The organism is Pseudomonas sp. S34, from assembly GCF_009866745.1.
In the GTDB taxonomy this organism is placed as follows: Bacteria; Pseudomonadota; Gammaproteobacteria; order Pseudomonadales; family Pseudomonadaceae; genus Aquipseudomonas; species Aquipseudomonas jessenii.
Genome location: NZ_CP019398.1, coordinates 1,098,529 through 1,213,871, shown reverse-complemented (window position 1 = coordinate 1,213,871; position 115,343 = coordinate 1,098,529). Strand labels below are relative to the sequence as shown.

Genomic DNA, 115,343 nt, shown 5'->3' with positions numbered 1-115,343 from the left:
CATCATCAGCTTTGCCGCCTCGCAGCTGGTCAAGCGTCTGCAAAAAAGGTTCGCCGTATGATCTCTATCAAAAGCATCAACAAGTGGTATGGGGACTTCCAGGTACTGACTGATTGCAGCACCGAGGTCAAGAAAGGTGAAGTGATCGTGGTGTGCGGGCCATCCGGTTCCGGCAAGTCGACCCTGATCAAGTGCGTCAACGCCCTGGAACCGTTCCAGAAAGGCGACATCGTGGTCGACGGCACCTCCATCGCCGACCCGAAGACCAACCTGCCGAAACTGCGTTCGCGCGTGGGCATGGTGTTCCAGCATTTCGAGCTGTTCCCGCACCTGACCATCACCGAAAACCTGACCATCGCGCAGATCAAGGTGTTGGGCCGCAGCAAAGAAGAGGCCACCAAGAAAGGCCTGCAACTGCTCGAGCGCGTCGGTCTCTCGGCCCACGCCCACAAGCATCCTGGCCAACTGTCCGGCGGTCAGCAGCAGCGTGTGGCGATTGCCCGTGCGCTGGCGATGGACCCGATCGTCATGCTGTTCGACGAACCGACCTCGGCGCTCGACCCGGAAATGGTCAACGAAGTGCTCGACGTGATGGTGCAACTGGCCCACGAAGGCATGACCATGATGTGCGTGACCCACGAAATGGGCTTCGCCCGTAAAGTGGCCGACCGCGTGATTTTCATGGACCAGGGCAAGATCATCGAAGACTGCAAGAAAGAAGAGTTCTTCGGTGACATCAATGCCCGCGCGGAGCGTACGCAGCACTTCCTCAACAAGATTCTGCAGCACTAAGAAAAACACCGCTCCCAAAATGTGGGAGCGGGCTTGCTCGCGAAGACGGCGGCACATCCAACATAGATGTGACTGACACACCGCTTTCGCGAGCAAGCCCGCTCCCACACTGGTTCAGTGGTGATCTTGAGATTTGCGTTGTGGTTGACCCAAGGCATCTGTGATGAAATGCGACCCCACTCTTTATCGCGCCACGTCGCCATCACTCGCCGTGAAACCCCGTCTGGTTCGTCATTTGTTCCTGCCGCCGCTGATCATCGCCATGATGATCGGCCTGGGCTATATCGGCTTCTGGATCAGTGAGCACTACGGCATCCGCAGCCTCAGCGAAAACGGCCAGCGCCAGCTGGAACTGCACGCGCGCGCCGTCGAAAGCGAAATCAGCAAATACACCTACCTGCCCAGCCTGCTGGAACTCGAAACCAGCGTTTCGCAGTTGCTGGCCGACCCGAACCCGGAACACCGACAGACGGTCAACGATTACCTCGAAGGCCTGAACCGGCGCAGCCGCAGTCGGGCCATCTACGTGATGGACACCACCGGTCGCGTCATGGCCACCAGCAACTGGCGCGATGTCGACAGTTACCTGGGTGAAGACCTGTCCTTTCGCGCCTATTTCCAGAACGCCGTGCGCGGTCAGCCGGGGCGTTTCTATGGCATCGGCAGCACCAACGGCGAACCCGGTTACTACCTGGCCCATGGCCTGGAAGAACACGGCAAGATCATCGGCGTCGCCGTGGTCAAGGTCCGCCTGGAAGCCATGGAAGAACGCTGGCAACGGGCTCGCCTGGAAGCCTTCGTCAGCGACGAAAACGGCATCATCATTCTTTCCAGCGATCCGGCACGGCGCTTGAAATCGGTGGTGCCGCTGAGCGAAGAAACCAAGGAAAAACTCGCCCGCAGCCTGCAGTACTACTGGTTCCCGCTCAACGAACTGCAGCCGCTGGCCCGGGAAACCCTGTCCGAAGGCGTCGAAAAACTCACGTTCCCGGCCAACAGCGAGCTGGTGTCCGACGATGAAAACATCAGCTATCTGGCGCAAACCCGGCCCTTGAGCGATACGCCGTGGAATTTCACCCTGCTCACGCCACTCCAGGACTTGCGCCGCGAAGCGATCAACCAAGGGATCCTGGTGGCCGTGGCGTTTGCCCTCCTGGCGTTCCTTTTGATCGCCTGGAACGAGCGGCGCAAGGTGATCGCCACCCGCCTCGCAGCCCGGGAAGCCTTGCAGGAAGCCAACAATCAGCTGGAGCGTCGGATTACCGAACGCACCACCGACCTGCGCGCCAGCAACGAACGGCTCAAGGGCCAGATCCGCGAACGCCGGCTCGCCGAAGAGACTTTGCGCCGCGCCCAGGATGAACTGGTACAGGCCGGAAAACTCGCGGCTATCGGCCAGATGTCCACCAGCATCGCCCACGAACTGAACCAGCCGCTGGCGGCGCTGCGCACCTTGTCCGGTAATACCGTACGCTTCCTCGAACGCGGCCAGCTCGACGTAGCCAGCACCAACCTCAAGACTATCAACGAATTGATCGACCGCATGGGCCGGATCACCGCGAGCCTGCGCTCGTTCGCCCGGCGCGGAGACGACAAAGGCCAGGCCTGCCTCGGCAAAGCGGTGGACGCGGCCCTGCAATTGCTAGGCGCCCGCGTGGAAAATATTCAGCTGCAGTTACACCGCGACTTCACCGATGTGCAGGTGCAGATCGACCAGACCCGCCTGGAGCAGATTCTGGTCAACCTGATCGGCAACGCCCTCGACGCCATGCAAGCGCAGCCGCAACCCGAGCTGTGGCTCGAAGGCGAAGCGTTCGATGGCAAATACCGCCTGCGGGTGCGTGACAACGGCCACGGCATCGACGCCGAAGCGCGCAAGCACCTGTTCGAACCGTTTTTCACCACCAAACCCGGCGAACAGGGCCTGGGCCTGGGCCTGACCCTTTCCGCCAGCCTCGCCGCCGCCACCGGCGGCCACCTGGGTGTCGAGCACCCGGCCAGCGGTGGTACTGCATTCGTCCTCAGTTTACCGTTGGTAAGCCCCACTCTCGCCGAGCCAATATGAACAACGACCTTAGTGTATTGATCGTCGAAGACGACCCCCATGTGCTGCTCGGCTGCCAACAGGCGCTGACCCTGGAAGACATTCCCTGCATTGGCGTGGGCAGCGCCGAAGAGGCCCTGGAGCGGGTCGGCGACAACTTCGCCGGCATCGTCGTCAGCGACATTCGCCTGCCGGGCATCGATGGCCTGGAACTGCTGACACGACTCAAGGAGCGCGACCGCAGCCTGCCGGTGGTGCTGATCACCGGGCACGGCGACATCTCCATGGCCGTCGGCGCGATGCAGAAAGGCGCCTACGACTTCATGGAAAAGCCGTTTTCCCCGGAGCGTCTGGTGGACGTGGCCCGCCGCGCACTGGAGCAACGCAGCCTGGCGCGGGAAGTCTCCTCGTTACGTCGGCAACTGGCCGAGCGCGATTCCCTCGAAGGGCGGATCATCGGCCGTTCGCCAGCCATGCAGAACTTGCGCGAACTGATCGCCAACGTCGCCGACACCTCGGCCAACGTGCTGATCGAGGGTGAAACCGGCACTGGCAAAGAACTGGTCGCTCGTTGCCTGCATGATTTCAGTCGGCGCCACACCAAACAGTTCGTCGCACTGAACTGCGGCGGCCTGCCGGAAAACCTGTTCGAAAGCGAAATTTTCGGCCACGAGGCCAACGCCTTTACCGGCGCGGGCAAACGGCGGATCGGCAAGATCGAACACGCCGACGGCGGCACGCTGTTCCTCGACGAAGTGGAAAGCATGCCCCTGCCCTTGCAGATCAAACTGCTGCGGGTATTACAGGAGCGCACCCTCGAACGCCTCGGTTCTAACCAGAGCGTTGCGGTGGATTGCCGCGTCATCGCTGCGACCAAATCCGACCTCGTCGAGTCGAGCAAGGCCGGCGAGTTCCGCAGCGACCTGTATTACCGCCTCAACGTGGTGACCCTGGAACTGCCGCCGCTGCGCGAGCGCCGCGAAGACATCCTGCAACTGTTCGAACACTTTTTGCAGCAGTCGTCCCTACGCTTCGACCGCACGGTGCCGGAGCTGGACAACCAGACCGTTTCGAACCTGATGAGCCACGACTGGCCGGGTAACGTGCGTGAACTGCGCAACGTTGCCGAGCGCTTTGCCCTGGGCCTGCCGGCGTTCAAGAAAACCGGTGCCGGTGGCGGCAATCAGGGCCTGGCCTTTGCCGAAGCAGTGGAAGCGTTCGAGCGCAATCTGCTCAGCGACGCCTTGCAACGCAGCGGCGGCAACCTGACCCAGGCCAGCCAGGAACTGGGCATGGCCAAGACCACTCTGTTCGACAAAGTGAAAAAGTACGGCCTGAGCCATTAAGCGAGACCTGCCGCCCGAAACTGGCGTGGTTACGCTTTCACAGCTGAATGCATTCCCCTGTGGGAGCGGGCTTGCTCGCGAAGAGGGCATATCAGTTGGCATTTAAGTTGACTGACACACCGCTTTCGCGAGCAAGCCCGCTCCCACATAGGATCGGGGGGGTTACAGGAGGTTGTGATCGACCACAGGCTCGATTTGCGCCCAATGTGAAGTGTCTTCTCGGTGCTCGCGCAAGTACGGCAACACCGCCGCCAGCAACGGCGCCTTGAACGCCTCCTGGAAACGATGGGCCAGGCCCGGAATCAAGATCAACTGACTGCCGCGCAGATGCGCCGCCAGATGCACTCCGTGCATCACCGGCAACAGCGGGTCGGCGGTGCCATGCACCACCAGCGCCGGCACCCGCAACTGATTGAGCAGGGTCACCCGGCTCGGCTCGGCGAGAATGGCCATGATCTGGCGTTTCACGCCCTCGGGATTGAACGCCCGGTCATAGGACTGCGCCGCCTGATGCAGCAACGCCTGGCGATCGTCGGTCACTATCGGGCTGCCCAGCGCCGCCAGCAAGTCGGCCTGTTGCTCCAGGGCCACTTCGCGGTTCGGTGCGCCGCGTCTCGCCAGTAACTGCACCAGCGCCGCACTCGGTGCCGGCAAGCCTTCGGCACCGGAGGTGGTCATGATCAGGGTCAGACTCTCGACCCGTTGCGGAGCCATGGCAGCCATGTGCTGGGCAATCATGCCGCCCATGCTGGCGCCCAACACGTGGAATTGATCGATGTGCAAGGCGTCCATCAAGCCCAGGCCATCGTCGGCCATGTCGGTCAGCGAGTACGGTGACGACACCGGCAATCCGAGTTTGTAGCGCAGCACTTCGAAGGTCAGGTTGGCGTCGGCCGGTGCTTGCCGCCAGGTCGACAGGCCGACATCGCGATTGTCATAGCGGATCACCCGGAACCCCTGCTGGCACAGGGCGACAACCACCTCGTCCGGCCAGTGAATCAATTGCCCGCCCAGCCCCATCACCAGCAGCAATGCCGGATCCGACGCACGGCCAATGCTCTGGTACGCCAGGCTTACCTGGGCCAGATCCACCCGTTCGGTCGGAACATTGACATCACAACGCGAAGCCGCCAGGGACGGCAGGCCGAATAAAAAGGCGGCCAAAAAAACAAATCTTGATAAGAAAACACGCATGAAGAAACACCAAAACGCAGAACCCCAGTAGAGCGCGAGTCTGATGAAGTTTGTTCAAGCGCACTGCCACAGTTACGTGACAGTTTGATGAAGAGTGCCGGACGGTCGTCAGACCAGACAGCGGCACGCGATAACTATGTACCACCATGCCTCTTCTCGAACGAACTTTAATGGCCCCGATTTTTTCACCCATCGGAGTCCTTCTTCATGCACGAATCACCTACCGCACCGCTGGCCGACTTCGGCCACGTCTCCTCATTGGCCCGAGACACGGATGAAAACCTGTACCTGAGCGCCTCGGCGCGCTGGAACGACTGCTGCGATCAATGGCTGGCCCTCATGGCGCAGAACCCGCAAGTTCCCTTGACCACGAACTGGTGGCAGGCACGCGCACGCGGTACCGACGTTTCACGCAAGGCACAGGCCATCCGCTTGTATCGCCAGCATTTCGAAGCGTCGTGCCAATTGGCATTTGCCCAGGGCACCTTGAATGCCGAACAGTTCAATGTGCTGCTGGATCTCGTCAACCCGGCAGCGCAGACAACCTCCCCCGAGATTCTGGTTTACGTCGAGACCCTGTCGCTCAGGGGCAACAGCGGTCTGACTGACGAACTGCCGGGCGCCCTGGTCATTACCCGCAACACCGACCAACCGGTCACCCAGTTGCTGTATCTGCCGTCTCGACCAGCGCCCTGGATGACCTTTGAAAATCGCAACAGTCTGGAACGCTGGTTGTTCCAGCAGCAACCTGAACCCGAGGCCAGCCACGTCACGGTCGATTACACCGTATTGGACACCCCGCAGCTGACGAAAAGTGCCGAGTCCCTTTTGGCGGGACTGGCCACAGCCCCTGCCGAGCGGCAACGCAACGACCGTGTTTTTGCCTCGCCCACCGACCTGCCCCTGCCGGATACAAGCAACGACATCGCCCCGTTCGGGCAACTGAGCCCCGACGTTCCCTTCAGTCTGCGTCACAGCGCTTTAGTGCAACAGCAAACGGCACTGCAAAACTTTCTGGGGCCGGACTTTGCAGGCACCACCGACGACCCGCGCATGCAGAGGCTGCAACAGCAATTCGACGCCCTGCGCGCCGCCGAACAGGCCAGCAGTGAGGCCGCAAGTGCCCTGTTAAGCGCCGACGATGCACCGCAACTGCTGGAACTACGCCACTCGTCGGGCACACATTACAAGGCCCTGTACCAGGCGCGCCTGAGTGGCCTGCGTGCCGAAGCCGACCTGCAATTGAGCCTGAATCAGATCAGCAGCGATGAATATCAGTGGCTGACGGCCGTGCTCGACGCACCCGAAAAACCTCGACCGGCCGATGTGGTGGTCGCCCGACTGGTGTTGACCGCGACTGACAGCGAAGACGACACCCTCCGCACGCACACCCAGGAGCTCGACGGTGTACTGCTGTTTGCCCGGCCATCGGCATTGCTGCCGTCTGCCAGCGACAGCGTGTTGCTCTACTGGCCCGGACATTTCGGCGGCCTGCAACGGTTCGCCTCCCGCCAGGCACTGGAGCAGAAGATGTTCAGGCAGCCGGCCAACGACGACACGCAAGCGCTGCAACTTTTGCCGTTGGCCGGCAACCCGATCGAGTACACCCTGCAAACCCAGCTTCACAGTTGTGAACAGCATGCGACGCGGCTGATGACCGCCAACCCCGTGCCCTCCCATGCCGGCCAGCGGGCGGCGGAACTGGAAAAACTGCGTGAACAGACGCTCGCCCGCCTGACCGTCCCCACTGTCTCCGCGCGGGAGCTGGCCTTCGCACACATCGTCGAGCAAAACCGCGGCGCCACGCTGGCAACACACTTGCCGTCGTCCCTCAGCGCACTGTCCGCGGTCGAACGCGATCGGCTCAAGGCGTTGTTCACCGCCTACATCGCGGCGATGAAGCGCTCCCATCGACTGCTTGAACGGGAACTGCCACTGCGCGAGTCATTCAGCAAAAAGGCTATCGACGCCCGCCTGCGCAAAGACTTCGCCCTGACGCAAAACGTTGAGGTGTTGCTGGACATCCCCGACACCACCACGTGGCGCAAGGTGCTTATCGAGGGCGCTGCGCCGGGAACACCGCAAAAGAATGTACTGACTGGCAGCCAGCAGCGCAGCCTGTTGTCCCTCGCCGAACTGGCGCAAGGCAATATCGATCAGTCGATGTGGTATCGGGTGTCGCTGATGCAGGTCGAGATCAGCGGCGCCGACGAGGGGCAACGGCAGAAGCTGAAAACCGGCATCACCCAGGACTATTTGCGCAACATGGTCACCGAGCTGGATCTGGCCGGGAAATACGAAAGGCTGATTCGCGAGACCTTCCTTGGCGCCCCTGGCGCCTCGGCCTTCAGCAATGAATTTCGTCGTGAATGCCTGAGCGAACCGTGGCGGCTGATGCTCCAGTTGCACGGCGAATTCGCCGTGCTGGCCAAGGACATCGACGTCTCGGGCCAACGCGTGCTGCAGATCGCCATCGACGCCAACAGTCGTGAAGCCTTTGCGGTCGACGGCAAGCGCATCGTGTTGTTGCCTGCGCACCTGACCGTTGGCAGCACGGACACGCCGGGCGAGGGGCCGAGCACCCTGGCCGGGGTGACTTTTATCGTCGAGCAGATCAGCGGCCTGACCCTGCTCTATCGGCCTGACTGCCCCGATGGGGTGTTTGTGCGTCAGTTCGACAGCCTTGAACAGGCGCGGACGTTCCTCTTCAACCAATGCCTGAACAGCACGATGGTCAACTATTTGGCCGGTCGCGCCCTGACCGGGGAATTTGCCTCGCACGTCAGCCGGATCAACCAGGCCCGGGTGAAAAACTTTGATGCCCTGATCGGCGTCGGCACCGCCTGGCTGGCCAGCACATCCCTGGCAGCGCATCTGCTCAATGTGCATATGGGCCGTTTGCTGGAGGCGCATCGGTCGACATCGCGCTCCAACGATGCCTTGTATCTGGAGCACGTCGCGCTGCGCTCCGGGGCCATGTTCAACTACTTGAAAATGGCGCTGGGCGTCGTGCCTTTCATCGGTACCGCCATTGCCCTGTACGACGCCTGGAACAGCGCCAATCAGGCAGCGGCGGCCTTCCTGCGCGGTGATGTCGGCCATGGCCTGGCCGAGGTGGAAGCCGTGTTGCTGTCGTTGATCGACGCAGCCATGGATGTGCTGCCCGTTGCTGGCGCCGCTTCCAGCGCCGCGCGCGCCGCCACTCGCGGGCGACAATTGCGCGCCCTGACCAGACAACCGGGCGCCTTGCAGGTCTCGACCCCGCAGCAGGTCCGACGCACCCTCGAACGCTTCAGGGGCTATGAGTACGAACACGAGATTTCCTTCGCCGGCCTGCAACCGGGCACCGAAGGGATTTATCGCAACGTTTATCGCCACGCCGACGGCGACTTCATGGTCCGCCAGGGTCGTATCTATCGCATCGAATTGACCGACAACCCACCGCAGTGGCGCTTGAGTGCTACCAGCAGCCGAACCTACAAACAACCCATCGCCCTGGATGAAAGCGGCCACTGGAACACCCATTACGCGGTGTACGGCACCGTGACGGCAGGCGGCGGTGCCGGTGGCGGCGCGGTGCTCGGTCATCTGGCTGACGGCCTCGACCCGCTCTGGCCCGCCGCCATTCGCCGTTGGCTGCCGCGCTGGTGGACGGACCGGGCATTGCGACGCCAGTTGACGTTGACCAACACCGCCGACGCCTATACCCGGCGACTCGGGACCCAGACTCGCAGTTCCAACACTGTGCTGGAACATTACTTCAGCCTTGACCGGGAGCAGCGCCAACCGCTTCGAGCCAATGCCGACATTCTTTGCGTGAACGACCTCGAGCTGGCGCAGGCCCAGTACCTGAACCTTGAAGAACTGATGCTGATCAGCCACGGCCGCAGACGCATGCTGGTCGAAGATGCTCAAAGCCGCTGCGCCTGGGTCATCGTCGACCGAGTGGTGCGGCGAATCAGTTTGGTCAAGGAGCGCCTGGTGGAACAGCTCAACCGCATCGATCAGATGATTGCCCGTTCGGAGGCAACGCCGTTCAGCAATACCGACGCACACATTCAACTGATGGCGCAACGCAAGGAATTGCGAATCGAGTTTCTCAAGGACTTGGACCGGCTTCATACACAGGTTGCAGAAGCCAATCGATGGAACGGGCGGATCACCAACCGCATGCAAAAATCAAAGATGGCCGCGGATATGGCCATGCTTAACGAAAAATTCAGCGATGCCAATTACTACTACCTGAAAACGGCGAATGAGCTGGAGATCATCACTCACTACACCGCTGTCTCCGACCAGTCCTGGGTCTACTTTCACGTACAGTTGAAACAGGCCCGCAACAAGGTCGGACGAGCGCTGCTGACCCAACATCAATTGCCTGAAGTACAGGCCACGTTTACCCAGCGAAACAAAGTGCTCGAAGATTGCCTGGCGACCTACGCCGAATTTCGTCGCAATCTCGGGGCCTGGGTGCTGGGCTATCCGCAGCATCTGGATCTGGAGCAGGTCACGGCGTTTCTCGACAATCTGGCAGAAGTCGAAGCGGCGGCTCGCCATGCCATCAAGACACGCCCATCCAACAGTGCAAAAGCGGGAAATGCGTCAAAGCAGCTGTTCGAGACGGAAGACAATCAGTTGCTCATCGGCATCGCCAGCACGGATACCGCAACCCGCCAACAGCGCTTCACCGTCGAGGGTGCAAATGGGTTCAGGGAAACCTGGCTACCCCGTTCCTCCAGCGGCAAATATCATCTCAGTGAGCCCGTGGCGGCAGCGCCAACGGAACTTGTGACCGATATCACGCCATTGCTGGTGGAGGCCAGAAAAAGGCTCGGCACCGTAGATGTTTACAAAAGCAAAGTCGAAGGCTACGCCCGTCAGGACATGTTGCCGGTCGATCTGGAACACATGATGATCAGTGAAGCTGCGGAACTGAACATGCGAGCCCGGGCCATCGAACGCCTGTCGCCCACGGAGACGGTCGCGCTGCAATTGCGCAATCGCGCGAATGACTTGACCCGTGCCGGCCGCACGTTGCGTATTGAGCAGACCCTGAACAGCAAAACCCCCACCGAGGGCTATCTGGACTATCTGCTTGAACAACGCGTGGTGGACATCCGCAAGGAGGGCGGCCTGCGCGATCTGGGCAAACGCACGGATGGACGCAGGGATTTCCTCCAGGAGTACGAGGTGCGCGACCTGCGTAGCGAACCCGCGCAACCCCTGTGGTACGCACACTTCCACTACACCTCGGCCAAGCCCCAGTTCAGCGACTTCGTCAAAGGCCATCTGAAACTGCCGGAACAACGCAACCTGGGCCTGCAATGGCAGAAGGACGTGGCCGCCAGTGGCGGTACGGTCGAGGCGATCTGGCGCGGAGACATCGGCAAAACGCTGGGCAACAAACACTTTTCCTCGCTGTAAAGCAACAACGGCGGAGCACGCCATGTGCTCCGCCGTGCTTGTGGTCGACAGCGGCATCAACATGAGACAAACTCAACCTTTTCGATTTATCGACAAGTTTTCCTCATGGAGCCTCCGGTGCTTGAAATCCGTCACCTCAAGACCCTGCACGCCTTGCGCGAAGCCGACAGCCTGGTGGATGCGGCCGATCGCCTGCACTTGACCCAGTCAGCCCTGTCCCACCAGTTCAAGGAGCTGGAGGAGCGCATGGGCATGCCGCTGTTCGTGCGCAAGACCAAACCGGTGCGCTTCACCAGCGCCGGTTTGCGCCTGCTGCAACTGGCCGACGCTACCCTGCCGCTGCTGCGCGCCGCCGAGCGCGACATCAGTCGCCTGGCCGGTGGCACCGCCGGTCGTCTGCACATGGCGATCGAGTGCCACAGTTGCTTCCAGTGGTTGATGCCGACCATCGACCAGTTCCGCGACGCCTGGCCGGAAGTCGAACTGGACCTGGCCTCGGGGTTTTCCTTCGCCCCGCTGCCAGCCCTGGCCCGTGGCGACCTGGACCTGGTGGTGACCTCCGATCCGGTGGACCTGGCCGGGATCACCTATGTACCCCTGTTCACTTATGAAGCGATGCTCGCGGTGGCCAACCAGCACCGCCTGGCCAGCAAGGCTTATATCGTCCCCGAAGACCTGCTCCCGGAAACCTTGATCACCTACCCGGTGGAACGGGACCGGCTGGACATCTTCACCCGCTTCCTCGAACCCGCCGACATCGAACCGGCCCAGGTCCGCACCTCGGAACTGACAGTGATGATGATGCAACTGGTGGCCAGCGGTCGCGGCGTGTGCGGCATGCCCCATTGGGCACTGCATGAATACAGCTCGCGAGGCTATGTGAAAGCCAAGCGGCTGGGTGAGAAAGGCTTGTTCGCCACGCTGTATGCGGCGATCCGCGCCGACATGCTGGATGCGCCGTACATGCGCGACTTCTTGCTGACGGCCAAGGACACGTCGTTTTCAACGCTGGATGGAGTCAGCGCCGTTCGCTAGAACAATCAGACGATGCGGTCTTTGTGGCGAGGGGGCTTGCCCCCGTTCGGCTGCGAAGCAGTCGCGAAAACTGCAAGCGCAATGTGTCTGAAGAAATGCTGGGGAGCGCTTCGCACTCCAACGGGGGCAAGCCCCCTCGCCACAAAAGCTCGCTCCTACAGGGGATCTATGTGATGGTTAGATCTCGCGCCACATGTGAATCTTGTCGAAGTAATCCTCGCCCACCCGCACGGCCATCGGCTCCAGGCCAAACTGGATGAAGCCGCAGCGCTGGTAGAGGTTGAACGCGGCATCGTTGCCGGCTGTGACGGTCAACTGGATCAGGCGCAAACCCGCATGGTTCTGCGCCTGGGCCAATGCCGCCTGAACCAGTTGATAGCCGAGCCCACGCTGGCGGACCTTGGCGGTCACGTACATGCCAAACAGTGTCACCTTGTGCCGGGCCTTTTCCCGAGGCTCGAACGCGAGGCCGACAATGCCGGCCAACCGGCCCTCTTCGAACGCCCCGAGCACCACGTCCAGCTTGCCGGTCAGGCGCGACTCCCACCAACTCAGCGGCATCGCCGCCCGCTCACGCACGCTCGAGGTAAAGGCCTGCGGGTGCAGGTCGTAGGCTTCGAGCATCAGCGCCCGGTAGTCCAGGGCATGGCTGGCATCAAGTCGTTCGATCCACATCCTCAGGCCATCCGTTTTTGCTCAAGCATCAGCCGCAGCGCCAGCCCCGACAATACAAAGCCCATGAAGTAGCGCTGCATCGCCAGCCAGGTCGGATTGTTGACGAACCACGAGGCGATGCCCGCGGCAAACATGGCGATCAGCAGGTTGACGCAGAAACTGACGCTGATCTGGGTCAGGCCGAGGATGATGCTCTGGGTGAACACCGAACCGTGCTCCGGCGTGATGAACTGCGGAAACACCGACAGATAGAACACCGCGATTTTCGGGTTCAGGGCGCTGGTCAGAAAGCCCATGGTGATCAGCTTGCGCGACGAATCCGGGGGCAACTGCTGTGCCTCGAACGGCGAGCGCGCACCGGGTTTGACCGCCTGCCAGGCCAGCCACAACAGGTACAGCGCACCGGCCCACTTCAACACCTCATAAGCCATCGGCACCGCCAGGAACACTGCAGTCAAACCCGCGGCGGCGGCAAACAGGTGCACGAAGAATCCGGCGACCACCCCAAGCAGCGAGATCACCCCGGCCTTGCGCCCCTGGCAGATCGAACGGGAGATCAGGTAGATCATGTTCGGCCCCGGTGTCACTACCATCAGCAACGCGGCAGCAGCAAAAATCAGCAGGTCTTGAAGCGGGATCATGGGCGAGGTCCTTTGCGTAATGATCAGGCGATCGCGGTCAGCGATGCTCGATAAAACGGCAGAATCAGGTCCCGTGTCAACGGCGCCAGGCTGACATCGCCATCGGTGGCCGGGTCGATCCAGAGCACCTCTTCGATCTCCGCCGCCGGGGTGACGTCGCCATGAATATTCAGTTGAAAGAGCTCGGCGTGTACGACAAACCCCGGTTCGTTGGCGGCCGGTGCCGAGAAGTGACCCAGGTAAACGGCCTGCGCCGGGTCGATGTCCAGACCCAGCTCTTCTTCCAGCTCCCGGGCCAGGGCGTGGACCGGCAATTCATGGGGCTCGATCTTGCCACCCGGCTGCATGAACGCCGTGGTGCCGCGCTTGCGCACCAGCAACGTGCGGCCGTCCGGGCCGATCAACAGGGCGGCGGCGATGCGGATGACCCTGGAATGATTGAGTGAAACATTTATCGAAGAAGACATCGCTGACCACAGGTCCATGTTGAGGGATGCACAGAATCCCATGCCTTCAAAACTCGGCCAAGAGTGAATCCAGAACTCTCCGCCAAAAAGCCCGGAAATTTCCCACGAGCGCCTTTGGTAGCGTGCTCTGCCGACCTTCACCGGTCAATCGCCCTGCGCCGCCACTGGAACGACTCGCATGTCTGACATCTCAACGCTGAAAGAAAAAATCAACACCAAGACGTTTCCTCTTCTTCTGCTGGGAACCTTGTCTGCCGGGCTCTATACAAATGTCTGGATGTACAAAACCATCACGGCACTTGAGGAGGTCACTCACATCAAGACAATGAGTCCGGCTTTATTTGCCTTCTACCTGATCATCATTGGTTCTATCGGAACTCTAGTCTCGGTACCTCACTACTATGCATTCGCCCTTATAGGTGTTCTGTTCGTACTGTATTTACTGCTGACCCTGCTCTGGTGTTTCCGTGTACGAAGGGTGTTAAGGGCATATGCCTTGGCTGAACACAACTTCGAACTGCGCATGAATCTGGTCTATACCGGACTTTTCACCTTCTATTACATCAACTACTGCATCAATGCCCTTCCCCGTGACAAGCAAAAACACGAGGAAAAAACCGGCTAATACAACAAGCCACTCATGCTTGAGACAAAGAAGGCGAACATCCTTGAGGATGTTCGCCTTTTTTGCAGTGTGACCAGCTCATAAGCTGTTCGCTTGCACCGCTTCCTGGAAATCCATCTTCGCTGGCTGCCAACGGAAACCACCGGTCAACCCTGCCAGCTACACCACACCCATCTGTAAGCCGTGTCGTTGTCACGGCCGGCCAATTGGGCGAGTTCGACCTTCATGGGTATTCCTTGTTATGCGCCGGGCGGCAGAAAGATTGCCCGGTCGGTGTCTGTGCGCCAGTATGCGCAGCAAGCAACCGGGCGGGGAATTACGCCGCCGAGGTAATACGATAGGGGTAGATGCATGACACTCTCGTTGGACGACATCGCCTGGCACCGCTCGGTGGGGCAACTGATCGACGCCCTGGACAAGCCCAATTTCTGGACCCAGCTTGTACGCCTGCTGGACCAGTACGTGCCCTTCGACAGCTGGGTGGCGCTGCTTTTCAGTGCCGATCAGCGCCCCCAGGTGTTCGCCGAATGCCCCGGCGAAGACGGCAGCCCTGACCAGTTGTTCCAGGATTACCTGCGCGGCCTGTACCTGCTCGACCCCTTCTACATCGCCTGTCGCGAGCAATCGCGCACCGGGCTGTATCGCCTGTCGGAAGTGGCCCCGGAGCACTTTGAGCTGACTGAGTATTACCAGCGCTACTTTCGTCTGAATGTGGTGGCCGACGAAATCCAGTTCAATTGCCAGCTCGAAGGCGACCGCACGCTGTGCCTGTCCCTGGGCAGCACCCAGCGTTTCAGCGGCCAGCAGATCGCCTTGCTGTCGTTGATCCAGCCGTGGGTGCTCGGCCTGTTGCGCCAGCGTCTACCCTATGAAATCAACGAAGTCGTGGCCCTGTCCCCCGCACCGCCGCAAGCTGATTGGCGGGTACAACTGGAAGCCTCGGTGCAGCAACTCAAAGGCGCGCAGTTGACGGCCCGGGAGCTGGATGTCGGGCGATTGATGCTCAGCGGTTGCTCCAGTAAAGAAATCGCCCGCAAGCTGGAAATCTCGGTCGAAACCGTGAAAGTCCACAAGAAACATATGTACAGCAAGCTGGGGATCAAATCCCAGTCCGAGCTGTTTTCGATTTTTCTCCAGGCACAAAATGCCTGAATGCCCTGTGGAACGCTCTGCTTCTCTGTGGGAGCGGGCTTGCTCGCGAAAGCGGTATTTCATTCAGCATTCATGTTGGCTGACACACCGCTTTCGCGAGCAAGCCCGCTCCCACATTGATCTGTGCATAGCCAAATTCATTGAGTCCGAACCCAAGGAAACCGTATGAGCCTGTCACTCCTGAGCCGCTACGCCTTCTTTGCCGTCTGCGTGATCTTCACCCTCGCCAGCCTGCCGTTTCTTGAATACGACTGGCTCTGGCCAATTACCGCTGTCACTGCCGTCCTCAGCCTGATCGGCCTGTTCGACTTGCTGCAAAGTCCGCACGCAGTGCGGCGTAACTACCCGATCCTGGGCAATATCCGCTACCTGGTCGAAGGCATCCGCCCGGAAATCCGCCAGTACCTGCTCGAATCCGACAGCGACGCCCTGCCCTTCTCCCGGGCCCAGCGCTCGCTGGTCTACTCCCGGGCCAAGAATGAAACCGCCGACAAACCCTTCGGCACGCTGATTGATGTGTATCAGTCGGGTTTCGAATTCATCGGCCACTCCATGCGCCCCGCGCCCTTGAGCGACCCGAGCAGTTTCCGGGTGACGGTCGGCGGCCCGCAATGCACCCAGCCGTATTCGGCGTCGGTATTCAACATCTCGGCCATGAGTTTCGGCTCCCTCAGCGCCAACGCCATCCGTGCCTTGAACCAGGGTGCCAAGCTCGGCAATTTCGCCCATGACACCGGCGAAGGCAGCATCAGCCCCTATCACCGGGAAAACGGCGGCGACCTGACCTGGGAACTGGGCAGCGGTTACTTCGGCTGCCGCACCAGCGACGGCCGCTTCGACCCGGAACGCTTCGCGGCGCAAGCCCGGACGCCACAGGTACGGATGATCGAAATCAAGATGAGCCAGGGCGCCAAGCCCGGCCACGGCGGCATCCTGCCCAAACACAAGGTCACCAAAGAAATCGCCGAAACCCGCGGTATCCTGATGGGCGAGGACTGCGTGTCACCGTCGCGCCACACCGCGTTTTCCACGCCGATCGAAATGATGCATTTCATCGCGCAACTGCGTGAGTTGTCCGGCGGTAAACCGGTGGGCTTCAAGTTCTGCCTTGGCCATCCGTGGGAGTTCATGGGCATCGCCAAGGCCATGCTGGAAACCGGCATCCTCCCGGACTTCATCGTGGTGGACGGCAAGGAAGGCGGCACTGGCGCCGCGCCCGTGGAGTTCACCGACCACATCGGCGTGCCGATGCGCGAGGGCCTGTTGTTCGTGCACAACACCCTCGTTGGGCTGAACCTGCGAGACAAGATCAAACTCGGCGCCAGCGGCAAGATCGTCAGCGCCTTCGACATCGCCAGTGTGCTGGCCATCGGCGCCGACTGGGCCAACTCGGCGCGCGGCTTCATGTTCGCCATCGGCTGCATCCAGTCGCAGAGCTGCCACACCAACAAATGCCCGACTGGCGTCGCCACCCAGGACACCCTGCGCCAGCGCGCGCTGGTGGTACCGGACAAAGCCCAACGCGTGTTCAACTTCCACCGCAACACCCTCAAGGCCCTGGCGGAAATGCTCGCCGCCGCCGGCCTCGAACATCCATCGCAGTTGTCCGCCAAGCATCTGGTGCGACGTATGTCGGCAACCGAGATCAAGCTGTTCTCGCAGTTGCACGTGTTCCTCAAACCGGGTGAGTTGCTGACCGGCGAAGTGAACGGCGAGTTCTACTCGCGGATGTGGCAGATGGCCCGGGCCGATAGTTTCGAGCCCAGTGAAATAGCGGCGGCATAACCTCGCCACCCCGATCAGAATCGCGCGTCACCAGCGCAGTGTTTTGCTCGGGGCCGGTTCCTTCATCACGATAAAACCGTAATCGCCGATCAGGTAAATCCGGTAGAACCGGCTTTCGACCAACGCCGGATAGCCCTGATAGCCGACCCGCGTTGCATTACGCCGCTCCTGCTCCGCCACCACGTTGGTGATGCCCGCCTTCGGCAGATTTTCGGCCAGCATGTAAAAGTCGGTATTGAGCAAGTAGTGCAGCACCGGCAGCTGTTTGAATGAGCCTGCCGCCGCCACCAACCAATAGTCGGAATAACTCACCGAGAGGTAGATCCGTCTGGCCTCGCGCAGCGACTGATGGCTGGCGATGTCGTACGCAAGACCGGCCAGTGCCGTGGACGCAAAGGTTTTCTGCACCGTCAGCACCCGGCCATAAGCGAACGACAACGACAACATGGCCAGCAGGGGAATCATCAACAGCAGCGGCAACCGCTCATGGATCGACGCCAGCGCCAGATGCCCCAGGTAAAACAGCAATACCAGCAGCACGGCGAAGCCCATCAAGGTGCGGGCACCTTCGTTGAAGTCGCGGAAAAACAACGCGACACCGGACACCAGCAGCGTCACGACGGGCAAAGTCAGCAAACACATCAGGCCGATCAACAGCTTCTTCGGCCCGCTGTCCTGGCGCGCCGCTACGTTCAATCCCAACCGCACCGCCCCGGCTATCGCGAGCAACAGCAACCCGCCGGACACCCAGAGCCATCCGCCATGGAACAGCAGCACGACTTTTTCCAGGACCCGGCCAATGTTGATCTGGATCTGCAATGAGGGATGCGCCGTCCAATCGAGCAGCAATGTGCGGTTGGAGCCCATGAACGGATAAGCACTGACGCTGTAGATCAATCCGCCGAGGATGACCTGAGCGGCTTTCCAGCCCAGCAGGTCGCGCCATGGTACCGGGGTGGTTTTATCGTTGGCGGCCCTGAGCAACTCCAGGCAACACAGACCCAGGAACACGTTCAGGCTGACTTGATACAGCCCAAGCGCCAAGGCAATCAGGAACGACGGCACCAGCCACTGCACGCCGCGCCAAGGGTGGCGAAAGGTGATCGCGTAGATCACCGCCACCAGGCTCAGGGTCGTGGCGGGACCGTCGTATTGATAAGACAGGTTCTGCAGGAAGAACGGGTTGTACCAGAGCGGCAACAGCACCAGGCAGCAAGCAGCGGTGGGCTGACGGAAGTAATGGAACGTCAGGCTTGTCAACGCCGACGCCATGACCAGCGTGGCGATCAACAAGGGCAAGGGAAAGATGTTCGGCGCGGCATGGCTGAAGGTCAGCGCGTTGTAGAAAAACTGGGTGAAGAGTCGGCCCTGTTCGGCCCAGGCCATGCCCGCCGCCAGCGAGCGCCAGTTGTCATCGATGTAGGGATAATCGGCGAGGATCAACGGCAGGACATACACCAGGGTGGCGGCCAGAAAAAACCGCCAGACCTGATGCCGGCTGAGCTCGCGAACGAAGACGTCGCTGAACCGCCCCATTCTAACGCCCGCCCCGGTCTTTACCGCCGACGATGTCCTTGATCACATAACGCGGCCGGTGCTTGGCCTCGATATAGATGCGACCGATGTACTCGCCGAGGATGCCGATGCCGATCAGTTGCACGCCGCCCAGAAACAGGATCGCAGTCATCAGCGACGGATAACCGGGAACGCTGTTGCCGAAGAAAATCTTGTCCAGCACCATGTACACCGCATAGAGCACCGCGAAAATCGAAATGCCGCCACCGACGTAAGTCCACAAGCGCAGCGGCACGGTACTGAACGAGGTCACGCCTTCCAGGGCCAGGTTCCACAGTTTCCAGACATTGAACTTGCTGCTCCCCACCACCCTTCCCGGCCGCTCGAACTCCACCACCACGGTGTTGAACCCGGCCCACGACAGCACGCCTTTCATGAATAACTGGTGCTCCGGCAAGGAACGGATCACATCGACCACCTTGCGATCCATCAGCCGGAAGTCCCCGACGTTTTCCTCGATGCGGGTGTAGGCGATGCGATTGAGCACATGGTAGAAAATCGACGCGCTGTGGCGCCTGAGGTAGCCGTCGGCGGCCCGGCTGCGGCGCTTGGCGAGTACCACGTCGGCACCCTTTTGCCATTGCTCGATCAACAACGGAATGACGTTGATCGGGTCCTGCAGGTCGACATCCATGGGAATCACGGCATCGCCGCTGGCATGCTCCAGGCCGGCAAACAGTGCCGGTTCCTTGCCGAAGTTGCGCGAGAAATTGATCAGCATGACCTGATCATCCGCCTGGGCAAGTGCCATAGCCTGTTCGGCCGTGTTGTCGGAACTGCCGTCGTTGATGAACACGATCTCGACTTCGGTGTCGCCTAATCTCAACTCCCTTCGCACCGCCCGATAAAACAGGTTGATGGACTGCTCTTCGTTGAACACCGGGACAATGAGCGAGATTTTCATTGATCACGTCCGCGAAACACCACGTATTTGGAATATAGAAAACCGAACACCAGGCTCAACGCCGAAAACAGGACCACCGTGAGCAAGCCGTGCAATCGCCAGAGGTCACCCAGATGGCCGATACCCAGGCTCAGTGCCCCCATGCCCAAAAGAAACAGCAGATAACCCGCGACCGTGGCACTGGCGGCGAAGGTAAATTGCGCGTTCATGTAGAAGGAAAATGACGCGGCCACGCAGAAGGCGGCCAGGTTGCTGATCGCCTGACTGAGGCCGGCTGCCACGCTCAACAGGAAAAAGATCTGCCAGTGAATCAGGGTGTTGGCGACCCCGATCACCGTGTAACTGGACAACCCTTTCCACAACAGTCTCATGTGAGGCTCCCGTTTCAAGAACGTTGCACTTATTGATATTTGAGCCTGTTTACTGTCATAAATCGCAGGTCAAGCGGTCTTTCAGACCAGCGGTTGAGCCTTGGGGCAATGCCCGAGACATCCGGTAATATCCCGGTTTTGCAATTGCCCGCGAATCAGTCCACCCTGCGCGCCGCCGATTGGCGCGTGGCCTTTGCGCCAGCGGCCAATCCCATTTTTACCCGCTGTTACGAGCCTGCTGTCATGACCTTAGCGCGCGATCACCGGATCGACTTTTTTCGTGGTCTGGCACTGATCTTCATCTTTTGGGATCACGTGCCCCACAACCCTTTGGGGCAAATCACCCTGCGTAACTTCGGTTTCAGCGATGCAGCCGAGGTCTTCGTGTTTCTGGCAGGTTTCGCATCCGTATTGGCGTACGGCAAAGTCCTGGCGCGCGAAGGTTTTCTGATCGCCTGCGTAAAAATCCTGCGCCGGGCGTGGGTGCTTTACGTGGTGCATATCTTCCTGCTGGCGATGCTGATGGGCATTGTGTTTTTCGCCAACAGCCACGTGGAAACACGGGATCTGGTGGAAGAAATGGGCATGCATCACTTCATCAGCAACCCGCAGCAGGCCCTGATCGATGAACTGCTGTTGCGCTTCAAGCCGAACCTGATGGACCCGTTGCCGCTGTACATCGTGCTGTTGGCGGGCTTGCCCCTGGTGCTGCCGCTGCTGGTGCGCAAGGCCTGGGTGGTGGTCTCGATGTCATTGGCGCTGTACCTGATGGTGCCGCTGGCTGGCTGGAACCTGGCGGCCATCAAGGACGGCGTGTGGTATTTCAACCCGGTCGCCTGGCAGCTGCTGTTCGTACTCGGCGGTGCCGCTGCGATTCACAGCCAGCGCCCGCGCCCGCCCCAGACCCGCCCATTGGTTCGCCAGCCGTTGTTTGTCGGTGCGGCGCTGTATGTCGTGGTCGCGGGTGTGTTGACCGTGCTGTGGCGTTGGCCGGACCTACACGATGCCGTGGTGCCGGCGAGCCTGCAAAACATCCTGTACCCCATCAGCAAGACCGACCTTTCCCCCGTGCGCCTGCTGCATTTTCTCGCACTGGCCTACGTCACGGCGAAACTGATTCCCGACAGCGGATGGACACAAAACTGGCTCGCGCAGCAAAGTTGCCGCATGGGCCGTTTCTCGCTGGAGATTTTCTGTCTGGGCGTGCTGCTGGCGCCATTGGCGGACATGGTCAATGCGTTGACCGACGATGCTTTTGCCATGCAGATCTTCACGGCGTTGGTGGGTGCCGGGTTGATGGCGTTGCTGGCAACCTGGCTTGAGTTCAACAAGCGGTTGACTGGTCCAAAGCAGGTGGTAGTCGCTTGACTGATACCTGTGGCGAGGGGGCTTGCCCCCGTTCGGCTGCGAAGCAGTCGCAAATCCGATATTTGCGGTGTGTCTGGCACAACTTTAGGGCCTGATCTAGGGACTGCTTTGCAGTCCAACGGGGGTAAGCCCCCTCGCCACAAAAGCCCCGGTTCGCAGATAAATGACTTTCAACAAAAAGCCCCGGCCAATCGACCGGGGCTTTGGCTTTTCAAGCGTTACAACTTACGAAGCCGAACGCACCGCACCTTGCGAAACATTGGTCGGTTGCAGCTTGAACACGTAGAACAGCACCGTCAGCAGCACCAGGAACGCAGGCCCCACATACAGCGCCACGCGGGTGTCCGGGAAGTACGCCATCAGGCCGACCACCAGCACCAGGAACGCCAGCGCCAGGTACGAACTGACCGGGTACAGCCACATGCGATATTTCAGGCCGGCCGCTTCGCTGGCGCTCAGGCCTTTGCGGAATTTCAGCTGGGCCAGCAGGATCATCACCCAGGTCCAGATCGCGCCGAAGGTGGCAATTGCCGTCACCCAGACAAATACCTTTTCCGGCACCAGATAGTTCAGCAGTACGCCCAACAGCAACGCGCCAATCGACAGCAGCAATGCACGACGCGGCACGCCGTTGTTCGAGGTCTTGGCAAAGCCCGCCGGAGCCTGGCCGTTCTGCGCCAGGCTGTAGAGCATGCGCCCGGTGCTGAAGATGCCACCGTTGCAGGACGACAACGCCGCGGTGATCACCACGAAGTTGATGATGCCGGCGGCGGTCTTGATGCCCAGCCGCTCGAACGTCATCACGAACGGGCTGCCCTGGGTGCCGATTTCGTTCCAAGGGTAGATCGACAGAATCACGAACAGCGCACCGACGTAGAACAGCAGGATGCGCCAGAACACCGAGCCGATCGCGTTCGGAATGGTCTTCTGCGGGTTCTTCGCTTCACCGGCGGTCAGGCCGATCATCTCCACGCCCAGGTAGGCGAACATCACCATTTGCAGCGACATCAACACACCCTGTACACCGTTGGGCATGAAGCCGCCATGGGTCCACAGGTTGGAAATACCCAGGGCCACGCCGTCGTTGCCGAAACCGAAGGCGATGATGCCGATGCCGCCGAGCACCATCGCAATGATGGTGACGATCTTGATCAAGGCAAACCAGAACTCGAACTCACCGAAGGCCTTGACCGCGATCAGGTTGATCGAGCCCATGCTGATCAACGCAGCGAGCGCCCAGATCCAGCGTGGTACATCGGGGAACCAGATACCCATGTACACCGCCACGGCAGTGATTTCCGCGACGCAGGTCACCAGCCACAGGAACCAGTAGTTCCAGCCGGTCAGGAAGCCCGCCAGCGGGCCGAGGTAGTCTTGGGCGTAACGGCTGAACGAGCCGGCGACCGGATTGTGCACGGCCATCTCACCGAGAGCGCGCATGATCACCAGGATCGCCAGACCGCCAATGATGTAAGACAGCATGATGGCCGGACCGGCCATTTCAATGGCCTTGGCCGAGCCCAGGAACAGGCCGACACCGATACAGGCACCGAGTGCCATCAGGCGAATATGCCGCTCGCCGAGTTCACGTTTGAGCGGACCGCCCTGAGCGGTCTCGCCTTGGGGCAGGTGATTGCCTACGGGCATGGGGGACAACCTCGTCTTGTTATTGGATATGACCACCGAGTGGCGAAGCGCTGACCGATAAGCCACCGCGTCCCGAACCGGTTCTGCTTCGTGGGCAGAGTCGTCTTGTAGGAAAAACCCGCAAGATCAGTGGGAAAAACGGCGCCGAGTATTGCACAACAATGGTGCATCGTCATGCCCCTGCCAAAGTCGTACTTACCCTCGAAAAGGCTCTACGTCAGCCATTACAGACCGCCCCCTTCTCCAGGTGCGATCACAACTGTGGCGAGGGGGCTCGCCCCCGTTGCGCTGCGAAGCGGCGCTAAAACCTGCGGCTCGTGATTGTCTGGCACACCGACTGCTTCGCAGTCCAACGGGGGCAAGCCCCCTCGCCACAAAAACAACAACAGCTTTCTCACGCCGTCATTCCTTCACAGGTATCAGAGCTTTCACTCAACACATGCAGATCTACCCTGGACAACCGGGTACTAGCCTTGAATGTGCAATTGATATCCTCAAGGGAAGCAATGGAATGCCAACTCAACCCAACTCCCACCGCTTGCGTCTGGGCCGATATTCCGAGAGCGGTCGGGCATATCTCATCACCGCCGTTGTTCATGGTCGCCAACCGATCTTTTCGGATTGGCATTTGGGACGCTTACTTGTTTCAGAACTACGTCGAGCTCATGAAACCAACGTAGTGAACTCCATCGCATGGGTGGTCATGCCCGATCACTTTCATTGGCTGATGCAGTTGGAGGAAGGCAATCTTGGGCGTGTCATCGGTGCCATCAAGTCACGTTGCACCCGTGAAGTGAACGAAATCACTGGCCGCCGTGGCCCACTCTGGCAAACCGGCTACCACGACCGGGCCATTCGCGATGGAGAAGATCTTCTGCCGTTCGCTCGCTACATCGTTGCCAATCCACTCAGGGCGGGACTTGTGGATAAAATTGGCGACTACCCGCTCTGGGATGCGTGCTGGCTGTAAACAGGCAGTCCATACGCCGAGCGTTTTGTGGCGAGGGGGCTTGCCCCCGTTGGACTGCGAAGCAGGCCCCTCAATCGGCAACCACTGTTGTATCAGACACACCGCAAATACCGGATTTACGACTGCTTTGCAGCCGAACGGGGGCAAGCCCCCTCGCCACAAGTGCTTCAATCAGCCTGATTATCGGTGCGTCCGTGCATCATTTTGCCCTTCACATTTTCTTCACCCTCGCCAACCACCGTCTAAGCTTGAGTCAAGTCCGATCAATCTGCGTGAATGGATCAGTCGACTATGGGCGCTTTGTGGCAAACCGATTCGAGTAAAACCGTGGTTCCGAATGAAAGTGAGGATGAAGCGCCGTTACCTGAAAAACCCCGTCGTTCCAGACACGGATGGGGGGCGTTCTGGCTATTGCTGTTGATTATCGCGATTGTCGTGGGGCTGGCCGCCATGAGGGAGATGCGCACCTCGAAGTTCCAGGCCCGGGAAGTCAGCAAATACGCCGCGTCACTGAGCTATGAGCTCAAACCCGGCCCCAGCGATGCGATTCGCTATCCGGGGGAAGGTCCATTCGATCGGCGCCTGGGCTACAGCTCATTGGGTGAGTTCCTGCCGCGCCTGATCAAGCGCAATTTCATCGTTGAGGCGCAAACCCGCTTTTCTCCGGCGTTGCTGAAGTACAGCGACAAGGGCCTGTTCGTGCCTTATGCCGAGAAAATCCAGGCCGGGCTGTCGATCACCGACTGCCGCGCAGCGCCGCTGTACCAGTACCACTATCCGCAGCAGCTTTATTCAACCTTTGACTCGATCCCGCCGGTGGTGGTCAACAGCCTGCTGTTCATCGAAAACCGCTTCCTGCTCGACCCCAGGCAACCGCTGGCCAACCCGGCGGTGGACTGGCCGCGGTTCGGCATGGCGGCCTGGTCCCAGTTGGCGAAGATGTTGCACGTGCCCGGCCAATCCGCCGGTGGCAGTACCCTGGCCACGCAGTTGGAGAAGTATCGGCATTCCCCCGATGGCTTGACGGTCAATGGCGCGGAAAAGATTCGTCAGATGGTTTCCGCCACCGTACGCGCCTATCAGGCCGGGCCACAAACCCTCGAAATCCGGCAGAACGTGGTTCGTGACTACCTCAACAGCGTGCCGTTGTCAGCTGTACCGGGCCACGGTGAAGTGCACGGCATGGCTGAAGGGTTGCGCGTGTGGTACGGCTCCGACTTCAAACAGGCCAACGAAGCGCTGTCCAGCACCGCTACGGATCCAAAAACCATGGCGGAAAAAGGCCTGGCCCTGCGTGAAATGCTGTCGTTGATGATTGCCCAGCGCCGCCCGTCGCACTACCTGACCAAGGGTCACGATGAACTGGCCGACCTCACCGACAGCCATATACGCCTGCTGGCACAAAACCATGTGATCGACGCCGAGTTCGCCGCCGCCGCCCTGGCCAGCAAAGTGATCTACCGCGACTGGGCCACCCAGCCGACCATTCAACCGATTGAAACCAACAAGGGCATCAGTGTCGCGCGCAGCCGTCTGGCCGGCATGCTCAATCGTCCGCTGTATGACCTCGACCGCCTTGACCTCTCCGCCACCAGCACCCTGCAAGGCCAGTTGCAAAGCGAGGCCACCGAGTACCTGAAAAAACTGGCCGACCCTGAATTTGCCACGCAAATCGGCCTGATCGGCGAACGCCTCCTGACCACCACCAGCACCACCCAGGTACGCTACAGCTTCACCTTGTTCGAACTGACCCCGGACGGCTCGCGGGTGCGGGTGCAGACCGACAGCACCGACCAGCCATTCGACATCAACGAAGGCAGCAAACTGGAACTGGGCTCCACCGCGAAAATGCGTGTGCTGACCACCTACCTGCAAATCATCGCCGAGTTGCACGACAAATACGCCGGCATGGCCGTTGCGGAGCTGAAGAAAGTCGACGTGCCGGACCAGGATCGCCTGAGCCGCTGGGCGGTCGACTACCTGATCGAGAACAAGGACCGCGATCTGCAAAAAATGCTCGGCGCCGCCCTGGACCGCAAATACTCCGCCGGCCCCGGCGAGGCGTTTTTCACCGGGGGTGGCCTGCACACGTTCCACAACTTCCGCAAGGAAGACAACGGCCGGATACCGCCCCTGCGCGACGCCCTGCGCGAATCGATCAACCTGCCGTTCATTCGCCTGATGCGTGACCTGGTGCGCTACACCACCTACTCCGGCCCGAACAGCAGTGCCGAACTGCTCAAGGATGACCGCAACCCGCGGCGTCAGGAGTACCTGGCCGAATTCGCCGACCGCGAGGGCACTTCGTTCCTGCTCAAGTTCTGGAAGAAATACAAGAACAAGGACACCCAGGACCGCCTCGACACCTTCCTCGACAGCATGCGCCCGACCCCGATCCGCATGGCCGCCGTGCACCGCTACCTGCTGCCGCAGGCCAGCCAGGAAAGCTTCAACGCCTTTGTGCGCTCGCACCTCAAGGGCGCCAAGCTCACGGAAAAGCTCACCGACGAACGTCTTGTGCGGCTCTACGAGGCCTACGGTCCAGGCTCCTACGACTTGCCGGACCAGGGTTTCATTGCCAAGGTCCACCCCCTGGACCTGTGGCTGATGGGCTACCTGCTCAATCACCCCGACGCCAAGTGGGGCGACATCGTCAAAGCCAGCCAGTTCGAGCGCCAGGAGGTCTATAGCTGGCTGTTCAAAAGCCGGCACAAGGGCGCCCGCGACAGTCGCATCCGCACCATGCTGGAGATCGAAGCGTTCCTCGACATCCACCAGCGCTGGCAGAAAGTCGGCTATCCGTTCGACCACCTGGTACCGTCGCTGGCCACCGCCATCGGCAGCTCCGGCGACCGTCCCGCAGCCCTGGCCGAATTGATCGGCACCATCCTCAACGATGGCGTGCGCATGCCGACCCTGCGCATTGACAGCCTGCATTTTGCCGCGAACACCCCCTTTGAAACCCAACTGATCAATGACCCGGACGTCGGCAAACGGGTGATGCCGTCCGAAGTAGCCACCGCCATGCGCGAGGCCCTGTCGCAAGTGGTCGACGCCGGTACCGCCAAACGCGTGGCCGGCAGTTTCAAACTGCCCGACGGCAGCCCGCTGGCGATGGGAGGCAAGACCGGTACCGGCGACAACCGCATCGAGGCCATCGGGTCCGGTGGGCGAATCTTGAGTTCCAAATCGCTCAACCGCACGGCGACCTTCGTGTTCTACATAGGCGATCACCATTTCGGCACCCTGACGGCGTTCGTGCCAGGCCGCTCGGCGGAAAGCTTTACCTTCACCTCGGCGTTACCCGTGCAGGTGCTCAAGGGCATGGCGCCGATCCTGACGCCGTACCTGCAACCGGGCACCCATACGATGTGCCAGCCAACCGAGGTGACGGCGGGCCGCTGAGCGGGCTCAACGAATTGGAACGATGGCGGTAGATATGTATTTTTCACTCTTGAATTTTGCGAGGCGGGAGGTGGCAACAACTCCGATTCAAACCAATTTTTGCGCTTTTATTGGGCAACATGCTTACCTAGTCTGGTCGTCCCCGGTACTGATCAAAGGACGATCAAACAATGCCCATTACCCCCTCGGCGATTCAAGGATCAGACCCGATCGCCATCGCCCCATTCGATAAAAGCGTCCACTACCAACAGGTCAGGAAGGCGATTCCTTCCTGGTTGCTGAACACCTCTCCATCCCGTGTCGATGCGCTGAAATCCAGCAGGCTGACGCTGCCCGACTGGCACAGGACCGCGTCGACAACCGCTCACCGCAAGTTGAAACAAGCCGTCCAGCTCAGCTGGACCTCGCAGAACACCTTGGATCAGGCTCTACGCGATCTGCTGGATATTTCCACCTTTGCCAAACCCCTGCTGCAACAAGCGCTGAGGGACCGCTTCGGCGTCGAAGACGATGTCGAGGAAACCTGGCTGCGCCTGTATGCCCCGGCGAAGACGGCCTGGTGGGTGCATGACTTTTCCGCAGGAACCACCAGCCGTACCATCTCGCTGCTGGATGCCGCCCTGCACAATTTTTCCCGGGACGAAGCGTTCACCCAGGACTCCGAGTTCATCACCCGCCCCGACGCACGCGGGCATTTCAACGTCAAACACCTCAAGCACAAACTGAGCATCGAGCAGTTCAAGTCTGTGTGTCGCGAACTGGACATCGGCGCCCGCTATCAACAGCACCTGCAAGACACTTTAAAGCCGAGCGACAAAGCGGCGAGCAATGTCCTGCGCCACAAAGTCATTCTCAGCCAGAAAAGCGCACTGAATGTCGCCGCGCAAATGGCCCTGATGAAGCACGACATCGACCAGGAAGCCTTCGACGTAGTGCAAGGCATGCTCGAGGATCGTTCGCGGCTGAAGTGGAACGGCAAACCTGTCGACTATCACAACCTGGCAATGATGGACACGCGCCTGAACGGCATCATCCTGATCACCACCGATACCACCAGCGCCACCGCCCCGACCCCGGTGATTGCCTATGTTCCCCATGATCCGCTGCACCCGCTCAAGCAATACACCTCCTCACTGGAATTCATGGCTGAACTGACGCGCCAGTTGCGAGATGGCGCATCCGCCAACAGCTATCAACAGTTCTTCAGCCAGTTCGTGCCCCATGAGCAACGCGGGCATTTTTTCGCCGGGTTGAACGCGCGTCTGAGCACGGTGAAATGGCAACCGGCGCCAGCAGGTTCCAACTTGCCGAGCTGGCGTGAAACGCCTGTGGATAAACCCGATCTGCAATTCAGTGTGTCGAGCATCAAGACCGACCGAGAGACGATCTTCAATAACGATCTGTGGGGCTACCGCTACCGGCAGACCCTCAACAAGGTTTTCAACGACGCCCGGGAAATCGCCATCTCCACCGAATACGCCGACCGCATGGCCCGCTGGGCCTGGTGGGACAACCTGGAAAAAATACTCTCGGACATCCTCAACATTGCCTTGCAGGTGGCGACACAGTTGGTGCCTGGACTGGGCCAACTGATGCTGGCGTACACGGCCTATCAAATGACCGAAGGCGTGGTCGAGGGCCTTGTCGACCTGGCCGAGGGACGCCTGGCCGAGGCCGCTGAGCAGATCCTCGGCGTGCTGGAAAGCGTCGTCCAGTTGGGCGCGTTCGCGGCGGGAGGCGCCGTCGGCAATGTTGCACAGACGAAGCTTTCGCCGTTTTTCGAAGGCTTGAAACCGGTGCAATTGGCCAACGGTGAAGCGCGTTTGTGGAACCCTGACCTCAGCCCCTATGAACGCGCCGATGTGGCGTTGCCCGCGGACGCCCAGCCTGATGACCAAGGCATTCACCAGTATCAGGGCCGGCGCATAGTGCGCCTGAACGATCAACACTTCGAAGTGCTGCAAGACCCGGTCACAGGGCAACAACGCATCCGCCATCCGCAGCGTTTCGACGCTTACGCACCGACCCTGCGCCACAATGGCCGTGGGGCATGGGTCTGCGAAACGGAAAACCCGCGGGAGTGGGAAGGTTCGACCCTGATGCGCCGACTCGGCCACAGCACCGATGGTTTCAACGATGAACAACTGGAGCAGATTCGCCAGATCAGCGGCACCGATGAGGCCGAGCTGCGCAGGGTGCATGTTGAAAGCGCCCCGCCGCCACCGCTGCTGACCGACACCCTGCAACGCCTGGCTTCACCGGCCATTGCACCCGCTGTGTTGTCCCCTGAGATTGCGCCGCTGTTCAGCGAATTCCCGGAGCTGCCCGCGACCGTTGCGGAACACATCGTCGAAGGGGCCAGTGCCACGGAAGACCAGCACATCACCCAGAAAAAACGCCTGCCCCTGCGCCTGAAAACCCAGGCCCGTGAGCTGCAATTCGAGACCCGGGCGGTGCGGGCGGCCCAGGGTTTGTACCCGAGCGCGTCAATCACGCCCGAGACCGAGCGCCTGGTGCTGGGCACTTTGCGCTTTAACACCGATACCTTCGGCGACCTGCGCCTCGAAATTCGTCAGGGCACATTCGATGGCGAGTTGCGTTACAGCGTCGGCCCCGATGACGCCACGCGGGTGCGGGTGTTGATTCGCGATGATGCCGGGCAATATCAGGTGCGTGATGGCGAGGATCAGCCGATCCACGAAGCCGATGACTTTTTCGAAGCTGTCCTGCAGGCCACGCAGGAGAATGGAAAAAACAGCCTGGGCTACAAACCGGGGGATGCTGAACTGCTCAGGGAATGGGTCATGGTCAAATCGGCATCACCGAGCGAACGCCGCACCGTACTCGCCGACCCGCCCGTTCGCCCGGTGGCCGAGCATGAAACGATGCTGCTGGTGCGTGGAGGCGGACTCAGCAAGGAAGGCAAAACACTGCACGAACGCATTCGGGATCTGCATCCGCATTTCAGCGAGGCTGAAGTCGACAACTTCGCCACTGCCCTGACCGCAGAGGGCGAGCCGCTGAAGCTACTGGAGGAACAGGAAAACGATCTCAACCAGTTGCGCAATCTCATCGATTTGTGGGAGGCGCAGTCCGCCGGGCTGGATGCCGATAATCCGATTCCTTTGCGCAGTGTTAAACGACACATTGCCGAGCGTTTACTCGCCTGTTTCGAACGAAAAAATACCGAGCTCGGCAGCCGCACCGAACTTCATGGCTATGCGCTGGATTTATCAAGGGAACTGCTTCCGATAGATCTGGAGTCCGAATGGCCGAAACGACCGCAACTGAAAAGGTTTCTGGACAAGGTCACCATCCTGAAACTCGATAACACACTGTTTTCCGCCAAGGCGAATGGCTTACTGAAAGATTTCCCCCACCTGCGCGAACTCAGCGCCAATCGCTGCTACCTGACGCAACTGCCGGAAAACATCGGCGCCATGCATCGGCTCGAACGCCTGCGTTTGAGTAACAATCAAATCGCGCTGGACGCCGCCGCCGTCGAGCAACTCAAACCCCTGACCTTTCTGGAAATTCTGCGTCTGGACAAAAATCCTCTGGGCAGGCCTGCCGACATCTCGCGAATGCCTCGGCTGAAGGTCGTCGGGCTGCGCAACACGGGCATTACTACCTGGCCCGAAGGTACGCTGAGCAAACCCAGGCCCCGCGGTTTTCTGCTGGATCTGCGGGACAATCCGATCAGCCTGATCCCCGAGGTGGTACCCGGCTCACCGCAGGCCTGGGTTGTGGCGCGCACCCGGCTGGACGTCGGCAACCTGTCGGATATCAACCAGGTTCACTATCAGGAGATTCGCCGCTCGGTGGCGCTGCCTCCGGAGCCCATCGTGCCCTACAACAGCCAGGCGGACTGGGTGGTCAATTCCAACTACAGCGCGGACCACTGGAACGACGTACCCGGCTGGGGTGTCGACCGGGCCAATCTCTGGTCAGAGCTGGTCGATGAACCCCAGGCCGAGCGCTTCCTGACCGTGTTGCTCGATACCCGCCTGAGCCGCGACTTCCAGGCCGGCGGCCCGGCCCGGGATCAACTGGTGCAACGTGTCTGGCGCATGCTCGATGCCGTCTACGTCGACACGCCTCTGCGGGAGAGGCTGTTCACCATGGCCGTCGCGCCGGTGGATTGCGCCGACGCCGGTGCGCAGTTGTTCAATCACATGGGCATTGATGTGCTCGCCTATGAGGCCCACGCGTATTCCACTGACCCGGTGCAGCTGGAGCAGAAGCTGGTGACCCTGGCCAAAGGCGCCGCACGGCTGGAACAGGTTAACGACATTGCCCGTGCCGATGTCGCCAGTCGTGGCGGCAACCCGGACGAAGTCGAGGTCTACCTGGCCTATCAGACCGGTTTGGCACAACGCCTCGACTTGCCCTGGCAATCGAAGGGCATACTGTTCCGGGCGGTGTCCGGCGTCACGGATGCAATGATCGATCAAGCCTATGACACGGTGCTGGCCCTGGGTGAAGGCGATGGTCTGGTCGACCGAATGCTCGAACAGGATTTTTGGCAAAACCATTTGAATGAACGCCATGCGACCGAAATGCAAGCCAACAAACGTCGCTATCAGGGCCTGTCGGATCAACTGGACACCTTGCGCGATACACAGCGCGAATGGGTCGAGTCGAAGTCGGAGGATCAGCGCGCCGCATTGCGCAGCCGGCTCAGGGAACTGATGAACGACCTGCCGGCGCCGGACACGGTGGTCTTTGCCGATGAGCCGTTCAGCGATGCAATTTTTGATCGCCTGCTGGTCGACCTGGGTGACGACGAGAAAGAACTGTCCAGGCACTTGACCCGTCAAGCCATGAAGCGCGCCGGCCAGTAAAAAGCCTAAACATGAGTGTCAGGCGGCATTGATGCTGGATGTGCCTGCCTCATCGTCGGATCGCCGCCCGGACCAAGCTCGCTCCCACAGGGGATCGGTGGTCGCCACAAGATCTGTGTACGACACCCATCCATTGTGGGGGCTGGCCTGCCAGCGATGGCGGCAGTCCCGGGCCTCAGACTTCGGAATCCCAGATCACGGTGACCTTGCCCCTGTAGAAAGGACCGGCACCCGGTTCGAGCATGAATGCCATTTGACTCTGGGGCACTTCAAAGTGCAGAACACCCGGCGCCCTGTCGACATAAAAACCCGGTTGGAAATACAGCGCGTTGGCCGCGCCCGTTCGCAAACGCATGTGCCTGACGGGTTGCCCGCTCATGTCGGTCAGGCCGTTCGGCAGGCTGGCGCTGACTTGTAGCACCACCTGGCGCTTGGACACGCGATCATCCAGGGCGCAATCGTTGCGATCAAAAGAGACGAACTCACACTCCAGCTGCATTTTGAAACGCGATGAGGCCGAGATGTTGAAGGTCTGGTCACGGAACAACCGCACCGGTCTGCGACCCGCCTGCAGCCAGCTTTGCCAGCCACCGGCCGGTACCAATTGGACGTTCTCGCCACCGGGCGGGATATCGACCTTGAGGGTGTGCTGAACGTCGAGGTTGAAGTTCATGGTCAACACCGGACTGCTCGGCAGCATGACATCGCCGAAATCGAAGTCGCCATTGGGGCCGACCGTGTAGGTCAGCGAACCTGTGTAATGGCCTGCCAGCATGCCCAATGGATTGGGTGTGACCAGTTCATAGGAAAAATCCAGATGGTCATAGCGCAACCACGGAACATTGAACTTCGCCTGTTTATCACACGCGGCCTGGACCGGTGTTTTCCAGAAAAAACCGTAGTAGTTGGTACCGTAGTAACCCACGCCACTGTAAAGACATGGCGGCGGAGAGTTCACCCAGCTCGATCCCCATAAGAGGTTGTGCGCAATCCGATAATCATCGGCGCCGCCCACCAACTGCATCACATCTTCCGTCACATGCCTGGAGCCCACACCCGTAATCCGCACCTTTACGGTCTCCACGTCCCCGGATTCGTGACGAACCATCAGCTCACGCCATTGCGCCGGCACCTTGAACGTTGCGCCCTGGCGCGGCGATGCATGGTTGGCCGGGATCGCGCGGCTAGACTCGAATCGAATCGGGACTTGCAGGCTGAACGTCTTGTTTTCGTCACATTGCCCCGGATACAGCTGACAGTAGCCACTGGGCGGCGTGGTGTTCTTGAATTGGTTGATGTGCGGATGAGACGAATCAGGCTTGAACAAGGCAGTGATTGAGACGTCTTGCGCCAACGCCTGGGGCATCAGCAGCCACACCATTAACAGGCTCCATAACCAGAAAAGCCTTCTTGAAAACAAAACACCTGCAACACTCATCTGCATCCATCTCCGAAAAGCCGCCCTGCTCCCTGGGTGGCGATATCCACTCGCTCCCACATTTTTGATCCCTGCCAAAAACGGATCAGGGTGCCGCGGCACTGAAAATCAACTGAACCGTGCCGTAATAAGTGCCCGGTTTATAACCACCGGCCGGCTCTTTCGGCTGGATTTCCAAAGCAAAGCGCCCGCCTGCCATGGCCTGCGCCGCCGACACCACTTCGCGCGGGGTCGCATCGTGGCTCAGCTCCTGGCCATTGAAGGTGACCCGCAAGTAGATGTTCTGGTCCTCCCGCCCGTTGAACAGATAGGGCTCGGCGTCCAGCCGCGCTTCGATCGCACTGGTGTCGTGCTTGACGTCGAAATTCTTGCGCAACCCTTCGAGCTTCGACGTGTTGCGATTCCACGGCAGGGTCTGTTCCAGATGAATCCAGTTCGTCTCGGCCGGTAGCACGTAAAAGCCCAGGGTCGGAATATCCGCCCACACTTCGAACGTGCGCTCTTCCCGTGCCGCGAAAGCCTGGGCACACGCCATCACGCCCACACAGAGGGCGAAGGCCGATTGCTTGATCATGTCAGTTACCTGTTGCGTAAAAGAAAGCGGCGAGTCGACCCGCCTTTGGCGGTGTTACTGGCTGGCAACGCGCAACGCTTTTTTGTCGGCGCCTTCGATCAGGTTGAAGCGGTATTCCCGACCGGGTTTCTTCTCGAACTCGAACGACTTGCCCGCCAGCACGTGATGCTTGGTGGTCGGCTCGCACTCGGTTTCATTCTTCAGCGAGCAATTGCGAAACTCATCGATCACCACCACGGTGTTGCCGTTGTTGCGCAGTCGGTAAACACCGGCGCTGTCATCGATCACACTGTCGAAACGGCTGTTCCTGGGACGGACAAAAAACACTGTGCCAAACCCGGTCATCACGTTGACCCCCGCCGACAGGTTCTCCTTGTAGGTTTCGCGCTCTTCACTGGACACCGCAAAGTCGTCTTCCTTTTCCGGTACCACCGGCACGAAGCGCACGCGGAAATAACGTTCGGTGTCACGGGCTCCCATGTGCAGCAAACGCGTACCCTGCATGCCATTGGCCGGCACGATCAGCCGTGCGGGGCTGGCCATCAAGCCATCCCGACCGCTGCCATCCGCTTGCGTTGCGACCGGTATCTCGCGGTGTGTGCCATCGGCGTCGTAGATGATTTCCAGGATGTTGACCTTGACGAACGCGGTGCTGTCGCCGCTGTTGAACACGCGTTTGAGGTAGGTGCTCTTGTCGCCGTCCAGATAGTCGTACACCGTTCCGACGTTGATCTGCGGACCGGCCTGAACCGCCAGAGAAAACCCGCTCAAACCCAACAGCAACCACAGACGTTTCATACCCTTGAACCTCATGACATTGAACACAACACAGGCGCGGTCCATCGATTGGCGGCCCATCAGATTTCCGAATCCCAGATCACGGTGACGCCGCCGAAATACTGTTTTGGCGCCCCAGGCAAAAAAAAGTGATCGGGCTTCTCAAGTTCGAAGTGCAACGTGCCCGGCTTACGATCCACATAGTGGCTGGGCTGAAAAGTCACGGCCCCGCCTTCAGTCACCAGTTCCTGACGCTGGACCGGTCTTCCGGCGCTATCGGTCAAGCCACCAGGCAAGCTCACGCTGACTTTCAATGGAGCGCTAAGCATCGAATCCCGATCAGCCATTAAGCAGACCCGTCCATCGCTGATTGAGCACTGCAAAAACATTTTGAAGCGAGAACTGGCCGAGATATTGAAGGTCTGGTCGCGGAACAACCGCACGGGTTTTCGCCCCCCATGCAACCAGCTCTGCCAGCCGCCAGCCGGGACCAGCTGAATTTTTTCACCGCCGGGGGGAATGTCGACTTTCAACACATGTTCAACGTCGAGAAGAAAATCAAGAACGATGACGTCGTCCTGAGGAATCATCACATCGCCCAAATCAAAATCCTGGCTTGGCCCAACTCGAAAAATATGCTGCCCGGTGTATTGCCCCGAAACCATGTCTTGGGGATTGGGAGTATCGAGCTCATAAGTAATGTCGAACGTTTCATATTTGAAGGGTTGTGGAATATCGAAAACAGCCTTTTTGGCGCAAATCCCGGCGCTAACCGGGTGCCGCCAGAAACTATTGAAACCAATGTCATTACCCGCCCCCAATAAACCGGTGCACGGTGGACCGGCATAACTCCAGGTACCGCCTTCAAACAGATAGTTATGCCCTAACCCGCCGGTCAGCTCGGGGGCTGGCAGAGGTAATGTGTAGGCCACGCCCATGCCGGCCACCCGGAACCTGACGGTTTGAGGGGGCGCCGTTGGGTGGCTGACGGTCACGTCTTGCCATTGCGAAGGAATGTTAAACATCGCCCCCAAACGCTTGTTGGTATGACCGCCCACAATGGTCGCATTCGAGTAAGAGAGAATAGGCAGGCGTAAGCTGAAAAGGTTTTCAGCCTTGCATTGAGGTGGGTTATCCAGGCAGAAACCACTTAACGGCGTTCTATTTTCAAACTTATTGAATTGAGGGTTAGAGGCATCAGGGTAAAACACCGCCCTGATTTGTTGGGTGACCGCTGCGGCTGAAGCAGGGAACAGCGCCACGACTACTCCAACAACAGCGGCTGCATATATGGCTGACCTTTTAACTTGTGAAATATCTAACATTTGACATGACCTCAAAAATCCCTTGAACCGGATGTCCGTCATCCCGCCGTCTCAGCCATGCGATTGGCGTCCGCCAGGGTGTCCGGCGAACAGCGCAAATCACCGATCATCAGCACGTTGTTTTCACTGCGGTGTTTGTCGGTATCGAGGCGGAACTGGCACAACAACTGGTCGGCATAACGCACTTCCAGGGTCGGCGAGCCGGCGTTCATTTCCATCGAGAAGAAGCCATCCACCTCGCTGACCCCACGGCTGGCGTGGTTGATCACGTGGTGGCCCTTGAGCGGCCGCCCCTGCGGATCGAGCAGACGTCCGAGCACGGTCAGGGTTTTCATCACCCGCACCTTGCGGTACTCCACGCCCCCCTTGTTCAGGTGGTAGCGGGTACGCGCCGGTTCGATGCTGGCCGCCGGCACGTGATTGCCTTCGAAGTCGAAACTCACCGAGCTGTTTTTGTAGGCCGTCAGCGGAATGAAATTGCGCCCCGGCCGCAGGGCTGCGCTGCCACCACTGAGGTCGTCTGCGCGCAAGGCGATATCGTCGATGTCGGACTCGACGTCGACAATCATCCCGGCGCCGCGCCCTTGATGCTGGCTGGTCAACGCCATGCGCTGCGCGCCGACCACCAGCGTGCTGTCGAGGTTCACGCCACCGGTGAAGTTGTCGTTGAACGAAGAGCGTTGAATGAAACCGTCGCCATTGATGGCGTCGGTGCGAAAGTTCGCCAGGCTCGACAGGCCGACGCCATAGGTGTCGGTGAGCGCAGTCACCGAGACGCTCTGCAACACGTGGTCTTGCAGGTCCTTGCGGTAACCGAGCGAGGCGTTGTTGTCGCGACCGCCCTCACGGGCGGTGCGGCTGCCGATGCTGCCGGAAATCTGCTGGCCCGGACCGCCGAGCGCCATGTTGATGCTCAGGTCGACCCCGCGATTGCGCGCATCGCCGCTGCTGTAGCTGCCCGGACGGTCGAACAACGACAGGCGCCAATTGGCATCGCTGCCAAACAGCTGGGTCCGTTGGGTCCAACCGAGGTCGACGCCGACGCCCTCGACATTGCCCTCACTGTGGGACACCCGCGCGTTGAGCGAACTCTTGCGACTGATGCGGTGGTTCAACGCCAGCGACGAGTTGCTGGTCTGGCCGGTGAACACGTTGCGTTGTCGTACGCGGGTGCCGTCGGGCAGGGTGTCATAAGTGTTGGTGGTGTCGAGCCAGCTACGGTTGTGGCTGATCACCAGACTGCCAGAGCCGTAGTTGTACAGGCCTTGCAGATCGGCGCCGGTGCCGTGGTCTTCGGTCTGGTAAAGATTGGCGTAGACGCTGGTGCTGTTGCCCAGGGTCCAGTCGATGGAGCTGCCGTACTGGAGTTTTTCGCGCACCTGGCGTGCCGACAGTCCGAGAATCACCCGTGGGTGCAGCAGATAGTTGATCGAGGCGCCCGCCGTGGCATCGCCACTGCTTTGTTGATCCCAATTGCTGAACAGTTTGCTTTCCTGCCCGGCAAACAGGTTGTAGCGCCAGCGCTCATCGTGGTTGCGCCAGTTGCTCGGCTTGTAGATCAGCTCCTGGGTGGTCGAGGTGATTTGACCGTCTTCGATCAACCGCACTTCCACCTCGTAAATACCGCCCGGCAATGGACGGGTGTCGAGGGTCTGCAATCCGGCTGGCACTGACTGCGTGTTGATCAGCAGGCCATCGCGATAGATTTCCACGGAACCCTGACGGTTGGCCGTGACGTAAACCGGGTACACGCTGGGTTTCGGGCTGTCGATCGCCAGACTGTCTGAGCTGCCATACATCACACCCACGGCGGTATCCGGGCTGCTGCCGAATGAGCGTGGCTGACGTGTCAGGCCTTCGGAGTTCGGGGTGAAGTACCCCAGCCGGAAAAAACTGCCCTCCAGTTCGCGCTGGGTGAAGAGCTCATGGACGGCGTGATAGGTCTTGTCGTCCGGTCCACCCAGACGCGCCAGTTGCATGTTGAAGGTCTGGCTCCAGTTGCCCAGGCTGCCGCTGGCCTCCAGACCGAAACGGCCGCCAAGGTCTTGATCCTGGCCACCGTTGAGATTGAGCTGGTTACGCACCATCAGGCCGCTGCTGCCGCCTTCCGGTTGCGCGTAAAAACGCTTGGCTTCGCTGTCGCGCTCGGCATTTTCAGTGACAATCGACAGCAACGAGTTTTCCAGGCTGTAGTGAACCGCCAGCATTTGTTCCGGGCACTTCCCCGTACACGCACCCAGGGCCACGCCGGGCTTGAGGATGTCCGCCCAGGTCTGGCGCTCGCTGGCGCCGAAGCGGCTCTCACTGGTGTCGGTGAAATCGAGCAACGTCACCCGGTCATCACGAGACAACACAATCATCGCCTCGCCAAGCGGAAGCTGATCGAGTTCGACCCGAACCGCCAACGGAACGTCGAAGAAATGCTCCTCAAACTCTGCCGGCAAGCCTTTGGCCTGGGCCAGCAAACTTCGCGGCGTATTATCAACAGCAGTGGAGGCCGCAAATGCGCTGCTACATAACAGCAACGCAAGCGCTGCCGCGATGGGCGTCATCGGGAACATGAACGAGTACTCTATTTACGAAAATTTGAATCCCGGCCGACAACTTTGCGCAGTGCCGGCCGGTCACGTTACTTAAGTAAGTAAGCGTTTATAACTCTTGATCAATTTCAAGGAGTCGTTACAGGAGGAACAGCGTCAAACATCATGGTCACCGCGCCTGTGTAATCACCTGGCGCAAAAGTGGTGCCCACTGCCTTGATGTTGAGTGGTGCACGGTAGTTGACGTTAGATTCCGTTTCGCCAACCACCATCTGTGGCGTAGTGGTGAGAACTACGTTGTTGAGCGCTACTTGCAGGCCGATCTCGGTTGCACCGGAGATCAGCTTCGGCACACTTTCAAGGCTGGCGTGAACCGAACCGTTGTTGTTGCGTACGTCGAAGAAACCGTTGACCTCATCCATGGTGCCCTTGCTTGGCTGGTAGTCCATTCTCTGATCCTTGTTGACCAGATCCGGATCGACCGGTACCACGTAGAAACCGTTGGTCGGTACATGCGCGACAAGGTTAATGGAGTGACGGGCTTCACCCGCGGCAAATACGGCGGAAGAACTCAGAGCCAGAACAGCCAGAGGAGCAGCGAACGCGATTTTCTTGAACATCTTTCAGTACCTGTCTTTTAAAAGGATAAGCGCAGAAAGTTCAAGTTGAGCAAAACCGTCACGAGCAGCTATTTGCTCAGCTGAACTTTCAACACCGAAAGATGATCGATCAATTTATCTGGAAAGTAAGCAGGAACGTTCCTGCAAGTGCGTAGCCAAAGCGCTATCACCCTGGAAAGAAAAAACCTGAAATAACTTAAAAACCAATATCTGACTGTAAGATAAATACTACAAGCCGCACACTAACGGCAATGACAAGCAGAAACTAACAACGTTACTTCTGTAAGACCAATACCACAAGCCCCGCATTTAATAGACCAAAACCCAACATTAGAGAGTTAACACTAATTTCAGGTTTTTCACCCGCACTGATTACCACTATTTTTGCGGTTTTGGCGGGGTCATCGGCTCGATGCTCGGGAGGGCCACCGGTCAGGGGGGCTTGCTTTCTCGTTAAGATATATCTTAAGTTGTATCTAAACACGACGAGAGAAAGCAGAAATGAGAGACCATCATTCCCTCCACCGCGAACACGGCGACGGCCGCGACGGCTTCGAGAAACGCCCCGGACGTGAGCGCGGTGGTCGCGGCCCCCGGGTCTTTGCCCCCGGTGACTTGAAATTGCTGTTGCTGGCGCTGATCGCCGAACAGCCTTGCCACGGCTACGACCTGATCCGCCAGATCGAAGGCATGTTCGACGGCGCCTACAGCCCCAGCCCCGGTGTGATCTACCCGACCCTGACGTTTCTGGAAGAGAGCGAAATGATCCTGGGAGACGCCGAAGGCGGAAAAAAACGCTACAGCGTGACCGACGCCGGACGTCTGTCCTTGAAAGAGCAAGCCATCGCCCTTGAAGGTGTGCGGGTGCGCATCGATGTCAGCAAACGCTCGCTGCGCGGCCATGATCGCCCGCCCGAAATTCACGAAGCCGTGCATAACCTGCGCCACGCGCTGCAACTGCACCACGGCCGCTGGAGCAAGGAAGAAATCCAGCGCGTCGCTGTCCTGCTCAACGACACCGCCAAAGCCATCGTCGACGGCCCCGCCGTTCAACCCGTTCAGGAGAACGCCGAATGACTGAAGTCATCGCCTCAACCATTCACCGTGTCATGCACGAAATCAAACGCCGTCGCCTGGAAGTGTTGCGCGTGGTCGACCTGACTCCGCGCATGCGCCGGATTACCTTGGGTGGCCCTGAATTGGCAGGTTTTGTCAGCCTCGGCACGGACGATCACGTCAAACTGTTGTTCCCGCAAAATGCCGAACAGGCCGCGGCACTGGAAACCTTGGTGCTGGGCGCCGGCAAGGACAATGGTCCGCTGCCTGAGATGCGCGACTACACCCCGCGTCGCTACGATCTGGACGCCCTGGAACTGGACATCGACTTCGTACTGCACGGCGACGGCCCTGCCTCGACCTGGGCGGCGCAGGCCCAACCGGGGCAGTTCCTGCACATCGGCGGGCCACGGGGTTCGATGATCGTGCCTGACATGTTCGACAGCTATCTGCTGATCGGCGACGAAACCGCCCTGCCCGCCATTGCCCGACGCCTCGAAGGCTTGGCAGCCAATCGCCGCGCGTTGGTGATTGTCGAAGTGGAAAACGGCAAGGAGCAGCAAGTGCTGGAGAGCGCTGCCGAGGTCAATGTGATCTGGGTACTGCGCGAAGGCGGCAAAGATCATTTGTTGAGCACCGTGCGCCAGATCCAGGTGCCAACCGGCAGCCTGTACGCATGGGTGGCGACCGAGAGCAAAGTGTCGCGGCAGATTCGTCGGGTGCTGCTGGATGAGCACGGGCTGGACGAGCAGTTCGTCAAGGCGGTGGGTTACTGGAAACTGGGGGACAGTGTCGAGGAGTGATCTGCTCGCTCAATCGCTGGTTGAATACTTTGTGGCGAGGGGGCTTGCCCCCGTTCGGCTGCGAAGCAGTCGTAAAATCTGCTGATGCGGTGTTTCAGATAAATACTCATTGCAGCTTTTAGCACTGCTTCGCAGCGCAACGGGGGCAAGCCCCCTCGCCACAATCAGCGTTCACTTCCGGGCGGCACGCCACCGATCCAGCCCAATCACCAGCAAGGCAATCACCACAAACCCCACCAACAATCCCCCGGCATTAATGAACACCTGTGGATAACCCAGTTTCTCGACATCAATGAACGGGTAGGGATAAACCGCCAGCAAATGCCCGCGCAGCAGCGAATAGGCGAAGTAGACCAGCGGATAGATCACCCACAACCCGATGTGTCCCACCCGCAGCCTGCCCTTGGGCACGCAACTCCACCAATACACCAGAAACAGCAGCGGCATGACGTCGTGCAACAGTTCGTCGGCCAGCCATTGCCAGCCTTCTGGATGCCACAAGTGGCGCAGCAGCAGGTTGTAAGCGAGGCTCACCACGGCGATGCTCACGGCAATGCCACTACTGACCCACGGCTGCAAGAACCAGCGACGCGCCGCCGACTCGCGGGATGTCACTGCACAGGTCAGCACGGTCGCCACCAGGGTGTTGCTCAGCACGGTGAAATAGCTGAAAAAACTCACCAGCCCGCCGATCAGGCTGGCGCCCAGCGTCCAGCGCGAATGGAAAATCAGGTACATCTGGATGCTCAACCCCGCCCAGCCGAGCATGGCAGCCACGACCACAAAACGACGGTGTAACGCAGAAGGGTTGACCATGTTCAAAGCGGTCGTTTGGTGCGCATCAACTTCACATACAGGCGCTCGACCTTCTCCCGCGCCCACGGGGTTTTGCGCAGGAATGTCAGGCTCGACTTGATGCTCGGGTCGCTCTTGAAGCAGCGGATATCGATGCGCTCGGCCAGCCCCGACCACTCGTAGTGTTCAACCAGCGCGTTGAGGATCTGTTCCAGCGTTACGCCATGCAGCGCATCAGTGTTGTGTTCGGTCATGCCGGGCCTTCAGCGATATTGGAATGGTAAAGCCGCGCACCTTAGCCGAGGGCTTCTTCAGGTGGAAGCGATCTATCAAATGTAGGTGATCTTGGGATCCTGTAGGAGCGAGCTTGCTCGCGAAAAACGCAACGACGCCGCTGGGTATCTGGTTTGACGCGTTATCGTTCACGACCATCGCGAGCGAGCTCGTTCCTACAGGAGAACACTGTTACCAAAATTGAAAGGATGCATGTCAGCAAAAGCCCTTTCTCTATCTGTAACAGAACATTATCCTTGCGCACGCTTTAGCTGAAACGCTTCTGCCAGTCACTTCTTCCGCTCATCCCCCAGAAAAAGATCAAGAATTTCTTCCCTATGCCTGATTTGCGATTTTCGAAAGACAGCGCTGTCTTTAAGACTGTCTCTTGCCACAACGCCCTCAAACTGATCGGCGGGTTCACCGCGTTCGGCCTCGCCACGTGTGTCCAGGCTGCTCCGGCATTCGATAGCGACTCACCGTGGATGCTCGGCGACTGGAACGGCACACGTACGGAGCTGGCGGAAAAAGGCTATGACTTCAAACTGGATTACACCGGCGAAATGGGCAGCAACCTTCACGGCGGCTACGACCACGACCGCACCGCGCGCTACAGCGACCAGTTCGGCCTGGGCACCCACCTGGACTTGCAGAAGATCCTCGGCTGGGACGATGCTGAATTTCAGCTGACCATCACCGAACGCAGCGGCAACAACATCAGCAATGACCGCATCAACGACCCGCGTGTCGGTGGCTTCACCTCGGCCCAGGAAGTCTGGGGCCGCGGCCAGACCTGGCGCCTGACGCAGATGTGGTATCAGCAGAAGTTCTTCGATCAGAGCCTCGACATCAAGGTCGGCCGTTTCGGTGAGGGCGAAGACTTCAACAGCTTCCCCTGCGACTTCCAGAACCTGGCGTTCTGTGGCTCCCAGGTCGGCAACTGGGCGGGCGACATCTGGTACAACTGGCCGGTCAGCCAGTGGGCGCTGCGGGTCAAATATCACCTGACGCCAGAGTTGTACGCGCAGATCGGCGCGTATGAGCAGAACCCGTCGAACCTTGACCGCGACAACGGTTTCAAGCTCAGCGGCAGCGGCACCCAGGGCGCAGTCCTGCCGGTGGAGCTGGTGTGGACGCCGAAACTCAACGGCCTGCCGGGTGAATACCGCACCGGTTACTACTACAGCAGCGCCAACGCTACCGACGTCTACAAGGACAGCAATGGCCAGCCTGCCGCCCTGAGTGGCGAAGCCTATCGCAGCGCGTCGAGCAAACACGGTGTGTGGCTGGGCCTTCAGCAGCAAGTCACCAGCCTCGCCAGCGACCACTCCCGCGGCCTGAGCCTGTTCGCCAACGGCACGATGCACGACAAGAAGACCAACGCCATCGACAACTACGTCCAGGCCGGCCTCGTCTACAAAGGCCTGCTCGATGCGCGCGCCAGGGACGACATCGGCTTTGCCATGGCCCGCGTCCACGTCAACCCGGCCTATCGCAAGAATGCCGAGGCGACCAACCAGGCCAATGTCGTTTTCGACTACGACAATCCGTCCTACCTGCCGCCCCAGGACACCGAATACAGCGCTGAACTCTATTACGGCGTGCACGTGACCAACTGGCTGACCGTGCGCCCGAACCTGCAATACATCCGCCATCCCGGTGGCGTGGACGAGGTCGATGACGCGCTGATCGGCGGGATCAAGGTCCAGTCCTCGTTCTAACCAACCACACAAAACCTTTGTAGGAGCGAGCCTGCTCGCGATGGTCGTCAACGATAACGCTGCGAGCCTGACACCACACGGCGCTCTCAGGTTCTTCGCGAGCAGGCTCGCTCCTACAAGGGACTAACCCGTTTTATCTGAACCCTGCCCGCACAAGATCGTCATCTACAGTGAACTTGCGCGGGACTACTTGAAACGTCACGGAGAATCACACTATGAGCACTGATGGTGCCTTGAGCCGAAGCCGTTTATTGCCGACCCTGCTCGGCATATTGCTTCTGCTGATGGGCCTGGCCATGCTGGCCGGGGGGATCAAGCTGAGCATGCTTGGCGGCTCGCTGTATTACCTGCTGGCCGGTATCGGCATCGCGCTGAGCGGCGTCCTGCTGATCGCTGCCCGCCGCGCGGCGCTGGGCCTGTACGCGCTGGTGCTGTTCGCCAGCACCGTTTGGGCACTGTGGGAAGTTGGCCTCGACTGGTGGCAACTGGTGCCGCGCCTGGCGCTGTGGTTCGCCCTCGGTGTGGTGATGCTGCTGCCGTGGTTCCGTCGTCCATTGCTGATCAACGGCCCTGCCCCTATGGGTACTGGCGCCTTGAGCGTGGCCGTGGTCCTGGCCGGCGCCACCGCCGTGGCCAGCCAGTTCACCCATCCGGGCGAAACCTTCGGCGAACTGGGCCGCGACAACGCGGACATGACCAGCACCGCGCCGCAGATGCCCGAAGGCGACTGGCAGGCCTATGGCCGCAGCGAATTCGGTGACCGCTACTCGCCGCTCAAGCAGATCACCCCGGCCAACGTCGGCAAGCTGCAAGAAGCCTGGCGTATCCAGACCGGCGATCTGCCAACCGCCGATGACCCGGTGGAACTGACCAACGAAAACACCCCGCTCAAGGCCAACGGCATGCTCTATGCCTGCACCGCCCATAGCAAAGTGCTGGCGCTGGACCCGGACACCGGCAAGGAACTGTGGCGTTTCGACCCGCAGATCAAGAGCCCGGTGGGCTTCAAGGGCTTCGCCCACATGACCTGCCGTGGCGTGTCGTACTACGACGAAGCCGCTTACGCCAAGTCTGAAAGCGCTGCGTCCGCCGTCATCTCCGAGGCCGGCAAAGCCGTTGCCCAGGCTTGCCCGCGTCGCCTGTACCTGCCAACCGCCGATGCACGCCTGATCGCACTCAACGCCGACACCGGCAAGATCTGCGAAGACTTCGGCACCAACGGTGTGGTTGACCTGACTCAAGGCATCGGCCCGTTCACCGCCGGCGGCTACTACTCCACCTCGCCAGCTGCGATCACCCGTGATCTGGTGATCATGGGCGGCCACGTCACCGACAACGAATCGACCAACGAGCCGTCCGGCGTGATCCGTGCCTTTGACGTACACGACGGTCATCTGGTGTGGAACTGGGACAGCAACAATCCCGACGCGACCGAACCGCTACCAGAGGGCGAACACTACAGCCGCAACTCGGCCAACATGTGGTCGCTGGCCAGCGTCGACGAAAAACTCGGCATGGTCTACCTGCCACTGGGCAACCAGACCCCTGACCAGTGGGGCGCGGACCGCACCCCGGGCGCCGAGAAATTCAGCGCCGGCCTGGTCGCGCTGGATCTGGCCACCGGCAAGGTGCGCTGGAACTACCAGTTCACTCACCACGATTTGTGGGACATGGACGTCGGCAGCCAGCCAACCCTGCTGGACATGAAAACCGCAGACGGCGTGAAACCTGCGCTGATCGCCCCGACCAAACAGGGCAGCCTGTACGTCCTCGACCGTCGTGACGGCACGCCGATCATCCCGATCCACGAAATTCCTGTGCCGCAAGGCGCGGTGAAAGGCGACCACACTGCTGCGACCCAGGCCCGTTCGGACCTGAACCTGCTGGCCCCGGAACTGACCGAAAAAGCCATGTGGGGCGCCAGCCCGTTCGATCAGATGCTGTGCCGCATCCAGTTCAAGGAACTGCGTTACGAAGGCCAGTACACCCCGCCGTCGGAACAGGGCAGCCTGATCTATCCGGGTAACGTCGGCGTCTTCAACTGGGGCGGCGTTTCGGTCGACCCGGTTCGCCAGATGCTCTTCACCAGCCCGAACTACATGGCCTTCGTCTCGAAGATGGTACCTCGCGCCGAAGTCGCGGCCGACAGCAAGCGCGAGAGCGAAACCGCGGGTGTGCAACCGAACACGGGCGCACCTTACGCGGTGATCATGCACCCGTTCATGTCGCCGTTAGGCGTACCGTGCCAGGCGCCGGCCTGGGGCTACGTGGCCGGCATCGACCTGACCACAAGCAAAGTCGTGTGGAAACGCAAGAACGGCACCAGCCGCGACAGCTCGCCATTGCCTATCGGCCTGCCACTCGGCGTGCCAAGCATGGGCGGCTCGATGGTCACCGCCGGCGGCGTCGGCTTCCTCAGTGGCACGCTGGATCAATACCTGCGCGCCTATGACGTCAACACCGGCAACGAGCTGTGGAAATCGCGCCTGCCGGCTGGCGGTCAGGCTACGCCGATGACCTACACCGGCAAGGACGGCAAACAGTACGTGCTGTTGGTCGTCGGTGGTCACGGCTCACTGGGCACCAAAATGGGTGACTATGTGATTGCTTACAAACTGTCCGAGTAAGTTTTAGCGGCAGTCAAAACAAAGGCGACGCCCGTGAGGACGTCGCCTTTTTTGTGCCACATCGCCCCCCCTGTGGGAGCGGGCTTGCTCGCGAAAGCGGTGTGTCAGGCAATGCAAATGTTGTCTGGCACACCGCTTTCGCGAGCAAGCCCGCTCCCACATTTTGACCGCACACAGCCATGGTTCAGCTAACCTGTCTGTCTGCTGAACACACCTGCGAAACACCGCGTCGCAGAAAATGACCGTTGAAACCACCGCCAACCTGCCCCATCTAAGACCCATACCCATTGCGCAGGTGCCCCCATGAGCGACCAGCAGGAATTCCCCGAAGACCCGAGCGAATACGCCGATCCGGAAAACGCCCAGCAGCACAAACCTGGCAAAGGCCTGGCCCTGCCGGGCCAGAACCTGCCGGACAAGGTCTACGTCATCCCGATCCATAACCGACCGTTCTTCCCGGCCCAGGTGCTACCGGTCATCGTCAACGAAGAACCGTGGGCCGAAACCCTCGATCTGGTCAGCAAATCCGATCACCACTCCCTGGCCCTGTTCTACATGGACACGCCCCAGGAAGACCCGCGCCATTTCGACACCTCGGCCCTGCCGCTCTACGGCACGCTGGTCAAGGTGCACCACGCCAGCCGCGAAAACGGCAAGCTGCAGTTCGTCGCCCAAGGCCTGACCCGCGTACGCCTCAAGACCTGGCTCAAGCATCACCGCCCGCCGTACCTGGTGGAAGTCGAATACCCGCACCAGCCCACCGAGCCGACCGACGAGGTCAAGGCCTACGGCATGGCGCTGATCAATGCGATCAAGGAACTGCTGCCGCTCAACCCGTTGTACAGCGAAGAGCTGAAGAACTACCTCAACCGCTTCAGTCCCAACGATCCGTCGCCGCTGACCGACTTCGCCGCCGCGCTCACCTCGGCCACCGGCAGCGAGTTGCAGGAAGTGCTCGACTGCGTGCCGATGCTCAAGCGCATGGAAAAAGTCCTGCCGATGCTGCGCAAGGAAGTCGAAGTCGCGCGCCTGCAAAAAGAGATTTCCGCCGAAGTTAACCGCAAGATCGGTGAACATCAGCGCGAGTTCTTCCTCAAGGAACAACTCAAGGTTATCCAGCAGGAGCTGGGGCTGACAAAGGACGACCGCAGTGCCGACCTCGAACAGTTCGAGCAGCGGCTGGTGGGCAAAGTCCTGCCGGCGCAGGTGCAGAAACGCCTCGAAGAAGAAATGAACAAGCTGTCGGTGCTCGAAACCGGCTCGCCGGAATATGCGGTGACCCGCAATTACATCGACTGGGCGACCTCGGTGCCGTGGGGCGTGTACGGCGAGGACAAACTCGACCTCAAGCACGCGCGCAAGGTGCTGGACAAACATCACGCCGGCCTCGATGACATCAAGGACCGTATCCTCGAATTTCTCGCGGTCGGCGCCTACAAAGGCGAGATCAGCGGTTCCATCGTATTGCTGGTGGGCCCGCCGGGCGTGGGCAAGACCAGCGTCGGCAAATCCATCGCCGAATCCCTGGGCCGGCCGTTCTACCGCTTCAGCCTTGGCGGCATGCGCGACGAAGCCGAGATCAAGGGCCATCGCCGCACCTACATCGGCGCGCAGCCGGGCAAACTGGTGCAGGCGTTGAAAGACGTCGAAGTGATGAACCCGGTGATCATGCTCGACGAAATCGACAAGATGGGCCAGAGCTACCAGGGCGACCCGGCCTCGGCGCTGCTGGAAACCCTCGATCCGGAGCAGAACGTCGAGTTCCTCGACCACTACCTCGATCTGCGTATGGATCTGTCGAAAGTGCTGTTCATCTGCACCGCCAATACCCTGGATTCGATCCCCGGCCCGCTGCTGGACCGGATGGAAGTGATTCGCCTGTCGGGCTACATCACCGAAGAAAAAGTCGCCATCGCCAAGCGCCACCTGTGGCCCAAGCAGCTTGAGAAAGCCGGTGTGTCCAAGGGCAGTCTGAGCATCAGCGACAGCGCGCTCAAGGCGCTGGTCGACGGTTATGCCCGTGAAGCCGGCGTGCGCCAGCTGGAAAAAAACCTCGGCAAACTGGTGCGCAAAGCGGTGATGAAACTGCTCGACGAACCAAAAGCCGTGATCAAGCTCGGGCCGAAAGACCTGGAGGCTTCACTCGGCAAACCGGTGTTCCGCAACGAGCAGGTGCTGGCGGGGGTCGGCGTGATCACCGGGCTGGCCTGGACCAGCATGGGTGGTGCAACCCTGCCGATCGAAGCCACGCGCATCCACACCCTCAACCGTGGGTTCAAGCTCACCGGGCAATTGGGTGATGTGATGAAAGAGTCGGCGGAAATCGCCTATAGCTATGTCAGCTCGCACCTGAAGTCCTATGGCGGCGATCCGAAATTCTTCGACGAAGCCTTCGTCCATCTGCACGTGCCGGAAGGTGCGACGCCAAAAGACGGCCCGAGCGCAGGTGTGACCATGGCCAGCGCCCTGCTGTCGCTGGCACGCAATCAGCCACCGAAAAAAGGCGTGGCCATGACCGGCGAACTGACGTTGACCGGGCATGTGCTGCCGATTGGCGGGGTGCGGGAAAAGGTGATTGCGGCGCGGCGGCAGAAGATTTTCGAGCTGATTTTGCCGGAGGCCAACCGGGGGAATTTCGAGGAGCTGCCGGAGTATCTGAAGGAAGGGATTAGCGTGCACTTCGCCAAGCGGTTTGCGGATGTGGCGAAGGTGTTGTTCTGATATATCGCTAGCGCCTGCTTCATCGCCTTCGCGAGCAAGCCCGCTCCCACATTTGATCGCGTAATAAGCAAGTCACTCGGTCTAATGTGGGAGCGGGCTTACTCGCGAAGGCGCCAGTACTCAAAACGCCAATTCCCGTGGCTGTCACACTTTGTCTCATCTTAAGTTATGCTCGCCGTTCGTCGTGAACGCCGGAGCCACTGACCTTATGTCCCCCATTCGCCTGTTTGTCCCCCTCGCCCTCGCCCTGCTGGCCGGATGCGCCACGCAACCTGCGCACAACGTGACAGTGGAAAAACAAAGCGAATGTCCGGTTCAGCTCAGCAACGGGCAAAACCTGATCCTGACCCTGCCGAGCAATCCGACCACGGGTTATCGCTGGGCGATCCAGGATTCGGCCGGCGGTGTGTTGCACGCCCTGGGCCCAGAGGTTTATCGAAATCCGGAAGATGCCGGCATCGTCGGCGCGGCCGGAGTCTCGACCTGGCGCTTTCAGGCTTTCGCGCCCGGCACCGGACGCTTGCGCCTGACCTCGCAACAGCCATGGGCGCCGGAAGTGCTGCCGGTGGACTCTTTCGACTGCGCGATCTCGGTCAACTGACCGTGGGCTGGCTGATTCTGGCGCTGATGGGCGCAGTGACCTTCCTTTATGGCCTGAGCGTGCATGCGTCCCTGCTGTGCCTGCTGGTCAAGCCGCTGCCGGTGCTGGCCCTGCTCGGCTGGCTGCACGACGCACCGCCAGGCGAGTATCGGCGCTGGATCAGCCTGGGGTTGATTTTCTCCCTGGTCGGCGACGTGTTGCTGGCATGGCCGGGGGATTTGTTCGTGTTCGGCCTTGGGGCGTTTCTGGTTGCGCATCTGGCCTATCTGAAAGCGTATTTGAGCGATTGCCGGCGTCTGGCCGCCTTGCCACTGATTCTGGCCCTCGGTGTCGGCGCCGTCCTGCTGGGGATTCTGATTTCCAACGGCCTCGGCCCCTTGCTGGTGCCCGTGATTGTCTATGGCACGGCGATCAGCGCCATGCTCTGGCGCGCCCTGGCCCGACTCGGGACCGATGTGCCCAAACGCTCGGCGCTACTGGCGGCGGCGGGCGCAGTGGCATTCGTGTTCTCCGACAGCGTGATCGGCATCAGCCGGTTTGTGGTGCCGTTCGACGCGGCGCCGTACGTGATCATCCTCAGCTATTGGCTGGGGCAATGGGGCATCACGGCATCGGCGTTCACTCAGAAACCGCGCTGACCCCATCGCGAGCAAGCTCGCTCCCACAGGTATTGCACAGCCCTTGTGGGAGCGAGCTTGCTCGCGATAGCAATATCACTGAACACACAGACTTTGCAGGCTGCTTGGCGGTTTATCAGACAACCCGCGCATCCCCGCGCCAACTTGGCTAAAATGCCGGCCTTTTCCACCTACACCGCTGGAACCGCCGTGAGCAAAGAACCCGATCGCCTTTTCGCCCAGCCTCTGGCCCAGGTGCCTGACTTCGCCTTCAACGAGGATGTGGTGCGGGTGTTCCCGGACATGATCAAGCGCTCGGTGCCGGGTTATCCGACCATCGTCGAAAACCTCGGCGTGCTCGCCGCGCAGTTCGCCCAGCCGGGCAGCGTGCTCTACGACCTGGGCTCGTCGCTGGGTGCCGTGACCCAGGCCCTGCGCCGCCACGTGCGCACCGACGGTTGCCGCGTCATCGCTGTGGATAACTCGGCGGCGATGGTCGAACGCTGCCGCGAGTACCTCAACGGTCAGGACTCGATGTTCCAGGAGTTGCTGCCGGTGGAGGTGATCGAAGGCGACATCCTGGCGCTGGAGTTCCAGCCGGCCTCGGTGGTGGCGCTGAATTTCACCCTGCAATTCATCGCCCGGGACCAACGCACGGCATTGCTGTCGCGCATCCGTCAGTCGCTGTTGCCCGGCGGCGCCCTGATCCTCTCGGAAAAACTGCGTTTCGAAGACGAGCAGGAACACGCGTTGCTCACCGACCTGCATATCGTCTTCAAACGCGCCAACGGCTATAGCGAACTGGAAATCGCCCAGAAGCGCAGCGCCATCGAAAACGTCATGAAGCCCGACAGCCTCGAAGAACACCGCGAACGCCTGCTGGCCGCCGGGTTCTCGAAAGTCGTGCCGTGGTTCCAGTGTCTTAACTTTGCCTCGTTGATTGCCTTGCCATGATTGATCTGTCCCCCCTCGCCCGCCGTCTGGCCGGCACGCCGCTGGCCGAATGGGCCAACACCCTGCAAGCGCAACTCGACAAGAAAATGGAAAAGGGCCACGGCGACCTGGAACGCTGGCAAAGCGCGCTGGACGCCCTGCCGAAGATCCAGCCGAGCGAAGTCGATTTGCTCAATGGCTTGAAGCTCGATACCGATTGCAGCGACGAGACCCGCGCGCAAATGCGCACCGCGCTGATGGGCCTGTCGCCATGGCGCAAAGGGCCGTTCGACCTGTTCGGCGTGCACGTCGACACCGAATGGCGCTCGGACTGGAAGTGGTCACGGGTCGCCCCGCACCTGAACCTGAAGGGCAAGCGCATCCTCGATGTCGGCTGTGGCAACGGTTATTACATGTGGCGCATGCTTGGCGCCGGCGCGAACAGCGTGATCGGTGTCGACCCGAACTGGCTGTTCTTCTGCCAGTTCCAGGCGGTGCAACGCTACCTGTCCGAGCCGAACGCCTGGCACCTGCCCTTCCCGTTCGAAGACCTGCCGCCGAACCTCGAAGGGTTCGACACAGTGTTTTCCATGGGCGTGTTCTACCACCGCCGTTCGCCCATCGAACATTTGCTGGCGCTGAAGGATTGCCTGGTCAAGGGCGGTGAGCTGGTGCTGGAAACCCTGGTGGTCGAAGGCGACAAACATCAGGTGCTGGTGCCGGAGGACCGCTACGCGCAGATGCGCAACGTGTGGTTCCTGCCGTCGGTGCCGGCGCTGGAGTTGTGGTTGCGACGTGCCGGGTTCACAGACGTGAAGTGCGTGGACGTGAGCACCACCACGGTCGAGGAACAGCGCGGGACGGAGTGGATGAAGTATCAGTCGCTCAGTGACTTCCTCGATCCGGAAGATCACAGCAAGACCATTGAAGGGCTGCCGGCGCCGATGCGGGCGGTGATTGTGGCGCGCAAATAATTGTCACGATGGAGATCCCTGTAGGAGCAAGCCTGCTCGCGATGGTGTGTCAGTCGACACCACTTAGACTGACACTCCATCGCGAGCAGGCTCGCTCCTACAGGGGGGCGGTATTCAGTCTGAAGGTTTTGCGCGCCTGGCCTTAAAGAATTCGCTCAGCACCGCCCCGCATTCCTCCGCCAACACCCCACCTTCATGCAGTACCCGATGATTCAGGAAGCCCTGGGTAAAGAACTGCCCCTGGCTCTGCACGATCCCCGCCTTGGGCTCCAGCGCGCCATACACCACACGGGCAATCCGCGAGTGCACGATCAGGCCCGCGCACATGCTGCACGGCTCCAGCGTCACGTAAAGCGTACTGCCGGTTAGTCGGTAATTGCTGACGGCCTGGGCGGCGGCGCGGATCGCGACCATTTCGGCATGGGCGCTGGGGTCGTTGCCACTGATCGGGCAGTTGAAGCCGCGACCGATGATTTCCCCATCCTGGACCAGTACCGCGCCCACCGGCACTTCGCCGAGGGCCGCGCCTTGGGCCGCCAGTGCCAGGGCCTCACGCATGAATTCGCGATCACGACTGCGGTCGATGATGGCGGCGGGACGAATCTGACGCATCACGCCACCTCGATAGCGGCCATCAGGCCGGTTTCCATGTGATCGATCACATGGCAGTGGAACATCCATACACCCGGGTTATCCGCCACCAGCGCTACCTGCGCGCGCTCGTTCTTGCCCAGCAGGTAGGTGTCGGTGAAATACGGAATGACCTTGTGCCGGTTCGAGGCGATGACCTTGAAACTCATGCCGTGCAGGTGAATCGGGTGCTGATACTGGGTCATGTTTTTCAATTCGAAGATATAGCTCTTGCCCTTCTCAAGCTTGGCAATCGGGCGGTCGGCGCAGGTCTTGTCGGTGATGTCCCAGGCCTTGCCGTTGATCTGCCACAGGCTTGGCGGCTTACCATTATCGACGTTCACCGACACCGAACCGACCCATTCGAAATTGAAGTTGAGTTTCTCGGCATTGGCCAGGTCCGGCTCGGCCACCGGGTTGGCGGGCAGCGCGGGCGGCCACTCGGTCGGGGCGTCGGTGTTGGCTACCGAACGCAGCGTACCCAGGCGCACCGGGCCATTGCGCAGGGACAGCTCTTCACCGGCCGGCGGTGCCTTGATCGCCAGGCAGATACGCATGCCGGGGCCGAGCCAGTATTCCTTGCCGAGCGGGCGCGGTTCGATGGGGTTGCCATCCAGCGCATAGATCTGCGCTTCGACGCCGGGAATATTCAGGCGATAGGTCAAGGTGTTATCGAGGTTGAGCAAACGTACACGGGTGATCTGCCCGGCCGGCAAATCAATCACCGCTTGCGCGATGCCGTTGATGGTCGACAGACGCCCCGCCGTGCCGCCACGGGCCGCTTCCCGGGGAATACTGAAGTCGACGAAAGCGCCCTGCTCATCGATGTGCCAGTTCTTCAGGCTCAAGGTTTTTTCGTACTTGAAGCCGGTGGGCTCACGCTCCTCGACAATCAGCGGGCCGACCAGGCCGCGACCGAGTTCCTCGCTGCTGCTCACATGGGGGTGATACCAGTAGCTGCCGGCATCGGGCACGCGGAATTTGTAGTCGAAATATTCACCCGGCAACACCGGTAGCTGCGAGACGTAGGGTACGCCGTCCATTTCCAGTGGCAGGCGGATGCCATGCCAGTGAATGGTGGTCGCGACCGGCAGGTGGTTGATGAAGCGCACCCGCAGCCATTCACCCTGGCGCACCCGCAACTCGGTGCCCGGCGCCGAAGGGCCGAAGGCCCAGGCCTGGGTCATGTGCCCGGCTACCAGTTCCACGTCCAACGGCGCTGCGATCAGCTCGTAGTCGTGGCCCGCCTCGGCGTCGGCCATCTTGCCCAGCCAGTAACGCGACGCGCCCCCTGCACCGACACCAACGACAACAAGACCGGCCAGGCCACCGAGGATTTGGCGACGGGTAAACGACATGAACTCAACTACCTCACGTATCAGCGTCAGGCCCGGGGCCTGCAAAAGGCGAATACGATACACCTGCAACTGCGAAACGGTAAGGGTGACCTGTGGCCGCACATCAGCTGTGGGCATAACTATGTAGTGCACTTGCCTTGAAAAAACCGGCCATCCTCGACATCCCGTTTTCTCAAGGAAAGAGAGTGCATGAACCCGAACGAAACACGCCCGCTGCCCAATGCCGCCGACAAGGCCGCGATCAAGGCGATCGCCACCACCGTCATCCAGACTTGCCCGAGCCTGCAAGACACGGCGCACGAAGTCGCCAGCGACTTACTGAAAAAATCCGGCATTACCGACCTCGATCCGGATCAGGTGTACTTCCACCGTTTCGACACAGCCGAAAGCAGTTCGAAAACGTTCACCGGTTGGGAGCATGTCAAAGCAACGCCGACGTCAACCACGACCCTGACGCAGCTGGTGATCCAGCGCTTTCGCACCAGCGATCAGGACAACGCCGACCTGCTTGACGTCTATGCAGGCTTTTATACCGCCGGCCCGAACGCCGGGAGGTTCAACGAAACCAACGAAGTACGCCTGCACGGCAACGAGGTGTTGAAGGCGTTCTGGAACATCGATTTCAGCTCGTTCTATACCGACAAGTTGACCGCGTTCTGGAAGCAGTCCGGCACCGACTTCCGAACCCTGGCCAAATGCAATTTTCTGATACAAGCCGTAAAGGCCAGGGACAAGCGGCAGTTGAGCGACGATGACTTCCAGTTCGTCACGAACGCTGTAATGGGTCCGATCAACTGGCCCGTCGACCTGCAGATGCTGCGGGCTCAGCACCCTTGCACTGACATTGTTCGGGCTCTGGACGTCGACGGGTACCTTGCCACCAACATCCTGCGTTTCGTCGCACCCAAGGGTCGCCAGATCGTGTACCTGCCCGGTGAAGTCGTCGCTTTCAAAGTGCTGGAAACCGCGACGGACATGCATTACTGGATGTTGCAGCAGATGAACGAAGAAGAGGCTCGCCGAGGCTTCATGACGCATTTTTCCTTGGCCGATCGTCAAACCATCGACAAGAACATCACCGATATCATGAACCGGCTGGTCAGCACTTGGGGCAAGTACGACCATCACCTGATCAATCAAAAAAACCGGGTCATCACCGGCGACGCATTCAGCTGGTTGAGCAACTCGACCCAAAACGCAATGTTTGCCGAAGCCGAACTCTCGCTGACGTCCAATGGCGATCTGCGCAAGAAACTCTGGATCGGTTACCTCAGCGCCGGTTTAAAAGTATTCGGCCCCATGGCGGTGGTCGGTTGGCCGATTGCCCTGCCGGTGGTCGGCGCCAGTATCGCCAGCCTGGGTTTGAACATCGATCAGGCGGTCAATGGCAAAACCGCCGGGGAGCGCAAGGCCGGCGTTCTTGGCGCCGTGCTCAGCGGTATCGATTTACTGTTCAACCTCCTGGTGCTCAAAGGTCCGGGATCGCTGGAGGAAATCGGCCCGGACATCGACGCCGCCGAAGCCAAAGAAATGGCTGACCTGATTGAATCAACCACACCTGCCGAAACCGCGGGGTCGAAGGTCGAAACCATCGAAGGAGAATCAGAGACTGTCACGGGCTCGACTGAGGACAGGCCAGCGTCATCAGTGCCGGACGCCTTCAGGATTAATGATGTGCCCGGCGATGACGCCCTGGTTCGTGAACCTGGCAAGTTCCAGGGTACATATCGGCTCGCCTCGAATCCTTCGTCCGCCATCAAACTCAACGGCAACGCCTATTACGTGCGTTATGAAAACAGCCTCAACGGGCGTGGGTACTGGGCAATCATCGACCCGGCCAATCCCGACTCTTTCACGGATTCGATTCCAGTACGGTTTATGAATGATTCGGGAGAATGGGAAATCGTTCCCAAACTGGGCCTCAGAGGCGGGATGCAAGCAGCGGCCGTCTCCTCCCCCGCCGTCGAGGAGTGGTCACGACGGCCAGGCGTTCACGTGCCGGGCCTTGACGACCCTGAAATGAGGACATGGGCGCTGGGTGGACCCGACGTACGCAGCCCGTTCAGACGGATCTGGTCAGTGGCAGGCATCGATGCCCACAACGTACTCATGTCCGATGCCGGCCAAGAGGTCATCACGCTCAGCGAATTCGAGATGGCCCAGGAAGGACCTCGTCGCAACCTGATCAGCGACGCCAAGGCCTGGTACGAGCTTCACCCACCGACGCCGAGCCAACCGGCGCCCTCTGCACAAGCGTTCGCCACGCCAGGCGAGCTGCTTGAAACGGCCTACGCGGAAAAACCGGGCCTGGTTGTCGGCGAGAGCCGGGGCAGCATCGGCAGCAAACAGTTCCTGATCGAAAACATGCCAACGCTCGCGCAACAGGGCGTCAAGACCCTGTACTTGCAGGAGCTGCTGGCCAACGTCAATCAACTCGAACTGGACACCTTCGCGCGCACCGGTGAAATGCCCGCCGAGCTGGAAAACTACCTGAACAAACTCGACATCAAGGCCGGCAACGACCCAACAGGCCAATTCAATCTGCTGGCGCTGGTCAAAGCCGCCAATGCCCAACAGATCCGGGTTCAGGCCATCGACATGTCGACGACCTACAACATCAACAAAGAAGCGACTGACTGGGAATCCAACTACCAGATGGCCAGGAGTTTTTTTTCCAGCGAGGTCATCCGGTTCAACGAAGCATTGAAAGAACCGGGCAAATGGATTGCCTTGGTCAATCAGGAAAACATGGCGACATTCAGAGGCTATCGCGGCATTAGCGAACAGACCGATGCCCTGAGTATTCGTATCGATGACGTAGCGCCGGGGCAAGCGCAACCCATCGACTCCGATCCGGGGTTGGCCGTGGAGCATGCGGACTATCCGGATTCCCCTGTTTATGACGAATCTGATGGCATGGACTTCGACAGCGTCCATGCACTGATCAAAGGTGACGTGCGCGTGCAGATGGAAACTCCATGGGCATACAGGACCCCGCAACAACTGCGAGCGCTGTTGCCTGAACCGGGGATGTTCACCTTTCAGCGCTACCGCAGCAGCGTCCTTGTGGTTTATCGCAATGCCAACAACGGGATGGCGGACAGCGTCATCAGATCCACGCCTGGTGGAATGCTGAATCTGGATACCCCGCTTCGGCCAACCTACGAGTCCATGACAGTGGACAACCTCGAAGAACTCAAGCAAGCGTTGGTTGCAAAGGGCATGAAGCCCATGGGCTGGCCCGTCGAGCTGGCAAGTGAACTCGATTCCTCCTTGTCGCAAGCCTCTCCACACATCGAAATACCGGACCACTGGCAAGCCAATGAACTGCTCGAGGGGTGGACACCCGTGAGCGAAGCCGGAAAATTCCAGGGCATCTATCAACTCGACTCCAACCCCGCCACTGCGATCTTGCTCGATGACAGGGCCTATTACGTGCGCTACGAAGCCGATCCCAACGGAGGCGGCACCTGGGCCATCATCGATCCTGAAAATCCCAACGCGTTTTCAGGTTCACTCCCTGTGCGTCTCAATGCCGAGGGCGAATGGGAGCTGACACCCCGAGCCGGGCTCAGGGGGGGTGGAAACCGGCATCCGGGCGGGTCCCGCGTTCCGCCGTCTACATCTGCTCCGGCCTCTGCGTCTGCCTCTGTTCAAGAGCCAACACAGGCCATCCTGCGCCGCCCTGCCACGCAATACGATGCAACTAACCGATTCAGTATCAGACTACTGGCGATGGACGAGAGAGAAACCCATATCAAACTTATCCGTCAGCCAGACGGAAGCTTTCGCACAGAGACCACTTACGCACGATACGTCGCGGCCCCGCGCGCCAAGCTGTCACAAGACGCTCGTCAATTCTTTACCCGCAGTGGTTTTTTCGCTTCATTACCCCCTCGTCCGCAGCTTCCTGTCGTGACGCCATCAACCACTGCCGCAGAACTGCTTCCGAAGATATTTGAAGCCGCACCTGGCCTGGTCATCGGTGAAAGCCAGGACCGCATTGCCAGCATGCGGTTTCTCATCGAGAACATGCCGACCCTTGCCCAACAGGAAGTCAAGACGATCTATTTCCATCGCCTGCTCAACGATTTCAACCAGGTGGAACTCGATCAATTCTTCAAGACCGGGTCAATGCCCGATGATCTCCAGGCGTATTTGCAGAAGCTGAAAAGCGATCCATCCGGCAGATTCACCCCGCTTGAAGTGGTCAAGGCGGCTCAACAAAATGGTATTCGGATTCAGGCAACCGACTGCCTGGCCAGTTACCGTTTCCCCGGCCCATCCATGCCCGACATGCATGAGCAAGCCATCAAGACCTACCTCACCCACACCATCATGGAGGCCGACAAAACGCTCAACGGAGCGGGCAGATGGGTGGTGCTGACGGATCAGGAAAACATCAACACCTTTCGTGGAATGTCCGGCATCAGCGAAATGCAGGGCGGTATTGGTTTGCGCATCGAAGAAGTGCTGCCGGAAGAAAGCCTGCTGATTGAAACCGATCGAGGCATTGAGGTAGGCCGCGGCTTTGCCACCCAACCCGAATTAACCGACGGAAACTTCGACACTTTGCACGCGGACTTGAGCTTGCAGATGCCACTGCCGCTGCTTGAAAAGACACCGGAAGCGCTTAATCGACTGCTGTATCGGCAAGGCATGTTCACTTTCGAGAAATCGAACGGAAACTGGACACTGATCCATCGCAGCAGAGTCGGTCAACTGGCAAGAACACCGGTCGAGCGCACGGCTGACGGCAGCTACCTGATCAATCGCCCCGCATGGACCGACGTGAATCAGGTGCCTTATGCCAACATCGATGAGCTGTCCTGGGGTCTTAGCCGTATGGGCATGAACCTCGAAGGGCGTTTGCCGGTGTAAATCAAGCTGCTCGCGATGGCGGCGTGTCAGGCGCGGGAGATGCTGGATGTGCTGGCCTCATCGCGAGCAAGCTCGCTCCCACAGGGGATTTCGGGCGAACACAACTGAAACGCAAGAAGCCCCGGGTCTCACAACCCGGGGCTTCTTTTTGTCGCTATCGTTTTGAGCCTGCGTTCACAGGCTCATACGATCATTCCCACTCAATGGTCGCTGGCGGCTTGCTCGACACGTCGTAGGTGACGCGGGAGATGCCTTCGATTTCATTGATGATGCGGCCGCTGACGGTTTCCAGCAGTTCGTAAGGCAGATGAGCCCAACGCGCGGTCATGAAGTCGATGGTTTCCACGGCACGCAGGGCCACGACCCAGGCGTAACGACGGCCATCACCCACCACACCAACCGATTTCACCGGCTGGAACACTACGAACGCCTGGCTGACCTTGTGGTACCAGTCGGCCTTGCGCAGTTCTTCGATGAAGATGTGGTCGGCACGACGCAGCAGGTCGGCGTATTCCTTCTTCACTTCACCGAGGATGCGCACGCCCAGGCCCGGGCCCGGGAACGGGTGACGGTAGACCATGTCGTACGGCAGGCCCAGTTCCAGGCCCAGACGACGGACTTCGTCCTTGAACAGTTCGCGCAGTGGCTCGACCAGTTTCAGGTTCATTTCTTCCGGCAGGCCGCCCACGTTGTGGTGCGACTTGATCACGTGGGCCTTGCCGCTTTTCGCGCCAGCCGACTCGATCACGTCCGGGTAGATGGTGCCCTGGGCCAGGTACTTGATGTTGTCCAGCTTGCAGGATTCGGCATCGAACACGTCGATGAAGGTACGGCCGATGATCTTGCGCTTCTTCTCCGGGTCGGCTTCGCCGGCCAGGTTACCGAGGAACTGCTCTTCGGCGTTGGCGCGGATCACCTTGACGCCCATGTTCTCGGCGAACATGGCCATCACTTGCTCGCCTTCGTGCAGGCGCAGCAGGCCGTTGTCGACGAACACGCAGGTCAGTTGGTCGCCGATGGCTTTGTGCAGCAGCGCGGCAACCACGGACGAGTCCACACCGCCGGACAGGCCGAGCAGGACGTTGTCGGTGCCGACCTGGGCGCGAACCTGGGCGATGGCGTCTTCAGCGATTTTCGACGGAGTCCACAGGGCTTCACACTCGCAGATGTCGAGGATGAAGCGCGACAGGATGCGACCGCCCTGCTTGGTGTGGGTCACTTCCGGGTGGAACTGCACGCCGTAGTAACGACGCTCGTCGCTGAACATGCCGGCAATCGGGCAGCTCGGAGTGCTGGCCAGGATGTGGAAGTCTTCCGGCATGCGGGTGACCTTGTCACCGTGGCTCATCCACACGTCGAGGCCGAACAGGCCGTCAGCGTCGATGTGGTCTTCGATGCCGTCCAGCAGGCGGCTCTTGCCGACTACATCAACGCGGGCATAACCGAACTCACGCAGCTCGGAACCTTCAACCTTGCCGCCCAGTTGCTCGGCCATGGTCTGCATGCCGTAGCAGATACCGAAGACCGGCACGCCCAGGTCGAAAACGGCTTGCGGGCAGCGAGGGCTGTTGGCTTCGTGAACCGACTCTGGGCCGCCGGCGAGGATGACGCCTTTAGGAGCGAATTCGCGGATCGCATCTTCGTCCATGTCGAACGGGTGCAGTTCGCAGTACACGCCGATTTCACGCACGCGGCGGGCGATCAGCTGGGTGTACTGGGAACCGAAGTCGAGGATCAGGATGCGGTGAGCGTGAATGTCGAGGGCCATGATTCAGTCTCGTCTAAAAAATTCGGAAACAGTCGTGATTCAGAAACAACTCGGGGCTGAATAAAACAGCCCCGGTTGCTTAGCTTGTTGCTTGAAGGCTCAACCTACGCGGTAGTTTGGCGCTTCCTTGGTGATCTGCACGTCGTGAACGTGGGATTCGGCCATGCCGGCGCCGGTGATCCGCACGAACTCAGGCTTGGTGCGCATCTCTTCGATGTCGGCGCTGCCGGTGTAGCCCATCGAGGAGCGCAGGCCGCCCATCAACTGGTGGATGATCGCGCTCAGGGTGCCCTTGTACGGAACACGCCCTTCGATACCTTCCGGAACCAGCTTCTCGGCGCCTGCCGAGGAGTCCTGGAAGTAACGGTCGGAGGAGCCTTGGGCCTGGGACATGGCGCCCAGCGAACCCATGCCGCGATAAGCCTTGTACGAACGGCCCTGGAACAGTTCGATCTCGCCCGGCGCTTCTTCGGTACCGGCGAACATCGAGCCCATCATCACGCAGGAAGCACCGGCCACGATGGCCTTGGACAGGTCACCGGAGAAACGGATGCCGCCGTCGGCGATCAACGGTACGCCTGTGCCTTCAAGGGCAGCGGCGACGTTGGCGATGGCGCTGATTTGCGGCACGCCGACACCGGCGACGATACGGGTGGTGCAGATCGAGCCAGGGCCGATACCGACCTTGACTGCGTCGGCGCCAGCTTCGGCCAGGGCCTTGGCGGCGGCGCCGGTGGCAATGTTGCCGCCGATGACCTGCACTTCAGGGAAGTTCTGCTTGACCCAGCGAACGCGGTCGATCACGCCCTTGGAGTGACCGTGAGCGGTGTCGACCACCACCACGTCAACGCCGGCGGCGACCAGTGCGGCAACGCGATCACCGGTGTCTTTACCGGTACCGACTGCAGCACCCACGCGCAGACGACCTTGATCGTCCTTGCTGGCCAGCGGGTAAGCCTTGGCTTTTTCGATGTCGTTGACGGTCATCATGCCCTTGAGGGCGAATTTGTCGTCGACGATCAGCACGCGTTCGATGCGGTGCTTGTGCAGCAGTTCACGCACATCGTTCTTGTCGGCGCCTTCCTTGACCGTGACCAGACGCTCTTTAGGCGTCATCACTTCACGGACAGTGGCTTCCAGACGGTTCTCGAAACGCACGTCACGGGAGGTGACAATACCGACCAGGTCGCCATTGTGCAGTACCGGAACGCCGGAGATGTTGTGCATGCGGGTCAATTCGAACAACTCGCGCACGGTGGCGTCGGCGACGATGGTGATCGGGTCTTTGACCACACCAGCTTCGTAACGCTTGACCTTGCGGACTTCGGCAGCTTGCTGCTCGATGGTCATGTTCTTGTGGATGATGCCGATACCACCTTCCTGAGCCATGGCGATTGCCAGACGGGCTTCAGTGACGGTGTCCATGGCAGCGGAAACCAGTGGAATATTCAGCTCGATGCCACGGGTAAGGCGGGTCTTGAGACTGACTTCGTTAGGAAGCACCTCGGAATAACCGGGCACTAGGAGAATGTCGTCGAATGTCAGAGCTTCTTGGCTGATACGCAGCATCGCGGGGGCTCCCGAGCGGGAAAATGGAAGCGCGCCATTATAGTCAGACACCCCTTCGGGTTCAATGTAAAACTCTGTCTATTATTGGCATTACTGACATACGGGGATTAAAAGGCGGGATTGCTGCTTTTTTTGTAGGAGCGAGCCTGCTCGCGATGAGCTTGCAGGCAACGCTTGTTTTCAGACAGCACGCGTCATCGTTCACGACCATCGCGAGCAGGCTCGCTCCTACAAGGTCATCAGAGTTCGACTTTCACCCAACTGACCGGCTGATCCAGCCAATCGGCGAATTCATCGATAAAGCTCTGTTTGAACCCGGCTTCGGCCCAGTTGTTGAAGATGAAACCGAGGTTGGAGAAGCCGCACTCCTGCAGGAACAGGAAGCCGTTGATGTCGTCTTCATGCCCGCATTCGGGACAGGTGAAGTTGTCGGTACGCCCCGGCATCCAGTCTTCCAGGCTTTCGAACAGGGCTTCACCCACTTCCTTGCGGCACTCGGCGCAGCCCGCTTCGCCAAGAAAACCCTTGGCCGGCGTATAGATGCAGCGCTTGGTGATGATCTCCAGACCATTGACCGGCTCGCCGAACGGCAGCGCGTCCGGGTGCAAAACCACCTCACGGGCACCCTCGGCAATCGCATGACCCATGCGATTGCCGGTGCGGCCGCACGTGGTCAGTTCTTCCTGGATGATGTTCTTGCGCACCAGCCAGCGCACGACGGCCCGGGCCCGGGGTTCGTGTACCGGCAGGGTGGAGATTTTCGGGACGATGATGCTTTGGGAATTCATGGGGTGCAGGCCTGGAACATTGATAAAGGGTCTTGGGCACCCCCAAATTATAGAGACTGAACACCGGACCTGTGGGAGCGGGCTTGCCCGCGAAGAGGGAGTGTCAGTCAACATTGATGTGTCTGACACACCGCTTTCGCGAGCAAGCTCGCTCCCACAGGGATACGGGCTGGTCCGCGAGGGTGTTTACAGCTCGACAACAACCGCCTGCGAAGCACGGGTCGCCTTGGCGCGGGCGGCTTCGATCGATTCGTCGCGCGCCAGGGCCACGCCCATGCGGCGCTGACCGTTGACTTCAGGCTTGCCGAACAGGCGCAGCGCGGTATCCGGCTCGCTCAGGGCAGCACCCAGGTTGGCGAAGGCGGTCTGGGTCGACTGCCCTTCCACCAGGATCACCGCCGAGGCCGAAGGCCCGAACTGACGGATCAACGGGATCGGCAGACCGAGAATGGCCCGCGCGTGCAAGGCGAACTGCGACAGGTCCTGGGAAATCAGCGTGACCAGGCCGGTGTCATGCGGGCGCGGCGAGACTTCGCTGAACCACACCTGATCACCCTTGATGAACAGCTCGACACCAAACAGACCACGGCCGCCCAAGGCTTCGGTCACGGCTTTGGCGACACGTTCGGACTCAGCCAGGGCAACCGGGCTCATGGCTTGCGGCTGCCAGGATTCCTGGTAGTCGCCCTTCTCCTGACGGTGACCGACCGGCGCGCAGAAGGTGGTGCCGCCGACATGGCGCACGGTCAGCAGGGTGATTTCGTAGTCGAAATCGATGAAGCCTTCGATGATCACCCGACCTTTACCGGCACGACCACCTTCCTGGGCGTAGTCCCAGGCCTTCTGCACGTCATCGACGCTACGCAGCAGGCTCTGGCCCTTGCCCGAAGAACTCATGACCGGCTTGACCACGCACGGGAACCCCAGGTCCTCAACGGCTTTGCTGTAGTCCTCGAAGGTGTCGGCGAAGTGATACGGCGAGGTTGGCAGGTCCAGCTCTTCAGCGGCCAGGCGACGGATGCCTTCACGGTTCATGGTCAGCTGCGCAGCGCGGGCAGTCGGGATAACGGTGAAGCCTTCGGCCTCCAGCTCCACCAGGGTCGCGGTGGCGATGGCTTCGATTTCCGGCACGATGAAGTGCGGCTTTTCGGCTTCGATCACGGCACGCAGGGCAGCACCATCGAGCATGTTGATCACGTGGCTGCGGTGCGCCACCTGCATGGCCGGCGCATTCGCGTAGCGGTCCACGGCAATCACTTCAACGCCCAAGCGTTGCAGCTCGATCACCACTTCCTTGCCCAACTCGCCACAGCCACACATCAATACGCGGGTCGCGGTCGGCGACAATGGAGTTCCGATACGGGTCATCTGAAGGTCCTCAAGGAGCGGATCATCGAGGGAAGCACGCTTCCCATGGGGAGAAAGCGCGGCATTTTACATGAACTTCAGCTGACGACAGCCTGTTTGCGCAGGCGCCAGGCCATGATCAGCCACACGGCGGTGACCCCGGCGAATTTCGAGCCCAGGGCGGTGAGGATCACGCCCGGCGTCAGGGCGTCGATCATGCCGAAAAAGATAAAGGTATCGAGGGGAATGCTCAGGGCCGAACTTATCCACAGGCGGTCGTGCAGCGGGCGCCGGGTGATGCTGAACACCAGCCAGTCGATGCACTCGGAAACGGCGAACGCCGTGGCGCTGGCCAAGGCGATGGACGGATCGGAGGTGACATAGGACAACACCAGCGCCACCAGCATCGCTGCGAGGGCGCCATGCCCGAATCGGGCTTGCACCATGTCGCGCAACACGAACACCAGCCCGCCCCAGGCCGACCAGATGATGTCCAGGTGCGGGGCGGTGGAAAAGGCGTAGTTGATCAGCACGACGCTGCTGATGTAGGCGATCAGGAAGAGCATGGAAGTACCTGTAATTTTGCCGCACAGGATACTGTAGGAGCGAGCCTGCTCGCGATGGTCGTTAACGATAACGCGAGACGTCTGGCTCCCCGCGGTGCTCTTGAGCCCATCGCGAGCAAGCTCGCTCCCACAGTCAAACGCATTCCCATGTAGGAGGGAGCCTGCTCGCGATGGTCGTTAACGATAACGCAGGAAGTCTGGTTCCCCGCGGTGTTCCTGATTCCATCGCGAGCAAGCTCGCTCCTACAGTCGAACGCATTCCCATGTGGGAGCGAGCCCGCTCGCGATAAAGTGCGAAGCACTTTCTGAGGGCGATTCAGTTATCGGATTTGGAAGGCAACATCCAGATCAACCCACTGGCCTTGGCCCTCTCATGACACAACCCCAACACCGTGCGCCGCTCGTCGTTGGTCATGCGGCTCCAGCGGGTAATCTCCTCCACCGTGCGTTGGCAACCGGTGCAGATGTCATCGTCGTCCAGCGCACAGATATTCACGCAAGGCGATGCAACCGGGCGTTCGCTGGCAGTCATTCTTCCTGCTCGGCCAGGTCGCGGGCATAGCGCTGCGAGTTGTGCACGTAGTGAGCAGCGCTGGCCTCCAGCATCCTGATTTGTGGCTCGGTCAATTCACGCACCACTTTGCCGGGCGAGCCCATGACCAGCGATCCGTCCGGAATCTCCTTGCCTTCGCCGATCAGCGAATTGGCGCCGATGATGCAGTTCTTGCCGATCTTCGCACCGTTGAGAATCACCGCGTTGATACCGATCAGGCTGTAGTCGCCGACGGTGCAGCCGTGGAGCATGGCGTTGTGGCCGATGGTCACGCCGGTACCGATGGTCAGTGGGTAGCCCATGTCGGTGTGCATCACGGTGCCGTCCTGGACGTTGCTGTTCTTGCCGATCAGGATCAATTCATTGTCGCCGCGCAATACGGCGTTGAACCAGACGTTGGCGCCCTCTTCCAGCTTGACCTTGCCCACCAGCACGGCATTGGGTGCGACCCAGCTCTGTGGATGGGTTTCGACGCGGGCGTCGCCCAGGCGGTATTTCATTGTTGTATTCCTCAAGGCTCAGGCAGGCTTTTTTCAGCAAAACCAGGATTCAGGCCATTCGAACGATGGCTTCAGATATTGATAAAGCTTTTGGGAGGCTGATGCAGGCTGATTTTGGCGTCATACAGCAGGTTGATCAACTCGACGATCATGATCGCCGTCAGCCCCCAGATCTTGTATTCGCCATAGCGATAGCTCGGCACGTACCAGCTGCGGCCCTGATAGTCGATGCGGTGGGTATGTTCGCGAGGGTCTTTACGGAAGAATTCCAGGGGCACGCTGAACACCGCGGCGATCTCGGCGTCGTTGGCCCGGTATTCGACAAAATCCGGGATCACCCCGACATAGGGCGTGACCTTGATGCCATGCAGGCTGATCAGCGGGCTGAGCGGTCCGATCACCTCGACCAGCCCCGGCGGCAGGCCGATCTCTTCTTCGGCTTCACGCAGGGCGGTGAAAATCAGGTCGGGGTCTTCGGGGTCACGGCGCCCGCCGGGGAAGGCAACTTCGCCGCCATGGGTCGACAGGCCGCTGGCACGCAGGGTCAACACCAGCTCGGGCTCGTCACTGCGGGTGATGGGCACCAGCACCGCTGCCTCGGGAAAACGACGATCGGTCTCCAGTGTGCGTGGAGTGTGGTTACTAACCCGATGCAGTAGCTCGTCCAGCATGAGTGTTCTCGATTTGTGCCTTACCCGGCATCATGCACCAATCGCTGCGGTCGCCCAACCCCCGCAACCGCCCCATGTCGCGAAACGACAACTTGCCGACCGGCACTGCCGCACGCCAAGATAGGCGCAGCATTCAGGAACCCCAGCATGAAATTTTGCAGCCAGTGCGGTAACCCGGTGACCCAGCGCATTCCCGAAGGCGATTCGCGCCTGCGCTTTGTCTGCGACAGTTGTCACGCCATTCACTACCAGAACCCAAACATCGTCGCCGGCTGCGTGGCGACCTGGGGCACCCAGGTATTGCTGTGCCGGCGGGCCATCGAGCCGCGACGCGGTTACTGGACCCTGCCCGCCGGCTTCATGGAGAACGGAGAAACCATCGAACAGGCCGCCATTCGCGAGACGGCCGAGGAAGCCTGCGCCCGGGTGCGCAACCTGAACATCTATACCCTGATCGACGTGCCGCACATCAGCCAGGTGCATGTGTTCTTCCGTGCCGAACTGGTGGACCTGGACTTTTGCGCCGGCCCCGAGAGCCTGGAAGTGCAACTATTCGACGAAGCGGACATTCCATGGGATGAGCTGGCTTTCCGCACGGTGGGCCGTACCTTAGAATGCTTCTTCGCTGACCGGCGGACCGAAATCTATCCCGTTCGGTCTGAATCGATCCCGCCGCTTGCTCAGCCTGCCATTATCTGATGTCATCTCGGCATCACCGGGAGGCGCCGAAAGATTGTCCGAATGCGGCCCGAGCCAGCGGCAGCTCCTGCAAAAACTTCTATACATAAATAGTCGCGACACCTCCTGGGGAATCGTTTCAATGCGCTGGTTGCTTGCCCTGTTCTGTTTGTCGTTTGTCACGGTGTCCCAGGCTTCTGCCGTGGAAACCCTGGACGGCAAGGTCATCGAGAAAATCCTGATTCTCAAGTCTTCCCATCAATTGCAATTGATCAATGACGGCAAGCCGCTCAAAACCTATCGCATTTCCTTGGGCAAGCGTCCCAAGGGGCCGAAGCTGATGGAAGGCGACAAGCGCACCCCGGAAGGCTTCTACTGGGTCGACTGGCGCAAGATCAGCGACCGTTTCAACCTGGCGATGCACATTTCCTACCCGAACATCAGCGACTCTGCCCGCGCCCGTCGTGAAGGCGTCGAGCCCGGCGGCATGATCATGATCCACGGCACCCCGGACAGCGAAGACACCCCGGAAGACCTGTTCCACACCCTGGACTGGACCGACGGCTGCATCGCCATGCGCAACATGGACATGCGCGAAGTCTGGAACCTGGTGCCGGACGGCACGATGATCGAGATTCGCCCGTAAATCCCCCGACCTTTGGTCGCCCCCGCAAAAAAAATCAAAAAAATTCCAGCCTTCGGCAGCTCCTGCAGGGTGAATACCATTTCCCCCTGTAGAAGCTGCCGAAGGCTGCGATCTTTGCTTTAAATCCTCCCGCCGCTAATACCACTTCAATCCAGCCTCTTTCCACTGCGCCCAATAAGGCCTGTTTACCGCACCTGCAGCCTGAGAGCTGCATTGACATGGTATTCAAGTGGTATTAGTTTTTTGTCCTAGAGCGAACAAGTAACTTTCCTACAGACGCGTCGGACAATAATTAAATGAACGACCTTTCAGCCCTGCGCCCCGACGACACCCAACCCACGCCGTTGTACCTGCAACTGGCACGCAATCTGGAAGCGGCGATCCATGCCGGCCAATGGAAAGCCGAACAGGCCATGCCGTCGGAGCGCAATCTGAGCGAGGCGCTGGGCATCTCCCGCGTCACTGCACGCAAGGCTCTGGAAGTGTTGTTCGAACAAGGCCTGATCCGCCGCAACCAGGGCTCCGGCACCTTCATCACGCCGCGTCTCGAACAACCGTTGTCGCGCCTTTCCGGTTTCAGTGAAATGCTCCGCCTCAAGGGTTTCGTGCCCGGATCGCAATGGCTGGAGCGGGAAATCACCCTGCCGACCCACGAAGAACTGATCCGCCTCGGCCTGTCGCCCAACGACAAAGTCGCGCGCCTCAAACGCCTGCGCAAGGCCGACGACACGGTGATGGCCATCGAGATGAGCACCCTGCCCGCCTCGATCATTCCCAAGCCGCAGGCGGTGGGCGACTCCCTCTACGAATTCCTCGACGGCATCGGCAAACCGGTTGTCCGCGCCCTGCAGCACATTCAGGCGATCAACGCCTCGGACGAATTCGCAGCCCTGGTGGGCATTGCCCCCGGCACCGCCATGCTGCTGATGACCCGGGTCGGCTACCTGGAAGACAACACGCCCATCGAAGTCACCGACACCTATTGCCGTAACGACTACTACGACTTTGTCGCAGAGCTTCGCCGCTAGAACGCTGCACCGCGAAACCGTCCACCCAGAGAACCGATCATGTCCGAAGACAACATCCTCACCGCCCACGGCTGGGTTCGCGGCCGACTGGTCCATGAGCACGGCAAAGTCGTGTCGATCGAAGGCCAGCCCTGCGATCCGGCGGACAACGATTTGCCGTACCTGCTGCCGGGCTTCATCGACCTGCACGTTCACGGCGGCGGCGGCAAAGACATCATGGAAGGCGCGCCGGCCTTCGAAACTATCACCCGTACTCACGTGCGCTTCGGCACCACATCGCTGCTGGCCACCACCATGACGGCACCGAGCGAAGAGATATCCAGCGTGCTCCAGGCCGTCGGCGAATTCTGTGAGCAGCGCCCCCAAGGCTGCGCCCGGGTGCTTGGCGTGCACCTCGAAGGCCCCTACATCAACCCTGGCAAACTCGGCGCGCAACCCAACTTCGCCCACACCGCGCTGATGGCCGAAGTCGAAGCGTACCTGGCGCTCGCGCCGATCCGGGTGATCACCATTGCCCCGGAAATCGCCGGTCACGATGCCTTGATCCGCGACCTCAGCAGCCGCGGCATTCGCATGCAGATCGGCCACACCCTGGGCAGTTATGAGGAAGGTGTGGCCGCGCTGGAGGCCGGCGCCAGCAGTTTCACCCATCTCTACAACGCCATGAGCCCACTGCATCACCGGGAGCCCGGGATCGTCGGCGCTGCCCTGGCCCACGCCAAATACGCCGAACTGATCCCGGATTTGCTGCACGTGCACCCCGGCGCCATCCGCGTGGCCCTGCGTTCGATTCCTTGCCTGTATTGCGTCACCGACTCGACCGCCGCCGCCGGCATGCCCGATGGCGAGTACAAACTCGGCAGCCACACCGTGACCAAATGCCTCGGTGGCGTGCGCCTGCCCGACGGCACGCTGGCCGGCAGCACCCTGACCATGGATCAGGCTCTGCGCAACCTGGTGAAAATCGGCCTGCCCATCGCCGAAGCCTCGCAGCGCCTGTCGCAATTCCCCGCCGACTACCTCGGCATCACCGAACGCGGGCGCCTGCAACCGGGGGCCTGGGCCGACTGCGTGCGGCTGGATCGCTCACTGAAACTGACCGCCGTCATGGTCGAAGGAGAAGACATTGACTTCAAAAATGCTTGAAGAGGCGCTGTCCTCGTTCGAGGCCGTGCAAGCCCAATTACAGCAACTCGACCCGCAGATGATCGAGATCGCCGGGCGCCTGCGTCGTCAGCCGCCGCAAGTGGCCATGACCGTGGCGCGCGGCAGCTCCGACCATGCCGCCAGTTACTTCGCCTACCTGACCATGCAACTGCTGGGCATCCCGGTGGCGTCGCTGCCGATGTCGGTGGTGACCATGCAACAGGCACCGTTGAAGGTCAGCGGCCAGGTGGCATTCGCCTTTTCGCAATCAGGGCAAAGCCCGGACCTGGTCAACAGCCTGCGCCTGTTGCGCAAGCGCGGCGCCTTGAGCATTTCGCTGGTCAATGCCGAAGACTCGCCGCTGGAAGCCGCCTGCGAATTCAGCCTGCCGCTGTGTGCCGGCACCGAAAGCAGCGTCGCGGCGACCAAGAGCTTTATCGCCACCCTCAGCGCCAGCGCCCGGCTGATTGGCCACTGGAAAGAAGACACCGAACTGCTCGACGCCTGCCGCGCCTTGCCCGATGGCCTGCGCGACGCCGCGCAACAGGACTGGAGCCGGGCCATCGACGCCTTGCGCGATTGTCAGCGGCTGATGGTGATCGGCCGTGGCGCCGGTTTCGCCATCGCCCAGGAAGCGGCGCTCAAGTTCAAGGAGACCTCGGCGATCCAGGCCGAAGCCTTCAGCAGCGCCGAAGTCCGTCACGGTCCGATGGCCTTGATTGGCGACAACTACCCGCTGCTGGTGTTTGCCCCACGGGGCGCCGAACAGGCCGGTTTGCTGAGCCTGGCCGCCGACATGCGCCAACGCGGCGCCCTTGTGCTGCTGGCCGCGCCGGATGACGTGCTTGAACGCGACCTGACGCTGACCCGCGCCGAACACCCGGCCCTCGACCCGATTCTCGCGATCCAGAGTTTCTACGTGATGGCCGCCGGCCTGGCCGTGGCCCGAGGCATGGACCCGGACCAGCCACGGCACCTGAGCAAAGTGACGCGTACACACTAACCACCCTTGTAGGAGCGAGCTTGCTCGCGATGGTCGTCAACGAAAACGCGTGTTTGCTGGATAAACGCGGCGTTCTTTAGTCCATCGCGAGCGAGCTCGCTCCTACAGAGGGGGGCGCGTTGATCCGAACCGAAGTTTTCCTGATGAGACCGAGCCATGCATAACAACAATAAAGAGCTGACTTTAAGCGCCCCGCTCAGCGGTCCGGTGCTCACGCTCGCCAAAGTCCCGGACCCGGTGTTCGCCAGCGGCGCCATGGGTGACGGGATCGCCATCGACCCGTTGAACGATACCCTTCATGCGCCGTGCGCGGGCGTGGTGGTGCATGTCGCCCGCACCGGTCACGCGGTGACCCTGCGTGCCGACAACGGCGCGGAATTGCTCCTGCACCTGGGCCTGGACACGGTCGAGTTGCAGGGCCAGGGCTTTTCGATGCTGGTCAAGGAAGGCGCGCGCGTCTCCAATGGCCAACCCCTGCTGCGCTACGACCTGGACAAGGTCGCGCAACAGTGCAAAAGCCTGGTCAGCCTGCTGATCCTCACCAACAGCCAGGACTTTCAGGCACGGCCCATCACCCTCAAGTCGGTAAAGGTCGGCGAGCCGCTGCTGCACATCATTCGCCGCCAGGGCGTGGGCGCGCAGGCGGACGTGGAGCTTGCTGGCGAAGAAGTGGTCGGCCACATCCGCATCGCCCATCGTGGCGGTCTGCATGCACGGCCGGCCGCGCTGATCCGTCAGACCGCGCAAGGATTCAAAAGCAAATCGCTGCTGCATTTCGCCGGCAAGTCGGCCACCTGCGACAGCCTGATCGGCCTGATGGGGCTGGCCATCGGCGAACAGGCAGAAGTCCAGGTCAGTTGCCAGGGCCCGGACGCCGAAGCCGCGCTGCAAGCCTTGCTGACCGCGTTATCCACAGCCCTGGCCGAAGACAGCCATGCCGCCGCGCCGACCACGATTGCCCAACGCAATCGCCCCGCCGAAGCCGGTGTATTGCACGGCGTCTGTGCGGCGCCCGGCCTGGTCGGCGGGCCGCTGTTCCACCTGAATGCGATCAGCCTGCCGGTGGATGCCGGCCATCATGATCCCCAGCAACAACAGCAAGTACTGGACGCGGCACTGAGCCAGGTGCGCAGCGAAATCGAACGCACGCTGGTCCTGGCGAAAAAACACAAGGACTCCGCTGAAGAGGCGATCTTCGCCGCACACCTGGCGCTGCTGGAAGACCCGGCCCTGCTGGACGCCGCCATACAAACCGTCGCCCTGGGCACGGCCGCGACCCACGCCTGGAGCCAGGCCATCGACGTGCAGTGCGAAGTCCTCCAGCAAACCGGCAGCACACTGCTGGCCGACCGCGCCAACGACCTGCGCGACCTCAAGCAACGGGTGCTGCGCGCATTGCTCGGCAACACCTGGCATTACGACGTGCCGGCCGGCGCCATCGTCGCGGCGCATGAATTGACGCCCTCCGATTTACTGCAACTGAGCCAGCAAGGCGTCGCCGGACTGTGCATGGCCGAAGGTGGCGCGACCTCCCACGTGGCGATTCTGGCCCGGGGCAAAGGCCTGCCGTGCATGGTGGCGCTGGGTTCGACGCTGCTCGATCAGCAACAGGGGCAACCGGTGGTGCTGGACGCCGACGGCGGCCGCCTCGAACTGACACCCAGCACACAGCGCCTGGCCGACGTGCGCCAGCTGCAACAGCAACAGCAACAACGCCGGGCCGAACAACAGGCCCAGGCGCACACCCCCGCACTGACCACCGATGGCCTGCGCATCGAAGTCGCCGCCAATGTGGCATCCAGCACGGAAGCGACAGACGCGTTGGCCAATGGCGCCGACGGCGTCGGCTTGCTGCGCACCGAGTTTCTCTTCGTCGACCGCCACACCGCGCCGGACGAACAGGAACAACACCACGCCTATCAAGCGGTGCTCGATGCCATGGGCGACAAGTCAGTGATCATCCGCACCATCGACGTCGGCGGCGACAAGCAACTGGACTACCTGCCACTGCCCGCCGAGGCCAATCCGGTGCTCGGCCTGCGCGGCATTCGCCTGGCCCAGGCTCGCCCTGAACTGCTCAACCAGCAATTGCGCGCGCTGCTGCACCTGCGCCCGTTGTCACGCTGCCGGATCCTGCTGCCGATGGTCACGGAAGTCGATGAGCTGCTGCACATCCGCCAGCGTCTCGACGCCTTGTGCGGTGAACTCGGCCTGGCGCAACGCCCGGAACTGGGTGTGATGATCGAAGTTCCGGCCGCCGCGCTGCTGGCCGAGCAACTGGCCGAACACGCGGACTTCCTGTCCATCGGCACCAACGACCTGTCGCAATACACCCTGGCCATGGACCGCGACCACGCTGGGCTCGCCGCGCGCGTCGATGCGCTGCACCCGGCACTGCTGCGGCTGATCGCCCAGACCTGCGCCGGTGCGGCGCAGCACAACCGTTGGGTGGGCGTGTGCGGCGCACTGGCGTCCGATCCATTGGCCACGCCGGTGTTGATCGGCCTAGGGGTCAGTGAATTGTCGGTGAGCCCAGTACAGGTCGGCGAAATCAAGGACCGCGTGCGTCATCTCGACGCCAGCGAATGCCGGCGCATCAGCCAGGGCCTGCTCAAGCTGAGCAGCGCCAGTGCCGTGCGTCACGCCTGTCACCAGCATTGGCCTCTGAGCTGAAGAACAACAAGAATCCACGGAGAACCGCCATGTACCAACTTTTCATCGAAGGCCTGCAACGCCTCGGCCGCGCGCTGATGCTGCCGATCGCGATCCTGCCGATTGCCGGCCTGCTGCTGCGCCTGGGCGATACCGATCTGCTGAACATCGCGATCATCCACGACGCCGGCCAGGTGATCTTCGCCAACCTGGCGATGATCTTCGCCATCGGCATTGCGGTCGGCTTCGCCAGGGACAACAACGGTACGGCGGGTCTGGCCGGGGTGATCGGTTACCTGGTGATGATCTCCACCCTCAAGGCGCTCGACCCGAGCATCAACATGGGCATGCTCGCCGGGATCGTCAGCGGCCTGATGGCCGGCGCGCTGTACAACCGCTTCAAGGACATCAAGCTGCCGGAATATCTGGCGTTCTTCGGTGGCCGACGGTTCGTGCCGATTGTCACCGGGTTCGCCGCCGTGGGGCTGGGTGTGGTGTTCGGCTACATCTGGCCGCCGATCCAGCACGGCATCAACAGCTTCGGCACACTGATGATGGAAAGCGGCAGCTTCGGCGCGTTCGTCTTCGGCCTGTTCAACCGCCTGCTGATCGTCACCGGCCTGCACCACATCCTCAACAACATGGCGTGGTTCGTGTTCGGCAACTTCACCGACCCCACCACCGGGGCGCTGGTGACTGGCGACCTGTCGCGCTACTTCGCCGGCGATCCGAAGGGTGGCCAGTTCATGACCGGCATGTTCCCGATGATGATCTTCGGCCTGCCCGCCGCCTGCCTGGCGATGTACCGCAACGCCCTGCCGGCACGGCGCAAGGTGATGGGCGGGATCTTCCTGTCGATGGCGTTGACCGCGTTCCTGACCGGCGTCACCGAGCCGATTGAATTCGCCTTCATGTTCCTCGCGCCGTTGCTGTTTGTGCTGCATGCGTTGCTGACCGGCCTGTCGATGGCCATCACCAATGCGCTGAACATCCACTTGGGGTTCACCTTCTCCGGCGGCTTCATCGACATGATCCTGGGCTGGGGCAAGTCCACCAACGGCTGGCTGGTGTTCCCGGTGGGCCTGGCGTATGCCGTGATCTATTACGTGGTGTTTGACTTCTGTATCCGCCGCTTCGACCTGAAGACACCGGGCCGTGAAACCAGCGCTGACGTCGAGCAGGTTGCCGTCGCCGACAATGAACGCGCCGGGGCATACATCAAGGCCTTGGGTGGTGCCGAAAACCTGATCACCGTCGGCGCCTGCACAACGCGCTTGCGCCTGGACATGGTGGATCGCAACAAAGCTTCGGATACCGACTTGAAAGCACTCGGTGCCATGGCCGTGGTGCGTCCGGGCAAGGGTGGGAGTTTGCAAGTGGTGGTGGGGCCAATGGCCGACGCGATTGCCGATGAAATTCGCCTGGCGATGCCTGCGCTAGGTCGCGCCATGGTGTCGTCGCCGGCTGCAGAAATCGACGCGCCGCCACCTGCCGCCATGGCGACACCCGAGGCCCAGCAATGGCTCAATGCCCTGGGCGGCGGCGACAATGTGCTGCAACTCGATTGCGTGGCCATGACCCGCATCCGCCTGCAACTGGCCGATGGCAAGGCGTTGTCGGAGTTCGATTTGAAAGCGTTGGGTTGCCAGGGTGTAAGTCAGCTGGATGGCGGTATCTGGCATCTGCTGATTGGCGACAAGGCGCCGAGCTTGAGTGATGCACTGGAAGTGTTGGTCAATCGCAGTGAGGAGAGTGCCAAGGTTTAGATCTTCGGTGCCTGATAGGCCGCCATCGCGAGCAAGCTCGCTCCCACAGTGGTCCGGTGTATGCAGATCCAATGTAGGAGTGAGCTTGCTCGCGATGAGGCCCTCACTGACACCACAATAGTTTGGGCAACAAAAAACCCGCTGAAATCTCTTTCAGCGGGTTTTTCATTTCAGCACCGGAGAATCAGAAATCCTCCAGCCGCCACACTTCATAAGCCGGTGTCTCATAGGGATGGCTCTGTTTCAGAGCCGCCACTACCGAGCGAATCAACTCATCGGCCACCACCAGCTCAACCTTCCATTCCTCGACCTGTTCGACCTGCCCTGCCTCGCCAATGAACGGCTGGCTGCCGTCCAGTGGACGAAACTGGCCAGTGCCCAACACTTGCCATGCACAGTGGTCATAAGCACCGATCCGCCCACCACCGGCGGCGAATACGGCGCTTTTGACCACCTCGACATGACTGTCGGGAACAAAAAAGCTGAGCTTGTACACGGCGCTTAGTTCACCCACACACGAGCGTTACGGAACATACGCATCAACGGAGCATCTTCGTTCCAGTCATCCGAACGCCACGAGTTCTGCACGGCGCGGAACACACGTTCCGGGTGCGGCATCATGATGGTCACGCGACCGTCGCGGCTGGTCAAACCGGTGATTCCGCGCGGCGAGCCGTTCGGGTTGGCCGGGTAGCTTTCGGTGACCTTGCCGTGGTTGTCGACGAAACGCATCGCCACGCAACCCGACAGATCGGCTTCCAGCAGTGCTTCTTCGCTGGCGAACTCGGCATGGCCTTCACCGTGAGCAATGGCGATCGGCATGCGCGAACCGGCCATGCCTTGCAGGAAGATCGAGTTCGACTCCTGGATCTGCACCATGGCAACACGGGCTTCGAACTGCTCGGAGCGGTTGCGCACGAAGTGCGGCCAGAACTCGCTGCCCGGGATCAGCTCGTGCAGGTTGGACATCATCTGGCAACCGTTGCACACGCCGAGGGTGAAGCTGTCGTTGCGTTCGAAGAAGCCCTGGAACGCATCGCGGGCACGGCTGTTGAACAGCGCGGATTTCGCCCAGCCTTCACCGGCACCCAATACGTCGCCGTAAGAGAAGCCGCCGCAAGCGACCATGCCCTTGAACTCGTTCAGGTCGACCCGGCCGGCCAGGATGTCGCTCATGTGCACGTCGATCGCGTTGAAACCGGCGCGGTCGAACGCGGCAGCCATTTCCACCTGACCGTTGACGCCCTGCTCACGCAGTACGGCAACCTGTGGGCGAATGCCTTTCTTGATGTAAGGCGCGGCGATGTCCTGGTTGATGTCGTAGCTCAGCTTGACGCTCAGGCCCGGGTTTTCTTCTTCCAGCAGCACGTCGAACTCTTGCTCGGCGCAGTCGGCGTTGTCACGCAGACGCTGGATCTGGTAGCTGGTCTCGGCCCACTGGCGTTGCAGCAGACGACGCTGGCCTTCGAACACAGTATCGCCGTTGAAGGTGATGCCGATCTCGCCATTGTTGATTGGCTGACCGATCACCGACACGCAGTCACCCAGGCCGGCAGCGCTGAACTGCGCGAGGATGTCCGGGGTCGCGTCCTGGCGAACCTGGATCACGGCACCCAGTTCTTCGTTGAACAGGATGGCGGCGATGTCGGCAGAGGTTTCTGCCAGACCGTCGAGGTTCAGGCTCAGGCCACAGTGACCGGCGAACGCCATCTCGACAACGCTGGTCAGCAGACCACCGTCGGAACGGTCGTGGTAAGCCAGCAGGTGGCCGTCGGCGTTGAGGCCCTGGATCACCGCGAAGAAGGCTTTGAGGTCTTCGGCGTCATCGACGTCCGGAGCCTGCTTGCCGAGCTTGCCGTGAACCTGCGCCAGGATCGAGGCGCCCATGCGGTTCTGGCCGCGGCCCAGGTCGATCAGGATCAGGTCGGTGGTGCCCTTGTCCATGCGCAGTTGCGGGGTCAGGGTCTGACGGATGTCAGTCACTGGCGCGAAACCGGTCACGATCAGGGACATCGGCGAAGTCACGGACTTGTCCACGCCTTCATCGTTCCAGCGGGTGGCCATGGACATCGAGTCCTTGCCCACAGGAATGGTGATGCCCAGCTCAGGGCACAACTCCATGCCGACCGCTTTCACGGTGTCGTACAGGCGTGCATCTTCACCCGGGTGACCGGCAGCCGACATCCAGTTCGCCGACAGTTTGATGTCGGAAATCTTGCCGATGCGCGAGGCCGCGATGTTGGTCAGGGTTTCGCCGATGGCCATGCGGCCCGACGCCGGAGCGTCCAGCAGTGCCAGCGGAGTGCGCTCGCCCATGGCCATGGCTTCACCGGTGTAGACGTCGAAGCTGGTGGCGGTGACGGCAACGTCGGCCACCGGAACCTGCCACGGGCCGACCATCTGGTCACGGGCCACGAGGCCGGTGATGGTGCGGTCGCCGATGGTGATCAGGAAGCTTTTGCTGGCCACGGCCGGGTGATGCAGGACGCGCTCGACGCAGTTGGCGATGCTCAGGGTCGACGGATCGAAATCGTCGCCCAGTTCGTTCTCGCGAACCACCGAACGGTGCATGCGCGGGGCTTTGCCCAGCAGCACTTCCAGCGGCATGTCCACCGGGCTGTTGCCGAAGTGGCTGTCGGTGACAGTCAGTTGTGGCTCGGCAGTGGCTTCGCCGACTACGGCAAACGGGCAACGCTCACGTTCGCAGATCGCCTTGAAGCGCTCGAAATCCGCCGGGCCGACGGCCAGAACGTAACGTTCCTGGGATTCGTTGGACCAGATTTCGTGCGGGGCCATGCCCGGCTCGTCGTTTGGAATGTTGCGCAGTTCGAAACGGCCACCGCGGTCGCCGTCGTTGACCAGTTCCGGGAAGGCGTTGGACAGACCGCCCGCACCCACGTCGTGGATGAAGCTGATCGGGTTCTTGTCGCCCAGTTGCCAGCAACGGTCGATGACTTCCTGGCAGCGACGTTCCATTTCCGGGTTTTCGCGCTGTACGGAAGCGAAGTCCAGGTCTGCCGAGCTGGTGCCGGTGGCCATGGAGGAAGCGGCGCCGCCGCCCAGGCCGATCAGCATCGCCGGGCCGCCGAGCACGATCAGCTTGGAGCCGACGACGATCTCGCCTTTCTTGACGTGTTCTTCACGGATGTTGCCCATGCCGCCAGCCAGCATGATCGGCTTGTGGTAACCGCGAACTTCGTCACCGTGCGGGGTGGTGATCGACTGTTCGAAGGTACGGAAGTAGCCGGTCAGTGCCGGACGACCGAATTCGTTGTTGAACGCAGCGCCGCCCAGCGGGCCTTCGATCATGATGTCCAGCGCGGTGACGATGCGCTCGGGCTTGCCGTACGGCACTTCCCACGGCTGTTCGAAGCCCGGGATCTGCAGGTTCGACACGGTGAAACCGGTCAGGCCAGCCTTCGGCTTGGCACCGCGACCGGTGGCGCCTTCGTCACGGATCTCGCCACCGGAACCGGTGGATGCGCCCGGGAACGGGGCAATCGCGGTCGGGTGGTTGTGGGTCTCAACCTTCATCAGGATGTGCACCGGCTCCTGCACCGCGCCGTACTGGCGGGTCTCAGGGTCCGGGAAGAAGCGACCGGCCACGGAGCCGACGATCACCGAAGCGTTGTCCTTATAAGCCGACAGAACGCCTTCGCTGTGCATCACGTAGGTGTTCTTGATCATGCCGAACAGGCTTTTTTCCTGGCTCTCGCCGTCGATGTCCCAACTGGCGTTGAAGATCTTGTGACGGCAGTGCTCGGAGTTCGCCTGGGCGAACATCATCAGTTCGATGTCATGCGGGTTGCGCTTCAAGCCGACGAAGGCGTTGACCAGATAGTCGATCTCGTCTTCGGCCAGGGCCAGGCCCAGCTCGGTGTTGGCTTTTTCCAGCGCGGCGCGGCCGCCACCCAACACGTCGATGGCGGTCAGGGGCTTCGGTTCGGCGTGGCTGAACAGGCCGGCGGCCTGCTCGAGGTTGCCCAGGACGATCTGGGTCATGCGGTCGTGCAGACCGTCGGCGATCAGCTGGGCTTCAGCGTCACTGAACTGGCCGGCCACGTAGAACGCGATGCCGCGCTCCAGGCGCTGGATTTTCGCCAGGCCACAGTTACGGGCGATGTCGCTGGCCTTGCTCGACCACGGCGAGATGGTGCCGAAACGCGGCAGCACCAGAAACAGACGACCGGTCGGTTCCTGTACCGGAACGCTTGGACCGTACTTCAGAAGGCGCGCGAGCACCTGCTGTTCGTCGCCGGTCAGGACGCCGGTAACTTCGGCGAAGTGAGCGAATTCAGCATACAGGCCGCTGACAGCCGGAACCTTCTGGCTCAGTTGCTCAAGGAGCTTGCTGTGGCGAAAGGCAGAAAGGGCAGGAGCGCCGCGCAGGATCAACATCTTCGGGACAGCCTCGGGAAGGGGTGTGCTTTGAGGCCGTGCATTCTAGCCTAAACAGCCCGCGACATCACCCGAAACGCTACGCACGGTTGCACTCGGGCGTCGATCTGTGTTTCTGCCTCGAAAGTCAGGTTAACCGGGCGTGCAACAACAGCTTATTTTTACTGTAACAAAATGCAGGCAAGGCCCATTCCTGCGGGGTTTCGGCCGGTTTTGTGATGGCTAGCAGACAAGCCCCTCACTGTCGAGATATGGCGCTCGTGGTCCTTTGCGTATACTGCGCAGATGTTTTTCCCAACGGCTTTGCGTCCGCGGTACGCCAAATGGCTGATCGCAACCGGACTCTTCCTGATGCTCGGTGGCTGTGTTGATAAACCCAACACCCTCGAGCGCGTAAAGGAGGATGGTGTGCTGCGGGTGGTTACCCGAAACAGCCCCGCCACCTACTTTCAGGATCGCAACGGTGAGACCGGCTTCGAATACGAGCTGGTGAAGCGCTTCGCCGACGATCTGGGGGTCGAGCTCAAGATCGAGACCGCCGACAACCTCGATGACCTGTTCAACCAGGTCGGCAAGCCCAATGGCCCGGTGCTGGCGGCTGCCGGTCTGGTCAGCAGCGAAGAGCGCAAGAAGCAGGTGCGCTTCTCCCACTCCTACCTGGAAGTCACCCCGCAGATCATCTACCGCAACGGCCAGTCCCGGCCAACCGATGCGAAGGATCTGGTGGGCAAGAAGATCATGGTGCTCAAGGGCAGCACCCACGCCGAACAACTGGCGCAGCTGAAACAGAAGTTTCCCGGCATCGAATACGAAGAGTCTGACGCGGTCGAGGTCGTCGATCTCCTGCGCATGGTGGATGAAGGTCAGATCGACCTGACCCTGGTCGACTCCAACGAAGTGGCGATGAACCAGGTGTACTTCACCAACATCCGGGTCGCCTTCGACCTCGGCGACGCCAGCAACCAGAGCTGGGCCGTCGCCCCGGGCGACGACAACAGCCTGCTCAACGAAATCAACGATTACCTCGACAAGGTCAAGAAGAACGGCACCCTGCAACGCCTCAAGGACCGCTACTACGGGCATGTCGACGTCCTCGGCTACATGGGCGCCACCACGTTTGCCCAACACTTGCAGCAACGCCTGCCCAAGTACGAACAGCACTTCAAGGCCTACGCCAAGAAGGAGAAAGTCGACTGGCGCCTGCTGGCGGCCATCGGGTACCAGGAGTCGTTGTGGCAACCGACGGTCACGTCCAAGACCGGCGTGCGCGGCCTGATGATGCTGACCCAGAACACCGCGCAGGCCATGGGCGTGTCCAACCGCCTGGACCCCAGGCAGAGCATCATGGGCGGCGCCAAGTACCTGGCCTACATGAAAGACCAGCTCGACGACTCGATTCAGGAGCCGGACCGGACCTGGTTTGCCCTGGCGGCCTACAACGTCGGCAGCGGCCACCTGGATGACGCACGCAAACTGGCGGCCAAGGAAGGGTTGAACCCGGACAAATGGCTGGACGTGAAGAAGATCCTGCCGCGCCTGTCGGAAAAGAAGTGGTACAGCAAAACCCGTTACGGCTACGCCCGTGGCGGCGAACCGGTGCATTTCGTGGCGAACATCCGTCGCTACTACGACATCCTGACCTGGGTCACGCAGCCGCAGCTTGAAGGCGACCAGGTCGCCGAGGGCAAACTGCTTGTTCCGGGGATCGACAAGAGCAAGCCGTCGCAGGAACCTGCACCGCTCTGACAATCACCACCAATCAAATGTGGGAGCGGGCTTGCTCGCGAAGGCAATTTATCATCCAACATCTCTGTTGGCTGATACTCCGCTTTCGCGAGCAAGCCCGCTCCCACATTGGTTTTTGTGTTCGGCTTAGGCTTTTGCGGCAGCCGCCAGAATCAGCGCCTTCATCTCCGAAACAGCCGATTTGAAGCCAACGAACAGCGCATGGGCCACCAGCGCATGGCCGATGTTCAACTCGTTGATGCCCTTGATCGCCGCCACGGCTTCGACGTTGTGATAGTGCAGGCCATGACCGGCATTGACGATCAGGCCCTGGGCCAGACCGAAGGCCACGCCATCGGCTACACGCTTGAGTTCTTCGGCGACTTCGGTCGGTGTCTCGGCATCGGCATAACGCCCGGTGTGCAACTCGATGGCTGGCGCGCCGACACGACGGGAAGCTTCGATCTGGCGCTCATCGGCATCAATGAACAGCGACACTTCGGAGCCGATCTTCGACAGACGCTCGACCGCCGCCTTGATCCGCGCCTCCTGCCCCGCCACATCCAGGCCACCTTCGGTGGTCAGTTCCTGACGGGTTTCCGGCACCAGGCAAATGTGCGCCGGGCGGATGCGCTCGGCGAACTGCATCATTTCCTCGGTGACACCCATTTCGAAGTTCATGCGGGTTTGCAGCACGTCCTTGAGCAGCAGAACGTCGCGCTCCTGAATGTGCCGACGGTCTTCGCGCAGGTGCACGGTGATGCCGTCGGCGCCCGCCTCTTCCGCGTCCAGTGCAGCCTTGACCGGGTCCGGGTAACGGGTGCCCCGGGCCTGACGCAGGGTGGCAACGTGGTCGATGTTCACGCCAAGAAGAATACGGGTGCTGGTGGTCACGGAAGCGCTCCAGAAGAAGAGAAAGTTCGGTGCACAGCATACGGTGTGATCAGGGCTTGCGAAACAGCTCGCGACTGACAAGTGGACGGCCGCCCAGGTGAACGGCCAACGCCTGGCGCATCAAGCGCTTGGCGGCAGACAGAGCGCCGGGGGCAGACCAGTCGGCTTCAGCCATGGCCAGCAATTCGGTGCCGTTGAACAGGCCCGGTTGCAGCAGATAGACCCGCTCCAGCCCCGCATCCACTTGCAAACGGTAGAGACCGTCCGGCGCGATGGGTTGATCATGAATATCAGTCGTCAGGGAAAAACCATAGCCGAGGTCATCGAGCAAACGCCATTCGAAGGAGCGCAGCAAGGGCTCCAGAGCACGACCTTCAGCCAGCGCCAGCAAAGTCGCAGCGTAGTGATCGAATACACCGGGATGAGGATCTTCGGCGGGCAACAGGCGAATCAGCAATTCATTGAGGTAAAGACCGCTGAACAGCGCCTCGCCATTGAGCCAGGTGGAGATGCCAGCACTCTCCATGCGCCCGACATTCTTCAGCTCGCCCTTGCCCCGGAACTCGACTTCCAATGGCACGAACGGCCGCGCCAGTGTCCCGGCCTTGCCCCGTGCACTGCGCAACACCGCCCGCAGCCGACCTTGCGGCGTGAGGAAGTCCACCAGCGCGCTGTTTTCACGGTAGGCGCGGGAGTGCAGGACATAGGCGGGTTGGGCGGGAGGCGGACTTTGCGACATGAATTTCTCGATGAAAGAGCGCAACTTTACAAACAACCCAAAACCAATGTGGGAGCGGGCTTGCTCGCGAAAGCGGTGTAACAGTCAACATCAAAGCTGAATGTTACATCCTCTTCGCGAGCAAGCCCGCTCCCACAGTAGATCTATGTGCTGCCTGATGTTTTACAGGTCGCCGTAACCCAACGAACGCAATGCACGCTCGTCATCGGACCAGCCACCCTTAACCTTGACCCACAGGTTGAGCATGATCTTGGAGTCGAACAGCAGCTCCATGTCCTTGCGCGCCTCGGTGCCGATGCGCTTGATGCGCTCGCCCTTGTCGCCAATGATGATTTTCTTCTGGCCATCGCGTTCGACGAGGATCAAGGCATGGATGTGAAGGGTCTTGCCCTGCTGCTTGAACTCTTCGATTTCAACAGTGATCTGGTACGGCAGCTCGGCGCCCATCTGGCGCATGATTTTTTCGCGCACCAGCTCGGCGGCGAGGAAACGGCTGCTGCGGTCGGTGATCTGGTCTTCCGGGAAGAAGTGATCGTTTTCCGGCAGGTGCTCGGCAATCACGCGTTCCAGTGCATCGAGGTTATGCCCGTGCTGTGCGGAAATCGGGATGATCTGCGCGTTCGGCAGCTGTTCCTGCAACCAGGACAGGTGCGGCATCAGCTCGGCCTTGTCTTCGATGCGGTCGGTCTTGTTCAACGCCACGATCAGCGGGCCGGTCACGTACTGGACGCGCTCGAGAACCATCTGGTCTTCTTCGGTCCACTTGGTGCGGTCGACCACGAAGATCACCACGTCGACGTCTTTCAGCGCCGCCGAAGCAGTCTTGTTCATGTAGCGGTTCAGGGCCTTTTCGCCGCCCTTGTGCATACCAGGGGTGTCGACGTAGATCGCCTGCACATCGCCCTCGGTCTTGATACCGAGCATGTTGTGACGGGTGGTTTGCGGTTTGCGCGAGGTGATCGCCAGCTTCTGACCCAGGATGTGGTTCAGCAACGTGGACTTGCCCACGTTCGGACGGCCGACGATGGCAACATAGCCACAGCGAGTTGCGTTTGTATCAGTCATTGCCATTCTCCACACCCAGGGCAATCAGTGCTGCGGCGGCCGCTACCTGTTCGGCAATACGACGACTCACACCCTGACCTCGGCTTTTTTCATTCAGTAAGATGATTTCGCATTCGACGAAGAACGTCCGGCAATGCGGCTCACCCTGGATATCCACCACTTCGTAACGCGGCAGCTCACAACCACGGGACTGCAGGAACTCTTGCAGGCGGGTCTTTGGATCTTTGTTGGTGTCGACCAGCGTCAGGCCTTCGAACTCGCCGGCCAGCCAGGCGAGCACACGCTCGCGGGCCATTTCCATGCCAGCATCGAGGTAGATCGCACCGATCAGCGCTTCGAGGGCATCGGCCAGAATCGACTCGCGACGAAAACCGCCGCTTTTCAGCTCGCCCGAGCCCAGGCGCAGGTATTCGCCCAGATCGAAACCACGGGCCAGTACGGCCAGGGTCTCACCTTTGACCAGACGTGCGCGCAAACGCGACAACTGGCCTTCGCGAGCCAGCGGGAAGCGCTCGAACAACGCCTCGCCGGCGACGAAGTTGAGAATGGCGTCACCGAGGAATTCCAGGCGTTCGTTGTTACGCCCGGCAAAGCTGCGGTGAGTCAGGGCCAGGACCATCAGTTCCTGATCCTTGAAGGTGTAGCCGAGCTGACGCTCTAGACGGCTTAAGGAGACGCTCACGGTTTACCCACGCTGAGTTCGTGGCTGGATTCCACCGCCATCGCCGTAAGTTGGCGCAGGCTTGGGACAATTAAAGCTGTGTTCAAAAATAACGTCCTGAATATCATTGTTTTCATGCCTCTGGCGCCCATTGTGCCGGCTCCAGAAATGCATTCGGCGCTGTGTTCAACAGCGCCGTGTCTGATTACTTGATCAGGCCAACCCGCGAGAAATTCGGCAGGTGGCTGAGTTTGGGTTCCGGCCAGCTCATCCAGACCGCAAAGGCCTTGCCGACGATATTCTTGTCGGGAACCATGCCCAGCAGATCCTTGGGAATGTTCGGATCATCCCAGTAGCGACTGTCGTTCGAGTTGTCGCGGTTGTCGCCCATCATGAAGTAGTGCCCGGCCGGCACGGTCCACGAATGGTCCGGCATTGCGCGGTAGCGGCTCATTTCCTTGCGGATCATGTGCTCGGCCACACCGAGTTTTTCCTTGTAGAGCTCAGCGCTGCCCAGCGTGCCCGGCTCGGAGCCGACCAGTTGCTCGGCAATCGATTGACCGTTGACGAACAGGCGCTTGTCGGCGGTGTAGCGAACCGTGTCGCCCGGCAAACCAACCACACGCTTGATGTAGTTGACGTTCGGGTCGCTCGGGTAGCGGAACACCATCACATCGCCGCGCTGCGGATCACCGACTTCGATGACTTTCTTGTCGATCACCGGCAAGCGGATCCCGTAGGAAAACTTGCTCACCAGGATGAAGTCGCCGACATCCAGGGTTGGCTTCATCGAACCGGAAGGAATCTGGAACGGTTCCACCAGGAACGAACGCAGCACCAGCACGATGAACAACACCGGGAAGAACGACTTGCCGTATTCAACCAGCAGCGGCTCTTTGTTCAGCTTCTCGACCACGACCATGTCAGGCTGGCTGACGCTGCCCTGATAGGAAGCGATGGCGGCACGCCGACGCGGGGCCAGGATCAACAGATCGAGCAACGCCAACAGGCCGCAGACGAACACGGCGATGACCAGCAACAGCGGGAAATTTAGCGACATAGGACCTAACTATCCAACCTGAGCACTGCAAGGAAGGCTTCCTGTGGAATCTCCACGTTGCCGACCTGCTTCATGCGTTTCTTACCGGCCTTTTGCTTCTCCAGCAGTTTCTTCTTACGGCTGACGTCACCACCGTAGCATTTGGCCAATACGTTCTTTCTGAGCGCCTTGACGGTTGTCCGCGCCACAATCTGCCCGCCAATGGCGGCCTGGATTGCCACGTCGAACATCTGCCGCGGAATCAGTTCTTTCATCTTCTCGGTCAACTGGCGACCTTTGTAGTGCGAGTTGTCACGGTGCACGATCAGCGCCAGGGCGTCGACCTTGTCACCGTTGATCAGCACGTCCAGTTTCACCAGGCTAGCCGATTGATAACGATCGAAATGGTAGTCCAGCGAAGCATAGCCGCGGCTGGTGGATTTCAGACGGTCGAAGAAGTCCAGCACCACTTCGTTCATCGGCAGGTCGTAGGTCACTTGTACCTGGGAGCCGAGGAACAGCATGTCAACCTGCACACCACGTTTTTCGATGCACAGGGTAATGACGTTGCCCAGGTGCTCTTGCGGCACAAGAATATTGGCCCGCACGATCGGCTCACGCATGTCTTCGATCGAGGACAGGTCCGGGAGCTTCGACGGGTTATCGACGTAGATCGTCTCGCCGGTCTTGAGCAGCAGTTCGAAGATTACCGTCGGCGCCGTGGTGATCAGGTCCAGGTTGTACTCGCGCTCCAGGCGCTCCTGGATGATTTCCATGTGCAGCATGCCGAGGAAGCCGCAACGGAAGCCGAAGCCCAGTGCGTCAGAGCTTTCCGGCGTGTATTGCAGCGACGAGTCGTTCAGGGTGAGCTTTTGCAGCGCTTCGCGGAAATCTTCGAAGTCGTCGGAGCTGACCGGGAACAGACCGGCGTAAACCTGCGGCTGAATACGCTTGAAGCCTGGCAGTACATCAACGTCCGGCGTCGAGCTCAAGGTCAGGGTATCGCCCACTGGCGCACCGTGAATGTCCTTGATGCTGGCGATGATGAAGCCCACTTCACCGGCCTTGAGGTCAGCGGTAGGGGTGTGCTTCGGGTTGAATACACCGACGCTGTCTACCAGGTGGATCTTGCCGGTGGACTTGACCAGGATCTTGTCGCCCTTCTTCACACGACCGTGGCGCACGCGCACCAGGGAAACAACACCCAGGTAGTTGTCGAACCAGGAGTCGATGATCAACGCTTGCAGCGGATCTTCGTAGTTGCCGGTCGGTGCAGGAATGGTGGCGACCAGGCGCTCGAGCACTTCGTCGACGCCCAGGCCGGTCTTGGCCGAGCACTCGACCGCATCGGTGGCATCGATGCCGATGATTTTTTCGATTTCTTCTTTAACACGGTCCGGATCGGCCTGTGGCAGGTCGATCTTGTTCAGCACGGGCATCACTTCCAGGCCCTGCTCGATCGCGGTGTAGCAGTTGGCAACCGACTGCGCTTCAACGCCTTGACCGGCATCGACCACCAGCAGCGCGCCTTCACAGGCAGCCAGCGAACGGCTCACCTCATAGGTGAAGTCAACGTGGCCGGGGGTATCAATGAAGTTCAGCTGGTAGTTGATACCGTCGCGAGCCTTGTAATACAAGGTGACGCTGTGCGCCTTGATGGTGATCCCGCGTTCACGCTCAAGGTCCATGGAGTCCAGGACCTGGGCTTCCATTTCGCGCTCGGCGAGGCCGCCACACATCTGGATGAAGCGATCGGCCAGCGTCGACTTGCCATGGTCAATGTGGGCGATGATGGAGAAATTGCGGATATGACTCAAATCACTCACGGATCAACACTCAAAAAGGCTGCAGGCATAGCCCGCCGAAAAATAGCCGGGAATTGTACCTGATCCACGGCGCAAGCGTCACGTTCGCAGGTCAGACGGTGCCTACAAAAACGCCCCGGTCTTGCGACAAGGGCGTTTTTTAACGTCAAAGCGGTCGGAAAATGCCCGCCATCAGCCTGCTCGACGCAACAGCCAGAGCCCCGCCACGGCACAAACACCCGCCGGCACCAGCACCGAAAGCAACGGCGGGAAGCCGAACACCTGGCTCGAAGGCCCCAGCAGATCCTGAACGATGCGGAAGGTGAAGCCCACCAGCACGCCGGTGAACACCCGTTGACCCAGGGTCACCGAGCGCAGCGGACCAAAGATGAAGGAAATCGCCATCAACACCAGAGCGGCAGTCACCAGCGGCTGCAACACCTTGACCCAAAATGCCAGCCAGTAGCGGCCATTGTTCAGCCCCTGGTCCGCCAGATAATGGATGTAACTCCACAGGCCACTGATCGACAGCGACTCGGGCACCATGATCACGGTGTTCAGCAACTGCGGACTCAACGCAACGTCCCAGCGCTCTTGCGGGGTCGAAACCACTTCGGTGCTGCGCTCGTGGAACAGCGTGGTCGTGACATCCGACAACTGCCAGTGATCGTTTTCAAAGTTGGCACGCTTGGCGAAACTCGCCGACAGCATGTGCCGCTCTTTGTCGAAGCGATAACGGGTCACGCCATACAGGATGCCGTTGGGTTGTACCGAGTTGACGTGAATGAACTCATCGCCCTGGCGGTGCCACAAGCCGTGCCTGGCGCTTTGTGCATCACCGCTGCCCTGGGCCAGCGAGCGATTGGCCTGCGCGGCGGTTTCAGCGGGCGGAGCGACGTACTCGCCGACCAGCACGCCGGCCAGCATCAATACCAGCATCGGCTTCATGACCGCCCAGACGATCCGGCCGATCGACACACCGGCGGCGCGCATGATGGTCAGCTCACTGTTGCTGGCCAGGCTGCCCAGACCGATCAGGCAGCCGATCAGCGCAGCCATCGGCAGCATTTCGTACATCCGGCGCGGAGCGGTCAACAACACGTAACTCAGCACATCGACCAGGGTGTAGGTATCGCTGATTTCCCCCATCTCGTCGATGAAGGCAAACAGTGTCGCCAGACCAAGAATGATCCCGAGCACCGCCAGGATCGCCATGAACACACTGCTACCAATGTAGCGATCAAGCTTAACCACGGGCCACCTCCAGCGCGCTGCGGCGACTCGCCCTCTTCAAGCGCAAGGGTTCCCAGTAGAGCAAGCCCAGGCCGATGGACAGGAAAATCCCGTGCACCCACCACAAGCCGAACACCGCAGGGATCTTGCCCTTGTCCAGGGCACCGCGGGCGGCAATCAGAATGGTCAGGTAAGCCATATAAAGAAGAATCGCCGGCAGTAACTTGAGGAATCGGCCCTGACGCGGGTTGACCCGTGACAGCGGCACCGCCATCAAGGTCACGATAAACACCAGCAACGGCAGAGACATGCGCCATTGCAGCTCGGCGCGCATGCGAATGTCGTCACTGCCGATCAATGTACGGGTCGGCATTGCATCACGGTCGGTGACTTCGTCACTGACTTCCGGTTTTGGCAGCAACACACCGTACTCGTCATACTTGATCGCCCGGTAGTCGGCCTGCCCCGGACTACCGTCATAGCGATAGCCGTTATCAAGAATCAGGTAGCGGTTGCCGTCCGGACGAATTTCCTGGCGCCCCCTTTCCGCCACCAGCACAGAAATCCCGCGATCCTTGTTATTGGAACTGATGTTTTTTTGCGAGATGAACACACCACCCAGATTGACGCGGTCATCGGACATGCTCTCGGTGTAGGTGACCCGGGTGCCGTCGCGCAAAGCCTGGAAACGCCCTGGCTCCAGGGTATCGAATTCGGTCAGGGCATCCTGCTTGTTCAGCAGCAACTGAAACTGATTGGCCCCCTGTGGCGCCAGGCTCAGGCTCAGCCACGCAACGACGAGTGCAACCAGGGTGGCCGGGAACAGCGTCATGCAAAACAGCCGCTGCTGGCTCATGCCCGTGGCCGAGAGCACGGTCATTTCGCTTTCGAGGTACAGGCGCCCGTAGGACAACAGGATCCCGAGAAACAGCCCCAGCGGCAGGATCAGCTGGAGGAAGCCCGGCAGGCGATAGCCCATGATCAGGAACAACGACCCCGGATCCAGCAGGCCCGAAGCCGCCTGGGCGAGGTATTTGATGAAGCGACCGCTCATGATGATGACCAGCAGCACGGCACTGACGGCGCTCAAGGTCAACAGAACTTCGCGGGATAGATAACGGAAGACGATCAAACCAGACACTCCAGGGTTGTCAGGCTAAGGCGGCCAAACAAGCAAACGTATCGGACAGCCCGCAAGGCAGAGCCGCCGAAAAAAGATGGCGCATTATCCTGTGATTGGGTGCGCCTGTCACTGCGCAATGCATCCCCCCCTTGTAGGAGCGAGCCTGCTCGCGATGGTCGTCAACGATAACGCGGGGAGCCTGACACCCTGCGTCACTCTTGGGGTCTTCGCGAGCAGGCTCGCTCCTACATTCGTGCGGCCGAGGGTTGTCAGCCGCCGCTGGCGAGGTTCAAACTGCGGCCTTTGTCGCCGGTCGATCCTGGCGCCTTTCTGTTTATAAGCAATCGACGCACATAAGGTGTCGAGCGCATGCGTGATAACCATCAATTCAGGGACCCGGACATGGAACTGGTTGTAAAAAGCGTCAACCCCGAAACGTTGAAGACCGCCACTCTCGTGGTCTCCGTCGGCGAAGGCCGCAAGCTCGGCGGTGTTGCCAGACAACTCGACGAACTGAGCGGCGGCGCAATCAGCACTGTGCTCAAGCGCGGCGACCTGGCCGGCAAGGTCGGCCAGAGCCTGCTGCTGCACAGCCTGCCGAACCTCAAGGCCGAGCGTGTGCTGCTGGTTGGCGTTGGCAAGGACGACGAACTGGGTGACCGCCCGTTCCGCAAGATCATCGCCGGCATCCTCAATACCCTCAAAAGCCTGGGCGGCAGCGATGCAGTGCTGGCCCTGGATGAAGTGGTCGTCAAAGGCCGCGACAGTTATGGCAAGACCCGCCTGCTGGCCGAAACCCTGGTGGACGGCGAGTACAGCTTCGACCAGTTCAAGAGCCAGAAAGCCGAACCCCGCGCGCTGAAGAAAATCACCCTGCTGACCATCAAGGCCGCCCAGGCTGAAGTGCAACGCGCCGTGACCCACGCCACCGCCATCGCCAACGGCATGGCCTTCACCCGCAACCTGGGTAACCTGCCGCCGAACATCTGTCACCCGACCTTCCTCGGTGAGCAGGCCAAAGACCTGGGCAAAGAATTCAAGGACCTGAAAGTCGAAGTCCTCGACGAGAAGAAGATCAAGGCTCTGGGCATGGGCTCGTTCTACGCCGTCGGCCAGGGCAGCGCCCAGCCTCCGCGCCTGATCGTCATGCAATACAACGGTGGCAAGAAATCCGAGAAGCCGTACGCGCTGGTCGGCAAAGGCATCACCTTCGACACCGGCGGCATCAGCCTCAAGCCGGGTGCCGGCATGGATGAAATGAAGTACGACATGGGCGGCGCCGCCAGCGTGTTCGGTACCCTGCGTGCCGTGCTCGAGCTGAAGCTGCCGATCAACCTGGTGTGCATCCTGGCCTGCGCCGAAAACATGCCGAGCGGCAACGCTTCGCGCCCGGGCGACATCGTCACCACCATGAGCGGCCAGACCGTGGAAATCCTCAACACCGACGCCGAAGGCCGTCTGGTGCTGTGCGACGCCCTGACCTACTCCGAGCGCTTCAAGCCGCAAGCGGTCATCGACATCGCGACCCTGACCGGCGCCTGCGTGGTTGCCCTGGGCTCCCACACCTCGGGCCTGCTGGGCAACAATGACGAACTGATCGACCAACTGCTGAGCGCCGGCAAGGCTGCCGACGACCGCGCCTGGCAACTGCCGCTGTTCGATGAGTACCAGGAACAGCTGGACAGCCCGTTCGCCGACATCGCCAACATTGGCGGCCCGAAAGCCGGCACCATCACTGCGGCCTGCTTCCTGTCGCGCTTCACCAAGAACCTGAACTGGGCGCACCTGGACATCGCCGGCACGGCCTGGACCAGCGGCGGCAAGGACAAGGGCGCCACTGGCCGTCCGGTTCCCCTGCTGACCCAATACCTGCTGGACCGCGCCAAAGCCTGAAACCGTTGATGGGCGGCGGCGTCACTTTTCGGTGGCGCCGCTTGCCGCTCTGGAACCGCAATGACCAAAGTCGACTTCTATATCCTGCCCAGCGCCGATCCTTCGGCACGCCTGGACTTTGCCTGCAAGCTCACCGAGAAAGCCTGGCGCATGGGCCACCGCATCTACCTGCATTGCAGCGACGCGGCCCAGCGTGACGATCTCGATGCGCGGCTGTGGGCGTTCAAGGGCGAAAGCTTCGTGCCCCACGGCCCCGCCGACACCGAGCCTGAGGGTTTGATTGTCCTGGGGTTGGGCGATGACTGCGGTCAACATCAGGATTTGCTGGTCAATCTCGACCTGAAAGTCCCGGCCTTCGCCAACAAGTTCGCCCGGGTGGCGGAAGTGGTGGTGGAGGATCCGACGATCAGAGCGGCCGCGCGGGAGAGTTTCCGTTTCTACCGCGAACAGGGCTATCCTCTGCAAGATCACCGTTTACAGCGACTCTGAGCCTTCCAATGGACACTCCAAAACCGCTGCAACAGTCCGCGCACCTGCTGGACGACCTTGAGTCGATCCGCCAATTGCTCGGCGATGACAACCTGCAACCGCCTCTGCTGACCGACACGGTCGAGGAAGGTGATCAGGAACAGATTCCCATGTTGTTCGACGCCGTGAGCGAACCTTCGCCACCCGTCGTACCGACAACGCCTGCCCCGATCGTTGAACCCGTCACCGCGGCGACCTCGGCGCCCGCCCCCAGCAAGAACCCGGATGACTTGCTGCACCTGGACAGCGAATTGCGCGCCGCCGCGCAATTGATCATGCAAGACGTGATCGACGATTTCGCCCCGCACATCGAGACCGAAATCAAACGCCGCCTCAGTGCACGACTGGAGCGCTTGTTGAGCCAGTACAACGACTGAACAGCTTGCAGTGGAGGGGCTCTTCTGTGGGAGCGAGCTTGCTCGCGATGACGATCTGTCTGGCACATCAATGCTGAATTTGCTGACCCCATCGCGAGCAAGCTCGCTCCCACACAAAGCGTCTCGCCACAAGTTGAATCTTCAGGTACTGAGATAGCGTCCGATCAACGCGATCCCGCTGGCCAGCACCAGCCACGTCACCAGACGCACAAACGCCTCGCGGGACAAGCGCATGGTCAGCCGTCGACCGAACCACAGCCCCAGCACCATCGCCGGCAACAGACAAACCGCCAGCACCAGCAACGGCATATCGGCATACACACCGGCGATTGCAAACAGGCTCAAACGCACCACCGTACTGCAACTGATCAGCGCACTCTGGGTGGCCCGGGCAGCCTCCTTGGGCAACCGGCTGTTCAAATAGATCGCATAGAGAAAACCGCCGCTGCCAAACAACGCGCCAAACATTCCGCCCACCGTCCCCATCGGCAGCGCCCACGCGGCGGACAACTGCGCCGGACGGACCTTTATCCACAGGCTGTAAATTGCATAGGCGCTGATAAACAGCCCCATCAGCAGCAGCAACAGGTCGGATTTCAGGTTCAGCAGGAATATCACGCCGAGGGTGCAGCCCACCGCCATGCACGGCAGCAACCGCAACAGCTCCGGCCTCGCCACATCGCGCCGCGAAGGCAACAGATTGCCGAATGCCGCGACAAAATCGAGCAGCACCAGCAACGGCACGATCTTCGACAGTGGCATGAACAGAATCAGAATCGGCCCCGCCACCAGCGCGGTGCCGAAACCGGCGATGCCGAACACGATGTAGGCCAGGGCAATGCCCGCACCGATTACCAGCCAGTCCAGCGGGCCAAAGGGCCATTGGTTCAACAACTCAAGCACTGTAAATCTCCTGTCATCCTTGAATGCTCCCTACGACTTTACCTCCTGTGGGAGCGGGCTTGCTCGCGAAAGCGACCTTCCATTCGGCATTGACCTGGCTGACACACCGCCTTCGCGAGCAAGCCCGCTCCCACAAGGGATTTATGCCGAGTCATGGAGATTATTCATGGAATGCCTTTAAACTGCGCCCCATGATTAAAGATCCCTTTGCAAGACTCGGCCTGGACCGCGAAGTCCTGACCGTCAGCCAGCTCAACGGCCGTGCGCGGGTGTTGCTTGAAGACGTGTTCAGCAACATCTGGGTCGAAGGCGAAATCTCCAACCTCGCCCGCCCGGCTTCCGGCCACGTCTATTTCACCCTCAAGGACAGCGGCGCCCAGGTGCGTTGCGCGTTGTTCCGGCAGAACGCGGCACGGGTTCGTCAGGCCTTGAAAGACGGCCTGGCGGTCAAGGTGCGTGGCAAGGTCTCGCTGTTCGAGGGACGCGGTGATTATCAGCTGATCCTCGACACCGTGGAGCCGGCTGGCGATGGCGCCTTGCGCCTGGCGTTCGATGCACTCAAGGAAAAGCTCAGCGCCGAAGGCCTGTTCAGTGCCGAGCGCAAGGTGCCGTTGCCGGCGCATCCGCAACGCATCGGCATCATCAGTTCGCCCACTGGGGCGGTGATCCGCGACATCATCAGCGTGTTCCGCCGTCGTGCACCGCAGGTGCAATTGACCCTGATCCCTACCGCCGTACAGGGCCGCGAAGCCACAGCGCAGATTGTCCGCGCCCTGAAACTGGCCGATGCCCGCGGTTTCGACGCACTGATCCTGGCCCGGGGCGGTGGCTCGCTGGAAGATCTCTGGTGCTTCAACGAAGAAGCCGTGGCCCGCGCCGTAGACGCTTGCGTGACGCCGATTGTCAGCGCGGTCGGCCATGAAACCGACGTGTCGATCAGCGACTTCGTGGCCGACGTGCGCGCGCCCACCCCTTCCGCTGCCGCCGAATTGCTGGCACCGGACTCCAGCGACCTGATGCGTCGGGTCGAAAGCCTGCACCGACGGCTGGTGATGCGCATGCGGGACCGCTTGATGCGCGACCGCCTGCGCCTGGAAGGCGTTTCCCGACGTCTGCGCCATCCCGGCGAGCGCCTGCGCCAGCAAGCGCAACGCCTGGATGACCTGGACATGCGCATGCGCCGTGCGTTCGAGCGCAGCCTCAACACCCGCCGCGAACGCTTGATCCGCCTGGAAACCCGTCTGGCTGCACAACATCCGGGCCGGCAACTGGCAATGCTTCGCCAGCGCCTCGACAGCCTGGCCGAACGCCTGCCGCGCGCGATCCGCGAAGGGCTGAAGAGCCGTCGCCTGCAGTTGCACAGCCAGATGCAGACACTGCATGTGGTCAGCCCGTTGGCGACCCTCGGCCGTGGCTACAGCATCTTGCTGGACGAGCGCGGCAACGCGATCCGCAACGCCGCGCAAACCCATACCGGCCAGCGCCTGAAGGCCAAACTGGGCGAAGGCGAACTGCAAGTACGGGTCGAAGACAATCACCTGACGCCCGTCACCCTTTCTTTACTGGATTGATCCATGCCGCGTTTCTTTGCTCCGTTGCTGTTGCTGCTCCTGACCTTCAACGCCCATGCCGACAGCTACATTACTCGCCAGTTGAACAAACCGGTGCCGGGAGGCGTTGCGGTGGTGGACCTGGGCACGTCCGCCCAGGCGCCAAAAGCCACTTATCAAGGTAAACCGGTGCTGGTAGTGAAGGAGCAGAACAACTGGCTGGCCATTGTCGGCCTGCCGCTGACGGTCAAGCCGGGGGTTCAATCGGTCAGCAGCGGCGGCCGTAATCTGAATTTTACGGTTGGCAACAAGAAATACCCGGAACAGCGCATCACCCTGAAGAACACCCAACAGGTCAATCCGGACCCGGAAAATCTCAAGCGCATCGAGCGTGAACTGGCTGAGCAGATTACTGCCTACCGCACGTTCAGCCCCAACACCCCGAGCAACCTGCTGCTGGACAAACCGGTGAACGGGCCGCTGTCGAGCAAGTTCGGCGTGCGGCGCTTTTTCAACGGTGAAGAACGCAACCCCCACTCAGGCCTGGACTTCGCCGTACCCGGCGGTACGCCAATCAAGACCCCGGCCGCCGGCAAGGTGATCCTGATCGGTAACTATTTCTTCAATGGCAACACGGTGTTCGTCGACCATGGCCAGGGGTTTATCAGCATGTTCTGCCACATGTCGAAAATCGACGTGAAGGTGGGGCAGCCACTGGCCCGTGGTGACGTGGTCGGCAAAGTCGGTGCGACCGGCCGCGCGACCGGACCGCACATGCACTGGAACATCAGCCTGAACGATGCGCGGGTCGATCCGGCTATCTTCATTGGTGCGTTTCAGCCCTAGCTTTTTGTTGAAGCTGATGGCCTCATCGCGAGCAAGCTCGCTCCCACAGGGTTTGCGCTGTACCTGTGGGAGCGAGCTTGCTCGCGATGGCAATATCACAGACACCGAAAGCAGTCCGGCAGTGTCACATCATCAATTGCGCACCACTCAAACCTCGCGCAAACAACAAAACAATCACTGCCAATCACAGCAATAAAATCTCGATAAATACCCGCCCACGAGTATTCCTCTCAATTTTTTTCGACTGCTTGCCATCTTTCCCCCCCAAGGTTAGGGTTGAAGGCATGAAAACCTCTCACACCCTCATTCAGCTCCGCCAACACCGCAGCCTGTGCCTCGTCAGTGCACGACTGCCGGGCTGAATCGTGGTGCCTCGTCCCAAGCGTTAGTCCAAGAACTTTTGATCCACCGGCAGGCCGCCTTTTTTCGGCCAACACAATAAGGATTTCCTGATGAGCATGCTCAAAGACCCGTCTTCGAAATACCGCGCGTTCCCGACCATCGACATTCCGGACCGCACCTGGCCGTCGAAAACCATCACCGCCGCGCCGATCTGGTGCAGCTCCGACCTGCGCGACGGCAACCAGTCGCTGATCGAACCGATGGACGCCGTCAAGAAGCTGCGTTTCTGGAAAACCCTGGTGCAGGTCGGCGTGAAGGAAATCGAAGCGTCGTTCCCGGCCGCCTCGCAAACCGACTTCGACTTCGTCCGCACCCTGATCGAAGGCAACCACATCCCGGACGACACCACCATCCAGGTGCTGACCCAGGGCCGTGAAGACCTGATCGAGCGCACCTTCGAATCCCTGCGCGGCGCGAAGAAAGCCATCGTTCACCTGTACAACGCGACCTCCCCTTCCTTCCGCCGCATTGTCTTCAACCAGGACAAGGACGGGGTCAAGGCCATCGCCGTGAACGCCGCCAAGCTGTTCGTCAAATACGCGGCCATGCAGCCGGATACCGAGTGGACCTTCGAATACTCGCCGGAAACCTTCAGCGCCACCGAAATGGAGTTCGCCAAGGAAGTCTGCGACGCGGTGATCGAAGTCTGGAACCCGACGCCCGAGCACAAGATGATCCTCAACCTGCCGGCCACGGTGGAATGCGCGACGCCGAACATCTATGCCGACCAGATCGAATGGTTTGGCCGTCACATCAACCGTCGTGACAGCGTGATCATCAGCCTGCACACCCACAACGACCGTGGCACCGGCGTTGCCGCCACCGAACTGGGCCTGATGGCTGGCGCCGACCGTGTCGAAGGCTGCCTGTTCGGCAACGGCGAGCGTACCGGTAACGTCGACCTCGTGACCGTGGCGTTGAACCTCTACACCCAGGGCGTGAACCCTGAGCTGGACTTCTCCGACATCGACGGCGTGCGCAAAGTCGTCGAAGAGTGCAACCAGATCCAGGTGCACCCGCGTCACCCGTACGTCGGTGACCTGGTGCATACCGCGTTCTCCGGCTCGCACCAGGATGCGATCCGCAAGGGCTTTGCCCAGCAGAAACCGGACGCACTGTGGGAAGTACCGTACCTGCCGATCGACCCGGCCGACATCGGCCGCAGCTACGAGGCGGTCATCCGCGTCAACAGCCAGTCGGGCAAGGGCGGTATCGCCTACCTGCTGGAACAGGAATACGGCATCAGCCTGCCGCGTCGCATGCAGATCGAGTTCAGTCAGGTCGTGCAGCGTGAAACCGACCGCCTGGGCCTGGAAATGACCGCCCAGCAGATCCACGCATTGCTGCACAGCGAGTACTTGCAGGCCAACACCCCGTACGCGCTGGTCAGCCATCGCCTGCAGGAAGAAAACGGTCACAGCGCCGTCGAAGTGGAAGTGGCCAGCCAAGGCCAGGGCGAGACTAACCTGCACTGGCGCGGCAAGGGCAACGGCGCCCTGGAGGCGCTGGTGGCCGGCTTGCCGGTACCGGTGGAAATCATGGATTACAACGAGCACGCCATCGGCGCTGGCACCAACGCCAAGGCTGCGGCCTACATTGAACTGCGTGTGAACGGCGAACGCGCGGTGCATGGCGTCGGCATCGACGAAAACATCACCACCGCCAGCTTCAAGGCCCTGTTCAGCGCACTGAACCGTTCGCTGAGCCAGCCGGAAGCGAAAGCGGCGTAAGCTGTCAGCCGAAAAGCAAAAGGCCCCGGGTGTGAACCTCGGGGCCTTTTTGTTTGCCTGCAGATTTTTGTGGTGCCCGTCCCGGCCCCTTCGCGAGCAAGCCCGCTCCCACAGGGGACCGCATTCCAAATGTGGGAGCGGGCTTGCTCGCGAAGGGGCCAGATCAGGCAGCGAAAAAAATCAGGTGAACTCGAAGGTATCGGCATCCAGATTCGCCGGAAACCGCGTGCGATACGCCGCCAGTTCCGCCGCATCCAGCACCACCTTGAACACCCCGTCAGCCTCTCCGGCACTGAGCAGCGTCTCGCCCTGGAAATCCAGGACCTGGCTGTCACCGGTATACGCAAAACCTTTGCCATCCGTGCCAATACGGTTCACCGCCGCCACATAGCACAGGTTCTCGATCGCCCGCGCCGGCAGCAAGCGGTTCCAGTGCTGGCGCCGCGCACCGGGCCAGTTCGCGGTGTACAGCAGCAGGTCGGTGTCCTGGGCGTCACGGCTCCACACCGGGAAGCGCAGGTCGTAGCAAATCAGCGGCCGTACTCGCCAGCCCTTGAGCTCGAACTGCACCTGGCGCTCGCCGGGGGTGTAGTGGTTATGCTCACCGGCCATGCGGAACAGGTGACGCTTGTCGTAATGCCACACCTCGCCATCCGGGCGTGCCCACAACAGGCGATTGCGATGACTGCCGTCGGCGGCCTGGACGATCACGCTACCGGTGATCACCGCATCAAGCCTCAAAGCCTGAGCCCGCAGCCATTTACTGGTGGGGCCGTTTTCCGCTTCGGCGAGGGCTTCCGACTCCATGGAGAACCCGGTGGTGAACATCTCCGGCAGAATGATCAGGTCGGCGCCGCGAGCCTGCTCCAGCAACGGCTCGAAATGCTCGAGGTTGGCCTGGCGGTCGTGCCAGGCCAGGGACGTCTGGATCAGCGCAACGGTCAGTTTCGGCAATGCACTCAGATCACGCATAGTTTTTCCGCCGCTTCACGCAGGGTCTCCTCACGCTTGGCAAAGCACAGCCGCACCAGGCGCTGGCCGACCGGTGGCGTCTGGTAGAACACCGAGATCGGGATACTGGCCACACCGTGCTCGCGAGTCATCCACAGGGCCATCTCGACGTCATTGAGGTCCGGGCGGATCTGCGAGTAATCGACCAACTGGAAATAGGTGCCGGTCACCCGGGTGAAACTGAAACGCGACGGCGCCAGCAGATCGCAGAACAGATCACGCTTGGCCTGATAAAAAGCAGGCAGCTCTTCGACGTGCTCCGGATGCTCGGCCATAAAATCGGCCAAGGCATATTGCAGCGGCGTCACACCACAGAAATTGACGTACTGGTGCACCTTGCGCAATTCCGCCGTCAGGGCCGGCGGTGCGATCACATAACCGGTTTTCCAGCCGGTGACGTGGTAGGTCTTGCCGAACGAACTGACCACGAATGCACGCTGATACAGCTCTTCATGGGCCAGCACGCTGACGTGAGGCACGCCGTCATACACCAGATGTTCATAGACTTCGTCGCTGATCACATAGATATCGCGATCACGGATTAACGTCGCCAACTGGTCGAGTTCGTCACGGCTGATCAACGCACCGCTAGGGTTGTGCGGGGTGTTGAGGATGATCATCCGCGTGCGCGGGCTCAGTGCCTGAGCAAGCTTCTCGAAGTCGATACTGAAATCGTTCAGGCCCAGTTGCACATGCACGCAACGGCCGCCTGCCAGCTCCACCGAAGGTTCGTAGCTGTCGTATGCCGGGTCAAACACAATGACTTCGTCACCGCTGTGGATAACCGCCTGAATGGCACAGAAAATCGCCTCGGTCGCGCCGGGGGTAACCGTCACTTCAGTATCCACATCCACCTGCACGCCATAACTGCGGGCGATCTTCGCCGCGATCTGCTGACGCAACACCGGCAGCCCGGTCATTGGCGAATACTGGTTATGGCCGCTGGCGATATGCCGGCCGACCGCATCGCACAGGGCCTGCGGGGCCGCGAAATCGGGAAAGCCCTGGGACAGATTGAGCGCGCCGGTCTGAGCCGCGAGCTGAGACATCTGAGTGAAGATAGTGATGCCGACATTCGGCAGCTTGCTGGTGATCATCGGTGGTTCCCTGCTCTACACCCGGCTCTACGGCGGCGCGGGGGAGTCCGAGGATAGCCCAAACGGCAGGCATGAAAAAGGGCGCCATTGGCGCCCTTTCCATCCCACGGGAAAAAACTCGATCAGCGCTTGTCGCGACGCTTCTTGTCGGCCTTCTTGTGGTGCGACATCAAGCGACGCTTCTTGTTGACCTGACGGTCGGTGAGCGTGTTCTTGTTGCCTTCGTACGGGTTCTCGCCACCCTTGAACTCGATGCGGATCGGCGTACCGACCAGCTTCAGCACACGGCGGTAGGTGTTTTCCAGGTAACGCACGTAGGACTTCGGCACCTTCTCGATCTGGTTGCCGTGGATCACGATGATCGGCGGGTTCGCGCCACCAAGGTGAGCATAACGCAGCTTGATCCGGCGGCTGTTGACCATCGGCGGCTGGTGCTCGCTGACCGCGTCTTCCAGGATCTGTGTCAGGCGACTGGTCGGCCAACGGGTAACCGCGGACTTGAACGAGTTCTGTACCGACGCGTAGAGGTTGCCCACGCCGGTGCCGTGCAGTGCCGAGATAAAGTGAATATCGGCAAACTCGACGAAAAACAGACGACGCTGCAACTCGATCTTGACGAAGTCGCGCTCGCTCGGCGTCATGCCGTCCCACTTGTTGATCGCGATGACCAATGCACGACCGGCCTCAAGGGCAAAGCCCAGCAGGTTGAGGTCGTGATCCACCACGCCTTCGCGGGCGTCCATCACGAAGATCACCACGTTGGCGTCTTTGATCGCTTGCAGGGTTTTGACCACGGAGAACTTTTCGACTTCTTCGTGGATCTTGCCGCGCTTGCGCACACCGGCGGTGTCGATCAGCGTGTACTTCTCGTCGTTACGCTCGAACGGGATGTAGATACTGTCGCGGGTGGTGCCGGGTTGGTCATAGACGATTACCCGGTCTTCCCCGAGCATGCGGTTGACCAGGGTCGACTTGCCGACGTTCGGACGGCCGATGATGGCGATCTTGATCCCGTCTTTTTCGCTTGGGCCAGGAATGCGCTTGGCTTCCTCGCCTTCGGCTACATCTTCTTCCTCGCCTTCTTCCAGCTCGTCTTCGTCTTTCGGGAAGTCACTCAGTGCGATTTCCAGCAACTGGGTGATACCACGGCCGTGGGCACCGGCGATCGGGATCGCGTGGCCCATGCCCAACGGGGCGAATTCGGCGCGGGCCATTTCCGGGTCGATGTTGTCGACCTTGTTGGCCACCACGTGGGAACGCTTGTTACGTTTGCGCAAATGCTCGGCGATCATCTGGTCGGCGGCGGTGAAGCCGGCCTTGGCATCTACCAGGAACAGAACGACATCCGCTTCTTCAATGGCCAGCAGCGACTGCTCGGCCATTTTTTCGTCCATACCGTGCTCGTCACCGGAGATACCGCCGGTGTCGATCAGAATGTAGGAACGCCCTTGCCACTTGGCCTCACCGTACTGGCGATCACGGGTCAGACCGGACAAGTCGCCGACGATGGCGTCACGAGTCCTGGTCAGGCGGTTGAACAAGGTGGACTTGCCGACGTTCGGTCGGCCCACCAGGGCGATTACGGGAACCATGCGGCTCTCCACTTCGTTATTTCAGAAAATACAAAAGCCGCTGCGAGGCAGCGGCTGGTGCTCGGGGCAACACTGCGCGCTTGTCTGTGGGAGCGAGCCTGCTCGCGAAAAACGCCAGGGCACCGCGTTTATTCAGGACGCAAACGTTATCGTTGACGTCCATCGCGAGCAGGCTCGCTCCCACACTCATACCCACAAGTGAAGCAGCCTGGGGGGTTAACCCCAAGCATAGTCAAACCTTTACTTAATGGTCAGGGCTTCCAGTTTGCCGCTGTTGCCATACACATAAATCGTGTCACCCACCACCAGCGGACGGGCACGCAGGCCGTCGCTGTCGATGCGCTCGCGGCCGACGAAACGACCGTCCACCTGACTCAGCAGGTGCAGGTAACCTTCCAGGTCACCGACTGCAACGTAGCTGGAGAACACTTCCGGAGCCGACAGTTGACGGCGGGCCAGCGAGTCGTTGCTCCACAAGGCTGTGGTGGAACGCTCGTCGACGCCTTCAACGGTGCCCGAAGACAGGGTCACATAAACGGTACCGAAACCCTGGGCGACACCGGCATAGCTGGAAGCATCACGCTGCCAGAGCTGACGGCCGCTTTGCAGGTCCAGAGCAGCAACGCGCCCCTGATAGCTGGCGACATACAGCGTCTCGCCCGACAGCAGCAAGCCACCGTCGATGTCGACCACGCGCTCCAGCTCCGAACGACCCTGCGGGATCGCTACGCGCTGTTCCCACACCGGTACGCCGTTGGAGATGTCCACGGCAACCACTTTACCGGTCGACAGGCCAGCCACCGCGAGGCGGTTGGTCACGATCGGCGCACTGGTGCCACGCAGGGTCAGTACCGCAGGCGTGCTGTCATAGATCCAGCGACGGTCACCGGTGGAGGCATCCAGGCCGATCAGACGATCGTCCTGGGTCTGAACCACCACGACGTCACCGTTGTTGGCTGGCGGCGCCAGTACTTCGCTGGACACGCGAGCGCGCCACTTTTCTTCACCGTTGATCGCGTCCAGGGCAACGATTTCACCCTTGATCGTGCCAATGGTGACCAGACCGTAACCTACGCCAACGGCGCCGGAAACAGGCAGCTCGAGGTCTTTCTTCCATTTGACGTCGCCGGTGTTGCGGTCCATCGCCATCAACACGCCAGTGACGTCGGCGGCATAGATGGTATCGCCATCGATGGCCGGAACCAGCATGTTGTAGGTTTCGCCCTGACCGTCACCGATAGAACGACTCCACTGCTTGTGCAGAACCACTTCTTCCTTGAAGTCGACCAGTTCGGCCGGAGGCAGTTCTTTTTTGCTGTTGCTGCTGCAACCCGCGGCCAAAATGGCCAGGGCCAGCAATGCTGCATGTTTCCAACGAATCACGTCACGCATCCCCTTTGGCCAGGTCGTCCAGCTTGATTTGCAGGCCACCGACCGCCGCTTCATCCGACAGTGCCGCCTTGGCTTTTTGATACGCCGCGCTCGCCTCGTCGGTACGACCCAGCTGCACCAGCAGGTCACCCTTGAGCTCTTCGCGAGTGGCCAGGAATGCCTTGTCGGCATCGCCTTCGAGCAGCTTCAGTGCTTCGTCGGCCTTGTTTTGCGCGCCGAGTACCTGGGCCAGACGCTGACGGGCGATTTCGCCCAGCGCCGGGTTGGCCGGTTTGGCGACAATGGCCTTGAGCTCGGTGACCGCGTCGTCCAGCTTGCCGCTGTCGACCGCTACCTTGGCCACGAACAGGCTGCCGTACTGCGCATAGGCGCTGCCGCCGAACTCGCTGTTGAGCTTGCCGGCCAGGTCCGAAACACGGGCCGCATCAGGCTTGCCGTCAGGCGTCAGCGTGGTTTCGAGCAATTGCTGATAGAGAATCGAGGCGCCTTGCGACTGATTGCTCTGATACTTCTGGAACGCCTGCCAGCCGAACACGATGACCAGCGCCAACAGGCCGCCAGTGACCAGGGGCTTACCGTTGCGTGACCACCATTCCTTCAATTCCATCAAATGTTCGTCTTCGGTACTCGACACCCCAATACTCCTTAATCGCTAATTCGGCTGTTAAGACAGCTTCAACCCTGCACGACGCAGGTGGCCAGGTGTGCAGCAAGCGCATCCCAGGCAATGCTTTGTTGTTCGCCCTGGCCACGCAGGGGTTTGAAACCTACCACTTGCTGGGCCATTTCGTCGTCACCGAGGATCAGCGCGTACAGCGCGCCGCTCTTGTCGGCCTTCTTGAACTGGCTTTTGAAACTGCCGGCGCCGGCATTCACTTGCAGGCGCAGGTTGGGCAACTGGTCACGCACGCGCTCTGCCAGGGTCAGGCCGGCCAGTTCGGCGGCTTCACCGAAGGCGCAGAGGTAGACGTCGACCTGACGGGAGATCTCTTGCGGGATCTGCTCCAGGGTTTCGAGCAACAGCACCAAGCGTTCGATGCCCATGGCAAAGCCAACGCCGGCGGTCGGCTTGCCACCCATCTGCTCCACCAGACCGTCGTAGCGGCCACCGGCACACACGGTGCCCTGGGCGCCCAGCTTGTCGGTGACCCATTCGAAAACGGTCTTGCTGTAGTAATCCAGCCCGCGAACCAGCTTCGGGTTGATCACATAAGGAATGCCGGCGGCGTCCAGACGAGCCTTGAGGCCCTCGAAATGCACGCGGGATTCTTCGTCGAGGTAGTCGGCCATTTTCGGCGCATCGACCAGAATCGCCTGCGTCTCGGCGTTCTTGGTGTCCAGGACCCGCAACGGGTTGGTCTTCAGGCGGCGCTGGCTGTCTTCGTCCAGCTTGTCCAGATGCCGGGACAGGAACTCGACCAGTGCTTCGCGATAACGACCGCGAGACTCGCTGGTGCCCAGGCTGTTGAGCTCGAGCTTGACCGCATCGCGGATGCCCAGTTCGCCCCACAGGCGCCAGGTCAGCACGATCAACTCGGCGTCGATGTCCGGACCGTCGAGGTTGAACACTTCGACACCGATCTGGTGGAACTGGCGATAACGGCCTTTTTGCGGACGCTCGTGGCGGAACATCGGACCGATGTACCAGAGTTTCTGAACCTGGCCGCCGCCGGTGATGCCGTGCTCCAGCACCGCGCGCACACAGGCCGCCGTGCCTTCAGGGCGCAGGGTCAGGGAGTCGCCGTTGCGGTCGTCGAAGGTGTACATCTCTTTTTCGACGATGTCGGTCACTTCACCGATGGAACGCTTGAACAGTTCGGTGAACTCGACGATCGGCATGCGGATCTGCTTGTAACCGTAGTTATCCAGCAGGCGCGAAACGGTGCCCTCGAAATGACGCCAAAGGGGAGTCTGTTCGGGCAGGATGTCGTTCATGCCACGAATGGCTTGCAGAGACTTGCTCACTTAAATTCCTTAATTCGTTCGGCTCTTTTTAGCCAGGCTTAGCCGCGCGCAATAACGGCAGCTTCAGCTTCGACCTTTTCGGCCGCTTTCTGGCGGATCAAGCGTTCAAGCTCATCCACCAGATTGTCATTCGTCAGTTTCTGCGACGGCTTGCCGTCGATGTAAATCAGGTTCGGCGTGCCGCCGGTCAAGCCGATATGGGCTTCCTTGGCTTCGCCCGGGCCATTGACCACGCAACCGATAACCGCGACATCCAGCGGCACCAGCAAATCCTCGAGGCGCCCTTCCAGCTCGTTCATGGTCTTGACCACATCGAAGTTCTGCCGCGAGCAGCTCGGGCAGGCGATGAAGTTGATGCCACGGGAACGCAGGTGCAGGGATTTGAGAATGTCGTAGCCGACTTTCACTTCCTCGACCGGGTCGGCCGCCAACGAGATGCGGATAGTATCGCCAATCCCTTCGGCGAGCAGCATACCGAGGCCCACGGCAGATTTCACCGTGCCGGAACGCAATCCACCGGCTTCGGTGATGCCCAGGTGCAACGGCTGGACGATTTCCTTGGCCAGCAAGCGGTAGGCTTCGACGGCCATGAACACATCGGAGGCTTTCACGCTGACCTTGAAGTCCTGGAAGTTCAGGCGCTCAAGGTGCTCGACGTGGCGCAAGGCAGACTCGACCAGTGCCGCCGGGGTCGGCTCGCCGTATTTCTTTTGCAGGTCTTTTTCCAGGGAACCGGCGTTCACGCCGATACGGATCGGGATCCCGCGGTCACGGGCAGCATCCACCACCGCACGAACGCGGTCTTCGCGACCGATGTTGCCCGGGTTGATCCGCAGGCAATCGACACCCAGTTCGGCTACGCGCAAAGCGATCCGGTAGTCGAAGTGAATGTCGGCAACCAAGGGTACTTTGACCAGCTGCTTGATCTTGCCGAAGGCTTCGGCGGCGTCCATGTCCGGTACGGAGACCCGCACGATATCGACGCCGGCCGCTTCCAGGCGATTGATCTGCGCGACGGTGGCCGCAACATCGTTGGTGTCGCTGTTGGTCATGCTCTGCACAGCGATAGGCGCATCGCCGCCCACAGGCACGTTACCGACCCAGATCTTGCGGGATTCGCGACGTTTGATTGGAGATTCGCCGTGCATGACTTATTGACCCAACTTCAGGCGAGCAGTCTCGCCACTGGTGAACGGAGCGACATCAACCGGCTGGCCGTTGTAGCTGACCTGAGCGCCACGGGCAAAGCCCAGACGCACGGCAAACGGTGGTTTGCCATTGATTGCCAGGCTGTCGCCTTTGCGTTTGAGACCACTGAACAGCACCTTGCCGCTACCGTCGGTCACTTGTGTCCAGCAATCGGAAGTGAACTGCACCTGAACCTGGCCTTGACCGGCCACCGGCGCGGCTGCCGCTGGAGCCGGAGCGACAGGGGCTACCGGTGCAGTCGCCACGGGAGCCTGGACGGCAGGAGCTGCCGGAGCCGGAGCTGCCGGGGTCACCGGCGCTGCAACAACGGGCGCGGTGGTGTGCGCGGGTGCGGCTGGCGTGGTCGGCGTTACCGGGGCGGCTGGCGCAGTCGCCTGAGCCTGCTCTGGTGCTTCAACCGGAGCGTCGACCTGTGGCAGCGCGAGGGCGGTTACGCCTTCGCTCTGACCTTCCACGACGGCCTGGTCTTCCGGCTCGTCCAGCGGGTGAATCTGTGTCGTACCGTCGGCGCCTTCGACTTCTACGTGTTCTGGTGCCAGACCGATCAGGTCCTTGGTGCGCATCGAGGTCTGATCCTGCCACCAGACGAAACCGCCACCGATCACCGCGACCAGCAACAGCAGGCTGACGATTCGTAAAATGGTGTGGGAAACCCGGACCGGCTCTTCAATACGGCCCAGGCTGTGAACATTGCTGCCCTGGGAGTCGGTACCGGTGGATTGATCGAATTGCTGGACCAGAACGGCCTGGTCCATGCCGAGCAACTTGGCATAGGCGCGAATGTAACCACGGGCAAAAGTATGCCCGGGCAGCTTGTCGAAGGCGCCGGCTTCCAGATTGCTCAGGGAAGTGGTGGTGAGGTTGAGCTTGAGGGCCACTTCGGCCAGCGACCAGCCATTGCTTTCGCGGGCCTGGCGCAAAGTCTCACCGGGGTTTACGCGATTCGCTGCTACAACTTCGGGATGCGCCGCTTTCATCATTGCTCCGACAGGTATTGCTGATATTCCGGCGTACCGGGATAGAGTCTTTTTAGTTGCAGGCCTGCACTTGCGGCCTTGTCGCGGTCTTCGAACACTTTTGCCAGCCGAACGCCGAGCAATAGACTACGTGCATTTTGCCCGGAGAGCTGGCTAAAACGGTCGTAATAGTCACGCGCAGGCACATAATGCCTGTCTTCGTAAGACAACTCAGCCATTTCCAGCAATGCACGTGGTTGTTGGCGGTTCAGGCGCAGGGCTTTTTCCAGTTGCTGCCGGGACAGATCGCGCTGACCGAGCATCGCTGCGGTCATGCCAAGGTTCTCGAACACCCGCGAACGCTCAGGATACAGGGTATCGGCAGCGGCCTGTTCAAAGCGCTCGTAGGCTTCGTTGTAACGCTTCTGCTCGAACAGGAAACTGCCGTAGTTATTGAGGATTCGTGCATCGGCGGGACGGGAAGCCAGCGCCTTGCGAAAATGCTCGTCGGCAAGTTCCGGTTCCATCTCGGCCTGGAACACCAGCCCCAGCGCCGCGTTGGCATCAGGGTCGGAACCATCCAGCTCCAATGCTTTCTTCAACGGAACCTTGGCGCGTTCGGTCATGCCTTGTTGTAAATACCCGATACCGAGTTGCACATAGGCCTCACGCGCTTCATCACGGCCCTTGCTGGTCTTCATCGGGTTGTAATCACCCGAAAGCACGCAGCCAGCACACAGGCTGGCCAACAGCAAAAGCAGCGCAAAGCGCAGGGACATAGAGATCCTCTCTTGGTTATTTCGCGGCGTCTTGCGCTACATCGTTGTCGGCGTTGAGTTCACGCACGGCGATATAACGTTCGCTGCGACGGGTGCGATCCAGCACCTGCCCTACCAGTTGACCACAGGCCGCATCGATGTCTTCACCACGGGTGGTGCGGACGGTGACGTTGAAACCGGCATGATGAAGCTGATCCTGGAAACGACGAATGGCATTGTTGCTCGGGCGCTCGTAACCGGAGTGCGGGAACGGGTTGAACGGGATCAGGTTGATCTTGCACGGGATGTTCTTGAGCAGCTCGATCATCTCCACGGCGTGCTCGACCTTGTCGTTGATATCTTTGAGCAAGGTGTACTCGATGGTCAGCACGCGCTTTTCGCCGAGATTCGACATGTAGCGCTGGCACGACTCGAGGAGCATCTTAAGCGGATACTTCTTGTTGATCGGCACCAATTGGTTACGCAATGCGTCATTCGGTGCGTGCAGGGACAACGCCAGGGAGACGTCGATGTGCTTGGAGAGCTCATCGATCATCGGCACCACGCCGGAGGTCGACAGGGTCACACGGCGCTTGGAAATGCCGTAGCCCAGGTCGTCCATCATCAAATGCATGGCCGCGACGACGTTGTCGAAGTTCAGCAGCGGCTCACCCATGCCCATCATCACCACGTTGGTGATGGCACGGTCGACGGTTGCCGGGACGCTGCCAAAGGATTTGTTGGCAATCCACACCTGCCCGATGACTTCGGCGGCGGTGAGGTTGCTGTTGAAGCCTTGCTTGCCGGTGGAGCAGAAACTGCAATCCAGGGCACAGCCTGCCTGGGACGAAACGCACAAGGTGCCGCGCTTGCCCTGGGGAATGTAAACGGTCTCGACGCAGCTGCCGGACGCCACGCGCACCACCCACTTGCGGGTGCCGTCGCTGGAGATGTCCTCGCTGACCACTTCCGGACCACGGACCTCGGCAACAGTCTTGAGCTTTTCGCGCAAGGCCTTGCTGACGTTCGTCATGGCATCGAAATCATCGACACCAAAGTGGTGAATCCATTTCATTACCTGACCGGCACGGAAACGCTTCTCCCCGATTGAGTCGAAGAATTTTTCCATTTCCAGCTGGGTCAGACCCAGCAGGTTAGTTTTTACAGTCGATGTAGTCATGGATTCACCTTCACTCTTAAGCCAATGCTTAGCGAGTGGTTACTTCAGTAGCTGCGAAGAAGTACGAGATTTCGCGAGCGGCAGCGGCTTCGGAGTCCGAACCGTGTACGGCGTTGGCGTCGATGGAATCAGCGAAGTCAGCGCGGATGGTGCCGGCAGCAGCTTCTTTAGGGTTGGTAGCGCCCATCAGCTCACGGTTCAGAGCGATAGCGTTTTCGCCTTCCAGAACCTGAACGACAACCGGACCGGAGATCATGAAAGCAACCAGGTCGTTGAAGAAACCACGAGCGCTGTGCTCAGCGTAGAAGCCTTCAGCTTCGGCTTTGGACAGTTGCTTCAGTTTCGAAGCTACAACGCGCAGGCCAGCTTTTTCGAAACGAGTGGTGATCTCGCCGATAACGTTTTTAGCAACGGCGTCAGGCTTGATGATGGAGAAAGTACGTTGAACAGCCATGGTGTAACTCCAGAAACGGTAATTTACGAAAAATTAAACCCGCGAATTATACGCGGGTTCTCGGGTATTGCCTAACCTGCTCGACAGACTCAGTCTGCCTCTTCGATCCAGGCGGCCTGAATGGCTTCAAGCACTTTCTCGCCGCCGCGGGTCGGATCATCGCTGAACTCCGGCAATGCCAGCACCCATTGGTGCAGATCGACGAAGTTCACGTAACGCGGGTCCACCTCAGGCTTGCTTTCAGCCAACTGGATCGCGATTTCCAGCACATCAACCCATTTCAGACTCATTTCAGATCCTTGAATCAGTGCGGTGCTTCGGCCGCATGGTTGAGCGAATACTTCGGAATCTCGACGGTCAGGTCTTCGGTACCGACCTTGGCCTGGCACCCCAGACGGGACTCGCGCTCAAGACCCCAAGCCTTATCAAGGTAGTCCTCTTCCAGCTCATCAGCCTCTTCCAGCGAGTCGAAACCCTCGCGGATGATGCAGTGGCAAGTGGTGCAGGCACAAACGCCGCCACAGGCACTTTCCATCTCGATGTGGTGCTCGTGGGCCAGTTCGAGGATGGAAATACCCGTCTCAGCCTCAACAACCATGCCTTCGGGGCAAAACTTCTCGTGTGGCAGAAAAATGACCTGCGGCATCGTTATTCCTCAATCTCATTCAGGTTGCGCCCCGCCAGCGCGGCTTTCACCGTCGAGTCCAGGCGGCGGGCAGCAAAGGCGTCGGTCACTTGCGACAGACGCTTGGTCTGCTGCTCGATGGCGTAACCATCGGTACCTTTCATCAGTTCGGTCAGTTCCTGCACCTGCAGGTCGATGACCATGCGCTCGTCGGCGTCGAGCAGTCGGTCGCCGTCGGCCTCCAGGGCAGCCTGCACCGCTTCGATCAGGCGCTGGGCATCGACCTGCTGCTCACGCAGTACGCGGGCAACCTTGTCATCGTTGGCGTGCTGGAACGAATCCTTGAGCATCTTGGCGATTTCGCCGTCGGTCAGACCGTAGGACGGCTTGACCTGGATGCTGGCTTCGACGCCCGAACCCAGTTCGCGGGCGGACACACTGAGCAAGCCATCGGCATCGACCTGGAAGGTCACACGAATCTTCGCTGCGCCGGCCACCATCGCTGGAATGCCACGCAGCTCAAAGCGCGCCAGGGAGCGACAGTCGCTGATCAGCTCGCGCTCGCCCTGCAACACGTGGATGGCCATGGCCGACTGGCCGTCTTTGTAAGTGGTGAAGTCCTGGGCACGAGCGACGGGGATGGTGGTGTTGCGTGGAATCACCTTCTCCATCAGGCCGCCCATGGTTTCCAGCCCCAGGGACAACGGAATCACGTCGAGCAGCAGCAGCTCATCGCCATCGCGCTTGTTGCCGGCCAGGGTATCGGCCTGGATCGCGGCACCGATGGCCACCACTTGATCCGGGTCGATTTCAGTCAGCGGCTGGCGACCGAAGGCTTCGGCGACGGCTTCACGAACGCGAGGCACGCGAGTCGAACCACCGACCATGACCACGGCATGCACGTCTTCCAGTTCGACACCGGAATCACGCACCGCGCGGCGGCAGGCTTTCAGGCTGCGCGCGACCATCGGCTCGATCAACGCATCAAAGGCTTCACGGGTCAGTTCGGCTTTCCAGGCGCCATGCGCCACTTCGACCGACGAGGCACTGGTCAGCGCTTCTTTGGCGGCACAGGCAGTCTGCAGCAATTGACGCTGCGCACCCGGATCAAGGTCGGCCGACAAACCGGCGCCCTCAATGATCCAGCCAGCAATCGCGTGGTCGAAGTCATCGCCACCCAGGGCGCTGTCGCCGCCAGTGGCCAACACTTCGAAGACACCGCCGGTCAGGCGCAGAATCGAAATATCGAAGGTGCCGCCGCCCAGGTCGTAAATCGCGACCAGGCCTTCGGCGTGCTGGTCCAGACCGTAAGCCACGGCTGCCGCGGTCGGCTCATTGAGCAAGCGCAATACGTTCAGACCGGCCAGCTTGGCCGCGTCCTTGGTGGCTTGACGTTGAGCGTCGTCGAAATAGGCCGGAACGGTGATCACCGCACCCACCAGCTCACCGCCCAGGGTCGCTTCAGCACGCTGACGCAGGACCTTGAGGATGTCGGCGGAGACTTCCACCGGGCTTTTCGGGCCCTGGATCGTCTCGATGAACGGCATGTGCGATTCGCCACCGACAAAGCGGTACGGCAGTTGATCGCCCAATTGCTTGACGTCGGACAGACCACGACCCATCAAGCGCTTGACCGACAGCACGGTGTTCAAAGGATCGGTGGCGGCGGCCAGCTTGGCGGATTCGCCAACTTCGACGCGATCGGCGTGGTAGCGCACGGCAGACGGCAGGATGACCCGCCCTTCTGCGTCAGCCAGAGGTTCGGAAAGTCCACTGCGCAATGCAGCGACCAGCGAATTGGTAGTGCCCAAGTCGATCCCCACAGCCAGACGACGCTGGTGCGGTTGAGGACTTTGGCCGGGTTCGGCGATCTGCAGTAGGGCCATCGTTATCAGGACTTATCTGTATATCAGGCGTGCGACCGGAGCGGCACTGGGTTAATCGTCGAGGCGCTCTTCTAACTGGCGCACTTCGTAGGTGAGCTTGTCGAGGAACTGCATGCGCCGCATCAGGCGTTCGGCCCGTTCACGGTGCGCGGCATCGTTCCAGCAAGCTGCGAAGCTTTGGTTCAGTTCATCCTGGGCAGCCTTGAGGCGGCGCTTGAAGACGGCAACGCCATTCAGGTCGGCGCTGTCCTGCAGGTCTTCGAGCTCTTCGCGCAGCTCCATCTGCTGCAGCAGAAACTCCGGATCATGCACCGTGACCTCCAGCGGCAGCTCGCCACCATTCAAGGCGAGCAGGTAACGCGCGCGCTTGGGTGGACTCTTGAGCGTCTGGTAGGCCTCGTTGAGGCTCGCGGATTGTTCCAGCGCCAACCGCTGCTCGCGCTCGGAAGCGTCAGCAAAACGGTCCGGATGAACGCCGCGCGCCAACTCACGGTAGCGCGTAGCCAGCTGATCGAGGTCCAGATCGAAACTCGGTTGCAGCTCAAATAAAGCGAAATGACAAGGAGTACCCACGACAAGCCTCAGATGTTGAAGCTTTCGCCGCAGCCACATTCACCGCGTACGTTGGGGTTGTTGAACTTGAAGCCTTCGTTCAACCCTTCCTTGACGAAATCGAGCTCGGTGCCGTCCAGGTAGGCCAGGCTCTTCGGGTCGATGATCACTTTCTCGCCGTGACTCTCGAACACCTGGTCCTCTGCAACCACCTCGTCGACAAACTCCAGCACGTAGGCAAGGCCGGAACAGCCCGTGGTGCGAACACCCAGACGAATCCCTTCACCTTTGCCGCGCCCGTCGAGGGAGCGCCGCACGTGTCGAGCAGCCGCTTCTGTCATGCTGATAGCCATCGGTGACTCCTTACTCGTCGCCAAAACTCGAAAATCAGATCAAGCCTTTCTTCTGCTTGTAATCGCGAACAGCCGCCTTGATGGCGTCTTCAGCGAGTACCGAGCAGTGGATTTTCACTGGCGGCAGGGCCAGTTCTTCAGCCAGCTGGGTGTTCTTGATGGTTTCCGCTTCGTCCAGGGTCTTGCCCTTCATCCACTCGGTGGCGAGGGAGCTGGAAGCGATAGCCGAACCGCAGCCGTAAGTCTTGAACTTGGCATCTTCGATGATGCCGGCTTCGTTGACCTTGATCTGCAGGCGCATCACGTCGCCGCACGCCGGAGCGCCGACCATGCCGGTGCCGACATCAGGATCTTCCGCGTCCATCTTGCCGACGTTGCGCGGGTTTTCGTAGTGGTCGATGACCTTTTCGCTGTAAGCCATGATTCTCAATCCTCACTCATCAGGGCCGCTCTTGAGACCCTGCAGTTACGCTGCGTGTACCGCCGCGCTGCTACAGGACCCGTATCCGGCGGCTTCTTTGTTTAGTGTGCCGCCCACTCGATCTTCGAGATATCGACGCCGTCTTTGTACATGTCCCACAGCGGCGACAAAGCGCGCAGCTTGGTAACGGCCTCGCAGACTTTCTGCGCGGCGTAATCGATTTCTTCTTCGGTGGTGAAACGGCCGAAGGTGAAGCGGATCGAACTGTGTGCCAGTTCGTCGTTGCGGCCCAGGGCGCGCAGTACGTACGAAGGCTCAAGGGACGCCGAGGTGCAGGCCGAACCGGACGAAACCGCCAGATCCTTGAGCGCCATGATCAGCGACTCGCCTTCAACGTAGTTGAAGCTCAGGTTCAGGTTGTGCGGAACGCGGGCGGTCATGCTGCCGTTGACGTACAGCTCTTCCAGGTGCTCGACCTGCTTGTAGAAACGGTCGCTCAACGCCTTGATGCGCGCGTTCTCGGCAGCCATGTCTTCCTTGGCTACGCGGAAAGCTTCACCCATGCCGACGATCTGGTGGGTCGCCAGGGTGCCGGAACGCATGCCGCGCTCGTGACCGCCGCCGTGCATGGTCGCTTCGATGCGCACGCGTGGCTTGCGGCTCACGTACAGCGCGCCGATACCTTTAGGACCGTAGGTCTTGTGGGCAGAGAACGACATCATGTCGACTTTCAGCTTCTGCAGGTCGATCTCGACCTTGCCGGTGGACTGAG

Annotated in this window: 92 protein-coding genes and 1 pseudogene (2 of these 93 only partly in view); 38 read left to right on the top strand and 55 right to left on the bottom strand. The window is 60.5% G+C overall.

Translation table 11 applies throughout. The features are described from left to right. The 4 genes from PspS34_RS05195 to PspS34_RS05180 all read left to right on the top strand — a co-directional run. On the top strand, positions 1-61 hold the 3' portion of the coding sequence (locus tag PspS34_RS05195; protein WP_057716226.1) for an ABC transporter permease subunit. The gene continues 611 nt to the left of window position 1, outside the view; 61 of the gene's 672 nt are visible here — the last part of the coding sequence; its start codon lies off the left edge, out of view; the stop codon is at positions 59-61. Further along, positions 58-792: an amino acid ABC transporter ATP-binding protein gene (locus PspS34_RS05190; RefSeq protein ID WP_057716227.1), complete on the top strand. Its 735-nt coding sequence runs from the start codon at positions 58-60 to the stop codon at positions 790-792. The genes PspS34_RS05195 and PspS34_RS05190 overlap by 4 nt, the downstream gene beginning before the upstream one ends. A 163-nt stretch (positions 793-955) precedes the next feature. After that, a complete protein-coding gene (locus PspS34_RS05185; protein ID WP_159389526.1) occupies positions 956-2,857 on the top strand; it encodes a sensor histidine kinase in 1,902 nt (633 codons plus the stop codon). Then, entirely contained in the window at positions 2,854-4,182 is a 1,329-nt protein-coding gene (locus tag PspS34_RS05180; RefSeq protein WP_150815089.1) for a sigma-54 dependent transcriptional regulator, read from the top strand. The genes PspS34_RS05185 and PspS34_RS05180 overlap by 4 nt, the downstream gene beginning before the upstream one ends. Positions 4,183-4,344: 162 nt before the next feature. Here the strand turns inward: PspS34_RS05180 and PspS34_RS05175 are convergent, their stop codons facing one another. Further along, a complete protein-coding gene (locus tag PspS34_RS05175) occupies positions 4,345-5,376 on the bottom strand; it encodes an alpha/beta hydrolase (RefSeq protein WP_154861837.1) in 1,032 nt (343 codons plus the stop codon). A 207-nt stretch (positions 5,377-5,583) separates the two neighbouring features. Between PspS34_RS05175 and PspS34_RS05170 the strand changes: the two genes are divergently transcribed. Further along, the gene (locus PspS34_RS05170; protein ID WP_154861838.1) at positions 5,584-10,800 is read left to right on the top strand and encodes a DUF6543 domain-containing protein; all 5,217 of its coding nucleotides are present in this window, start codon (positions 5,584-5,586) and stop codon (positions 10,798-10,800) included. Positions 10,801-10,917: 117 nt separating this feature from the next. Continuing rightward, entirely contained in the window at positions 10,918-11,835 is a 918-nt protein-coding gene (metR, locus tag PspS34_RS05165) for a transcriptional regulator MetR (RefSeq protein ID WP_007985733.1), read from the top strand. Between the two features lie 177 nt (positions 11,836-12,012). Here metR and PspS34_RS05160 read toward each other — a convergent pair whose 3' ends face one another. The 3 genes from PspS34_RS05160 to PspS34_RS05150 are packed head-to-tail and all read right to left on the bottom strand — an operon-like array spanning position 12,013 to position 13,618. Further along, on the bottom strand, positions 12,013-12,510 hold the full coding sequence (locus PspS34_RS05160) for a GNAT family N-acetyltransferase (RefSeq protein WP_150815092.1): 498 nt from the start codon (positions 12,508-12,510) through the stop codon (positions 12,013-12,015). 2 nt (positions 12,511-12,512) lie between these two features. Continuing rightward, positions 12,513-13,151: a LysE family translocator gene (locus tag PspS34_RS05155; RefSeq protein ID WP_057716232.1), complete on the bottom strand. Its 639-nt coding sequence runs from the start codon at positions 13,149-13,151 to the stop codon at positions 12,513-12,515. Positions 13,152-13,174: 23 nt separating this feature from the next. Next, entirely contained in the window at positions 13,175-13,618 is a 444-nt protein-coding gene (locus PspS34_RS05150; protein ID WP_150815093.1) for an NUDIX domain-containing protein, read from the bottom strand. A gap of 178 nt (positions 13,619-13,796) precedes the next feature. On the opposite strand from PspS34_RS05150, the gene PspS34_RS05145 reads away from it, so the two are divergent. The 3 genes from PspS34_RS05145 to PspS34_RS05135 all read left to right on the top strand — a co-directional run bounded on the left by PspS34_RS05145 (position 13,797) and on the right by PspS34_RS05135 (position 17,180). Further along, entirely contained in the window at positions 13,797-14,243 is a 447-nt protein-coding gene (locus PspS34_RS05145; RefSeq protein ID WP_150815094.1) for a hypothetical protein, read from the top strand. Between the two features lie 351 nt (positions 14,244-14,594). Continuing rightward, complete coding sequence (locus PspS34_RS05140; protein WP_090453302.1) at positions 14,595-15,395, top strand: LuxR C-terminal-related transcriptional regulator; 801 nt, start codon at positions 14,595-14,597, stop codon at positions 15,393-15,395. 165 nt (positions 15,396-15,560) lie between these two features. Beyond that, positions 15,561-17,180 (top strand): FMN-binding glutamate synthase family protein, encoded by a 1,620-nt coding sequence (locus tag PspS34_RS05135; protein ID WP_090453300.1) that lies wholly within the window; start codon positions 15,561-15,563, stop codon positions 17,178-17,180. Between the two features lie 27 nt (positions 17,181-17,207). Here the strand turns inward: PspS34_RS05135 and PspS34_RS05130 are convergent, their stop codons facing one another. From PspS34_RS05130 to PspS34_RS05120, 3 genes are read right to left on the bottom strand one after another with little or no spacing between them, the layout of a single operon-like run. Next, on the bottom strand, positions 17,208-18,716 hold the full coding sequence (locus PspS34_RS05130; RefSeq protein WP_154861730.1) for a glucosyltransferase domain-containing protein: 1,509 nt from the start codon (positions 18,714-18,716) through the stop codon (positions 17,208-17,210). Position 18,717: 1 nt separating this feature from the next. Next, positions 18,718-19,659, bottom strand: coding sequence for a glycosyltransferase family 2 protein (locus tag PspS34_RS05125; RefSeq protein ID WP_150815097.1), 942 nt, complete (start codon positions 19,657-19,659; stop codon positions 18,718-18,720). Next, a complete protein-coding gene (locus tag PspS34_RS05120; protein ID WP_057716240.1) occupies positions 19,656-20,030 on the bottom strand; it encodes a GtrA family protein in 375 nt (124 codons plus the stop codon). The genes PspS34_RS05125 and PspS34_RS05120 overlap by 4 nt, the downstream gene beginning before the upstream one ends. Positions 20,031-20,273: 243 nt before the next feature. On the opposite strand from PspS34_RS05120, the gene PspS34_RS05115 reads away from it, so the two are divergent. Further along, positions 20,274-21,398: an OpgC domain-containing protein gene (locus PspS34_RS05115; RefSeq protein WP_150815098.1), complete on the top strand. Its 1,125-nt coding sequence runs from the start codon at positions 20,274-20,276 to the stop codon at positions 21,396-21,398. A gap of 225 nt (positions 21,399-21,623) precedes the next feature. Here the strand turns inward: PspS34_RS05115 and PspS34_RS05110 are convergent, their stop codons facing one another. Next, positions 21,624-23,045, bottom strand: a complete 1,422-nt coding sequence (locus tag PspS34_RS05110) for an amino acid permease (protein WP_154861728.1) — start codon at positions 23,043-23,045, stop codon at positions 21,624-21,626. A 511-nt stretch (positions 23,046-23,556) separates the two neighbouring features. On the opposite strand from PspS34_RS05110, the gene PspS34_RS05105 reads away from it, so the two are divergent. The 3 genes from PspS34_RS05105 to PspS34_RS05095 all read left to right on the top strand — a co-directional run bounded on the left by PspS34_RS05105 (position 23,557) and on the right by PspS34_RS05095 (position 32,264). Further along, the gene (locus tag PspS34_RS05105) at positions 23,557-24,015 is read left to right on the top strand and encodes a transposase (RefSeq protein ID WP_150813662.1); all 459 of its coding nucleotides are present in this window, start codon (positions 23,557-23,559) and stop codon (positions 24,013-24,015) included. Between the two features lie 291 nt (positions 24,016-24,306). After that, a complete protein-coding gene (locus PspS34_RS05100; RefSeq protein WP_154861726.1) occupies positions 24,307-27,420 on the top strand; it encodes a transglycosylase domain-containing protein in 3,114 nt (1,037 codons plus the stop codon). A 170-nt stretch (positions 27,421-27,590) separates the two neighbouring features. Further along, the gene (locus tag PspS34_RS05095) at positions 27,591-32,264 is read left to right on the top strand and encodes a DUF6543 domain-containing protein (protein WP_154861724.1); all 4,674 of its coding nucleotides are present in this window, start codon (positions 27,591-27,593) and stop codon (positions 32,262-32,264) included. 175 nt (positions 32,265-32,439) lie between these two features. Here PspS34_RS05095 and PspS34_RS05090 read toward each other — a convergent pair whose 3' ends face one another. The 6 genes from PspS34_RS05090 to PspS34_RS05065 form a co-directional block, all read right to left on the bottom strand. Next, the gene (locus PspS34_RS05090) at positions 32,440-33,645 is read right to left on the bottom strand and encodes a hypothetical protein (RefSeq protein ID WP_223509018.1); all 1,206 of its coding nucleotides are present in this window, start codon (positions 33,643-33,645) and stop codon (positions 32,440-32,442) included. Positions 33,646-33,787: 142 nt separating this feature from the next. After that, positions 33,788-34,276, bottom strand: coding sequence for a CS1 type fimbrial major subunit (locus PspS34_RS05085; protein ID WP_154861722.1), 489 nt, complete (start codon positions 34,274-34,276; stop codon positions 33,788-33,790). 54 nt (positions 34,277-34,330) lie between these two features. Further along, entirely contained in the window at positions 34,331-35,074 is a 744-nt protein-coding gene (locus tag PspS34_RS05080; RefSeq protein ID WP_150813656.1) for a molecular chaperone, read from the bottom strand. Positions 35,075-35,133: 59 nt separating this feature from the next. After that, the gene (locus PspS34_RS05075; RefSeq protein WP_154861721.1) at positions 35,134-36,378 is read right to left on the bottom strand and encodes a hypothetical protein; all 1,245 of its coding nucleotides are present in this window, start codon (positions 36,376-36,378) and stop codon (positions 35,134-35,136) included. A gap of 38 nt (positions 36,379-36,416) precedes the next feature. Next, complete coding sequence (locus PspS34_RS05070; protein WP_154861719.1) at positions 36,417-38,939, bottom strand: TcfC E-set like domain-containing protein; 2,523 nt, start codon at positions 38,937-38,939, stop codon at positions 36,417-36,419. A gap of 107 nt (positions 38,940-39,046) precedes the next feature. Continuing rightward, positions 39,047-39,538 carry a CS1 type fimbrial major subunit gene (locus tag PspS34_RS05065; protein WP_150813653.1) on the bottom strand — a complete coding sequence of 164 codons (492 nt, stop codon included), beginning with the start codon at positions 39,536-39,538 and terminating at the stop codon, positions 39,047-39,049. 501 nt (positions 39,539-40,039) lie between these two features. Here PspS34_RS05065 and PspS34_RS05060 point away from each other — a divergent pair. Then, on the top strand, positions 40,040-40,615 hold the full coding sequence (locus PspS34_RS05060; protein WP_150813652.1) for a PadR family transcriptional regulator: 576 nt from the start codon (positions 40,040-40,042) through the stop codon (positions 40,613-40,615). Further along, the gene (locus PspS34_RS05055; RefSeq protein ID WP_154861717.1) at positions 40,612-41,397 is read left to right on the top strand and encodes a siderophore-interacting protein; all 786 of its coding nucleotides are present in this window, start codon (positions 40,612-40,614) and stop codon (positions 41,395-41,397) included. The genes PspS34_RS05060 and PspS34_RS05055 overlap by 4 nt, the downstream gene beginning before the upstream one ends. Before the next feature lie 171 nt (positions 41,398-41,568). On the opposite strand, the gene PspS34_RS05050 is transcribed toward PspS34_RS05055, so the two are convergent. Both PspS34_RS05050 and PspS34_RS05045 read right to left on the bottom strand, forming a co-directional pair. Then, positions 41,569-42,213, bottom strand: coding sequence for a Pr6Pr family membrane protein (locus tag PspS34_RS05050; protein ID WP_150813650.1), 645 nt, complete (start codon positions 42,211-42,213; stop codon positions 41,569-41,571). Positions 42,214-42,215: 2 nt separating this feature from the next. Further along, positions 42,216-42,446: a VF530 family protein gene (locus PspS34_RS05045; RefSeq protein WP_150813649.1), complete on the bottom strand. Its 231-nt coding sequence runs from the start codon at positions 42,444-42,446 to the stop codon at positions 42,216-42,218. A 357-nt stretch (positions 42,447-42,803) separates the two neighbouring features. Here PspS34_RS05045 and PspS34_RS05040 point away from each other — a divergent pair, with 357 nt between their 5' ends. From PspS34_RS05040 to cmoB, 8 genes and pseudogenes are all read left to right on the top strand, one after another. Continuing rightward, a complete protein-coding gene (locus PspS34_RS05040; protein ID WP_154861715.1) occupies positions 42,804-44,186 on the top strand; it encodes a carbohydrate porin in 1,383 nt (460 codons plus the stop codon). A 40-nt stretch (positions 44,187-44,226) separates the two neighbouring features. Further along, a pseudogene (locus tag PspS34_RS28450) lies at positions 44,227-44,304 on the top strand (outer membrane lipoprotein carrier protein LolA); the annotation flags it as partial. Positions 44,305-44,401: 97 nt separating this feature from the next. Next, on the top strand, positions 44,402-46,813 hold the full coding sequence (locus tag PspS34_RS05035; protein ID WP_150813646.1) for a glucose/quinate/shikimate family membrane-bound PQQ-dependent dehydrogenase: 2,412 nt from the start codon (positions 44,402-44,404) through the stop codon (positions 46,811-46,813). Between the two features lie 303 nt (positions 46,814-47,116). After that, positions 47,117-49,534, top strand: a complete 2,418-nt coding sequence (lon, locus tag PspS34_RS05030) for an endopeptidase La (protein WP_154861712.1) — start codon at positions 47,117-47,119, stop codon at positions 49,532-49,534. 208 nt (positions 49,535-49,742) lie between these two features. Continuing rightward, positions 49,743-50,135 carry a protease inhibitor I42 family protein gene (locus PspS34_RS05025; RefSeq protein ID WP_150813643.1) on the top strand — a complete coding sequence of 131 codons (393 nt, stop codon included), beginning with the start codon at positions 49,743-49,745 and terminating at the stop codon, positions 50,133-50,135. Between the two features lie 2 nt (positions 50,136-50,137). After that, positions 50,138-50,773 (top strand): lysoplasmalogenase, encoded by a 636-nt coding sequence (locus tag PspS34_RS05020; protein ID WP_102670158.1) that lies wholly within the window; start codon positions 50,138-50,140, stop codon positions 50,771-50,773. 189 nt (positions 50,774-50,962) lie between these two features. After that, positions 50,963-51,706 carry a carboxy-S-adenosyl-L-methionine synthase CmoA gene (gene cmoA, locus PspS34_RS05015; RefSeq protein ID WP_154909555.1) on the top strand — a complete coding sequence of 248 codons (744 nt, stop codon included), beginning with the start codon at positions 50,963-50,965 and terminating at the stop codon, positions 51,704-51,706. Then, positions 51,703-52,659, top strand: a complete 957-nt coding sequence (gene cmoB / locus PspS34_RS05010; protein WP_154861709.1) for a tRNA 5-methoxyuridine(34)/uridine 5-oxyacetic acid(34) synthase CmoB — start codon at positions 51,703-51,705, stop codon at positions 52,657-52,659. Before cmoA ends, cmoB begins: the two co-directional genes overlap by 4 nt. 114 nt (positions 52,660-52,773) lie before the next feature. Here the strand turns inward: cmoB and tadA are convergent, their stop codons facing one another. Together tadA and PspS34_RS05000 are read right to left on the bottom strand one after the other, a co-directional pair. Further along, on the bottom strand, positions 52,774-53,271 hold the full coding sequence (tadA, locus tag PspS34_RS05005; protein ID WP_057716262.1) for a tRNA adenosine(34) deaminase TadA: 498 nt from the start codon (positions 53,269-53,271) through the stop codon (positions 52,774-52,776). Continuing rightward, positions 53,271-54,647 (bottom strand): multicopper oxidase family protein, encoded by a 1,377-nt coding sequence (locus tag PspS34_RS05000; protein WP_154861707.1) that lies wholly within the window; start codon positions 54,645-54,647, stop codon positions 53,271-53,273. Before PspS34_RS05000 ends, tadA begins: the two co-directional genes overlap by 1 nt. 189 nt (positions 54,648-54,836) lie before the next feature. Here PspS34_RS05000 and PspS34_RS04995 point away from each other — a divergent pair, with 189 nt between their 5' ends. After that, on the top strand, positions 54,837-59,528 hold the full coding sequence (locus PspS34_RS04995; protein ID WP_154909554.1) for a membrane-targeted effector domain-containing toxin: 4,692 nt from the start codon (positions 54,837-54,839) through the stop codon (positions 59,526-59,528). Between the two features lie 190 nt (positions 59,529-59,718). Here the strand turns inward: PspS34_RS04995 and guaA are convergent, their stop codons facing one another. The 8 genes from guaA to PspS34_RS04955 form a co-directional block, all read right to left on the bottom strand. Then, entirely contained in the window at positions 59,719-61,296 is a 1,578-nt protein-coding gene (gene guaA, locus PspS34_RS04990; protein WP_008053207.1) for a glutamine-hydrolyzing GMP synthase, read from the bottom strand. Between the two features lie 99 nt (positions 61,297-61,395). Next, positions 61,396-62,865 carry an IMP dehydrogenase gene (guaB, locus tag PspS34_RS04985; RefSeq protein ID WP_008053208.1) on the bottom strand — a complete coding sequence of 490 codons (1,470 nt, stop codon included), beginning with the start codon at positions 62,863-62,865 and terminating at the stop codon, positions 61,396-61,398. A gap of 239 nt (positions 62,866-63,104) precedes the next feature. Continuing rightward, a complete protein-coding gene (locus PspS34_RS04980; RefSeq protein WP_154861742.1) occupies positions 63,105-63,653 on the bottom strand; it encodes a sugar ABC transporter ATPase in 549 nt (182 codons plus the stop codon). 186 nt (positions 63,654-63,839) lie between these two features. Continuing rightward, positions 63,840-65,021 carry a formate-dependent phosphoribosylglycinamide formyltransferase gene (purT, locus tag PspS34_RS04975; protein ID WP_046040988.1) on the bottom strand — a complete coding sequence of 394 codons (1,182 nt, stop codon included), beginning with the start codon at positions 65,019-65,021 and terminating at the stop codon, positions 63,840-63,842. Positions 65,022-65,098: 77 nt separating this feature from the next. Beyond that, positions 65,099-65,566, bottom strand: a complete 468-nt coding sequence (locus tag PspS34_RS04970; RefSeq protein WP_057716267.1) for a VUT family protein — start codon at positions 65,564-65,566, stop codon at positions 65,099-65,101. 316 nt (positions 65,567-65,882) lie between these two features. After that, entirely contained in the window at positions 65,883-66,098 is a 216-nt protein-coding gene (locus PspS34_RS04965; protein ID WP_090453267.1) for a DUF1289 domain-containing protein, read from the bottom strand. Beyond that, on the bottom strand, positions 66,095-66,619 hold the full coding sequence (locus PspS34_RS04960) for a gamma carbonic anhydrase family protein (RefSeq protein WP_057716270.1): 525 nt from the start codon (positions 66,617-66,619) through the stop codon (positions 66,095-66,097). The genes PspS34_RS04965 and PspS34_RS04960 overlap by 4 nt, the downstream gene beginning before the upstream one ends. A gap of 71 nt (positions 66,620-66,690) precedes the next feature. Next, complete coding sequence (locus tag PspS34_RS04955; RefSeq protein WP_150813638.1) at positions 66,691-67,290, bottom strand: CoA pyrophosphatase; 600 nt, start codon at positions 67,288-67,290, stop codon at positions 66,691-66,693. 147 nt (positions 67,291-67,437) lie between these two features. Between PspS34_RS04955 and PspS34_RS04950 the strand changes: the two genes are divergently transcribed. The 7 genes from PspS34_RS04950 to nagE all read left to right on the top strand — a co-directional run bounded on the left by PspS34_RS04950 (position 67,438) and on the right by nagE (position 76,209). Continuing rightward, positions 67,438-67,989, top strand: a complete 552-nt coding sequence (locus PspS34_RS04950) for an NUDIX hydrolase (RefSeq protein ID WP_057716272.1) — start codon at positions 67,438-67,440, stop codon at positions 67,987-67,989. Between the two features lie 121 nt (positions 67,990-68,110). Beyond that, entirely contained in the window at positions 68,111-68,614 is a 504-nt protein-coding gene (locus tag PspS34_RS04945; RefSeq protein WP_007982819.1) for a L,D-transpeptidase family protein, read from the top strand. Positions 68,615-68,910: 296 nt separating this feature from the next. Further along, a complete protein-coding gene (locus PspS34_RS04940) occupies positions 68,911-69,642 on the top strand; it encodes a GntR family transcriptional regulator (protein ID WP_150813637.1) in 732 nt (243 codons plus the stop codon). A 39-nt stretch (positions 69,643-69,681) separates the two neighbouring features. Continuing rightward, on the top strand, positions 69,682-70,788 hold the full coding sequence (gene nagA, locus PspS34_RS04935) for an N-acetylglucosamine-6-phosphate deacetylase (RefSeq protein ID WP_056721211.1): 1,107 nt from the start codon (positions 69,682-69,684) through the stop codon (positions 70,786-70,788). Next, complete coding sequence (locus PspS34_RS04930) at positions 70,769-71,791, top strand: SIS domain-containing protein (protein ID WP_150813636.1); 1,023 nt, start codon at positions 70,769-70,771, stop codon at positions 71,789-71,791. The genes nagA and PspS34_RS04930 overlap by 20 nt, the downstream gene beginning before the upstream one ends. A gap of 156 nt (positions 71,792-71,947) precedes the next feature. Continuing rightward, positions 71,948-74,464: a phosphoenolpyruvate--protein phosphotransferase gene (ptsP, locus tag PspS34_RS04925; RefSeq protein ID WP_154861702.1), complete on the top strand. Its 2,517-nt coding sequence runs from the start codon at positions 71,948-71,950 to the stop codon at positions 74,462-74,464. A gap of 29 nt (positions 74,465-74,493) precedes the next feature. Then, positions 74,494-76,209, top strand: a complete 1,716-nt coding sequence (gene nagE, locus PspS34_RS04920; RefSeq protein ID WP_154861700.1) for an N-acetylglucosamine-specific PTS transporter subunit IIBC — start codon at positions 74,494-74,496, stop codon at positions 76,207-76,209. 184 nt (positions 76,210-76,393) lie between these two features. Here nagE and PspS34_RS04915 read toward each other — a convergent pair whose 3' ends face one another. Together PspS34_RS04915 and purL are read right to left on the bottom strand one after the other, a co-directional pair. Beyond that, positions 76,394-76,705: a YqfO family protein gene (locus PspS34_RS04915; RefSeq protein WP_057716278.1), complete on the bottom strand. Its 312-nt coding sequence runs from the start codon at positions 76,703-76,705 to the stop codon at positions 76,394-76,396. A gap of 5 nt (positions 76,706-76,710) precedes the next feature. Continuing rightward, positions 76,711-80,607, bottom strand: a complete 3,897-nt coding sequence (purL, locus tag PspS34_RS04910) for a phosphoribosylformylglycinamidine synthase (protein ID WP_154861698.1) — start codon at positions 80,605-80,607, stop codon at positions 76,711-76,713. 285 nt (positions 80,608-80,892) lie between these two features. Here purL and mltF point away from each other — a divergent pair, with 285 nt between their 5' ends. After that, positions 80,893-82,353 (top strand): membrane-bound lytic murein transglycosylase MltF, encoded by a 1,461-nt coding sequence (mltF, locus tag PspS34_RS04905; RefSeq protein ID WP_079246808.1) that lies wholly within the window; start codon positions 80,893-80,895, stop codon positions 82,351-82,353. A 126-nt stretch (positions 82,354-82,479) separates the two neighbouring features. Here the strand turns inward: mltF and pdxJ are convergent, their stop codons facing one another. The 8 genes from pdxJ to lptF form a co-directional block, all read right to left on the bottom strand. Beyond that, complete coding sequence (gene pdxJ / locus PspS34_RS04900) at positions 82,480-83,226, bottom strand: pyridoxine 5'-phosphate synthase (RefSeq protein ID WP_008053219.1); 747 nt, start codon at positions 83,224-83,226, stop codon at positions 82,480-82,482. Between the two features lie 49 nt (positions 83,227-83,275). Then, positions 83,276-83,965: a DNA repair protein RecO gene (gene recO, locus PspS34_RS04895; RefSeq protein ID WP_154861696.1), complete on the bottom strand. Its 690-nt coding sequence runs from the start codon at positions 83,963-83,965 to the stop codon at positions 83,276-83,278. A 162-nt stretch (positions 83,966-84,127) separates the two neighbouring features. Then, a complete protein-coding gene (era, locus tag PspS34_RS04890; RefSeq protein ID WP_007973959.1) occupies positions 84,128-85,030 on the bottom strand; it encodes a GTPase Era in 903 nt (300 codons plus the stop codon). Continuing rightward, positions 85,023-85,712, bottom strand: a complete 690-nt coding sequence (gene rnc / locus PspS34_RS04885; RefSeq protein ID WP_008053221.1) for a ribonuclease III — start codon at positions 85,710-85,712, stop codon at positions 85,023-85,025. Before rnc ends, era begins: the two co-directional genes overlap by 8 nt. Before the next feature lie 184 nt (positions 85,713-85,896). After that, the gene (gene lepB / locus PspS34_RS04880; protein WP_057716283.1) at positions 85,897-86,751 is read right to left on the bottom strand and encodes a signal peptidase I; all 855 of its coding nucleotides are present in this window, start codon (positions 86,749-86,751) and stop codon (positions 85,897-85,899) included. Between the two features lie 5 nt (positions 86,752-86,756). Further along, on the bottom strand, positions 86,757-88,556 hold the full coding sequence (lepA, locus tag PspS34_RS04875; protein WP_008053223.1) for a translation elongation factor 4: 1,800 nt from the start codon (positions 88,554-88,556) through the stop codon (positions 86,757-86,759). A 171-nt stretch (positions 88,557-88,727) separates the two neighbouring features. Beyond that, positions 88,728-89,789: an LPS export ABC transporter permease LptG gene (gene lptG / locus PspS34_RS04870; protein ID WP_057716284.1), complete on the bottom strand. Its 1,062-nt coding sequence runs from the start codon at positions 89,787-89,789 to the stop codon at positions 88,728-88,730. Beyond that, positions 89,782-90,900, bottom strand: coding sequence for an LPS export ABC transporter permease LptF (gene lptF, locus PspS34_RS04865; protein WP_150813632.1), 1,119 nt, complete (start codon positions 90,898-90,900; stop codon positions 89,782-89,784). The genes lptG and lptF overlap by 8 nt, the downstream gene beginning before the upstream one ends. Positions 90,901-91,293: 393 nt before the next feature. Here lptF and PspS34_RS04860 point away from each other — a divergent pair, with 393 nt between their 5' ends. Genes PspS34_RS04860 through PspS34_RS04850 form a run of 3 tightly spaced genes read left to right on the top strand, consistent with a single transcriptional unit; the run spans position 91,294 to position 93,689 of the window. Beyond that, a complete protein-coding gene (locus tag PspS34_RS04860; RefSeq protein ID WP_154861741.1) occupies positions 91,294-92,784 on the top strand; it encodes a leucyl aminopeptidase in 1,491 nt (496 codons plus the stop codon). A 60-nt stretch (positions 92,785-92,844) separates the two neighbouring features. Next, positions 92,845-93,273 carry a DNA polymerase III subunit chi gene (locus tag PspS34_RS04855; RefSeq protein ID WP_154861695.1) on the top strand — a complete coding sequence of 143 codons (429 nt, stop codon included), beginning with the start codon at positions 92,845-92,847 and terminating at the stop codon, positions 93,271-93,273. An 8-nt stretch (positions 93,274-93,281) separates the two neighbouring features. Then, positions 93,282-93,689: a DNA polymerase III subunit chi gene (locus PspS34_RS04850; protein ID WP_090453250.1), complete on the top strand. Its 408-nt coding sequence runs from the start codon at positions 93,282-93,284 to the stop codon at positions 93,687-93,689. A gap of 141 nt (positions 93,690-93,830) precedes the next feature. On the opposite strand, the gene PspS34_RS04845 is transcribed toward PspS34_RS04850, so the two are convergent. After that, on the bottom strand, positions 93,831-94,592 hold the full coding sequence (locus PspS34_RS04845) for a sulfite exporter TauE/SafE family protein (protein ID WP_154861693.1): 762 nt from the start codon (positions 94,590-94,592) through the stop codon (positions 93,831-93,833). Positions 94,593-94,783: 191 nt separating this feature from the next. Between PspS34_RS04845 and xseA the strand changes: the two genes are divergently transcribed. From xseA to leuA, 3 genes are all read left to right on the top strand, one after another. Continuing rightward, on the top strand, positions 94,784-96,163 hold the full coding sequence (xseA, locus tag PspS34_RS04840; protein WP_102670185.1) for an exodeoxyribonuclease VII large subunit: 1,380 nt from the start codon (positions 94,784-94,786) through the stop codon (positions 96,161-96,163). 3 nt (positions 96,164-96,166) lie between these two features. After that, on the top strand, positions 96,167-96,988 hold the full coding sequence (locus tag PspS34_RS04835) for a peptidoglycan DD-metalloendopeptidase family protein (RefSeq protein ID WP_102670186.1): 822 nt from the start codon (positions 96,167-96,169) through the stop codon (positions 96,986-96,988). 452 nt (positions 96,989-97,440) lie between these two features. Continuing rightward, positions 97,441-99,120 carry a 2-isopropylmalate synthase gene (leuA, locus tag PspS34_RS04830; RefSeq protein WP_057716291.1) on the top strand — a complete coding sequence of 560 codons (1,680 nt, stop codon included), beginning with the start codon at positions 97,441-97,443 and terminating at the stop codon, positions 99,118-99,120. Between the two features lie 180 nt (positions 99,121-99,300). Here leuA and PspS34_RS04825 read toward each other — a convergent pair whose 3' ends face one another. The 18 genes from PspS34_RS04825 to PspS34_RS04740 form a co-directional block, all read right to left on the bottom strand. Further along, the gene (locus PspS34_RS04825; RefSeq protein ID WP_057716292.1) at positions 99,301-100,092 is read right to left on the bottom strand and encodes an amidohydrolase; all 792 of its coding nucleotides are present in this window, start codon (positions 100,090-100,092) and stop codon (positions 99,301-99,303) included. Continuing rightward, positions 100,080-101,228 carry a pyridoxal phosphate-dependent aminotransferase gene (locus PspS34_RS04820; RefSeq protein ID WP_150813626.1) on the bottom strand — a complete coding sequence of 383 codons (1,149 nt, stop codon included), beginning with the start codon at positions 101,226-101,228 and terminating at the stop codon, positions 100,080-100,082. Before PspS34_RS04820 ends, PspS34_RS04825 begins: the two co-directional genes overlap by 13 nt. Positions 101,229-101,350: 122 nt before the next feature. Then, positions 101,351-102,820, bottom strand: coding sequence for a ribosome biogenesis GTPase Der (der, locus tag PspS34_RS04815; RefSeq protein ID WP_057716294.1), 1,470 nt, complete (start codon positions 102,818-102,820; stop codon positions 101,351-101,353). Between the two features lie 240 nt (positions 102,821-103,060). Beyond that, positions 103,061-104,212: an outer membrane protein assembly factor BamB gene (gene bamB, locus PspS34_RS04810; RefSeq protein WP_057716296.1), complete on the bottom strand. Its 1,152-nt coding sequence runs from the start codon at positions 104,210-104,212 to the stop codon at positions 103,061-103,063. Beyond that, on the bottom strand, positions 104,205-104,846 hold the full coding sequence (locus PspS34_RS04805; RefSeq protein ID WP_057716297.1) for a tetratricopeptide repeat protein: 642 nt from the start codon (positions 104,844-104,846) through the stop codon (positions 104,205-104,207). The genes bamB and PspS34_RS04805 overlap by 8 nt, the downstream gene beginning before the upstream one ends. A 41-nt stretch (positions 104,847-104,887) precedes the next feature. Continuing rightward, a complete protein-coding gene (gene hisS / locus PspS34_RS04800) occupies positions 104,888-106,177 on the bottom strand; it encodes a histidine--tRNA ligase (RefSeq protein WP_008053247.1) in 1,290 nt (429 codons plus the stop codon). Positions 106,178-106,215: 38 nt separating this feature from the next. Then, positions 106,216-107,325: a flavodoxin-dependent (E)-4-hydroxy-3-methylbut-2-enyl-diphosphate synthase gene (ispG, locus tag PspS34_RS04795; protein ID WP_008057743.1), complete on the bottom strand. Its 1,110-nt coding sequence runs from the start codon at positions 107,323-107,325 to the stop codon at positions 106,216-106,218. A gap of 3 nt (positions 107,326-107,328) precedes the next feature. After that, a complete protein-coding gene (locus PspS34_RS04790) occupies positions 107,329-108,363 on the bottom strand; it encodes a RodZ family helix-turn-helix domain-containing protein (protein ID WP_154861691.1) in 1,035 nt (344 codons plus the stop codon). After that, positions 108,363-109,121 carry a type IV pilus biogenesis/stability protein PilW gene (gene pilW / locus PspS34_RS04785; protein WP_154861689.1) on the bottom strand — a complete coding sequence of 253 codons (759 nt, stop codon included), beginning with the start codon at positions 109,119-109,121 and terminating at the stop codon, positions 108,363-108,365. Before pilW ends, PspS34_RS04790 begins: the two co-directional genes overlap by 1 nt. A 16-nt stretch (positions 109,122-109,137) precedes the next feature. Beyond that, a complete protein-coding gene (gene rlmN, locus PspS34_RS04780; protein ID WP_150813624.1) occupies positions 109,138-110,280 on the bottom strand; it encodes a 23S rRNA (adenine(2503)-C(2))-methyltransferase RlmN in 1,143 nt (380 codons plus the stop codon). A 28-nt stretch (positions 110,281-110,308) separates the two neighbouring features. Further along, the gene (ndk, locus tag PspS34_RS04775) at positions 110,309-110,734 is read right to left on the bottom strand and encodes a nucleoside-diphosphate kinase (RefSeq protein WP_007903599.1); all 426 of its coding nucleotides are present in this window, start codon (positions 110,732-110,734) and stop codon (positions 110,309-110,311) included. An 89-nt stretch (positions 110,735-110,823) separates the two neighbouring features. Further along, complete coding sequence (iscX, locus tag PspS34_RS04770) at positions 110,824-111,024, bottom strand: Fe-S cluster assembly protein IscX (RefSeq protein ID WP_008070969.1); 201 nt, start codon at positions 111,022-111,024, stop codon at positions 110,824-110,826. Positions 111,025-111,038: 14 nt separating this feature from the next. After that, positions 111,039-111,380 (bottom strand): ISC system 2Fe-2S type ferredoxin, encoded by a 342-nt coding sequence (gene fdx, locus PspS34_RS04765; RefSeq protein ID WP_007998670.1) that lies wholly within the window; start codon positions 111,378-111,380, stop codon positions 111,039-111,041. 2 nt (positions 111,381-111,382) lie between these two features. Next, positions 111,383-113,245 carry a Fe-S protein assembly chaperone HscA gene (gene hscA, locus PspS34_RS04760; RefSeq protein WP_057716301.1) on the bottom strand — a complete coding sequence of 621 codons (1,863 nt, stop codon included), beginning with the start codon at positions 113,243-113,245 and terminating at the stop codon, positions 111,383-111,385. 51 nt (positions 113,246-113,296) lie between these two features. Further along, positions 113,297-113,818, bottom strand: a complete 522-nt coding sequence (gene hscB, locus PspS34_RS04755; RefSeq protein ID WP_057716302.1) for a co-chaperone HscB — start codon at positions 113,816-113,818, stop codon at positions 113,297-113,299. An 8-nt stretch (positions 113,819-113,826) separates the two neighbouring features. Beyond that, a complete protein-coding gene (gene iscA / locus PspS34_RS04750; protein WP_003227904.1) occupies positions 113,827-114,150 on the bottom strand; it encodes an iron-sulfur cluster assembly protein IscA in 324 nt (107 codons plus the stop codon). Between the two features lie 34 nt (positions 114,151-114,184). After that, complete coding sequence (gene iscU / locus PspS34_RS04745) at positions 114,185-114,571, bottom strand: Fe-S cluster assembly scaffold IscU (RefSeq protein WP_028620148.1); 387 nt, start codon at positions 114,569-114,571, stop codon at positions 114,185-114,187. A gap of 101 nt (positions 114,572-114,672) precedes the next feature. Next, on the bottom strand, positions 114,673-115,343 hold the 3' portion of the coding sequence (locus tag PspS34_RS04740; RefSeq protein ID WP_057716303.1) for an IscS subfamily cysteine desulfurase. Its footprint extends 544 nt past the window's final position; only the last 671 of its 1,215 coding nucleotides appear in the window; the start codon falls outside the window, past its right edge — the gene reads right to left on this strand; its stop codon occupies positions 114,673-114,675.

Excerpts from the sequence above, each read along its gene's own strand:
- PspS34_RS05190 (WP_057716227.1), top strand. The coding sequence starts at position 58 with ATGATCTCTATCAAAAGCATCAACAAGTGGTATGGGGACTTCCAGGTA.
- PspS34_RS05185 (WP_159389526.1), top strand. The coding sequence starts at position 956 with ATGAAATGCGACCCCACTCTTTATCGCGCCACGTCGCCATCACTCGCC.
- PspS34_RS05180 (WP_150815089.1), top strand. The coding sequence starts at position 2,854 with ATGAACAACGACCTTAGTGTATTGATCGTCGAAGACGACCCCCATGTG.
- PspS34_RS05175 (WP_154861837.1), bottom strand. The coding sequence starts at position 5,376 with ATGCGTGTTTTCTTATCAAGATTTGTTTTTTTGGCCGCCTTTTTATTC.
- PspS34_RS05170 (WP_154861838.1), top strand. The coding sequence starts at position 5,584 with ATGCACGAATCACCTACCGCACCGCTGGCCGACTTCGGCCACGTCTCC.
- PspS34_RS05160 (WP_150815092.1), bottom strand. The coding sequence starts at position 12,510 with ATGTGGATCGAACGACTTGATGCCAGCCATGCCCTGGACTACCGGGCG.
- PspS34_RS05155 (WP_057716232.1), bottom strand. The coding sequence starts at position 13,151 with ATGATCCCGCTTCAAGACCTGCTGATTTTTGCTGCTGCCGCGTTGCTG.
- PspS34_RS05150 (WP_150815093.1), bottom strand. The coding sequence starts at position 13,618 with ATGTCTTCTTCGATAAATGTTTCACTCAATCATTCCAGGGTCATCCGC.
- PspS34_RS05145 (WP_150815094.1), top strand. The coding sequence starts at position 13,797 with ATGTCTGACATCTCAACGCTGAAAGAAAAAATCAACACCAAGACGTTT.
- PspS34_RS05140 (WP_090453302.1), top strand. The coding sequence starts at position 14,595 with ATGACACTCTCGTTGGACGACATCGCCTGGCACCGCTCGGTGGGGCAA.
- PspS34_RS05135 (WP_090453300.1), top strand. The coding sequence starts at position 15,561 with ATGAGCCTGTCACTCCTGAGCCGCTACGCCTTCTTTGCCGTCTGCGTG.
- PspS34_RS05130 (WP_154861730.1), bottom strand. The coding sequence starts at position 18,716 with ATGGGGCGGTTCAGCGACGTCTTCGTTCGCGAGCTCAGCCGGCATCAG.
- PspS34_RS05125 (WP_150815097.1), bottom strand. The coding sequence starts at position 19,659 with ATGAAAATCTCGCTCATTGTCCCGGTGTTCAACGAAGAGCAGTCCATC.
- PspS34_RS05120 (WP_057716240.1), bottom strand. The coding sequence starts at position 20,030 with ATGAGACTGTTGTGGAAAGGGTTGTCCAGTTACACGGTGATCGGGGTC.
- PspS34_RS05115 (WP_150815098.1), top strand. The coding sequence starts at position 20,274 with ATGACCTTAGCGCGCGATCACCGGATCGACTTTTTTCGTGGTCTGGCA.
- PspS34_RS05110 (WP_154861728.1), bottom strand. The coding sequence starts at position 23,045 with ATGCCCGTAGGCAATCACCTGCCCCAAGGCGAGACCGCTCAGGGCGGT.
- PspS34_RS05105 (WP_150813662.1), top strand. The coding sequence starts at position 23,557 with ATGCCAACTCAACCCAACTCCCACCGCTTGCGTCTGGGCCGATATTCC.
- PspS34_RS05100 (WP_154861726.1), top strand. The coding sequence starts at position 24,307 with ATGGGCGCTTTGTGGCAAACCGATTCGAGTAAAACCGTGGTTCCGAAT.
- PspS34_RS05095 (WP_154861724.1), top strand. The coding sequence starts at position 27,591 with ATGCCCATTACCCCCTCGGCGATTCAAGGATCAGACCCGATCGCCATC.
- PspS34_RS05090 (WP_223509018.1), bottom strand. The coding sequence starts at position 33,645 with ATGGTGTGGCTGCTGATGCCCCAGGCGTTGGCGCAAGACGTCTCAATC.
- PspS34_RS05085 (WP_154861722.1), bottom strand. The coding sequence starts at position 34,276 with ATGATCAAGCAATCGGCCTTCGCCCTCTGTGTGGGCGTGATGGCGTGT.
- PspS34_RS05080 (WP_150813656.1), bottom strand. The coding sequence starts at position 35,074 with ATGAAACGTCTGTGGTTGCTGTTGGGTTTGAGCGGGTTTTCTCTGGCG.
- PspS34_RS05075 (WP_154861721.1), bottom strand. The coding sequence starts at position 36,378 with ATGTTAGATATTTCACAAGTTAAAAGGTCAGCCATATATGCAGCCGCT.
- PspS34_RS05070 (WP_154861719.1), bottom strand. The coding sequence starts at position 38,939 with ATGTTCCCGATGACGCCCATCGCGGCAGCGCTTGCGTTGCTGTTATGT.
- PspS34_RS05065 (WP_150813653.1), bottom strand. The coding sequence starts at position 39,538 with ATGTTCAAGAAAATCGCGTTCGCTGCTCCTCTGGCTGTTCTGGCTCTG.
- PspS34_RS05060 (WP_150813652.1), top strand. The coding sequence starts at position 40,040 with ATGAGAGACCATCATTCCCTCCACCGCGAACACGGCGACGGCCGCGAC.
- PspS34_RS05055 (WP_154861717.1), top strand. The coding sequence starts at position 40,612 with ATGACTGAAGTCATCGCCTCAACCATTCACCGTGTCATGCACGAAATC.
- PspS34_RS05050 (WP_150813650.1), bottom strand. The coding sequence starts at position 42,213 with ATGGTCAACCCTTCTGCGTTACACCGTCGTTTTGTGGTCGTGGCTGCC.
- PspS34_RS05045 (WP_150813649.1), bottom strand. The coding sequence starts at position 42,446 with ATGACCGAACACAACACTGATGCGCTGCATGGCGTAACGCTGGAACAG.
- PspS34_RS05040 (WP_154861715.1), top strand. The coding sequence starts at position 42,804 with ATGCCTGATTTGCGATTTTCGAAAGACAGCGCTGTCTTTAAGACTGTC.
- PspS34_RS05035 (WP_150813646.1), top strand. The coding sequence starts at position 44,402 with ATGAGCACTGATGGTGCCTTGAGCCGAAGCCGTTTATTGCCGACCCTG.
- lon (WP_154861712.1), top strand. The coding sequence starts at position 47,117 with ATGAGCGACCAGCAGGAATTCCCCGAAGACCCGAGCGAATACGCCGAT.
- PspS34_RS05025 (WP_150813643.1), top strand. The coding sequence starts at position 49,743 with ATGTCCCCCATTCGCCTGTTTGTCCCCCTCGCCCTCGCCCTGCTGGCC.
- cmoB (WP_154861709.1), top strand. The coding sequence starts at position 51,703 with ATGATTGATCTGTCCCCCCTCGCCCGCCGTCTGGCCGGCACGCCGCTG.
- tadA (WP_057716262.1), bottom strand. The coding sequence starts at position 53,271 with ATGCGTCAGATTCGTCCCGCCGCCATCATCGACCGCAGTCGTGATCGC.
- PspS34_RS05000 (WP_154861707.1), bottom strand. The coding sequence starts at position 54,647 with ATGTCGTTTACCCGTCGCCAAATCCTCGGTGGCCTGGCCGGTCTTGTT.
- PspS34_RS04995 (WP_154909554.1), top strand. The coding sequence starts at position 54,837 with ATGAACCCGAACGAAACACGCCCGCTGCCCAATGCCGCCGACAAGGCC.
- guaA (WP_008053207.1), bottom strand. The coding sequence starts at position 61,296 with ATGGCCCTCGACATTCACGCTCACCGCATCCTGATCCTCGACTTCGGT.
- guaB (WP_008053208.1), bottom strand. The coding sequence starts at position 62,865 with ATGCTGCGTATCAGCCAAGAAGCTCTGACATTCGACGACATTCTCCTA.
- PspS34_RS04980 (WP_154861742.1), bottom strand. The coding sequence starts at position 63,653 with ATGAATTCCCAAAGCATCATCGTCCCGAAAATCTCCACCCTGCCGGTA.
- purT (WP_046040988.1), bottom strand. The coding sequence starts at position 65,021 with ATGACCCGTATCGGAACTCCATTGTCGCCGACCGCGACCCGCGTATTG.
- PspS34_RS04970 (WP_057716267.1), bottom strand. The coding sequence starts at position 65,566 with ATGCTCTTCCTGATCGCCTACATCAGCAGCGTCGTGCTGATCAACTAC.
- PspS34_RS04965 (WP_090453267.1), bottom strand. The coding sequence starts at position 66,098 with ATGACTGCCAGCGAACGCCCGGTTGCATCGCCTTGCGTGAATATCTGT.
- PspS34_RS04960 (WP_057716270.1), bottom strand. The coding sequence starts at position 66,619 with ATGAAATACCGCCTGGGCGACGCCCGCGTCGAAACCCATCCACAGAGC.
- PspS34_RS04955 (WP_150813638.1), bottom strand. The coding sequence starts at position 67,290 with ATGCTGGACGAGCTACTGCATCGGGTTAGTAACCACACTCCACGCACA.
- PspS34_RS04950 (WP_057716272.1), top strand. The coding sequence starts at position 67,438 with ATGAAATTTTGCAGCCAGTGCGGTAACCCGGTGACCCAGCGCATTCCC.
- PspS34_RS04945 (WP_007982819.1), top strand. The coding sequence starts at position 68,111 with ATGCGCTGGTTGCTTGCCCTGTTCTGTTTGTCGTTTGTCACGGTGTCC.
- PspS34_RS04940 (WP_150813637.1), top strand. The coding sequence starts at position 68,911 with ATGAACGACCTTTCAGCCCTGCGCCCCGACGACACCCAACCCACGCCG.
- nagA (WP_056721211.1), top strand. The coding sequence starts at position 69,682 with ATGTCCGAAGACAACATCCTCACCGCCCACGGCTGGGTTCGCGGCCGA.
- ptsP (WP_154861702.1), top strand. The coding sequence starts at position 71,948 with ATGCATAACAACAATAAAGAGCTGACTTTAAGCGCCCCGCTCAGCGGT.
- nagE (WP_154861700.1), top strand. The coding sequence starts at position 74,494 with ATGTACCAACTTTTCATCGAAGGCCTGCAACGCCTCGGCCGCGCGCTG.
- purL (WP_154861698.1), bottom strand. The coding sequence starts at position 80,607 with ATGTTGATCCTGCGCGGCGCTCCTGCCCTTTCTGCCTTTCGCCACAGC.
- mltF (WP_079246808.1), top strand. The coding sequence starts at position 80,893 with ATGTTTTTCCCAACGGCTTTGCGTCCGCGGTACGCCAAATGGCTGATC.
- recO (WP_154861696.1), bottom strand. The coding sequence starts at position 83,965 with ATGTCGCAAAGTCCGCCTCCCGCCCAACCCGCCTATGTCCTGCACTCC.
- era (WP_007973959.1), bottom strand. The coding sequence starts at position 85,030 with ATGACTGATACAAACGCAACTCGCTGTGGCTATGTTGCCATCGTCGGC.
- lepB (WP_057716283.1), bottom strand. The coding sequence starts at position 86,751 with ATGTCGCTAAATTTCCCGCTGTTGCTGGTCATCGCCGTGTTCGTCTGC.
- PspS34_RS04860 (WP_154861741.1), top strand. The coding sequence starts at position 91,294 with ATGGAACTGGTTGTAAAAAGCGTCAACCCCGAAACGTTGAAGACCGCC.
- PspS34_RS04855 (WP_154861695.1), top strand. The coding sequence starts at position 92,845 with ATGACCAAAGTCGACTTCTATATCCTGCCCAGCGCCGATCCTTCGGCA.
- PspS34_RS04850 (WP_090453250.1), top strand. The coding sequence starts at position 93,282 with ATGGACACTCCAAAACCGCTGCAACAGTCCGCGCACCTGCTGGACGAC.
- xseA (WP_102670185.1), top strand. The coding sequence starts at position 94,784 with ATGATTAAAGATCCCTTTGCAAGACTCGGCCTGGACCGCGAAGTCCTG.
- PspS34_RS04835 (WP_102670186.1), top strand. The coding sequence starts at position 96,167 with ATGCCGCGTTTCTTTGCTCCGTTGCTGTTGCTGCTCCTGACCTTCAAC.
- leuA (WP_057716291.1), top strand. The coding sequence starts at position 97,441 with ATGAGCATGCTCAAAGACCCGTCTTCGAAATACCGCGCGTTCCCGACC.
- PspS34_RS04825 (WP_057716292.1), bottom strand. The coding sequence starts at position 100,092 with ATGCGTGATCTGAGTGCATTGCCGAAACTGACCGTTGCGCTGATCCAG.
- PspS34_RS04820 (WP_150813626.1), bottom strand. The coding sequence starts at position 101,228 with ATGATCACCAGCAAGCTGCCGAATGTCGGCATCACTATCTTCACTCAG.
- der (WP_057716294.1), bottom strand. The coding sequence starts at position 102,820 with ATGGTTCCCGTAATCGCCCTGGTGGGCCGACCGAACGTCGGCAAGTCC.
- bamB (WP_057716296.1), bottom strand. The coding sequence starts at position 104,212 with ATGCGTGACGTGATTCGTTGGAAACATGCAGCATTGCTGGCCCTGGCC.
- ispG (WP_008057743.1), bottom strand. The coding sequence starts at position 107,325 with ATGCACGGCGAATCTCCAATCAAACGTCGCGAATCCCGCAAGATCTGG.
- PspS34_RS04790 (WP_154861691.1), bottom strand. The coding sequence starts at position 108,363 with ATGAAAGCGGCGCATCCCGAAGTTGTAGCAGCGAATCGCGTAAACCCC.
- pilW (WP_154861689.1), bottom strand. The coding sequence starts at position 109,121 with ATGTCCCTGCGCTTTGCGCTGCTTTTGCTGTTGGCCAGCCTGTGTGCT.
- rlmN (WP_150813624.1), bottom strand. The coding sequence starts at position 110,280 with ATGACTACATCGACTGTAAAAACTAACCTGCTGGGTCTGACCCAGCTG.
- ndk (WP_007903599.1), bottom strand. The coding sequence starts at position 110,734 with ATGGCTGTTCAACGTACTTTCTCCATCATCAAGCCTGACGCCGTTGCT.
- iscX (WP_008070969.1), bottom strand. The coding sequence starts at position 111,024 with ATGAGTCTGAAATGGGTTGATGTGCTGGAAATCGCGATCCAGTTGGCT.
- fdx (WP_007998670.1), bottom strand. The coding sequence starts at position 111,380 with ATGCCGCAGGTCATTTTTCTGCCACACGAGAAGTTTTGCCCCGAAGGC.
- hscA (WP_057716301.1), bottom strand. The coding sequence starts at position 113,245 with ATGGCCCTACTGCAGATCGCCGAACCCGGCCAAAGTCCTCAACCGCAC.
- iscA (WP_003227904.1), bottom strand. The coding sequence starts at position 114,150 with ATGGCTATCAGCATGACAGAAGCGGCTGCTCGACACGTGCGGCGCTCC.
- iscU (WP_028620148.1), bottom strand. The coding sequence starts at position 114,571 with ATGGCTTACAGCGAAAAGGTCATCGACCACTACGAAAACCCGCGCAAC.